Origin of the sequence: Nonomuraea antri (genome assembly GCF_013283785.1) — a bacterium.
Taxonomy (GTDB): domain Bacteria; phylum Actinomycetota; class Actinomycetes; order Streptosporangiales; family Streptosporangiaceae; genus Nonomuraea; species Nonomuraea antri.
This window is the reverse complement of sequence record NZ_JABCPZ010000010.1, coordinates 1-99127: the sequence shown is the minus strand read 5'-3', so window position 1 is coordinate 99127 and position 99127 is coordinate 1. Positions and strand designations below refer to the sequence as shown.

The 99127-nt window shown below is 67.7% G+C and carries 137 protein-coding genes; 113 read left to right on the top strand and 24 right to left on the bottom strand.

The features are described 5' to 3' along the window. The coding region (locus HII36_RS05785; RefSeq protein ID WP_173522000.1) for a hypothetical protein at positions 1-348 on the bottom strand (348 nt) is incomplete at its 3' end. 149 nt (positions 349-497) lie between these two features. Here HII36_RS05785 and HII36_RS05780 point away from each other — a divergent pair. The 9 genes from HII36_RS05780 (at position 498) to HII36_RS05740 (ending at position 4058) form a co-directional block, all read left to right on the top strand. Continuing rightward, entirely contained in the window at positions 498-794 is a 297-nt protein-coding gene (locus HII36_RS05780) for a hypothetical protein (RefSeq protein ID WP_173521999.1), read from the top strand. After that, the gene (locus HII36_RS05775; protein ID WP_173521998.1) at positions 791-1168 is read left to right on the top strand and encodes a ParB N-terminal domain-containing protein; all 378 of its coding nucleotides are present in this window, start codon (positions 791-793) and stop codon (positions 1166-1168) included. Before HII36_RS05780 ends, HII36_RS05775 begins: the two co-directional genes overlap by 4 nt. A 73-nt stretch (positions 1169-1241) precedes the next feature. Further along, positions 1242-1952, top strand: coding sequence for a 3'-5' exonuclease family protein (locus HII36_RS05770; protein WP_173521997.1), 711 nt, complete (start codon positions 1242-1244; stop codon positions 1950-1952). Next, entirely contained in the window at positions 1952-2104 is a 153-nt protein-coding gene (locus HII36_RS05765; protein WP_173521996.1) for a hypothetical protein, read from the top strand. The genes HII36_RS05770 and HII36_RS05765 overlap by 1 nt, the downstream gene beginning before the upstream one ends. Further along, a complete protein-coding gene (locus HII36_RS05760) occupies positions 2101-2436 on the top strand; it encodes a hypothetical protein (RefSeq protein ID WP_173521995.1) in 336 nt (111 codons plus the stop codon). The genes HII36_RS05765 and HII36_RS05760 overlap by 4 nt, the downstream gene beginning before the upstream one ends. Before the next feature lie 49 nt (positions 2437-2485). Then, the gene (locus tag HII36_RS05755; RefSeq protein ID WP_173521994.1) at positions 2486-2698 is read left to right on the top strand and encodes a hypothetical protein; all 213 of its coding nucleotides are present in this window, start codon (positions 2486-2488) and stop codon (positions 2696-2698) included. Then, positions 2698-2904 (top strand): hypothetical protein, encoded by a 207-nt coding sequence (locus HII36_RS05750; RefSeq protein ID WP_173521993.1) that lies wholly within the window; start codon positions 2698-2700, stop codon positions 2902-2904. Before HII36_RS05755 ends, HII36_RS05750 begins: the two co-directional genes overlap by 1 nt. A 17-nt stretch (positions 2905-2921) precedes the next feature. Continuing rightward, the gene (locus HII36_RS05745) at positions 2922-3404 is read left to right on the top strand and encodes a hypothetical protein (RefSeq protein ID WP_173521992.1); all 483 of its coding nucleotides are present in this window, start codon (positions 2922-2924) and stop codon (positions 3402-3404) included. 168 nt (positions 3405-3572) lie between these two features. Beyond that, positions 3573-4058, top strand: a complete 486-nt coding sequence (locus HII36_RS05740; RefSeq protein ID WP_173521991.1) for a GntR family transcriptional regulator — start codon at positions 3573-3575, stop codon at positions 4056-4058. Between the two features lie 66 nt (positions 4059-4124). Here the strand turns inward: HII36_RS05740 and HII36_RS05735 are convergent, their stop codons facing one another. Next, positions 4125-4352, bottom strand: a complete 228-nt coding sequence (locus HII36_RS05735) for a hypothetical protein (RefSeq protein ID WP_173521990.1) — start codon at positions 4350-4352, stop codon at positions 4125-4127. Between the two features lie 324 nt (positions 4353-4676). On the opposite strand from HII36_RS05735, the gene HII36_RS05730 reads away from it, so the two are divergent. The 3 genes from HII36_RS05730 (at position 4677) to HII36_RS05720 (ending at position 6845) form a co-directional block, all read left to right on the top strand. Next, entirely contained in the window at positions 4677-5579 is a 903-nt protein-coding gene (locus HII36_RS05730; protein ID WP_173521989.1) for a helix-turn-helix domain-containing protein, read from the top strand. 44 nt (positions 5580-5623) lie between these two features. Further along, positions 5624-6400, top strand: coding sequence for an SAM-dependent methyltransferase (locus HII36_RS05725; RefSeq protein WP_173521988.1), 777 nt, complete (start codon positions 5624-5626; stop codon positions 6398-6400). A 112-nt stretch (positions 6401-6512) separates the two neighbouring features. Continuing rightward, positions 6513-6845, top strand: a complete 333-nt coding sequence (locus HII36_RS05720; RefSeq protein ID WP_173521987.1) for a hypothetical protein — start codon at positions 6513-6515, stop codon at positions 6843-6845. Between the two features lie 403 nt (positions 6846-7248). Here HII36_RS05720 and HII36_RS05715 read toward each other — a convergent pair whose 3' ends face one another. Next, positions 7249-7776, bottom strand: coding sequence for a hypothetical protein (locus tag HII36_RS05715; RefSeq protein ID WP_173521986.1), 528 nt, complete (start codon positions 7774-7776; stop codon positions 7249-7251). A 283-nt stretch (positions 7777-8059) separates the two neighbouring features. On the opposite strand from HII36_RS05715, the gene HII36_RS05710 reads away from it, so the two are divergent. The 32 genes from HII36_RS05710 (at position 8060) to HII36_RS05555 (ending at position 26049) form a co-directional block, all read left to right on the top strand. Continuing rightward, positions 8060-8362, top strand: a complete 303-nt coding sequence (locus HII36_RS05710; RefSeq protein ID WP_173521985.1) for a hypothetical protein — start codon at positions 8060-8062, stop codon at positions 8360-8362. A gap of 19 nt (positions 8363-8381) precedes the next feature. Then, positions 8382-8588 (top strand): hypothetical protein, encoded by a 207-nt coding sequence (locus tag HII36_RS05705; protein ID WP_173521984.1) that lies wholly within the window; start codon positions 8382-8384, stop codon positions 8586-8588. After that, on the top strand, positions 8585-8782 hold the full coding sequence (locus HII36_RS05700; RefSeq protein ID WP_173521983.1) for a hypothetical protein: 198 nt from the start codon (positions 8585-8587) through the stop codon (positions 8780-8782). Before HII36_RS05705 ends, HII36_RS05700 begins: the two co-directional genes overlap by 4 nt. Continuing rightward, positions 8779-9756 carry a hypothetical protein gene (locus tag HII36_RS05695; protein ID WP_173521982.1) on the top strand — a complete coding sequence of 326 codons (978 nt, stop codon included), beginning with the start codon at positions 8779-8781 and terminating at the stop codon, positions 9754-9756. The genes HII36_RS05700 and HII36_RS05695 overlap by 4 nt, the downstream gene beginning before the upstream one ends. Next, a complete protein-coding gene (locus HII36_RS05690; RefSeq protein ID WP_173521981.1) occupies positions 9756-11459 on the top strand; it encodes a recombination directionality factor in 1704 nt (567 codons plus the stop codon). Before HII36_RS05695 ends, HII36_RS05690 begins: the two co-directional genes overlap by 1 nt. After that, positions 11459-11878 (top strand): hypothetical protein, encoded by a 420-nt coding sequence (locus HII36_RS05685; protein ID WP_173521980.1) that lies wholly within the window; start codon positions 11459-11461, stop codon positions 11876-11878. The genes HII36_RS05690 and HII36_RS05685 overlap by 1 nt, the downstream gene beginning before the upstream one ends. A 58-nt stretch (positions 11879-11936) precedes the next feature. Beyond that, a complete protein-coding gene (locus tag HII36_RS05680; protein ID WP_173521979.1) occupies positions 11937-12191 on the top strand; it encodes a hypothetical protein in 255 nt (84 codons plus the stop codon). A 38-nt stretch (positions 12192-12229) separates the two neighbouring features. Continuing rightward, complete coding sequence (locus tag HII36_RS05675) at positions 12230-12484, top strand: hypothetical protein (RefSeq protein ID WP_173521978.1); 255 nt, start codon at positions 12230-12232, stop codon at positions 12482-12484. After that, complete coding sequence (locus tag HII36_RS05670) at positions 12481-12864, top strand: hypothetical protein (protein WP_173521977.1); 384 nt, start codon at positions 12481-12483, stop codon at positions 12862-12864. The genes HII36_RS05675 and HII36_RS05670 overlap by 4 nt, the downstream gene beginning before the upstream one ends. Next, positions 12861-13214 (top strand): hypothetical protein, encoded by a 354-nt coding sequence (locus HII36_RS05665; protein WP_173521976.1) that lies wholly within the window; start codon positions 12861-12863, stop codon positions 13212-13214. The genes HII36_RS05670 and HII36_RS05665 overlap by 4 nt, the downstream gene beginning before the upstream one ends. After that, entirely contained in the window at positions 13211-13591 is a 381-nt protein-coding gene (locus HII36_RS05660; protein ID WP_173521975.1) for a hypothetical protein, read from the top strand. The genes HII36_RS05665 and HII36_RS05660 overlap by 4 nt, the downstream gene beginning before the upstream one ends. 2 nt (positions 13592-13593) lie before the next feature. Beyond that, a complete protein-coding gene (locus HII36_RS05655; protein WP_173521974.1) occupies positions 13594-13830 on the top strand; it encodes a hypothetical protein in 237 nt (78 codons plus the stop codon). After that, positions 13827-14378: a hypothetical protein gene (locus HII36_RS05650; protein ID WP_173521973.1), complete on the top strand. Its 552-nt coding sequence runs from the start codon at positions 13827-13829 to the stop codon at positions 14376-14378. The genes HII36_RS05655 and HII36_RS05650 overlap by 4 nt, the downstream gene beginning before the upstream one ends. Then, entirely contained in the window at positions 14375-15304 is a 930-nt protein-coding gene (locus HII36_RS05645; RefSeq protein ID WP_173521972.1) for a hypothetical protein, read from the top strand. Before HII36_RS05650 ends, HII36_RS05645 begins: the two co-directional genes overlap by 4 nt. Positions 15305-15349: 45 nt before the next feature. Further along, positions 15350-15643 (top strand): hypothetical protein, encoded by a 294-nt coding sequence (locus HII36_RS05640; protein WP_173521971.1) that lies wholly within the window; start codon positions 15350-15352, stop codon positions 15641-15643. Then, positions 15643-15933: a WhiB family transcriptional regulator gene (locus tag HII36_RS05635; protein WP_173521970.1), complete on the top strand. Its 291-nt coding sequence runs from the start codon at positions 15643-15645 to the stop codon at positions 15931-15933. The genes HII36_RS05640 and HII36_RS05635 overlap by 1 nt, the downstream gene beginning before the upstream one ends. Continuing rightward, positions 15930-16190 carry a hypothetical protein gene (locus HII36_RS05630; RefSeq protein WP_173521969.1) on the top strand — a complete coding sequence of 87 codons (261 nt, stop codon included), beginning with the start codon at positions 15930-15932 and terminating at the stop codon, positions 16188-16190. The genes HII36_RS05635 and HII36_RS05630 overlap by 4 nt, the downstream gene beginning before the upstream one ends. Continuing rightward, on the top strand, positions 16180-16542 hold the full coding sequence (locus HII36_RS05625; RefSeq protein WP_173521968.1) for a hypothetical protein: 363 nt from the start codon (positions 16180-16182) through the stop codon (positions 16540-16542). Before HII36_RS05630 ends, HII36_RS05625 begins: the two co-directional genes overlap by 11 nt. Before the next feature lie 4 nt (positions 16543-16546). Further along, a complete protein-coding gene (locus HII36_RS05620) occupies positions 16547-17047 on the top strand; it encodes a hypothetical protein (RefSeq protein ID WP_173521967.1) in 501 nt (166 codons plus the stop codon). Then, entirely contained in the window at positions 17044-17469 is a 426-nt protein-coding gene (locus HII36_RS05615; RefSeq protein WP_173521966.1) for a hypothetical protein, read from the top strand. Before HII36_RS05620 ends, HII36_RS05615 begins: the two co-directional genes overlap by 4 nt. Next, the gene (locus HII36_RS05610) at positions 17462-17842 is read left to right on the top strand and encodes a hypothetical protein (RefSeq protein WP_173521965.1); all 381 of its coding nucleotides are present in this window, start codon (positions 17462-17464) and stop codon (positions 17840-17842) included. Before HII36_RS05615 ends, HII36_RS05610 begins: the two co-directional genes overlap by 8 nt. After that, positions 17842-18384: a hypothetical protein gene (locus tag HII36_RS05605; protein ID WP_173521964.1), complete on the top strand. Its 543-nt coding sequence runs from the start codon at positions 17842-17844 to the stop codon at positions 18382-18384. Before HII36_RS05610 ends, HII36_RS05605 begins: the two co-directional genes overlap by 1 nt. Next, positions 18381-19520: a DUF4200 domain-containing protein gene (locus tag HII36_RS05600; protein ID WP_173521963.1), complete on the top strand. Its 1140-nt coding sequence runs from the start codon at positions 18381-18383 to the stop codon at positions 19518-19520. Before HII36_RS05605 ends, HII36_RS05600 begins: the two co-directional genes overlap by 4 nt. Next, on the top strand, positions 19517-19762 hold the full coding sequence (locus HII36_RS05595) for a hypothetical protein (protein WP_173521962.1): 246 nt from the start codon (positions 19517-19519) through the stop codon (positions 19760-19762). Before HII36_RS05600 ends, HII36_RS05595 begins: the two co-directional genes overlap by 4 nt. Further along, entirely contained in the window at positions 19746-20282 is a 537-nt protein-coding gene (locus tag HII36_RS58555; RefSeq protein WP_328807597.1) for a DnaJ domain-containing protein, read from the top strand. Before HII36_RS05595 ends, HII36_RS58555 begins: the two co-directional genes overlap by 17 nt. 85 nt (positions 20283-20367) lie before the next feature. Further along, positions 20368-21336 (top strand): hypothetical protein, encoded by a 969-nt coding sequence (locus HII36_RS05585; protein ID WP_173521961.1) that lies wholly within the window; start codon positions 20368-20370, stop codon positions 21334-21336. 777 nt (positions 21337-22113) lie between these two features. Beyond that, positions 22114-22911 carry a collagen-like domain-containing protein gene (locus HII36_RS05580; RefSeq protein WP_173521960.1) on the top strand — a complete coding sequence of 266 codons (798 nt, stop codon included), beginning with the start codon at positions 22114-22116 and terminating at the stop codon, positions 22909-22911. Between the two features lie 60 nt (positions 22912-22971). Next, complete coding sequence (locus HII36_RS05575; protein ID WP_173521959.1) at positions 22972-23625, top strand: hypothetical protein; 654 nt, start codon at positions 22972-22974, stop codon at positions 23623-23625. Between the two features lie 204 nt (positions 23626-23829). Further along, entirely contained in the window at positions 23830-24399 is a 570-nt protein-coding gene (locus tag HII36_RS05570; protein WP_173521958.1) for a hypothetical protein, read from the top strand. Between the two features lie 289 nt (positions 24400-24688). After that, positions 24689-25354, top strand: a complete 666-nt coding sequence (locus HII36_RS05565; RefSeq protein ID WP_173521957.1) for a hypothetical protein — start codon at positions 24689-24691, stop codon at positions 25352-25354. A gap of 218 nt (positions 25355-25572) precedes the next feature. Next, positions 25573-25797, top strand: a complete 225-nt coding sequence (locus tag HII36_RS05560) for a MerR family transcriptional regulator (RefSeq protein WP_173521956.1) — start codon at positions 25573-25575, stop codon at positions 25795-25797. A gap of 21 nt (positions 25798-25818) precedes the next feature. Beyond that, a complete protein-coding gene (locus HII36_RS05555) occupies positions 25819-26049 on the top strand; it encodes a helix-turn-helix domain-containing protein (RefSeq protein ID WP_407940746.1) in 231 nt (76 codons plus the stop codon). Here HII36_RS05555 and HII36_RS05550 read toward each other — a convergent pair. After that, the gene (locus HII36_RS05550) at positions 26040-26261 is read right to left on the bottom strand and encodes a hypothetical protein (RefSeq protein WP_173521954.1); all 222 of its coding nucleotides are present in this window, start codon (positions 26259-26261) and stop codon (positions 26040-26042) included. The genes HII36_RS05555 and HII36_RS05550 overlap by 10 nt on opposite strands. A 206-nt stretch (positions 26262-26467) precedes the next feature. Here HII36_RS05550 and HII36_RS05545 point away from each other — a divergent pair, with 206 nt between their 5' ends. Genes HII36_RS05545 through HII36_RS05535 form a run of 3 tightly spaced genes read left to right on the top strand, consistent with a single transcriptional unit; the run spans position 26468 to position 28110 of the window. Next, positions 26468-26959, top strand: a complete 492-nt coding sequence (locus HII36_RS05545) for a hypothetical protein (RefSeq protein ID WP_173521953.1) — start codon at positions 26468-26470, stop codon at positions 26957-26959. Next, entirely contained in the window at positions 26956-27936 is a 981-nt protein-coding gene (locus HII36_RS05540) for a tyrosine-type recombinase/integrase (RefSeq protein ID WP_173521952.1), read from the top strand. The genes HII36_RS05545 and HII36_RS05540 overlap by 4 nt, the downstream gene beginning before the upstream one ends. Positions 27937-27945: 9 nt before the next feature. Continuing rightward, positions 27946-28110: a hypothetical protein gene (locus HII36_RS05535; protein WP_173521951.1), complete on the top strand. Its 165-nt coding sequence runs from the start codon at positions 27946-27948 to the stop codon at positions 28108-28110. A 217-nt stretch (positions 28111-28327) separates the two neighbouring features. Here HII36_RS05535 and HII36_RS05530 read toward each other — a convergent pair whose 3' ends face one another. Next, positions 28328-28501, bottom strand: a complete 174-nt coding sequence (locus tag HII36_RS05530) for a hypothetical protein (protein WP_217369198.1) — start codon at positions 28499-28501, stop codon at positions 28328-28330. A 221-nt stretch (positions 28502-28722) separates the two neighbouring features. Between HII36_RS05530 and HII36_RS05525 the strand changes: the two genes are divergently transcribed. Then, entirely contained in the window at positions 28723-29502 is a 780-nt protein-coding gene (locus HII36_RS05525; protein WP_173521949.1) for a DNA adenine methylase, read from the top strand. Here HII36_RS05525 and HII36_RS05520 read toward each other — a convergent pair. Then, the gene (locus HII36_RS05520) at positions 29445-29636 is read right to left on the bottom strand and encodes a hypothetical protein (protein ID WP_173521948.1); all 192 of its coding nucleotides are present in this window, start codon (positions 29634-29636) and stop codon (positions 29445-29447) included. The two genes, HII36_RS05525 and HII36_RS05520, sit on opposite strands and share 58 nt — an antisense overlap. A 71-nt stretch (positions 29637-29707) precedes the next feature. Between HII36_RS05520 and HII36_RS05515 the strand changes: the two genes are divergently transcribed. Further along, positions 29708-30754: a hypothetical protein gene (locus HII36_RS05515; protein ID WP_173521947.1), complete on the top strand. Its 1047-nt coding sequence runs from the start codon at positions 29708-29710 to the stop codon at positions 30752-30754. Here the strand turns inward: HII36_RS05515 and HII36_RS05510 are convergent. Next, positions 30751-31140, bottom strand: a complete 390-nt coding sequence (locus HII36_RS05510; RefSeq protein WP_173521946.1) for a hypothetical protein — start codon at positions 31138-31140, stop codon at positions 30751-30753. The genes HII36_RS05515 and HII36_RS05510 overlap by 4 nt on opposite strands. Here HII36_RS05510 and HII36_RS05505 point away from each other — a divergent pair. The 23 genes from HII36_RS05505 to HII36_RS05395 all read left to right on the top strand — a co-directional run bounded on the left by HII36_RS05505 (position 31073) and on the right by HII36_RS05395 (position 49865). Continuing rightward, positions 31073-31921 (top strand): ParB/RepB/Spo0J family partition protein, encoded by an 849-nt coding sequence (locus HII36_RS05505; protein WP_328807596.1) that lies wholly within the window; start codon positions 31073-31075, stop codon positions 31919-31921. The genes HII36_RS05510 and HII36_RS05505 overlap by 68 nt on opposite strands. 18 nt (positions 31922-31939) lie before the next feature. After that, on the top strand, positions 31940-32425 hold the full coding sequence (locus HII36_RS05500) for a hypothetical protein (RefSeq protein ID WP_173521944.1): 486 nt from the start codon (positions 31940-31942) through the stop codon (positions 32423-32425). Next, positions 32422-33708 carry a PBSX family phage terminase large subunit gene (locus HII36_RS05495; protein ID WP_173521943.1) on the top strand — a complete coding sequence of 429 codons (1287 nt, stop codon included), beginning with the start codon at positions 32422-32424 and terminating at the stop codon, positions 33706-33708. The genes HII36_RS05500 and HII36_RS05495 overlap by 4 nt, the downstream gene beginning before the upstream one ends. A gap of 171 nt (positions 33709-33879) precedes the next feature. Continuing rightward, positions 33880-34413 (top strand): hypothetical protein, encoded by a 534-nt coding sequence (locus HII36_RS05490; protein WP_173521942.1) that lies wholly within the window; start codon positions 33880-33882, stop codon positions 34411-34413. A 43-nt stretch (positions 34414-34456) separates the two neighbouring features. After that, positions 34457-35887, top strand: a complete 1431-nt coding sequence (locus HII36_RS05485) for a hypothetical protein (protein WP_173521941.1) — start codon at positions 34457-34459, stop codon at positions 35885-35887. 10 nt (positions 35888-35897) lie between these two features. Beyond that, positions 35898-36197, top strand: coding sequence for a hypothetical protein (locus tag HII36_RS05480; RefSeq protein ID WP_173521940.1), 300 nt, complete (start codon positions 35898-35900; stop codon positions 36195-36197). Positions 36198-36206: 9 nt separating this feature from the next. Further along, a complete protein-coding gene (locus HII36_RS05475) occupies positions 36207-36467 on the top strand; it encodes a hypothetical protein (protein WP_173521939.1) in 261 nt (86 codons plus the stop codon). A gap of 24 nt (positions 36468-36491) precedes the next feature. Beyond that, entirely contained in the window at positions 36492-38066 is a 1575-nt protein-coding gene (locus tag HII36_RS05470; RefSeq protein WP_173521938.1) for a phage portal protein, read from the top strand. Then, entirely contained in the window at positions 38066-40543 is a 2478-nt protein-coding gene (locus HII36_RS05465; RefSeq protein ID WP_173521937.1) for a phage minor capsid protein, read from the top strand. The genes HII36_RS05470 and HII36_RS05465 overlap by 1 nt, the downstream gene beginning before the upstream one ends. Next, positions 40540-40710, top strand: a complete 171-nt coding sequence (locus HII36_RS05460) for an Rmf/CrpP fold protein (RefSeq protein WP_173521936.1) — start codon at positions 40540-40542, stop codon at positions 40708-40710. Before HII36_RS05465 ends, HII36_RS05460 begins: the two co-directional genes overlap by 4 nt. A 39-nt stretch (positions 40711-40749) precedes the next feature. Beyond that, positions 40750-41619, top strand: coding sequence for a hypothetical protein (locus HII36_RS05455; RefSeq protein ID WP_173521935.1), 870 nt, complete (start codon positions 40750-40752; stop codon positions 41617-41619). A 43-nt stretch (positions 41620-41662) separates the two neighbouring features. After that, positions 41663-42604: a P22 phage major capsid protein family protein gene (locus HII36_RS05450; RefSeq protein WP_173521934.1), complete on the top strand. Its 942-nt coding sequence runs from the start codon at positions 41663-41665 to the stop codon at positions 42602-42604. Further along, positions 42601-42879, top strand: a complete 279-nt coding sequence (locus HII36_RS05445) for a hypothetical protein (protein WP_173521933.1) — start codon at positions 42601-42603, stop codon at positions 42877-42879. The genes HII36_RS05450 and HII36_RS05445 overlap by 4 nt, the downstream gene beginning before the upstream one ends. Next, positions 42866-43210: a hypothetical protein gene (locus tag HII36_RS05440; protein ID WP_173521932.1), complete on the top strand. Its 345-nt coding sequence runs from the start codon at positions 42866-42868 to the stop codon at positions 43208-43210. The genes HII36_RS05445 and HII36_RS05440 overlap by 14 nt, the downstream gene beginning before the upstream one ends. Positions 43211-43212: 2 nt before the next feature. Further along, positions 43213-43602 carry a hypothetical protein gene (locus HII36_RS05435; protein ID WP_173521931.1) on the top strand — a complete coding sequence of 130 codons (390 nt, stop codon included), beginning with the start codon at positions 43213-43215 and terminating at the stop codon, positions 43600-43602. Next, positions 43599-43910 (top strand): hypothetical protein, encoded by a 312-nt coding sequence (locus HII36_RS05430; protein WP_217369197.1) that lies wholly within the window; start codon positions 43599-43601, stop codon positions 43908-43910. Before HII36_RS05435 ends, HII36_RS05430 begins: the two co-directional genes overlap by 4 nt. Further along, positions 43910-44263 (top strand): minor capsid protein, encoded by a 354-nt coding sequence (locus HII36_RS05425; protein ID WP_217369196.1) that lies wholly within the window; start codon positions 43910-43912, stop codon positions 44261-44263. The genes HII36_RS05430 and HII36_RS05425 overlap by 1 nt, the downstream gene beginning before the upstream one ends. Next, complete coding sequence (locus HII36_RS05420; protein WP_173521930.1) at positions 44260-44703, top strand: minor capsid protein; 444 nt, start codon at positions 44260-44262, stop codon at positions 44701-44703. The genes HII36_RS05425 and HII36_RS05420 overlap by 4 nt, the downstream gene beginning before the upstream one ends. A gap of 65 nt (positions 44704-44768) precedes the next feature. Continuing rightward, positions 44769-45245 carry a phage tail tube protein gene (locus HII36_RS05415; protein WP_173521929.1) on the top strand — a complete coding sequence of 159 codons (477 nt, stop codon included), beginning with the start codon at positions 44769-44771 and terminating at the stop codon, positions 45243-45245. Further along, on the top strand, positions 45242-45766 hold the full coding sequence (locus tag HII36_RS05410; RefSeq protein ID WP_173521928.1) for a DUF7426 family protein: 525 nt from the start codon (positions 45242-45244) through the stop codon (positions 45764-45766). The genes HII36_RS05415 and HII36_RS05410 overlap by 4 nt, the downstream gene beginning before the upstream one ends. A gap of 289 nt (positions 45767-46055) precedes the next feature. Then, positions 46056-46634 carry a hypothetical protein gene (locus HII36_RS05405; protein WP_217369195.1) on the top strand — a complete coding sequence of 193 codons (579 nt, stop codon included), beginning with the start codon at positions 46056-46058 and terminating at the stop codon, positions 46632-46634. Beyond that, entirely contained in the window at positions 46625-48994 is a 2370-nt protein-coding gene (locus HII36_RS05400) for a phage tail protein (protein ID WP_173521926.1), read from the top strand. The genes HII36_RS05405 and HII36_RS05400 overlap by 10 nt, the downstream gene beginning before the upstream one ends. A gap of 1 nt (position 48995) precedes the next feature. Further along, entirely contained in the window at positions 48996-49865 is an 870-nt protein-coding gene (locus HII36_RS05395; RefSeq protein WP_173521925.1) for a hypothetical protein, read from the top strand. Between the two features lie 210 nt (positions 49866-50075). Here the strand turns inward: HII36_RS05395 and HII36_RS05390 are convergent, their stop codons facing one another. Then, positions 50076-51053 (bottom strand): hypothetical protein, encoded by a 978-nt coding sequence (locus tag HII36_RS05390; protein ID WP_173521924.1) that lies wholly within the window; start codon positions 51051-51053, stop codon positions 50076-50078. A 371-nt stretch (positions 51054-51424) separates the two neighbouring features. On the opposite strand from HII36_RS05390, the gene HII36_RS05385 reads away from it, so the two are divergent. Genes HII36_RS05385 through HII36_RS05345 form a run of 9 tightly spaced genes read left to right on the top strand, consistent with a single transcriptional unit; the run spans position 51425 to position 60064 of the window. Further along, a complete protein-coding gene (locus HII36_RS05385) occupies positions 51425-54052 on the top strand; it encodes a fibronectin type III domain-containing protein (RefSeq protein WP_173521923.1) in 2628 nt (875 codons plus the stop codon). Between the two features lie 2 nt (positions 54053-54054). Next, the gene (locus HII36_RS05380; protein ID WP_173521922.1) at positions 54055-54528 is read left to right on the top strand and encodes a hypothetical protein; all 474 of its coding nucleotides are present in this window, start codon (positions 54055-54057) and stop codon (positions 54526-54528) included. Further along, entirely contained in the window at positions 54528-54695 is a 168-nt protein-coding gene (locus HII36_RS05375) for a hypothetical protein (RefSeq protein WP_173521921.1), read from the top strand. The genes HII36_RS05380 and HII36_RS05375 overlap by 1 nt, the downstream gene beginning before the upstream one ends. Then, a complete protein-coding gene (locus tag HII36_RS05370; protein WP_173521920.1) occupies positions 54673-57408 on the top strand; it encodes a fibronectin type III domain-containing protein in 2736 nt (911 codons plus the stop codon). The genes HII36_RS05375 and HII36_RS05370 overlap by 23 nt, the downstream gene beginning before the upstream one ends. Before the next feature lie 11 nt (positions 57409-57419). Next, on the top strand, positions 57420-58091 hold the full coding sequence (locus HII36_RS05365) for a hypothetical protein (protein ID WP_173521919.1): 672 nt from the start codon (positions 57420-57422) through the stop codon (positions 58089-58091). Beyond that, the gene (locus HII36_RS05360) at positions 58088-58426 is read left to right on the top strand and encodes a hypothetical protein (protein ID WP_173521918.1); all 339 of its coding nucleotides are present in this window, start codon (positions 58088-58090) and stop codon (positions 58424-58426) included. The genes HII36_RS05365 and HII36_RS05360 overlap by 4 nt, the downstream gene beginning before the upstream one ends. Before the next feature lie 22 nt (positions 58427-58448). Beyond that, positions 58449-59411: a peptidoglycan recognition protein family protein gene (locus HII36_RS05355; RefSeq protein WP_173521917.1), complete on the top strand. Its 963-nt coding sequence runs from the start codon at positions 58449-58451 to the stop codon at positions 59409-59411. A 43-nt stretch (positions 59412-59454) separates the two neighbouring features. Continuing rightward, positions 59455-59751, top strand: coding sequence for a hypothetical protein (locus HII36_RS05350; RefSeq protein WP_173521916.1), 297 nt, complete (start codon positions 59455-59457; stop codon positions 59749-59751). A gap of 52 nt (positions 59752-59803) precedes the next feature. Continuing rightward, on the top strand, positions 59804-60064 hold the full coding sequence (locus HII36_RS05345; RefSeq protein ID WP_173521915.1) for a holin: 261 nt from the start codon (positions 59804-59806) through the stop codon (positions 60062-60064). 215 nt (positions 60065-60279) lie between these two features. Here HII36_RS05345 and HII36_RS05340 read toward each other — a convergent pair whose 3' ends face one another. The 9 genes from HII36_RS05340 to HII36_RS05300 form a co-directional block, all read right to left on the bottom strand. Beyond that, entirely contained in the window at positions 60280-60927 is a 648-nt protein-coding gene (locus tag HII36_RS05340) for a 3'-5' exonuclease (protein ID WP_173521914.1), read from the bottom strand. A 16-nt stretch (positions 60928-60943) separates the two neighbouring features. Then, positions 60944-62212, bottom strand: coding sequence for a hypothetical protein (locus HII36_RS05335; protein ID WP_217369194.1), 1269 nt, complete (start codon positions 62210-62212; stop codon positions 60944-60946). Beyond that, positions 62209-62724, bottom strand: a complete 516-nt coding sequence (locus tag HII36_RS05330; RefSeq protein WP_173521913.1) for a nucleoside-diphosphate kinase — start codon at positions 62722-62724, stop codon at positions 62209-62211. The genes HII36_RS05335 and HII36_RS05330 overlap by 4 nt, the downstream gene beginning before the upstream one ends. Next, the gene (locus HII36_RS05325; protein WP_173521912.1) at positions 62721-63731 is read right to left on the bottom strand and encodes a thymidylate synthase; all 1011 of its coding nucleotides are present in this window, start codon (positions 63729-63731) and stop codon (positions 62721-62723) included. The genes HII36_RS05330 and HII36_RS05325 overlap by 4 nt, the downstream gene beginning before the upstream one ends. Before the next feature lie 19 nt (positions 63732-63750). Then, positions 63751-64155, bottom strand: a complete 405-nt coding sequence (locus HII36_RS05320) for a hypothetical protein (protein WP_173521911.1) — start codon at positions 64153-64155, stop codon at positions 63751-63753. Between the two features lie 80 nt (positions 64156-64235). Then, positions 64236-64454 (bottom strand): DUF397 domain-containing protein, encoded by a 219-nt coding sequence (locus HII36_RS05315; RefSeq protein WP_173521910.1) that lies wholly within the window; start codon positions 64452-64454, stop codon positions 64236-64238. A gap of 154 nt (positions 64455-64608) precedes the next feature. Beyond that, entirely contained in the window at positions 64609-64851 is a 243-nt protein-coding gene (locus HII36_RS05310; protein WP_173521909.1) for a hypothetical protein, read from the bottom strand. Positions 64852-64857: 6 nt separating this feature from the next. Next, positions 64858-65163 carry a hypothetical protein gene (locus HII36_RS05305; protein ID WP_173521908.1) on the bottom strand — a complete coding sequence of 102 codons (306 nt, stop codon included), beginning with the start codon at positions 65161-65163 and terminating at the stop codon, positions 64858-64860. Between the two features lie 200 nt (positions 65164-65363). Then, positions 65364-66197, bottom strand: coding sequence for an SAM-dependent methyltransferase (locus HII36_RS05300; RefSeq protein WP_236003219.1), 834 nt, complete (start codon positions 66195-66197; stop codon positions 65364-65366). Positions 66198-66524: 327 nt separating this feature from the next. Between HII36_RS05300 and HII36_RS05295 the strand changes: the two genes are divergently transcribed. Next, a complete protein-coding gene (locus HII36_RS05295) occupies positions 66525-67700 on the top strand; it encodes a helix-turn-helix domain-containing protein (RefSeq protein ID WP_173521906.1) in 1176 nt (391 codons plus the stop codon). On the opposite strand, the gene HII36_RS05290 is transcribed toward HII36_RS05295, so the two are convergent. From HII36_RS05290 to HII36_RS05280, 3 genes are all read right to left on the bottom strand, one after another. Next, entirely contained in the window at positions 67677-68522 is an 846-nt protein-coding gene (locus tag HII36_RS05290; protein WP_328807595.1) for an alpha/beta hydrolase, read from the bottom strand. The genes HII36_RS05295 and HII36_RS05290 overlap by 24 nt on opposite strands. A gap of 167 nt (positions 68523-68689) precedes the next feature. Next, positions 68690-69943, bottom strand: coding sequence for a PIN-like domain-containing protein (locus HII36_RS05285; RefSeq protein WP_173521905.1), 1254 nt, complete (start codon positions 69941-69943; stop codon positions 68690-68692). 56 nt (positions 69944-69999) lie between these two features. Next, positions 70000-70809, bottom strand: coding sequence for a GntR family transcriptional regulator (locus HII36_RS05280; protein ID WP_173521904.1), 810 nt, complete (start codon positions 70807-70809; stop codon positions 70000-70002). Between the two features lie 177 nt (positions 70810-70986). Here HII36_RS05280 and HII36_RS05275 point away from each other — a divergent pair, with 177 nt between their 5' ends. The 10 genes from HII36_RS05275 to HII36_RS57745 all read left to right on the top strand — a co-directional run bounded on the left by HII36_RS05275 (position 70987) and on the right by HII36_RS57745 (position 78025). Beyond that, a complete protein-coding gene (locus HII36_RS05275) occupies positions 70987-71301 on the top strand; it encodes a WhiB family transcriptional regulator (protein ID WP_173521903.1) in 315 nt (104 codons plus the stop codon). After that, positions 71298-72959, top strand: a complete 1662-nt coding sequence (locus tag HII36_RS05270; RefSeq protein WP_173521902.1) for a hypothetical protein — start codon at positions 71298-71300, stop codon at positions 72957-72959. Before HII36_RS05275 ends, HII36_RS05270 begins: the two co-directional genes overlap by 4 nt. Beyond that, positions 72956-73393, top strand: a complete 438-nt coding sequence (locus HII36_RS05265; RefSeq protein WP_173521901.1) for a hypothetical protein — start codon at positions 72956-72958, stop codon at positions 73391-73393. The genes HII36_RS05270 and HII36_RS05265 overlap by 4 nt, the downstream gene beginning before the upstream one ends. 151 nt (positions 73394-73544) lie before the next feature. Next, positions 73545-73769 (top strand): hypothetical protein, encoded by a 225-nt coding sequence (locus HII36_RS05260; protein WP_173521900.1) that lies wholly within the window; start codon positions 73545-73547, stop codon positions 73767-73769. Positions 73770-73771: 2 nt separating this feature from the next. Next, positions 73772-74212 carry a hypothetical protein gene (locus HII36_RS05255; protein WP_173521899.1) on the top strand — a complete coding sequence of 147 codons (441 nt, stop codon included), beginning with the start codon at positions 73772-73774 and terminating at the stop codon, positions 74210-74212. A gap of 12 nt (positions 74213-74224) precedes the next feature. Next, the gene (locus tag HII36_RS05250) at positions 74225-74638 is read left to right on the top strand and encodes a hypothetical protein (protein WP_173521898.1); all 414 of its coding nucleotides are present in this window, start codon (positions 74225-74227) and stop codon (positions 74636-74638) included. After that, positions 74635-75495, top strand: coding sequence for a hypothetical protein (locus HII36_RS05245; RefSeq protein WP_173521897.1), 861 nt, complete (start codon positions 74635-74637; stop codon positions 75493-75495). The genes HII36_RS05250 and HII36_RS05245 overlap by 4 nt, the downstream gene beginning before the upstream one ends. Before the next feature lie 40 nt (positions 75496-75535). Continuing rightward, entirely contained in the window at positions 75536-77437 is a 1902-nt protein-coding gene (locus HII36_RS05240; RefSeq protein WP_173521896.1) for a hypothetical protein, read from the top strand. Further along, a complete protein-coding gene (locus tag HII36_RS05235) occupies positions 77434-77742 on the top strand; it encodes a hypothetical protein (protein WP_173521895.1) in 309 nt (102 codons plus the stop codon). The genes HII36_RS05240 and HII36_RS05235 overlap by 4 nt, the downstream gene beginning before the upstream one ends. A 64-nt stretch (positions 77743-77806) precedes the next feature. Continuing rightward, on the top strand, positions 77807-78025 hold the full coding sequence (locus HII36_RS57745; RefSeq protein WP_217369193.1) for a helix-turn-helix transcriptional regulator: 219 nt from the start codon (positions 77807-77809) through the stop codon (positions 78023-78025). Between the two features lie 229 nt (positions 78026-78254). Here the strand turns inward: HII36_RS57745 and HII36_RS05225 are convergent, their stop codons facing one another. Continuing rightward, positions 78255-79547 carry a tyrosine-type recombinase/integrase gene (locus HII36_RS05225; RefSeq protein WP_173521894.1) on the bottom strand — a complete coding sequence of 431 codons (1293 nt, stop codon included), beginning with the start codon at positions 79545-79547 and terminating at the stop codon, positions 78255-78257. Positions 79548-80080: 533 nt separating this feature from the next. On the opposite strand from HII36_RS05225, the gene HII36_RS05220 reads away from it, so the two are divergent. From HII36_RS05220 to HII36_RS05135, 18 genes are all read left to right on the top strand, one after another. Continuing rightward, positions 80081-81160 (top strand): hypothetical protein, encoded by a 1080-nt coding sequence (locus tag HII36_RS05220; protein WP_173521893.1) that lies wholly within the window; start codon positions 80081-80083, stop codon positions 81158-81160. Continuing rightward, positions 81153-81506, top strand: a complete 354-nt coding sequence (locus HII36_RS05215) for a hypothetical protein (protein WP_173521871.1) — start codon at positions 81153-81155, stop codon at positions 81504-81506. The genes HII36_RS05220 and HII36_RS05215 overlap by 8 nt, the downstream gene beginning before the upstream one ends. A gap of 247 nt (positions 81507-81753) precedes the next feature. Next, the gene (locus tag HII36_RS05210; protein WP_173521892.1) at positions 81754-82368 is read left to right on the top strand and encodes a hypothetical protein; all 615 of its coding nucleotides are present in this window, start codon (positions 81754-81756) and stop codon (positions 82366-82368) included. Positions 82369-82439: 71 nt separating this feature from the next. After that, entirely contained in the window at positions 82440-83012 is a 573-nt protein-coding gene (locus HII36_RS05205; protein ID WP_173521891.1) for a hypothetical protein, read from the top strand. Further along, the gene (locus HII36_RS05200; RefSeq protein WP_173521890.1) at positions 83009-83266 is read left to right on the top strand and encodes a hypothetical protein; all 258 of its coding nucleotides are present in this window, start codon (positions 83009-83011) and stop codon (positions 83264-83266) included. Before HII36_RS05205 ends, HII36_RS05200 begins: the two co-directional genes overlap by 4 nt. A gap of 67 nt (positions 83267-83333) precedes the next feature. Beyond that, the gene (locus tag HII36_RS05195) at positions 83334-83654 is read left to right on the top strand and encodes a hypothetical protein (RefSeq protein WP_173521889.1); all 321 of its coding nucleotides are present in this window, start codon (positions 83334-83336) and stop codon (positions 83652-83654) included. A 560-nt stretch (positions 83655-84214) separates the two neighbouring features. Beyond that, a complete protein-coding gene (locus tag HII36_RS05190) occupies positions 84215-84712 on the top strand; it encodes a DUF6011 domain-containing protein (protein WP_173521888.1) in 498 nt (165 codons plus the stop codon). Between the two features lie 90 nt (positions 84713-84802). Then, complete coding sequence (locus HII36_RS05185; RefSeq protein ID WP_173521887.1) at positions 84803-85228, top strand: hypothetical protein; 426 nt, start codon at positions 84803-84805, stop codon at positions 85226-85228. 13 nt (positions 85229-85241) lie between these two features. Then, positions 85242-85517: a hypothetical protein gene (locus HII36_RS05180; protein ID WP_173521886.1), complete on the top strand. Its 276-nt coding sequence runs from the start codon at positions 85242-85244 to the stop codon at positions 85515-85517. A gap of 11 nt (positions 85518-85528) precedes the next feature. Then, positions 85529-86242, top strand: a complete 714-nt coding sequence (locus tag HII36_RS05175; protein WP_173521885.1) for a protein phosphatase 2C domain-containing protein — start codon at positions 85529-85531, stop codon at positions 86240-86242. 8 nt (positions 86243-86250) lie between these two features. Next, positions 86251-86661 (top strand): hypothetical protein, encoded by a 411-nt coding sequence (locus tag HII36_RS05170; protein WP_173521884.1) that lies wholly within the window; start codon positions 86251-86253, stop codon positions 86659-86661. Beyond that, positions 86658-87104, top strand: coding sequence for a hypothetical protein (locus HII36_RS05165; RefSeq protein WP_173521883.1), 447 nt, complete (start codon positions 86658-86660; stop codon positions 87102-87104). The genes HII36_RS05170 and HII36_RS05165 overlap by 4 nt, the downstream gene beginning before the upstream one ends. Beyond that, complete coding sequence (locus HII36_RS05160; RefSeq protein ID WP_173521882.1) at positions 87101-87586, top strand: hypothetical protein; 486 nt, start codon at positions 87101-87103, stop codon at positions 87584-87586. Before HII36_RS05165 ends, HII36_RS05160 begins: the two co-directional genes overlap by 4 nt. After that, positions 87583-87753, top strand: a complete 171-nt coding sequence (locus HII36_RS05155) for a hypothetical protein (RefSeq protein WP_173521881.1) — start codon at positions 87583-87585, stop codon at positions 87751-87753. The genes HII36_RS05160 and HII36_RS05155 overlap by 4 nt, the downstream gene beginning before the upstream one ends. Before the next feature lie 19 nt (positions 87754-87772). Then, positions 87773-88060, top strand: coding sequence for a hypothetical protein (locus HII36_RS05150; RefSeq protein WP_173521880.1), 288 nt, complete (start codon positions 87773-87775; stop codon positions 88058-88060). Between the two features lie 85 nt (positions 88061-88145). Next, a complete protein-coding gene (locus HII36_RS05145; RefSeq protein WP_173521879.1) occupies positions 88146-88793 on the top strand; it encodes a hypothetical protein in 648 nt (215 codons plus the stop codon). Next, entirely contained in the window at positions 88793-89032 is a 240-nt protein-coding gene (locus HII36_RS05140) for a hypothetical protein (RefSeq protein ID WP_173521878.1), read from the top strand. The genes HII36_RS05145 and HII36_RS05140 overlap by 1 nt, the downstream gene beginning before the upstream one ends. A 126-nt stretch (positions 89033-89158) precedes the next feature. After that, positions 89159-90721: a DUF3560 domain-containing protein gene (locus tag HII36_RS05135; protein WP_173521877.1), complete on the top strand. Its 1563-nt coding sequence runs from the start codon at positions 89159-89161 to the stop codon at positions 90719-90721. Between the two features lie 42 nt (positions 90722-90763). Here HII36_RS05135 and HII36_RS05130 read toward each other — a convergent pair whose 3' ends face one another. Beyond that, complete coding sequence (locus HII36_RS05130) at positions 90764-91471, bottom strand: hypothetical protein (protein ID WP_173521876.1); 708 nt, start codon at positions 91469-91471, stop codon at positions 90764-90766. Between the two features lie 487 nt (positions 91472-91958). Here HII36_RS05130 and HII36_RS05125 point away from each other — a divergent pair, with 487 nt between their 5' ends. Continuing rightward, positions 91959-95090: a DNA cytosine methyltransferase gene (locus HII36_RS05125; protein ID WP_173521875.1), complete on the top strand. Its 3132-nt coding sequence runs from the start codon at positions 91959-91961 to the stop codon at positions 95088-95090. A 988-nt stretch (positions 95091-96078) separates the two neighbouring features. On the opposite strand, the gene HII36_RS05120 is transcribed toward HII36_RS05125, so the two are convergent. Further along, positions 96079-97440 carry a S1 family peptidase gene (locus HII36_RS05120; RefSeq protein ID WP_173521874.1) on the bottom strand — a complete coding sequence of 454 codons (1362 nt, stop codon included), beginning with the start codon at positions 97438-97440 and terminating at the stop codon, positions 96079-96081. Positions 97441-97959: 519 nt separating this feature from the next. Between HII36_RS05120 and HII36_RS05115 the strand changes: the two genes are divergently transcribed. Together HII36_RS05115 and HII36_RS05110 are read left to right on the top strand one after the other, a co-directional pair. Then, on the top strand, positions 97960-98295 hold the full coding sequence (locus HII36_RS05115; RefSeq protein WP_173522001.1) for an HU family DNA-binding protein: 336 nt from the start codon (positions 97960-97962) through the stop codon (positions 98293-98295). After that, a complete protein-coding gene (locus HII36_RS05110; RefSeq protein WP_173521873.1) occupies positions 98282-98869 on the top strand; it encodes a hypothetical protein in 588 nt (195 codons plus the stop codon). The genes HII36_RS05115 and HII36_RS05110 overlap by 14 nt, the downstream gene beginning before the upstream one ends. 40 nt (positions 98870-98909) lie before the next feature. Here the strand turns inward: HII36_RS05110 and HII36_RS05105 are convergent, their stop codons facing one another. After that, the gene (locus HII36_RS05105; RefSeq protein WP_173521872.1) at positions 98910-99056 is read right to left on the bottom strand and encodes a hypothetical protein; all 147 of its coding nucleotides are present in this window, start codon (positions 99054-99056) and stop codon (positions 98910-98912) included. Between the last annotated feature and the right edge of the window lie 71 nt (positions 99057-99127).

Below are 99127 nucleotides of genomic sequence, written 5' to 3'. Positions count from 1 at the left end.
AGCTGCGTATAAGAGACAGGGGTCGCGGGGCAGCGCGAGGTCGGCCTTGGTGAGCGGTTCGGGGAACTCGGTCTGGATCGGCGGCTGCAAAGCGTCGCAGTAGCGGTTAATAGCGATCTCGAAGGCTTCTTGCGGGCCCATGCCGGCGTCGGTGAGCGCCTGGGTGAGGCGTCTGTCGATGTCGGCGTACAGGTAGACGCTGGTGGGCACGAGGTCGGTCCACTTGGGCGCCCGGATCCTGCGGGGTCCGGTTCGGCGGGTGGATTGCGGTCCCGCTTTTTGCTGCTGCTCGGAGGTGGGGTCGTCGAACAGTGTGGGGCGCTGCGGCGGTTCTGGCTTGCGCGGCATGTGGCTTCCTGTGGCGGTGTGGCGTTGGTTCCTACCGTACGGGTCTTGGTTCGTGTTGTCGTCTCAGACGCGTGCGGGACGTTCGTTCTGCGAACCAAACCACTGGTTCCCTGTTTGTATGTAACGGTTCCCTCTATGTTATTCTGGGGTTGATCGCGAACATCAAGATCAACTTCCCTTCGCCACCTGGTGGCACATCGCTACCAGCACCAACACCACACAGCCCCAGGAAGGAAGCCGTGGCCGCCGAACCCGACCCGCACGAGTACACCTGCGCAGGCTCGCCCGTCGCCGTCCTCCGCGTCGACGGCAGCAACGCCATCGAAATCGCCGCCCTGCCCGGCAGTCGCACCGTCGAAGCCAGCCTCAAGGAGATCACCCTCGGAGAGGCCCTAGCCCTCATCGCCAGCCTCACCGACGCCGTCGACGAGGAGAAATGGAGGTGACCGCCCAGCCGGCCGAGCAGGGCAGGCCGCGCATGCGCGAGGTGTTCCGCTTCGGCTTCTTCGGCTGGAACATCTCCGCAGCCGAGCGCATCGTCGAAGGCCGTGAACCCGACGTCGTGCGCGTCGCGGACGTCGCCCCCATGCTGTGGCTGGTCTACGTCAAGGAGGACCACGCCGCCACCGTGGATCTCAGCAAGCCCCTGATCGTCGCGCCCGTGCCCGAACTCGGGACCCTGGTGATCGACGGCTGGCACCGCATCTGGAAAGCCCGGAAGGCCGGCGTCGAAACCCTGCCCGCGGTCCTCCTCACGCCCGACGAGGAGCATCGCGTCCGCATGTACGGAGGCGACAAAGGACCTGGTCACTACCGCTAAAAGCGGAAACGCAATCTGCCTCCTCGCCCACCTCGGGCGAGGAGGCGCCCCCTGAGACGAACAGAAGGAACCGATGAAGAAGCTCGCCATTCTGGACCTCGAAACGACCTCCCTCGACGACCGCACCGGCGACCTGTGGGAGATCGGCCTCATCATGCGTGACCTGCGCGAGCCGGTCAGGACCGACGTCGAATACTGGTGGCAGGTCCGGCCGGACCTCACGCACGCCGACCCCACCGCGCTCAAGACCGGCCGGTACTACGACCGGTGCCGTGTCCAGCACAAGGAGATCGGTGGAGCCCGCCGGCTCTCGCCGGACATCCAGGTCCCCGAAGGCGGCAACTGGGTCAAGAGCTTCACGGGCGGGCCTCCGGCCGAGGGTGACCACTACAAGAACGCGACCGCCGCTGGCATCGCCCGCACGCTCGCGCCCATGCTGGACGGCGCCACGATCGTCGCGAACAACCCGTCGTTCGACCGGAAGTTCCTGGACAAGTTCCTCCGGGCCAACGGGCAGCTTCTCACTGCCCACCACCGCATGATTGACATCCGCGCCTTGCTGATCGGCTACGTTGACGGTCGGCTGTCCGCCTTCGACGGCAAGGTGGAGGACGCGTTCGAGCCCGAAGCCGTCCCGTACGTTCAGGACTGGCTGGACGGCTACATGGACAGCCCGGCCTGGGAGATCGTCGGCATCACGCAGGAGCCGGGCACCAGGCACACCGCGCTCGGCGACGCCCGACTCGACCGCGACGTGTACGACGCCGTCCGCAGCGGCCGGTGATGGCCCGCCAGTCGCAGCGCGAGCGGGTCGCCCACTGGACCGAGGCCATGAAGCAGGCGCACGCAGCGCTCGACGCGCTCGACGTGGACGCCTGGAAGGACCCAGTCCGCGACGAGATCGCCTACCGGCCCGAAAGGGACAGCACGTCGTGATCACCGGGCCGGACGTCCTACTTCTGATCTGGGCAGTCGGCGTCGCCTACCACGCGCCACGCATTCTCAAGCGGTTGTCCCTCATCACCACCTGCGACCCCATCGAGTTGTGCCAGGGCTGCAGGGATGAGCGCAGAAACGTCATGCACGAGGGCATGACGTTCGAGTTCCTGGGTGCCGCTGGCGGGCCGGTGATGGTGCTGCTGGAGGCGAACATCTGGTATCTCAAGCCGTTCCAGCCCGCTCTCCGCAGGCTCGCTGGGCGGGAGCCGCTGCCCACCTGCTCGAAGGGCTCATGCCTGGCCCACACCAGTACGCGGAGGCGAGCGTGAGACAGCGCGTCGGCCTCCCCAGCCTTCCCTCCACCGAAAGGAACCCCTCATGAAGCCCACCATCCGCGTCGTCGTCTGCCTGGTCACGCTGCTGCTCATCCTGGCGATGTGGCTGACCTTCGCCTACCTGATGCGGGACAGCGGCCTGATCACGTGGATCCTCGGCCTCGGCCTCCTCGCGGTCCTGATCATGGGCAACTGGGTCACCGACCTGGCAGCCGACCAGCCCGCGCCCGAGCGCACGCAGGACGGGGACAAGTAATGGCCGTAGACCTCAGCCACCTGGGCCTCACCGACGACCAGGTCCGAGACCTCGTCAAGCTGGCCGCGGCCGCCTGCAGGAGCGAGAGCTGGCAGGAGGCGAACCCGATGCACTGGGCGCTCGACTTCATCGAGAACGCCGAGGACTTGGTCGAAGTCGGCGCGGCCGCGTGGGACCGGATCGACGACAAGTACGGGACCGTGTGATGGGCGACGGCCGCAGCATGCCGCTGCATATGCTGAGCCCGAGACTTCAGGCGGCGTACGTGATGGCCCGAGCAGGCCTGTCCACGATCGCGAGCGAGCACGACCGGCTGGCGCTGGCCGAACGGATGCTGGAGGCGGTGAACGACGTCGGATTGCAGGTAGCGGAGAAGCCGACACGGACCCCGCAGCCGGAGCCCGCCCAGATCCCGCCGATCTGGCCGGGCAACCCCGTGACGCTCGCCCAGCTCATTCCCGGCAGGCTGGTGCAGCGGTACACCGAGGAGGCGGGGGAGGAGGTCAGGACCGACGTGCCGTGCTGCGAACGGCGGATCACGGTGGAGGCCAGGGACGGACTAGAGACCGATCTGGTGTGCCCGTTCGACGGCCTGCGATACACCCTCGTGCTGGTGGATGACGAGGACGGCGGCCTCTGGGCCAACTTCACCGTGGTCGGCGAGGTCGTCATGCCGCGGCGCCGCTCTCCCACCCGACGACGCTGACAGGACGCGCGGCGTAAGCTAGCTGTGCGTGTGTGTCTGCAAACCCGCGCAGAAGCCCCGATGCCGCTGGCGTCGGGGCTTCTTGGCTTCTGGGGATCACCGCTCTCCTACCCCCACCAACTGACTCCTTAAATGTGCGTGTAGGTATCCAAGATGTATGCTTTGGCCATGAACAAGCGACGCCCCCGCGGGCCCGTGCCGGTCTACCAACTGGTCTTCAACGCCGTGAAGGCCGACATCGACGCCGGCCGGCTCAAGCCCGGCCAGTCGCTGCCCACAGAAGCCGAAATGTGCGAGGCCCACAACGCGTCGCGGCAGACCGTCCGCAGAGCCCTGGCTGACCTGCGTGAAGCGGGGCTCATCTACACCATCCGCGCCGAAGGGTCCTACGTCGGCCCGCCCGACGCTCCCAAGATCCGCGAGCCGCTGGCGTTCGAGCGAATCGCAGACGCCATCATCGAGGGCATCAGGAAGGGCACCTACAAGCCGGACGAGGTGCTGCCGTCCGAGTCGGTGATGATCGAGGAGTTCGGCGCGGCCAAGAAGACGGTCCGAGCGGCTGTCAATCTGCTGCGTGAGCAGGGCTGGGCGTACACCGTGCCCGCGATCGGCACGTTCGTCGCGAGCCGCGACAAGTGGCCGGAACCGCGTTAACCCGAGTGTCCGCAGTCACGCGATGTAGCCCGCAGCAAGCGGGGCTGCATCGCGTGTCTTTTGCCATCAGCGATCAGCGCTGACCTGCGCCAATGCGGACTCGTACATGTCCGCATGGGCGGCGATATGCGGCCGGCGGCGGACGGCCAGCATCACCGTCGCGCCTACGACAACGCAGGCTCCCGCCATGATGGCGACGCCTGAGGCACTGGCTTCGTCGATGCGGACTATATGGACGACGGCTGCGGTGAACGCCGCGGTGCCGACGATGAAGGCCGCTGCGAGGGCCGCCATCGCTAGTCTCATGCTTCTGCCCTTTCTGGACGAACGTGTCGGTAAACGTACTCTCTCGCTCCGACAGTCGCGCACCCGCCTGCAGTCAACTGCTGCGGCTCACCCTGACATCTTGCTTCGCGGGCCCCCTCGGCCGGATGTCTCCCGCTTCGTGCAAGTTTTCCGAGCTGCGATCCTCGCGCATCGCGAGCCAGAAAACTAGACGAATACGGATCTTTGCGCGTAATCTCTCCACTCCATGCATGCACTCGATCTTGTCGCGTGCAAGTTGATCAATCCGTGGCAACTTGCATGCGATCATGTCGCGTGCAAGTTGATCGAGCCGTGGGCAGCTTCCTGTCTCAGATGGTCGGGGGATACCAGAACGCCGTGAGCAAGGACCAAGAGCGTTCGGGGCGCGCGTTGGTGGGCGCGAGACTCCGTCAGCTACGTCGGGAGCGGAAGCTCACGATGCTGACCGCCGCCGAGGCCCTTGGCGTCTCAGAGTCAAAGATCAGCCGGTTGGAGAACGGGCACGTGCCCATCAGGCGGCAGGACTTGCTCGATTTGCTGGCGCTCTACGGTGTGACCGACCCGCTTCAGCAGAAGGTGCTCGTGTCGCTGGCGCTGGGAAGGAGGGAACCCGCCTGGTGGGACGTCTCGGCCGTCCCGTTGCGAGACACCACCCTATGGACTTACGAGCAGACTGCCGACCTGATCCGCTGCTATCAGCCGGCCTTGGTTCCGGAGCTGTTGCGTAGCCAGGAGTACGCGCGGGCAGCTCACCAAGCCACCCACTACCCGCCGCCGCCGACTGCGTCGACCGACGCTCATGTCGCGAACCTGGCGTTGCGTCAGGAGGCGCTGTTCTCCAAGGACGACGGAACCCCCGTCTTGTGGGCGGCCATCGAGGAACCAGCTCTTTGGCGGGTGCTCGGAGGCGACCTGGAAACGCACCTGTCGCAACTCGACGCCCTGATCCGCGCCACCGAGACCAGAAGCGTCACGATCCAGATCAACCCGATGGGCAGCAGCTTCGTGCCCATGACCCGGCCGTTCACCATCTACAGGAGTGCCGGGCAACCCCAAATCCTCGCCATTCACGGACCAGTCGGCGATGAGATCGTTGAGTTACCGGACAGCGAGACGCACGGCCGACTGTTCGAGCAGGTGGTCTGCGTGGCCTGTCCCGCAGACGACACCGCCGAGGTTCTCTTGCAGATCCGAGAACGCCTGTCTGCGTTCTAGAGCTACCGCACAGCCTCACCCCTACCCCCCTGGAAGGATCCCCCGTGACTCAGTCACCCCCTGACGCGCCCAGCTCCGCTCGCATCTACAACTACTTCCTGGGCGGCACGGACCACTACCTCATCGATCGAGAAGCCGGCGATACGTTCTTGGCGCACCGTCCCACGGTGAAAGCCGCAGCACGAGCCAACCGCGGCTTCATGCTCCGCGCGGTCAAGGCGCTTGCCGACGCAGGAATCGACCAGTTCCTCGACATCGGCGCCGGGCTGCCCCTCGCTCCGAACGTGCACGACGTGGCGCGCACGGTTCACGCCGACGCTCGCGTGGTCTACGTGGACGCCGACCCGACGGTGGTGTCATATTGCAAGGCGCTGACGCGCCAGCCGGGTATATCCAGTTTGCTGGGAGATGTCCGAGATCCTGCCGAGATCCTTCTCCATGCGGCGGGGTTCCTCGACCTGTCCCGACCGGTCGGGTTGATCGCCGTCGCCGTGATGCACTTCGTCCCCGAAGACGAGGCCGGCGCCTACTTGGCCCAGTTGCGCGATGCCCTGGCGCCTGGCAGCTACCTCGCCCTCTCCCACGCCTGCAACGCGTTCGTGCCGCCTAAGGACGTCAAGGCGGCTCAAGCCCTGTACCAGCAGACCTCGGACCCGGTCAGGATCCGCTCTCTCGAAGAGATCACGGCTCTCTTCGACGGGTGGAGCGTTCTAGACCCGGGCCTGGTCCCGGTCGCGGAGTGGCGGCCGGTCGAGAACGACCTGTTCCCCGACCACGCCGTGGAGAACGTGGCCGGCGTCGGCATCCTGACCCGTCGATAGCACCGGTGACCTCCATCATCGTGACGGGCCGCTCGGCATCACGCATCAACTAGTGATCAAGAAAGCATAGAGGCTGATAACTCCTCGCCCACGTGCCGGAGCGCAACGCTCCATGAGCAAGCAATCGAGGATTCCCGTGATCATCCACCAAACCATGATCTGCCGCGCCATTCGTGTTTGGCTGCTCGGGCTGACCGCGATGTCGGCTGTGAGCTGGGCAGCGACCTTTACCTCACTCCTGCTCCTGCTTTCCAACGAAGCCTTCAGCGTGATCGTGTTCGTGCTGCTGGCCGTGTGGACTGCCGTTGTCCCTGTACCTGTCACGTTCCAGACCGTCCGGTGGTGGCGGCGGGTCCGCATGGGGCGGCATGTCTCGCGCCTTGGCCAGAAACACAAACGTTCGTTTGAAGCTGTTCAGGACGAGATCCGCTCTATTCGCCGCTGAGACGTTGTCGAGGTGGAAGACGGACCAGTCGCAACGGCTCGGCAGGCCTCGGCCCTGGGCGAGACGGCTCGACTGGCACCTGCTCGCGGCCTGATCGGGCGCTTACCCTGTTGACGGTCGCGAGCGGGTCGACCCGCAAAAGGTTCAGGATCGTGTAAACCATCGCATGTGATGTCGCGTCGTACGTAGTGGAGGGGCGTTGTCGGTCAACCTGACGATCAGCGGCCCGCAACGGTAGATGGGCTCGTAGGCAGGCCGCTGCTCTGGCTCCTTGGTGACGTGACGCATGGCGATGACACCTCTGAGTACCGTGCGGAGGTCGCGACGCCAGCGAGATGCGACTCACTCTGCGGCGTCCCGTGCTGACGCGACGCCTGCGCGTCGCGCTGTTGGATGAACTGATCTACTCGGGCTGCATGATGTGCAGTTGGGTTCGATATGCGTCCAACGTTGATCCGAGGTTCTGCAGCAGGGCCTTCTCCATCTTGGCCTTCTGCTCGGGTGAGACACGCTTCAGTGCACGTATCTCGCTGAGCATCATCTGGAGATTCTGTTGCAGGACCTCGGGCGTGAGGTCAGGGTCGAAAGCTGCAAGGGCTGGATCGGTCCGGCTCCGCTCGCGGATCCATTTGCGGAATAGTTCGGCTGCCGCGGGCCGGTCTCGTTGGTCGAAGTCATCGGGGGTGATGATGACTTCGTTTGCCAGATCGTTGATCGCAACCGCCATCAGGACGATCTCTCGATCCTCCGGCTCTCTGCCGCCGGCCTCGATGCGTCGCCAGGTGGGTTCGGAGATTTGCTCGCCGCCGGCGAGCTCGGAGGCGCGTTTGGCGGCGGCTCGGGTGGAGATGCGTCGTCGCAGACCGCCTGGGTGTTCTCGTCGTTCAACTATGAACTGAACCACTTCTGATGGGGTGCTGATGTCAGCCACGGCGCGTCCATGTCCTTTCGTGGCGTCTGATGCGTCATACGGGTTGGGCGCAACGGTATCAACTGACGCGCGAGCGCGTCCGATACATCCCCAAACAGTCAACTACTCTCCGTAACAATTCCAAGGTAGTATGCGTGACGCGCTTGACGCGTCACGCGTTGCAAGACGCGTCAAGACGCGATAGTGTCGGTTATGTCGGTTCGATCGTGCGCGACCAAAACGGAGCGCACCGACGAAACGCCCGGCAAACCAAACCCCCAACGCCACGGAGCGTCATATCGCCATGCCCACCGGCATCCTCCGCTGGGAAGACCCAGCCCGCGTAGAAACCCGCACCACCGACGAGTACGCCCAAGTAGCCGCCGCGCTCCGCGCCAACCCCCACAAGTGGGCGGTGATCGCAGAAAACCCCGACACCGTCGAAGGCAGGCGCAACGCCAACCGCCTGTTCAACGGCGTCAAGAAGGGCTACCGCGGCTTCCGCCACGACCCCACCGGGACGTTCCAGGTCACCACCCGCACCGTCGCCAGAGACGACGGAACCAAGGCCGTCCTGGTCTACGTCCAGTACGTCCCACACAGCTAAAAGCGAAGCCGCAATCAGCATGACCAACACCACACAAGCGGCGTCAACCGACGACCTGGCGCAGCTCATCGCCACACGAGCCGCCAAGCACTGGAGCTGGGACGTCCGGTCCGAGCTCACTCGTCTGCTCGCCGACGTCCTCGGCGACTACGAGACCGCCGCCCAGCTCATCGAGGAGACCGGCCGCAAGCTCCTGGCCGCCGAGTACGAAGAGGACCCCCAGTGACCCCACCGACCATCACGCCCCCCACCAACCCTGAACTGCTCGACTACCTCGGCGCCCTCAAGGACGACGAGCAGCAGCCGAGCCGGCCGAGCCACCGCGGAGGCCCCGCGCTCGACCCGATGATCGAGGACGAATACCGCTTCGGCTGGTTCGGACAGGCCGACTATGACGGGCACCTCGGCGGTGACGCGTGAGCATCGTCATCCACGAGGACGAGCGCGACGAGTACGACCCGAGCCACGCCGTCCCCACCAGCGCGGGCCGCTACTACTGCGACCCCATGCTTGGCCCGGACGACCCGAACCGGATGAAAATCTCCGTCACCAACGCCATCGACCAGCACATGATCGAGGCCCTGGCCCCGGCCGCCGCGAGGGACACCGCGATCTGGCTGATGGACAACCTGCCTGCGGCGAACCGCGCGGCCATGGACCCGGACGACGTCGAGGCGTTCATCAAGGAAGCTAAGAAGCAGTACCGGGTCCAGTGGGACAAGAAGGCCGACCTCGGCTCCCGCGTCCACGCCATCGGCGAAGCGATCAACCTCGGCAAGGCGTACATCCCCGACGAGGAAGCAGAACCGTTCGTCGAGTCCTACCGGCAGTTCCTCGCCGACTTCGGAGTGGACCTGCGCCGCGACATCGTGGCGGCTGAGTGCACCGTCCTGAACCGCACGATCCCCTACGGGGGCACGAGCGACATCTGGGCCAACCTGCGGTTCCCCGGCCCGACGTCGCCGATCATGCCGAGGTTCAAACCGCGTGCGGTTCCGGCGGACCCGATCCCGACTCCGTCCGGGCTGTGGCTCATCGACATGAAGACCTCGCTGACCAAGCCAGCCAGCGCCGTCTACGACGACTACCTTCTGCAGCTCGCCGCGCTGCGGAACGCGGAGGTCGCCCTGGTGTGCCCGCCGTCGTGCAGGTACGGCGAAACCGACGACCACGACGCCAGCCACGAATTCGCCATCCCGGAGTTCGTCGGGACGGCGATCCTCAACCTCCGCACCAACGGCTACGGGTTCGTGCCGCTCCCGGCCGACCAGGACGCGTTTGACGCGTTCTGCGGGCTGCTCCCGCTCGCGCACTACGTCCACGGACTCGAAATGCGCGGCTTCAAGCCCATCCAGCCCCCGAGCAAGACCACCACCCGGAAGGACGCTGCCTGATGCCCATCGACCCCTCCGTACTGCAGCGCCGCCACTGGCAGGACGGCCGGATCCGCCTCGGCATCAAGAAGACCAGCCAGAACGGCAAGGAGTACCCCAGCAAGATCGAGACGTTCCGGTTCACCTCGCCGTCCGAGGAGATGATCCGGGGTGTCGCCGAGCTGTACGGCGGCCAGGCAAAGCCGTGGCAGTCGCCCGAGGGCCCGCAGTTCGAGGTCATCACCACCGCGACCCGCATCCCCGTCATCGTCCCGCCCAACGGGTTGTCGCAGAACATGGAGGCATGGGAGGCCAAGGTCTGCATCCGCCGCTGCACAGGCGTCACGATGCAGCCCCCGTTCGTCGGCCCGTGCCTGTGCGGCGCTGACCGCGACATCAAGAGCCGCCTCTGCAAGCCCACCACGCGACTCGGCGTCTTCCTCAAGAAGGTGCCCAGCCTCGGCCTATGGCGACTCGACAGCAAGGGCGAGAACGCCGCGGCGGAACTCCCGAACGCCGCCGAGTTCCTGGCCCACGCGGGAACGTACGTGGACGCCTGGCTGTACCTGGCCAAGCGCAACGGCACGATTATCGACCCGAAGACCAAGCAGCCGAAGCCGACGACGTACATGGTGCCCGGCCTGACGATCGAGGGCATCGGGTTCGACGAGCTGATGTCGGGCGAGGCACGACGCCGCGCCGAGCTGGCCCGCGCTGGTGAGAGTCAGCGAGCGATCGAGGCCGGGTCTGCGACCGACTACCTCGCGATGATCGAAGCGGCCACGGACCGAGATGCGGTCGTGGCCATCTGGAGGACGTCCAAGCTCGACCCTGCCTGGCAAGGCCGAGGGGAGGAAGTGGAGGCCGCGGCCAAGGCCCGTGTCGCCACCTTCCCTCCGCAGCAGGACAAGAACGCGACGCAGGGACAGGCCGCCCCGGAGGCTCCGCAAGCGGAGACACCCAAGGCGCCGCACGGAGGGGAGCCTCCGCACTCGCAAGAGTCGGACACGCCGCCAGCGGCGAGCGACCCCGAGGCTGATCGGGTCCGCCAGCACATCATGACCGCGTGGGCAGGCACGACGAGCCAGCTCCACACCGCGTTCCGTGACCGCACCGGCACCACGATGAAGGCCGCCACCCTGCAGCAGCTTGGCGAGTTCGCCGACCAGCTCGGCCAGCCCGCCGCAGGCCCGATCGCGGACGAACCCCGCAAGGCGTCCGAGCGGGCGGAAGCGCTCCTTGAGGCCGCACGCCAGCAGCACAGCGCGGCGGCCGACGACGGCGACATCGTGGACGGGGAGGTCGTCGAGGACGAGGAGCAGCCGAAGCCGACCGCCAAGGCGCTGCGCGACCTCGGCGTGTGGTTCGGAGATGCCGGAGTGACCATCCACACAGGCAAGGGATCGGCCGCGAAGAACGACGATGCGCGGTTCGCCTGGATCGTCGAGCATCTGGGCGTCGAGGTGACCTCGACGAAGGACCTCAGCGCCGAGCGGGTGGACACCGGTGTCAAGCTGCTCATGCAGCAGGCCGCCGCCTACCGCAAGGACCTGCAACAGCGCATCTCCAACGTCTGGGGCGACCTCGGCGGCACCAACCAGCAGTTGTCGGTCGCGTTCGAGGCCGACATCCGCAAGCCGGCCGGTGAGGCGTCCAACGCCGACTACGCCGCGTTCCTGCAGAAGCTCAACCAGGGCGAGGTCACCCCCGGCGGTAGCCAGTGATGCGTCTGACCAACGACCAGCGCGCAGCAGTCCGCGCCGACCGGCTCGCCCGCACCAAGCGCGAGCGCGAGCACCGCGCCGCCCTCCTTGCGGAGATCGCGCAGCACGCGGGCGTCTGCGGCAGCATCGCTTGCCTGACCTGCAGGGCGTTCGGGCTGCTCGCCGAGTACGTGCCGTTCGAGCCCACCGTCCGCGAGGAGCGCGAGCAGGCCCGCCACCAGCTCGCCGAGCTCCAAGAGCGCCTGGAGCGGATCCGCGACGTCCATCAGGACCTGTCCGAGAACGCCCGCCTCGGCGCACCGCTCGCGCGCACAGTCCACGACGCCGCATGGGTCGTCCTCGTCCGACTCTCCACCGCCTGGCACGGCGAGGAAGTCGAAGACCCCTACGCCCCCCTGTCCCCCGACCACCTCAACTAGCCCCCCGGCCCGGCGCCCGCAGCCCCGCGGGCGCCGGCCCGCCCCTCAAGGAGAGTCCGTGAAGACCATCACCGTCGAGTACGACGACGTCACCGGTGCCACGATCGAGCACCGGCTGACCGACCAGGAGACCGTCCTTGCGATCGGCAACCGCCGATACCCCGTCGCGCTCACCGACAGGGCCCGCCTGCTGGAGGCCCTGCACATTGCCGACAAGCTGTCCGCCTCCGTCGTGGGCTGGCGTGGCGACATCGTCGCAGCGCTGCAGAAGCTCGACAACGAGCAGTACGCCCGAGAGAACGCCACCACCTGACCCGGCCTCCGATCGTCACCACCGCCCAGGGAGTTCGCATGCACCGCGACCCGCACATCACCCCGACGATCGCCGCCCACGTCCTCTTCCACCTCGGCCGCGGCGGCAGGCCCGGCAGCCCGTTCGTGCAGAGGCTCCTCGCCACGTTCGACGCCGCCATCGCGCACGAGCGCGTCCAGCTCGCCGCTGCGTTCCCCGACTACGCCGCCGCGTACGAGCTGGCCAAGTACACCCCTGACGGCGTCGCGGTCCTCCAGGCCCACGCCGACAACGACCCCCAAGGAAGATCATGAGCCGCTACACCATTCCCAACGCCCCCGGCTCGCCCGACGAGCGGGTGACCACGGTCGGCTGGGACGCACCCCTCAACACCTACTGGGCCACGGCGTTCGACCCTCCCGCCCCCGGCGCCGAGGACGACGTCGAGGTCTTCTGGATCGGATACACCCCATGCGCGCTGCCCGACGTCGAAAGCCTCGTCACCGCGCTCCGCGAGCACGGCGTCGAGATCCCGCCCTCCACCTTGACCAAGCTCCGGGCGGACAAGCCGATCGAGGGGGAGCAGTTCGCGGGTCGGCCCGCTACGAGGCTCATCGCCGAGATGACCCGCCCCCACGTCTCCGTCGACCAGCAGGCGCGCATCGACGCCGCCCTGCAAGGTGGTGCGCGATGAGACGCAACGACGTCGAGGTCATCGGCGGGCTCGCCTTCTTCGCGATCACGCTCCTGGTCATCATCGGCATCGCGGCGGCCAAGACCAGCACCAACCGCATCGAGACCGCCACCGTCGAATCGAAGGAACGCGTCTGCGAAAGCAGCAGCGAGTGCCGCTACCTGATCTTCACCGACCGCGGCGTCTACGAGAACACCGACGCCTGGCTGAGCTTGAAGTTCAACAGCTCCGACATCTACGGCGCACTCAAGGTCGGCCAAACCTACCGGCTCAAGGTCAACGGATGGCGCGTCGAAGTCACCTCGTCCTACCCGAACATCCTGGCCATCGAGAGCGAGGTCACGAAGTGACGTTCGACGAACTCGCAGCCAAGACCCAGCCGTACCACAAGGCCATCGTCTTCGGCGCGGCCATCGCGTTCTTCGGCGGCCTCGTCATCTTCGGCGGGATGTGGGCGCTCGTCATCGCCGGAGTCTGCCTGTTCGTCGGCATCATGCTCGGCCTGATCGTCGGCGCCGAACTGATGCGACGCGACCTCGCCGACGAGATGACCGTGCTCCGCTCCCAGTACGAAGCCGCGTCCGAGCTGGCGTACAAGCTGAACCAGGAGCTGAACGCCCAGGTGCAGCGTGCCGAGTCGGCCGAACGCGATCTGCTCACCACCGCAGCCGAGAAGACCTCGCTGCGCCACAAGCTCGACGCCATCCAGGTGGACGGCACGGTGTGACCGTGGTGAAGAACATCCTGGCGGTGATCGGCGCGCTCTCCGTGCTGCTCACCGCCGGGCTGCTCCTCCTCTCCCTGCTCGCGCTCCGAGCCGAACGGCGACGGCTCCGCAGACACCGCCACCACAGGGCCGCCCGGCCGGCCGAGCAGGTCGCCACGGACCCCGCCCTGTGGTCTGACTTCTTCCTCGACCACGGCCTGCACAAGGTCCTCAAACGCCCGAAGGAATGGAAAACATGATCCCCTTCCACGTCGTCGGCCTCGACCTCTCCCTCACCAGCACCGGCATGGCCACCGGCCTCGGCTGGTGCGAGAAAGTCGGCCGAGACGGCATCACCAACATGCCCCTGCACGCGAAGTACCGGACGCTCAACGAGCTGGCCAGCCGCATCATCGTGCTCACCAACGCCGAGAAGGCCCACCTCGTCCTGGTTGAGAAGCTGGTCTTCAACCGGAAGGACGGCGGCCGCGGCGGCGCCGGTGAACGCTCCTACCTCTACTACCGGACGATGGGCATCATCGCCGACGCCGGAGTGCCCGTCGTCGAAGTGCCGCAGAGCACGTTGAAGACGTACGCGCTCGGCAAGGGCAGCGGCGAGAAGAACGAGATCGTCGATTCGGTCGCCCGCCGCCTACCGATGTTCCACACCGGCGGCAAGCACGACATGGCCGACGCCGCGGTGCTCGCCGCGATGGGAGCCGACCACCTCGGGCAGCCCCTCGCAGACATGCCGAAGGCGCACCGGGCGGCGCTGGACAAGCTGACTTGGCCGGAGGTGCGCCAGTGACGGTCTCAGAAGTCGTTCTCGCTCGACGTCGCGCCATGCGGGAGCGCAAGCAGAAGATCAAGCTCGGGACGTGGCGCGGAATGGTGGACGCCTTGCCAGCTCGCCAGCACGTCCAAGAGCTACGAACGGTATGGCTGGCGAGCTATGCCGCCATCGCGAGCACTGCGCAAGTCGCCGCCACCGGAGTAAAACACCTGGTCGAGGGCACCCCTGCGCGGGAACTGCCGCCGCCAGCGCGGATCGGCGCACGCATGTCGGACGCGCTGCTCACTGTCACAGTGGACGACCTTCCCGACGCCTACCTCATCAACCCCGTCGGAGCGACACGCCGCCTACGCGCTCTCGCAGTGCAGGGCTGGCCGACCACGGAGATCGCCGACGTCGCGGACGCTCAGCTTGCTGGCCTGAAGGCGCTGCGCATCGGGACCAAACCACGAGTGACCGTGGCGCTGAACCGGCGCATCCGCGAAGCGTTCGACGTCCTCATCGGAGCCGACCCGTACGCCGCTGGCCTGCGGAAGGGCACCGTCACCGGGCTTCGTAAACAAGCACGGGAGCGGGGGTGGCACCCAGCGGAGGCGTGGGCAGACGCAATCGACGACCCGAGAGTCAAGCCGTGGCAGATGGTCCGCTGCTCCTATCCGATGTGCGTCAACGGGTCGAAGGACGAGCGCCGACTGTGCACCAGCCACCTCAAGCTGTTCAAGAAGAAGGGCACCCTCGAAGGGGCCCGCCTCATGCGGAACAGCCAGGCTCTGTTGGAAGATGCGCGGTTTATCGTCGCGACCGAACCGCCGATCAACCCGCAGACGCAGGAGATCGACGGGGAACTTCTCGCCGCACGGCTCGGCACCACCTGGGAAGCGCTGGAGCGACTGCTGAACCGAGCGGAGCTCAACCTCGGCAAGCTGCGCGAGTCGGTATGAACACAAAGCGGGACCGCAATCAGGCTGTCAAACTGGAGAAATGCCATGGCTGACACCCTGAGCGACGTCATCACAGACGCCCTGGCGAGCACCCCCACCGCAGACGGCATCCTCGACGCCCTCGACCACGCCGGATACCACGTCATCCGACCCGAGACCGGGCCGGCCTGGATGCCACGCACCCAGAAAAGCCTCGCCAAGGTGATCAAGTGCGCAGACCTGATCAACCGCGGCAAGACGCTGCAGCAGGTCGCCGCTGAGACGCGGATGTCCCTGCGGCAGGCCGAAAGGTACAGCGCCGCCGCCCGCGAAATGGGACTTACCGAGCGGAGCCGCTGATGCCCGGCTCAGGGTGGCGGAACCGCGCCGTCTGCAAGGGAGAAGACGTGCGCCTCTTCTTCGGCCCAGGCGAAGGCGAAGACCGCGAGACGCCCAAGCAGAAGGAGAACCGCATCCAGCGGGCCAAGCAGTTCTGCCGCTCCTGCCCCGTCCAGACCGAATGCCTGGACTTCCACCTGCAAGCCAGCGCAGCGCAGTACGGCGTCGCCGGAGGCCTCGACGAAGACGAACGCAGGTCCTACCGGCGCAGCCAGCAACGCAAAGCAGCACGAGAAAGGAGAACGTCGTGACCAGCGACGCCGACGACAAGGCGATACGGGAAATCGCCAGCCGCGCTTACGACCGAGACCACACCGACACCAGCGAACGGGCCAGCACGATCGACTTCGCGTTCGGGGTCATCGCCTGGCTCCGCGCCAACGGCTGGAGCCACACCCCGCCCGCGCCCCCGGTGGTCCCTCCGAAGGGGTTGCGCGGAGCGGCCATCGCTCGTCACGCCCTGGCCCAGGCCGCAAGCAACAAGGAGGGAGGTACCGATGGCCGATGACCTCGACGACAAGGCGTTGGTGCCGTTCGACGAGTTCGGCAACCTGCTGCGGCAGTCATGGGTCCCCGAAGGGGAGATCGTGTGGCGCTCCCCAGAGCCGTTCACCGCGCGACTCCAGCTCGCCCAGTTCGCGCGCGGCCGCGCCGCCGGCTACGTCATGTGGCTCGACGACCAGACCCGCATGTTCCCCATGTCCATGACCGAGTTCGTCCAGACCGTCTGCACGGTGGGCGTCGAGCCCGGCGGCTACGCCGAAGCCGAATGGATCGCGCACCGCCGCGGCGGCGCCTACGGGATTCAGCTGTACATGTCGCGGCGGGAGCGGCGTCAGGTGCGGCGCGGCAATGGATGAGCGGGTGGTCGCGCCGCCGGCCGGGTGCCGTTGGTGCGGCCTCGCCCAGCGCGACCACTTCCAGCGGTGGTCACGAGCGGCCGGCTGGCACCTCTACATCCCGCCCACCCAAGACCAGATCAAGGAACGCATGAAGGCGCGCCGGACCCTGCAGGGGCAGCGCGCCTCTCTCGTGATCACCGATGAGGCCGTGAACTGGCCTGTCGCCGAAAGGACCGACATGTCCTCTACCGACACCGCACGCCAGGAAGGCGGCATCGACCTGCGCGCCGCGTTCGACCGCGTCGACGCCCGCCACCAGCCCACCACGACCGAGACATGGGTCAACTGCCCCGCCCACCAAAAGCAGTGGGTCCACGCGCTCATCACCATGTGCTCGATGTGCGCGACCCGGCCCGTCACCGTCTGCGCCAACGACGTCTGCCCCACCTGGCCCTGCCCCGACCACCTCGCCCTGCACGGCGAGACCGTCGACACCTGCACTCACAAGGGAGACAACCGATGACCGAGCAGCAGCCGATGACGCTCACCGACTGGCGGGGCAACCCGTACACGGTCGGCGCGCTCATCCTGTACCCGCGCGGAAACGGCGGGCTCTGCGACATGCAGGAGGGCGAAGTCCTCGACATCTATGAGGCCGTGTACGAGTACGGCAACTTCCGGTGGGCCCGACTCGACCCGGACAACCCCGCCCACCAGGACCTGAAGCGCGAGACCCGCGTGAAGGTGCAGCCGACCGGACGCTCCAGCCGCGACACCATCCGCAGCAACATGGACCTGAAGCGCGACGGAGACGGCGAAGTCGTCCGCGACGAGGATGGGCACCCCATGTGGGAGGAGACCGGACCCGCCAAGCCCGTCACGCTATCCATCGTCAAGAACGTCACCGTCGCCACCTGCACCCACCAGGCGGCCGCCAATGCCTAGCCGTACCTACCGGCGCCGCAGCGACAACGAAGGATGCGTCGTCGGGATCGGCGTGGTCGCGGTGCTGTCCATCGCCGTTGCCATCGCCGCGTCCGGTAGTGACGAGGAGGAGGTGCCGGAGGTCGTCGCTGACTGCGTGATCGCCACGCAGCAGGTGGACGGCACGTACCAGGTGGTGGACGACCGGTTCTGCAACGGCGGCTCCCACGCCGCCTACTACCACTGGCTGTACGGCTCGTCGACCACCAACCGGCCCGGTTACGTGCGCGGGGGCACCCGCACCCTGCCAGCGAACACGAACGTCACCAGCCGCACCGGCACGGTCATACGCGGAGGGTTCGGCAGCAGCAGCAAGGGCGGAGTTGGCGGCTGATGCTCGACCTAACCCCATCAGATCGGGCGCACCTACGCCTGCTGCTCGCCCACGTCCTCGACGACGAACGAATCACCCCAGAAGCCGCCGACTACATTCGGAAAGTCTTCCGGGACAAGCTCGAAAGCCTCGCCCGGCCGCGCCCCCTCACCCTGGTCTACACGGGGTGGCGGGGCGCCGCCCGTCACCGGGTCCGCGCCGACCTCGAGACCACGCTGGCGCGAGCCGGTGGACGCCTCCACGTGATCGTCGGCTACAACCCGGATACCGACGACCCGCCCGGCGGCGACCGGTGGACGTACGAGTGGGCCATGAACACGCCCGGCGTGACCGTCGAAACGCATCCCGCGCCGTGGCACATCCGGGAGCTGTCCAAATCGGCCGGACCGTACCGCAACGGCTACATGCTCGGCCTCGCCGCCGGCCGCGGGGGCGCCTTCGAGGTCCTGGCCCACCTGCACCCCGCCAGTCGAGGCGCAGCAGGCACCGCCGCCTACGCCGACCACATGGGCCTGCGCATCAGGAAGGAGCCCGCCAGATGACCAACAAGTCCGACGTCAAGAAGCTCGTCGAAGCCGAGACAGAACGCCTCGGCTTCACGATGCAGCTCGCCAACGGCAAGTTCCTGATCACCAACCCCGCCAACGGCCGTACGGGCGAGATCCCGCTGCAGGCCATGGGCCGCGGCCTCGACAACTACAAGACCAAGATCCGATCCCTGCTGAACGACCACCCCACGAAACCCTCACCCATGGTCGCCGCCACCGACCCCTCCCCCGAGAAAGCCGACACCATGCCCCGTGACACCTGGTGGAGCGTTGACGAACTCGTCGGCGCAGCCCTCGCGAACGGCATCAAGCCGTACGTGTCGGGCGGCCTCCTCCACACCCCTGGCCCCGTCGAGTCCAAGTCGTACGCGGACATGCTGCACGCCCGCGAGGCCGAGGTGATCGCCTACCTCACCAAGAACACCAACACCGCCGCCACCGAAGGAGACACCACCGTGCCGAAGATCGGCGACACCGCGACAATCACCCGCAGCAAGCCCCGCGACATCTTCGCCGACGCCGAAGCCCTGTGGGGGCTGCTCCGCGACGCCGCCCGCGATCAAGGGGACAAGCCGCTGACCAACGGGGGAGTCGTCGGCGTGCAGTGGCAGGGCGCGCTCTCCCAGATCATCAAGGGCGCCTGCCCCGACTGGGACACCTCCTACCAGCAGGAAGTCCGCCAGTACCTGAACCGGACCGAGCACACCCGCTGCCACCGCCCCCGCGCCAACCCGCCCGTCTGGTGGATCGCCCTGGAATGGAACGACGGAGGCTTGACGATCACCAAGATGCCAACGCCCGATCCCCGCGCCGTCGCGGCCGCGGCCGCCGGGAAGACACCCGCCAAGAAGACCCCGGCACCCGCACCGGCCCCGGCCATGCCACCGGCCACCGCAGGGCCCGCGCTCCGCGCCCTGATCGGGTTCGAGCAGGCCATCCAGCGGACCGAAGCCGAGCGAGACCAGGCCATCCGCGAACGCGACGAAGCCCGCGCCGAGCGCGACGAGGCCCGCGCCGCCCACGCCGGCCTCCTCGGCGAGCTGGACGAGATGAAGGCCGACCGTGACCGGGCGAAGACAGAGCTCGACGCGATCAACGCCGTGTTCGCCCGGTACGGCGGCGCCCAATGAGGACCTGCGACACCCGCATCATGTTCATCATGGAGTGCCCGGCCGAGGCCGTAGCGGTCCGCACCACCGTGTGCGTTCACGAACACCTCCAGGACGAGGCGGCCTGCGCCGAACACCTCGACACCCTCGCGAACGGGTTCATGAGGTGCTCGCCGTGCTACGAGCTCGGCCACGCGTGCCACCTCATGATGGTCGCCGAAGTCGATCCCGAAACAGGGGAGCGGCGTGCTCTCCCGCGCTGACGTCAAGCCGTGCCGGGGCAGCAAGGACAAGCTGCCGTGCGGCCGGGCGGTCCGCTGGACCCGCACCGTGGCGGGCGTGGACTTCGCGGTGGACCTGGCCCCGCACGAGGACGGCAACACCGCCGTCTGGAGAGACGTCCACGGAGTCCTCCGCTCCCGCCGCATCACCGAGGAACGGCCGCTCGTCCCGCCGGAGAAGCGGATGATGCCTCACGCGGTCACCTGCCCCGGGAAGCCGCGCGTCCCGGAGTCGTCCCAACCTCCACCCAGGCAGCCGCACAGGCCTGCGCCGCCGCCGGCCGGGCTGCTGTACGTCCTGCTCGGAGTCACCCGGGCCGCTACGCAGGACGACATCACGAGGGCGTACCGCCGGCTGGCCCGCCAGCTCCACCCGGACGTGAACCCCGACCCGAAGGTGGCCAGACGGTTCCAGGAGATCGGGGAGGCGTACCACGTGCTGTCCGACCCTCGCCGCCGCGCGGAGTACGACCGGACTGGCAGGCCACCACGAGCGAGATGAACGCTAAAAGCGGTACCGCTATCGTGGCTGGACGCCTCTTCCCTCGGTGGCTCCCTTGCAAGAACGCAGCACGTGAAGGGGCCTGATGGGCTACAGACTGGCCGACGAGGTGGCGATCAACGCGCCGAAGAGCACACCCCCGAGGGACCTGCTCGCGTTGATCGCCATCGCCCGGCGGATCAACGACGCGACACGCACCGGCTGGCTGACCCGCGAGGAGATCGCCCACTGGGCGAGGATCGACGTGCGGTCGGTGAAGGCGATGCGGGAGCGGCTGGTCGAGGCTGGGCTGCTCGTCGTGCTCGAAACCGGGGGCGGCCGCCGGAAGGCGACGGTGTTCTACATCCCTCCGATGCCGGGGTACCTGCCTGGGCAGCCGCCGCAGCCGCTCGATCTGGAGCTTGAAGCGGGACCCTCAGGCTTCCCCGTTTCGGACCCGGACGGCCAGAAAGGGGGAAGCCTGGACTTCCCCCTTTCTCCTGTGGATAACGCTGTGGACGACTGCGACGGCGACCGGAAACGGGGAAGTCTGGACTTCCCCGTTTCCGCGACCGAAAGGGGGAAGTCTGAGACCGAAAGGGGGAAGTTTGGGGCCAAAAGGGGGAAGTCTGGACTTCCCCCCAATCCTCTCTCCACTCCTCAACTTCAATCCTCTTCTTCTCCGCACGGGGTCGAGGAGGAACCGCACCGACCCGCCGCCGACCACCATCCAGAAGACGACGACAAGATCAACAAGGAGGAGAAGACCCAACCCCCGCCGAGCCGAGCCGCCCGCATCATCACCAAGCGGATCGGGGTACCCCTCGACGAAGCCGAACACATCGCCCAGACCATCGCCCGCGAGAACCGCGTTCGCGGCGCCCTGCACACCTACGTCGCAGGCATCCCCGCGCCAGACCTCCGCACCTGGCGAGAGACCGCACGCGAACACGACGCACGCGAGCAGGTCAAGGCGGCACGCACCACCCGCCCAGCCGGCCGGTGCCCCATCCACTACCAGCCGCTGCCCTGCATCGGGTGCGCAGCCGACGCGAAGGCCATCCCCGACACCTGACCACCTCGTTGGCAGATAGCCCAAGCGTCCGCAAGCCTCTGACCAGCACAAACGCGGCAGGCGACCGGGAGAGGGGCCGCCGGAACCACGCGAAAACAGGCCAAAGAGCAGCGAAAACGAGCCGGAAACCCATCAGAACGAGGCAAAGCCACCTCCTCGTCGCTGATGGGTTTCCGCATGCTCGGGTGACGTCATTGACGCGTCGGACGCGTCACAGGAGACACGACGCACCGCATGGGACGCTCTGAGATCAACGGAGACGGACGATCACCGGTCGGTCGGTACTTGGGAGTACCCTCCGAGAGTCCAAGCACTCTACGTCGATCTGAGAGCTTTACAGCAAGATCATCATTGCAAGCGGCGAAGCGAGGCCGGGAGTCTCGACGCCGGTCGGCGATATGTCCGATTTGGTGCCAAAGCAGAAGATCAGCCGGACTATCGAACACTCGAACAGGCGTTCGATTTGCCCCCTGGCCGGCCCTTTTTGTGACCTAAGCGTTATAAAACCGCCGAGAGATCGTTATCGCACCTGGGGTTCCTACATGTCCTGGTCGGTCTACTGTTTGTCACATGCAGACACATACGAGCGAGAGAGCAGCGTGGGCCGCCGCCGGTGCGGCAAGCGCGCTCCTACTCGCGTACACGCTGGCAGGAGGCACGACGGGCACCATGCGCCTGGTCGCTGCCGAACCTGCCCCAACCGCAACCGTGACCGTTGCGGTTACCGGCCCGCCCGGACCCAAGGGCGACCCCGGACCCGCCGGGCCAGTCGGCCCGATGGGACCCCAGGGGCCGCAGGGACCCCAGGGTCTTCCGGGCTCGCCTGGCCCTGAGGGGCCCAAGGGTGACCAGGGCACGCCCGGCTCACCCGGCCCCAAGGGCGACCAGGGAGAGAAGGGCGACAAGGGCGACCCCGGACCCAAGGGTGACCCCGGACCGACCGGCCCGCCCGGACCCAAGGGCGGCCAGGGCGACAAGGGCGACCAGGGACCCCAGGGCAACCCCGGCCCCCAGGGCAGCCCCGGCCCCGTGGTCACCGCAACCGCCGTCCCCGGACCGACCGGCCCCAAGGGCGACGCCGGACCCCAGGGCGGCAAGGGCGACCAGGGCGACCAGGGCAGCCAGGGGGAGAAGGGCGACCAGGGCGAGCCCGGCAAGGATGGGCAGCCCGGTACGGACGGGCAGCCCGGACCCCAGGGCGACCCCGGCAAGGACGGGCAGCCCGGACCGACCGGCCCCGCAGGGACCGGCGAGCCCGGACCGACCGGGCCAGCCGGACAGCCCGGCCCCCAGGGCAGCCCCGGACCGTCCGGCAAGACCGGCCAGTCCGGACAGCCCGGACCCAAGGGCGACCAGGGCAAGCCCGCCGACAGTCCCAAGCCCGGCCCGATCAGCGCGGCCAACGCTTCGGACGACACGGCCGGACTCGGCTGGTTGGCCGCTTGGTCGGCCGCCGGGACCGTAGCCGCAGCGATCGGTGTCGGCATCGCCGTCCGGCGACGCCGACGCCGCAGGTCCGCCAGCAACGCCGCTGGTAGCGCTGCTAAAAGCGGTAGCGCAGTCAGCGAGCAGTAACCGATAACCCGCCCGCCCGCACCGTGCGGGCGGGCACCCAACACCACGAAAGGCAAGACCATGATCAGCACCAACCCCGCCGAGATCTTCGACGCCATCGAGCGCGTGACGATCTCCCACGGCAAGACGTTCGTCCGCATGGGCGTCTCCCGCCCGACCGGCTTTCACGTGATCGGTCTGGCCGCATCGGGCCGCCTCGACGAGATGGCTAAGGCCGACTCCGAGAGCAGCGTCGCGGACCGGATCATGACCGGCGACGAGATCGCCGACCTTCCCGCCGCGTGCGTCGCCACGCTGGGAACCGGCAAGCAGGCGGTCAAGTTCTCCACCTACGCCCTGATCGGTATGCACGTCGCCGCGCAGGTCGGTTTCGGCGAGGCCACTCTCAAGGAACTGGGCAAGGTCCCCGGCACCAGCGCCAGCAAGGTGCAGAACTTCCTTGCGGAGCTGCCCGAAATGGCGGAGTACCGCAAGGAGATCGAGGCCCGTCGTAAGGCCGCCGCGAAGCGCGCCGCTGACGTGGCCGCCGTCCGGCTGGTGTGGAAGTTCGCCGAGAAGTTCAAGGTCACCCACGACGAGACCGCTTACGACGAGGCCATGTCGGAGCGCGATCTCACGTGGGCGCAGGTCTCGGAGATCATCGCTGGCTTCGCCAAGGAGGCCGACGCCAAGACGGAGGCTGACGCCGCCGCAGAGGCCAAGGCCGACGCCTAACCCCCTACGGGCGCGCTCGTGACGCCACCACGGGCGCGCCCGCCCCACCCCCTCAACCACACCGCAACGTCGTAGGAGGCCCTTGCCATGATCCGTAGAAACCAAGCCGAAGTTGCCCGAGACTACGCCCTTAGCGCGCGTCGGGGACTCGCCGACCACGCAAGCAGGTGCCGCCCGTGCGCCAAGGATGGCGTGCCGTGCGAGTTGGGCAGCACGCTGCAACGCGGCGCGGGCAAGATCTGTCGGGAAGCCGCTCACGCCCTGGCCGCCTACCTTCCGCCCGGCACGGAGGTCACCTACTCGGGCAGCAACGAGGGGTACCAGGGCCGCGTGTACACCGTGGTTGGTCTGGACGATCAGAGGCCATGGAACGGGTACATCCTTCGCGCCCACGGGGGACGCCCGTTCTTCGCCACGCTCCCGAGCGTGCACCCGAGCAGTCGGGAGACTCGGCAGCGTCAGCAGTTCGACGCCATCAAGCGCGCGGTAGAGCAGTGCTGCGCTGTCCTGGCGCAGCAGCGCGTTACGGTCGATGTACGTGCCGAACGCACCGAGACCGGCACCGTACTTGTCACCTGGAGTAGCGCCGAGTTCATCGGCGCGGAACAGCGCGCCGAGAAGGAGAGCGCGACGCAGGCCGGGCAGTACATCGCGGCAGCGCTCTACCTGTTGCAGGCCCTACGCGCGCACACGATGCGCAAGGAATGGCACGAGGTAGCGCGCGACGTGGAGAGCGCGGCCAAGCTCGCGAGCCGCGCGACGGTTCGCGTGTAACGCGCACCGCGCCGACCAGCGCCGGACCGACGTCGGTCCGGCGCTTTGGCATGCCCCCAGGGGGGTCCGGCCGGGGGGCCGGCCGTGACCCTTTGTGGCTTGGTGCCTGCGCAAAGTTTTTGATCTTGTAGCCTGGTGGCGTTTCGTCTCGTGTTGGGTCGGGGGTGCCGTGTCTGGTCTTGCTTCTAGGGTGTCGGCGGTGGCGGGTGCTTGTGTGGGTCCGTGTAACGGGCGGTCGCGGCGGGCGTGGGCGGCGTTTGTGGCGGCTCGTGATGCGCATGCTGATCTGGTGGACGAGTGGGTGAAGGGCGGCGAGGAGGGGGAGCCGCCTGCGGAGCCGGAGGTTCCGGAGGTTCGGTGGCGGCCGGGGGAGCCGTTGGTGTGCGGTCGGTGTACCGGGTCGGTGCGGGCGGCGTTGTTGGAGGTGGATGGGTTCGCTGCGCAGCTCGCTCGGGAGGTTGATGGGTTCCGGCCGCCGTCGAGGTGGTCGAGGGTGTCGGGGTCGAGGCCGAAGCCTGCGGTGTCGCCGGTGGGGGAGCTGCTGGAGAAGCTGACGGGTGGGCTGCTCGACTTCGAGGATCGGGCTCGGGTGTGGTTGGGGTCGGGGTCGGGGTCGCGGATGATGGGCGCCAGGTCGGCGGTTGCTCGGTCGCGGGCGGTGGGTTGGTTGGTGGAGTCGGGCCGGCTGGAGTCGGTTCTGGCTGCGGGGGAGCTGGTGGGCCTGGTGGAGTTCGCTCTGTCGTGGCGGCTGCTGTTGGAGCGGATGGCGGGGGATGAGCCGCCTGCGTGGACGCCGGCCAGATGCTCGTGTGGGGAGCGGCGGTTCCACTGGGAGGTGAAGGCGGGCTTCTACGTGTGTGCCGCGTGTGGGACGCACGTTTCGGAGCGGGAGGCTCAGTCGCGGGTGGAGTCGGAGTCCGGTAGCGGTCATGTGCGTGTTGGCGGTGCGGGTTGAAGACCGGCCGCTAGTGTTGTCCATGTCCTTAGAGGACCGGATGGAAGAGGGCTCCCTGTTGCAGCGGGGGGCCCTCGCCTTGTCGCCGATAGCGGTTCCGCTGTTGGCTTGCGCCGGGCTGATGGGTGTGTAACACTTCCGGGCGACGGAGACATTTGTGCCCTCGGACCGATCTTGGTTCGGGGCTTTTCTGCTGTCTGGGGGTGTTTGTGGTCCCCTTGACGGCGAAGTTGGCTGCTGTCCGGCTGGGCCGGGAGGCGGTGACGATCCGGCAGTGGGCGCGCCGGTATGGCGTGCGGGTGCTGGGTCGGGCCGGCCGTGAGGTTGTGTACGACTTCGCTGATCTGGCGACGATCGAGGGTTGTATCTGGCGCGGGGACGAGGTCCCGGAGACGCCGGAGGACCGAGATGCGTTGCGGGCTCGGCTGGCGACGGCGGCGTGAGACGGGGAACGGGGAATGGTTGTGGCGTTGGTTCGGAAGTATCAGCGGGTGGCGGGCGAGGAGCGGGAGCTGCTGAAGGCGGACCTGAAGCGGCGCTACCTCGGCGGTGAGTCGATCCGGGCGTTGTCGATCTCGACGGGCCGCTCGTACGGGCTGGTGCATCGGCTGCTGCAGGAGTCGGATGTGGACCTGCGGCCGCGGGGCGGCAACCAGAGGCCGGCCCGCGTGGACGCTGCGCAGGCTCAGGCTTGACGGGCGTCGATCGCCTTCAGTGCCATGGCCTCCAACTCGTCCTGGAAGTCGTATCGATCGGCGAATTCCTCGTACGGGGTGTGCTGGAACGTGGCCACGGCCTGGTATACGACGTACGTGCCCGGTCGTCCCGGCTCCACGGGTGAGCTGTAGTCGAGCTGGTATCGGGTCTTGTTGTGCTCGAAGGAGAACACGACGCCGTCCATCTTCATGGTGGGCCTTTCGCGGGGAGTTGGTGGCTCCTGATGGTCTCGCATGCTCAGCGGTGGCCGAGGGAGATTCGGCTGTAAATCGTCGGCGGGGAGACTCTTGTTTCGTCTCGCTTCATGATCACAGGGAGGGGAACATAATCCAAGTTATGTTCCCCTTCGTGTGCTACCGTCGCGAGTGATCCACTTCCCTCGCGAAAGGTGCTCCCATGAGCAACCCCAGCAGCGACCGGCTCCACCCGGCCGCCGCTCGCTCCGAGTACGCGGTCATCTACACAGATGAGTACGACAACGTCCAGTTCCGCTGGCACGCCCTCGACCGCGAAGACCGTGAGCTGGCCGCGCGCAAGGCACACAGCGTGCGAGCCTGGCAGTCCAAGCAGCGCATCGCCCCGAACGCCATGCTCATCGTCCGCGACTGGCCCGAAGGCGACTGGAGCGTCGAACCCCACTGGGGTCTGGAGATGGCAGGGCACAACAAGCTCGTCCGCGAGATGCGCCGCGCGCTCAACGGCACCGGCGTCACCGTGAACGACTGGGCCGAGCTGACCTGCCGGTGCGGGAACACGCCCGAGCGGGACGGTTTCCAGCCGTGCACCGAGACGGGTGAACCGTGCGAGCCCACTACGGGCTGGGCTGGGCACTACTCTTGCGGCGGCTGCGGGATCATCATCGCGACCTCCGGCGGCGGTGGCCGATGACGGAAGAGCTCGTCGAGGCGCCGCGCGGCGACCTCGCGCTTCCGCTCGACCTGCCACCGCTCGTCATCGAGATCACGCACATGTGGCTGGAGACCCGCCGGTCGCCGAACACCCGCGACGCGTACCGGCGGGCGATCCGGCCCTGGTTCACCTACTGCCAGCGCACCGGGCTGGACCCGCTGGAGATGTCGGTACGGCACGCCGAGCTGTACGCCCGGTGGATGGTGGAGACCGCGGTCGAGGCCGGGGGCGATCCGCCGTCGCAGAAGACGATCGCGCAGCGGATGTCGGCGGTGTCGGCCTGGTACAAGTACCTGATCAAGAACGACGCCGCCAAGTTCAACCCGTTCGCGGAGGCGGACCGGCCGAACATCCCTCGACGTCACTCCGAGACGACGGCGCTGACGGAAGACGAGGCGCACGCCCTGGTCGAGGCCGCCGACAAGGACCACGGCCGGGAGCGGCTGCGCACCGCGGCGCTGATCCGGATGCTGGTCCAGCTCGGGGTGCGGATCACCGAGGCGGTGGGCGCGGACATCGAGGACCTGGGGTTCTCGCGCGGGTATCGGACGTTGCGGCTGACGCTGAAGGGTGGCAAGCCGCACTACCGGAAGCTGCCGGTGGAGACGGCGTATGCGCTGGACCAGTACCTCGCCGAGCGGGCGCGCCGGGCCAAGGTGGAGCTGCGGGACCTGCGTGGGCCGCTGTTCGCCACGGGCTCGGGTCGGCCGATGAAGCGTGAGAAGGCGTGGGAGCTGGTGGCGCGGATCGCCGGCCAGGCCGGGATTGAGTCGAAGGTGACCCCGCACACGTTGCGGCACACCTGGGCGTCAATCGCGGAGGCGCGGGGTGCGAAGCCGCGGGAGATCCAGGAGGCATTGGGCCATGAGTCGTTCGAGACGACTCTGATCTATCTGCATTCTCGGGACCAACTGGAGAAGGACCCTTCGCAGTTGGTGGCGTCGGCGGTCGAGTAGGAGGTTCAGGTGCCCAGGTCGAGAACGAGCGCGCTGGACAAGGCGGCATGGCTGCACCACTGCGGCGCGATCAACCTGGGCACGTGGACCGACCGCGCGGTGTGCGGCGGCTGCCAGTACGCGGTGGGTCACGCCGAGGACGTGGAGCAGTTCCGGCTCGTGCGCGTGTGGTGATCAGCGTGGATCCTCGCATTCGTCGCGTTCTGGGACGTTCGGGACGCTGATCACGCGGGATCCGCGCGTCTGAGATCAACGCTGACGCACGATCATGTCCGTACGAAGGTCTCGGAGTGACCCTCAATGGTGATCTTGTCAGCGTGGATCTGAGACGTTTTCGCAGGTCACCGACATAACGACAAAACGCGGGAGCCGGTGACCCGCCACGAACAAGTCACCGGCGCTCCGCCGCGACCTCCTCGGCGACGTGCGAGACGGCCTCGCCTTCACCGCCTACCGGACGGATCGCCGTCGGACTGTAGCCGTACCAGCCCGTATATCCGCGAAGCGGCGACGAGTGCCAGGAGATCAGGCACTCCCAGCCCAGCACCCCCTCGTGCCAGCACACTCCAGCACGCCCGCGTGCCACCGACCGTCGTCGCACAACACCTCGATCACCTGGCGCGGGCGGACGCTCCGCTGCGGGCCGCCCTCGTTCAGGGTGGCCGGCCTGAGCATCGGGCGCGGGTCCTGGTGCCACATGGTGCAGGTTCCGGGTGCCACGATCACCACCCCATTATCGAACACCTGTGCCCCGACGTACAGGCCGGCCATCCAGGAGGACCGCCCGTGGCGCTGCGCCCTCCGTTCGCGTACTACGGCGCCAAGGGAAAGCTCGCCCCCTTCCTCGCCTCCCTCCTGCCCAAGCACGAGGTGTACTGCGAGCCCTTCGCCGGGTCCGCGGCAGTGTTCTTCGCCAAGCAGCCCGCGAAGATCGAGACGATCAACGACCTGAACGGCGACCTCGTGTGCTTCATGCGGGCCCTGCGCGACCAGCCCCGCGAGCTGCAGCGTGCCATCCAGCTCACCCCGTACTCCCGCGCCGAGCACCAGGCCGCGAAGCTCGGCGACACCGCAGCGTCCGACCTGGAGCGGGCCCGCCGTTGGTGGATCCAATGCACCCAGTCCCGCTCGGGCGAGGCCGGCGCGTCGTGGCGGCGGCCGACGTCCCGCTCCCGGATCTCCGACCCCGCCCGGACGAAACGCGCCGGCGCGGCGCTGCGCTGGCACGCCGCAAGGCTCAAGAACGCGTTCATCGAGCAGTGCGACGCCCTGGAGTTGATCGCCCGCATGGACTCGCCCGAGACGGCGATGTACCTGGATCCGCCGTACCTGCGGAGCACGCGGACCAGCGCTGGCGGCTACGTCAAGGAGATGGACGCCGACGACCAGCACCGCGACCTGCTGGAGCTGCTGAACTCCTGCCGCGGCGCGGTCGTCCTGTCCGGCTACCGGTCGCAGCTGTATGACGAGCTGCTGTCGGGGTGGCGCCGCATCGACTATCGGGTGCGTCAGGCGTCGTCGGAGGCTCGCACCATGGCGGTCGAGTCGATCTGGGTCAACAGGTAGGTGATGTCGGCGGCCGCGTGCCGTACGAACTCGGCCACCGCGGCCTGCTCGTCCTCGAACAAACGCCTGGTGTCACACCAGTCGATGCCCGCCACGGCGTCGAGGCGGCGCGCGATGTCATCCAGTTCGCTCACGCGCACAGTCTCCTGGCTGGCCAGTTCCGGCAGCGACCGGATTCCCTCTTCACCCCTCGGAGGTCACGGCCATGCGCTGGCACAGCGTCAACTACAAGGCAGAGGACAACAGCCGATCACTCGTCGATCGCGGATGGTGGCTGTCGGACCTGCCACGACTCATGCTCGTCTGCCGCCTGCGCGGGCACCGGCCGGTCGTGGACGGGTACGGCCCGGCCGAGGCCGGCAAGCACGCGGCACGGTGGGTCGCCTGCGACCGGTGCGGAGTCCGGCCCAGCCCGCAAGGCTCGCTCAACCCGGAGACGTACCAGGTGGGCGACCCGTACACCGGGCCGTGGATCCCGCTGACGCGGGTGCTGGCGGCCAACGCGATGTTGGACCTGTTCGGGCTGCGCACGACCCCGGTCCACGACGATGACCGGGGCACGCCTGGCCCGTGGCCGGAAAGCCCGCGGGGCGGACTCGGCGGACAGGTCGTCGTTGGGAGTCGAGCTCTGCCCGGCTTCTCCATCGGGATCGAGGTGGGCAACGCGGGCAGCGAGCACGAGCTGAACGTGCACCTGCGGCTCGGTTGGCTGCTGGCCGTCTACGTGCACACCGAAGGGTTCGGCACGTGGGTGCAGCGCCGACTCAATCCGACCGGGTACGACTCGCGCGAGGTGCGCCTGGCCGTCGAGAGCTGGCAGATCCGGTGGGCGCTCTGGAACCGCGTCAACGCCTGGTCGTCCACCGATCCGCGCTGGCAGCAGGGCCATTTCAGCTTCGACCTGATGGAGCGCCTGTTCGGGCCCAAGCGGTACTCCTACGAGCCAGCCGGCGACGAGCAGGTGGGCGTCGTCCGGATGCCTGAGGGTGACGAGCACGAGGTCCGTCTGCTGCTGCAGCGCGAACGTCTCGGCCGGTCACGGCTTCGCTGGCGTGACCGCCTGTCCTGGTCGGTGCAGTGGACGGCCACCCCCGGCATCCCCTACCGGAACGGCCGGTCCATCGACTGCTGGTCCGTCCAGGTGAGCGACGAGGTCGTCCAGAACGGTACCTGGCAGGCCGCCGCGTTGATCGCGCTCGGGGCGAAGATGTCGCAGATGCGGGCTCAACACGACTACCGGCCGAGGTCCTAGCGGTCGGGGTGGTCGACGGCGAGGTGAACCGTGATGGCTCGTTCGACCCGGACGAGTAGAGCGTTGCGCCGAGCCTCGGCTTCCAGACTGATCGCGGATGTCACGTCTTCTTGCGTGAAGTCCGCAGGCAGCATGAATCTTCCGGGTGCCTCAGCGCCGGGGTTCTCGTCGTGGTACCAGGGACAGCCGAACGGACAGCGGAACCGGACGACTCCGCCAAGCGCATGCTGCGGAGGATACGGGAACTCGGGCTCAGGGATGACAGTCGGCGGTGGAGGCGGTGCCTTCGCGGCCTCCTGCTGAGCGCGGAGCACATCCATGTGGTCATACCCCCGCGCTCTGGCGGCCTGGGCGACGGCCTCGATGTCGAAATCGTCGTCGTTCACGGCGCTCCTCGGACCTCGTCCTGCGCTACCCCCACGCCCTCATAGTCCCTTGTTTGGAGGTGCCGTGCCAGGCGCCGTTGTCCAGCAGACATACCGGATGGTCCCGGTTGCCGACCTCGAACCACACCCGGACAACCCGCACTGCGGCGACGTGGACGTGATCGCCGAGTCGATCGAGAAGAACGGCTTCTACGGGACGGTCCTGGTCCAGAAGTCCCGGATGCGGATCATCGCCGGTGAGCACCGCTGGCGCGGAGCGAAGGCCAAGGGCCTGGGCAAGGTGCCCGCCCTGATCCTCGACGTGGACGACGACGCCGCGCTACGTATCCTCCTCGCCGACAACCGCACCGCAGAGATCGGCGGGTACGACGACTCGACTCTTGCCGAGCTGCTGCGCGGCCTCGATGACCTCGACGGCACGGGCTGGACCGATGACGACCTGAACGACCTGCTCGCCGACCTCGACAGCGATATCGCAATCGTTAGCGACACCCCGGCTGGCGCGCGGCCCGCCGCGGGGGATGACGGCCAGGAGGAGCGGCGGCGGCCGCGGATCGACCTCGACGACGACGAGGACGAGGACGACCTGGACGACTACGGCTCCGACGAGGACGCGCCGCCGCCCCGTCCGAAGGCCGGACTGACGGCTGACCTGCTCATCACGTTGACCGCCGCCGAGCACGACGAACTGAACGCCCTGCTCGGCCGCATCCGAGCCCGCGACGGCCACGCCAGCACCGCACAGATCATCTTGGCTGCGCTGCAGGCGTATGCCGCTTAGCAGACCTGGAGGCCCCTCATGGTTGTCGGCAAGGCGCGCCAGGTCGAGATCTCCCAGCGGCGCTACCAAGCAGTGCAGATGCGGATCGCCGGCGTCAGCCCCACGGTGATCGCGGAGCGGCTGGGCTACTCCGGCCCGGCCTCGGTCAGCAAGGACATCGACCGAGCGCTGCAGAAGGCCGCCAAGCAGGAGCAGTTGGCGTCGGAGCAGCTTCTCCGTCTGGAGATCGACCGGCTCGACCGCATCATGGCGTCGCTGTGGCCGAAGGTGATCAAGGGCGAAGTTCAGGCCTGCGAGACCGCGCTGAAGTGCATCAACCGGCGTGCGTCGCTGCTGGGTCTGGACTTGATCAACCGGAACGGCGTCGCGGACGGCGACATGGCATCGCTGCTGGGCAACCTGCTGATCCAGATCCAGCAGCGGCACGCCATCCCCGACCCCGACACGGACAGCATCCTCGAGGCCGAGGTGATCGGCGAGATCGAGTCGGGGGGCGACGTTTGAGCACGCCGGCGCCGACGCCGCTGAATCTGTCTCCCAAGCAGTTGAGGTCGATCGGCGAGTCCACTGCCCGCCTGAACATCTGGAGCGGCGCGATCCGCTCGGGCAAGACCATCGCCAGCCTTCTGCGCTGGGTCATGTACGTCGCCAACGCGCCCCGGGGCGGTTCGCTAGTGATCGTGGGCAAAACGTCGGACACGATCGCCCGAAACGTGTTCGACGTGCTGCAAGACCCTGCGATCACAGGTCCGATCGCGCGGCGGATCATCTACACGCGCGGTGCTCCCACAGCGAACATTCTCGGGCGGCGCATCGAGATCATCTCGTCGAACGACGCCCGGTCGGAGAACCGGCTGCGAGGCATGACCTGTGCCGGGGCGTATGTCGATGAGATCACGCTGATCGAGCGGGAGTTCTGGGACCAGCTCCTGGCCCGGCTCAGCGTCAAGAACGCCAAACTCTTCGGGACCACGAACCCGGACGCGCCTAACCACTGGCTGAAGCGGCAGTTCCTCGACCGCAAGTACGAGTTGGATCTGCGCCATTGGCATTTCAGGTTGGACGACAACACGTCGTTGGACCCGGCGTACGTCAAGGCGCTCAAGGCCGAGTACACCGGGTTGTGGTACAAGCGGTTCATCGAGGGTCGCTGGGTCATGGCCGAAGGCGCGATCTACGACATGTTCGACCCGGACCGGCACGTCGTCGACGTGCTCCCGCCGATGGAGCGGTGGCTGGCCCTGGGCGTGGACTACGGCACCGTCAATCCGTTCGACGCGATCCTCATCGGCGTGTCCGTCCCCGACGACAAGGGGCAGCGCCGCATCTACCTGGCCAGCGAGTTCCGCTGGGACTCTCGTGCGGAGCGGCGGCAGCTCACCGACGCCGAGTACAGCCTGAAGTTGGCCGACTGGCTGGACAACCTCCCCGACACCTACGGGCCAGGCACCCGCGGGGTGCGGCCGCAGTGGGTGGTGGTGGACCCGTCCGCCGCGAGCTTCATCACGCAGCTTCAGCGTGACGGCTTCACGCCGACGATGGGCGACAACTCCGTCAACGACGGCATCCGCACGGTCAGCAATCTGCTCGGTGCTGACCACCTGCGGGTGCATCGCTCGGTGTCCGGGTTCCTCGACGAGGTCGGCTCGTACGCGTGGGACGACAAGAAGGCCGAGAAGGGCGATGACGTGCCCGTAAAGCTGGATGACCACGCTCTGGACGCCGCCCGGTACGGCCTGCACACCACGCAGGCGGCGTGGCTGCCGCTGCTGCAGCCGGCCTTCTGACCTCAAGACGCGCACCCCCGTTCTGTGGCGGGCCGGGGTGCGTCGCTCCGCGCGGCTTCCCCGTACGCGCGTTGAGCACCCGGTGCGGTCCCCGGCCTCTGCTGTTGAGGGGCAGCGCGGGCCGGGGCCGCACCGCTGACTTGTGATGATCACCCTGACCTGGGAGCCGATATGTCTGCCGAGAGCACGCTCACGCACGACCCGATCACCTGGCGCGTCGCGTGGAAGGTCGAGAAGTACTGGGGCGACGTCGGCCCCGACGCGATCCCGTTCGACGCGATCGAGGGCGAGGGCAACGCCCTGATGCACGGAGGCGCGTCCGCGATCTGGCAGATGCTGCTCGGCAACGGTAGCGCTGCGGCCGGGCAGCCGCTCACCTACTTCAACAACGCGAACGCGCACCTCGGCGTCGGTGACGGCACCGCGGCGGCGGCACCTACGCAGACCGACCTCCAGGGGGCGAGCAAGGTCCGCAAGCCGATGGATGCGACGTACCCGCAGCACGCGGACGGCACCGCCAGCGGCAACGCGACCATCACGTTCCGGGGCACGTTCGGGACAGGCGACGCCAACTTCGCCTGGAACGAGTGGGCGATCTTCAACGCGGCCAGCGGCGGCAGGATGCTCAACCGCAAGCAGGAAGCTCTCGGCACGAAGACGCCGGCGGCCTCCTGGGTGCTGACGGTCACCCTGTCGCTGGCCTGACCTGCACATGCAGCGCGCCTCGAACCCCAGGGGGTAGCAGCTGATGGCGCAGATCCGCGACTACAAGTCGGCGATTTCCGGGACAGGCGGCTCGTTTGCGCTGACCATGCCAGCCGTCGCACCGGGTGATGTCCTGATCGTCTGCCACTCGTGCGACACCGGTAGCACCGGCCAGATGCAGATCAGCGGCACGGGCTGGACCGACGCAGTGGCGCCGCTCGACAGCAGCGGTCTGTTCACCCGCGTCTGGATGAAGTCTGCTGGCCCGTCTGAGCCTGCGACGGTCACCCTCTACCAAGCCAGCAACGCCGATGGCGTGGGCGCGATCTTGTCCCTGTCGGCGGCCCAGTACAACCCGGCTGACTCCTGGTCGGGAGTCGACACCAGCAATAACACGACCGTGGTCAACATCGGCACCCTCGGGGATGCCGGGGATGTCGCCTTGATCTGGACCGCCGGTGCCGGCGGTGGCAGTCCCAAGACCTGGGCCGAACCGCCGGGCTGGTCTCCGCTGTTTGATGGGCAGTCGGGCAACTTCACCGTCGCCTGTCTCGTCAGCATGCTGTTCGGCGCGGGTGGCGATACGGGACTGGCCACGTTCACCCTGTCCGGCGATACGCCGATCGCACACACGATCGTGATGCGCGTCCGCAACTCCATCACGGACGTCGCGGTGAACGGCAGTGACACGGCAGCGGTGGGTGAGCAGGCCAATGTGCGGGCGGTCCTCGCCCGCTCCGACTCTGCCGCCGTGGTGGACACAGGGCAGGCGGCTCGGCTCGTCTCTGAGCAGGGCGCGGTCGCGGAAACGTCAGCGGTCACAGCGTCGGCCCAGCGCACGGACACGGCGGTAGTCAGCGACATCGCGGCCGCGGCCGGGACCGCGTCTCGGGCGGAGACCGCCGCGGCCTCCGAAACCGTCCAGATCACCTCGACGACCAGCCGCGCCGACACCGGTGTGCTCTCCGAGTCGGCTGCGGTCGCGCTCACGGCCTCCGACTATGGGGCGCTGGTCGACACTTCGTCGAAACAGGAAACGCTCGGCCCGGTCACCAGCGACGCCGCCAGCACGGTCGAGGCAGCAACGCTGGCCGCGGCTGTCGCCGGCGGTGACTTCGCCGCCCTGGAGGAGATGGCGCGGATCGACGTGGGGCGTTCGGCGTCCGAGTCGGCCACCGTGCTTGACCAGGCCGTAGCGGGACCGCTCACCGGCGAAAGCGTGAGCGCTGCTGAGACGGCCAGCGTCACCGTACTCATCACCCGCGCCGACTCGCTCACCGCTGCTGACACCGCCGTGGCTGGCCAGCCCGTTGGCGCGTCGGACTCGGCCGGGCTCGCCGAAACCGCGCTGGTCGTGGACCTCGGCAACGAGATCACCGGCGTCGACGGGCCGCACAGGAGTTGGGGCGCCGAGCTGGCCCCACGCGGGTGGGGCGCTGAGCCGCCGGCTTGTGCCTGGTCCGCATACACGTAAGGAGCCCGACTTGGGAGAGACGATCTCGTCGCTGTCGCGAGAGTGGCTGCCGATCTTCGTGCGCGGCGCGACGGCGACGGAGCAGGTGGAGATCGCGTTCACCGCGCCGGGGGCCGAGCCCGTTGAAGGGGACTGGCACGCCGCCGAGTGGAAGCCCGGGTCCGTGACCGACAAGGGCGCGACGGCGCGGATCCTGTTCGGCCCTGGGGGTACCGCCTCGCGCCCGGACGGCACCTGGCAGGCGTGGGTGCGGGTGACCGCCCAGCTTGAGAAGCCAGTCCTTCCCGCCGGGCTGATCGACGTCATCTAAGGAGTCTTCATGGATCGCCCGACGACCGGTCGGATCGTCCGCTACCGGGGCACGCAGGGCCTCCACGCGATCAGAGCGGCCATCGTGACCGCTGACGTGGACACCCTCGACCCCGCCGGAGTGCAGGTGGGCGCAGTCCCTCCGCTGGACTCCGCTTTCCACGTGCACCTGTGGGTGTTCACCCCTGGCGCAGCGGGCGGCTTCCCCGAGCACAACATCCCACCCGGTTCCGAGCCCGGCACCTGGCACTGGCCGGCGGCTGCTGGATGAGCATGCAGATGAGGAGCGTGGGCGATGCCGCTTCCCGATCGTAATGTGGAGTGGCCGCCGCCTGCGATCCGTCAGGAGATGCGGCTCTACGACACCCACGGAGCTTGGTACGCCGGTGACCCGGACAAGCTGGCGCAGGTGTACGGCGGCAATCAGGCACAGCCCAGGATGGGCATGGACCCGAAGGGCTGGGACCGTCCGATCACTCGTGCGGGCGGTTACCTCGGCCGGATGGTTCGGTACTTCTGGGGGACGCCGACCCCGGCCGCGCAGTCGCGGGCGACGAAGCTTCACATCCCGCTCGCCGCTGACATCGCCGCCACCTCGGCTGACCTGCTGTTTTCCGAGCCGCCCACTCTGAAGCTGAAGGGCAAGAAGGGACAGCAGCGGCTCGACTCCGTCCTGCACGAGGCAGGCGCGTACGGCAGCCTGCTTGAAGCCGCAGAGCTGGCAGCCGCGTACGGCGGCGTCTACCTCAGGGTGGGCTGGGACACGACCATGGCTGATCACCCGGTCGTGGACGCGCTGCCGCCGGACGCCGCGGTGCCGGAGTTCCACCATGGCCGGCTCAAGGCCGTCACTTTCTGGCGGGTCGTGCACGAGGACGCCCGATCCGGCGAGGTGTGGCGACACCTGGAGAAGCACGAGATCGGCCGCGTCTTCCATGGCTTGTACCTCGGCGACGAGGACCACCTGGGCAGGCAAATGCCGCTGGAGGACCACCCGGCCACCGCCGAGTTCGCGCCGCTGGTGGACGAAGACGGCGGGTTCGACAGCGGGTACGGGCGTGGCCTGCTGGTCGACTACGTCCCGAACATGAGGCCGCACAGGCTCATCAGGGGTACGGCGGTCGGCCGCAGCGACTACGCCGGTGTCGAGCCGTTGATGGACGCCCTGGACGAGACGTGGACGAGCTGGATGCGTGACCTGCGGCTCGGCAAAGCCAGGATCATCGTCCCGGAGGTGTACCTGACGACGGCCGGGCGTGGCCAGGCCGCGTCTTGGGATCCGGACCGGGAGATTTACAGCGCGCTGGGCGGCATGCTGCCGTCGCCGCAGAACCCCGGCAGCATGATCACCCTCAGCCAGTTCTCCATCCGCGTGCAGGAGCACGCCGACACGTCGAAAGGCCTGGTGGAGCAGATCGTTCGCGGCGCAGGATACGCGCTGCAGTCGTTCGCTGAGGGCGGCAACGGCCAGGCCAAGACGGCGACCGAGATCCACATGGAGAAGCACCGCTCGTACTCGACGCGCGGTCGGAAGATCGGCTATTGGACGCCGCGCTTGGCCTGGTTGGCGGAGGCGATGCTGGCAGTGGATCATGCTGTGTTCGGGACGAAGGTCGTGGCTGAGCGTGCCACCGTCGAATGGCCGGACGGCGTCATGCCGGACCCGGAGTCGATCGGGCGAACGCTGGACCTGCTGAACCGGGCCCAAGCCGTCAGCCTGGACACGAAAATCAGGTGGGTGCATCCCGACTGGGACGACGTCCAGGTCGAAGCTGAGAAGACGCGGCTCCGCGACGAGCTCGGCCTGAACGTGCCCGACCCGGCAACACTGGGCGAGACGTGGATCCCTGATGCGACCGGCGAGGACTGATGACCATCACTCCAGCCGGGGCGATCGAGGCTGGGCTGGAGCAGGCGCGGCTCATCGCAGCCATGTACGTCGACGCGGAGACGGCGCTCCTGGAGCGCATCGCCGCGCGGGTCGGCAAGGACCTCGACACCAGCGACGGCGCCGACTGGGCGGATCAGAGGCTCGCCGAGGTCACCCAGCTCCGCAAGGAAGCCGAGTCGATCGTCCGCCGTCTGGAGGCGGCCGCGAAGGCGGCCGCGCAGCGGGCGGTGCTGGACACCTGGGCCGAAGGCATGGACGCCGCGGTGCGCGGCGCGGTGCTGCAGGTCCATGACGCGAAGCTTCGCAAGCGGCTGGCCAAGGTGCTGCAGGATGCGAAGAATCTCGGCGCGGAGCAGGGCATCAACGCTGGTGAGGGCGTCGCCGAGCTGGCCGCCTACTCGGCCAAGATGGTTGCGGCGGTGAGCCAAGGCGCGCTTCGTGCCGTCGACTACATGTACCGCAGCGTGGTCGCCGAGACCGCCAGTCGGGTGCTGGTGGGTGCAGAGACTCTGGACGAGGCAGCGCAGCGGGCGCTCGACAAGTTCGCTGCGCAGGGCATTAGCGGGTTCGTCGACGGGGCGAAGCCGCCCCGCACGTGGAGCATGGCCGCCTACGTCGAGATGGCGATGCGCACGGCGACCGCCCGGGCGGCGGTGGATGGGCACCTGTCCACCCTGCGTGAGGCGGGGATCACCCTCGTCAGCGTGTCCCGGCTGCCGTACACCTGCAAGCAGTGTGCCCCCTGGGAGGGCGAAGTGCTGGCGCTGTCCGGTGCGGCTGGGATGCGCGTGGAGGAGAACCCTGCGACTGGCGTGCAGGTGTTCGTGAAGGTGGCGGGGGTGGTCGAGCAGGCGCGGCGGGAGGGGCTGCTGCACCCGTCCTGCGGCCACAGCCTGAACGCCTACCTTCCGGGCGTGTCCAAGCCGGCGCCGGTCGTACGGTCGGACACGACGTACGAGGATGCGCAGCGGCAGCGGTATCTCGAACGCAAGGTTCGCGAGCACCGGCGGCGAGCAGCGGTCGCGCTCGATGATGGCGCTCGGGCGAAGGCCGATGCGAAGGTGGCCCAGTACGAGGGGCAGCTTTCGGAGCTGACGGCGGGATCTGACCTGCAGCGGAAGATCAACGCCGCACGCCGGCGTGCTGCCGAGGCAGAGGACGATGAAGCTCGGGCGAAGGCTGAGGCGAAGGCGGCCGAGTACGAGGAGCAGCTTCGGGCCTTGCCGAAGGTGACGTCGCTTCGTCGCAGGCGGGAGCGTGAGAAGGCCGATGCTCCGCCGAGGGACCTGGACACGTTGACCGACGAGCAGCTCGCCGAGCAGGCAGCGAAGTTCGCCACCGACGAGCAGGCTATGGCGCGGCTCGAACAGGAGGTCAAACGCCGCGACGAGGCTGCGGCCGAGGTCGAGGAGACCGCGCGCCAGGTGGAGGAGGAGGCGTGGAAGCCGCCGGTCAAGCCTGGCACCGACAAGCGGATGACCAAGACCGAGGTGACCGAGCAGTTGGCCGCCTGGATCCGGATTCGGCTCCAGTCCAAGTACGGGATCGACCCGGCGGCGGCGTCCGATAGTGAGATCTTCGACGTCTGGGACGAGGAGCGGCGCGACGCTGATCCGGATACGTTCGCGGCGGCGATCATGGAGGCGGCCGACAGGTATGAGGAGGCCACTCCCGACCACCGGCCCGGCTACTACAAGTCGCTGTTTCGGGCGGTTCGAGGTGGCCGCCGCACCACGCGGAAGCCGACCCCGAGCCCCGAGCCGGCCAAGCCGCGTGAGGAGCCGAAGCGGCGGCAGAGCCCGGCCAGGGCCGACGACCCGATCGCGGCGCTGAGGGAGATCCACAACATCAACGATCTCAGCGACGACGACGTGATGGCGGTGATGGAGCGGTACCAGGACGACGACGACGGCATGTCCCGCCTGCTGGACGAGCTGGACCGCATCGAGCGGGAGACACGCGACGTCTGGACGTGGAACTGGCGCGAGGAAGAGACCGACGCCGACCGGCAGATCTCGGACCTGATCGCGTCGGGCCGCTACTCCTACATGGAGGCGTACGCCGAGGTTCACGGGCTGGACCCGGCCGAGCTGGAGCGTCAGGAGCGGCGGGCGCTGCTGGAGGCTGACCGTCGCCCGGGCGAGGACATCGACCAGGCGGTGCGCCGCTTGTACGCCGAATGGCTCGACCGGGCGTACGAGCGGGCCGAGGCCGACACGAACGGGTTCATGCTGAACGCCGAAGGGCGGGCGGCCGGGATCAACGAGCGGTCGCTGTTCTCCGGGCCAGGCGCACGCGCTCGGAAGTACGCCTCGGAGGAACTGCTGCGGTTCTGGCAGGACAGCCCGCGGCTGACACTCACAGAGTTCCGCGCGCAGTGGCTCGGGCGGGAGTCCGACCGGCGGGCGGCCGAGCAGATCCGCGCGGGCGGCGCCGGGAGGGAGTTCGGCGTATGACCATCACTGAGACCGACCGCCGGGCCGCGATCACGTTCGGTCGTCTGGCCGGTGAGCGCGGCATGCCGGTCACCGCCTGCCCGTACCGGGCGCGTGGTGATGCTCGGCAGCGTGCGTTGCGGCTGCTGTGGATGCGCACGTACGTGCGATACAACGCGGGCGCGTAGACGCCCCCTCTCAAGGCCCGCCTGGCGCGGGCCTTTCCCTTGTCCGACGACACGCTCCAGGAGGGCGATCTCGTCATGCTCGAAAACACCCTGCCGACCACGCCTGGCGCGCTGCTCGGCTACCGCAAGGACGGCGTCACCCCGATCTACCTGATCGCTGGTGGCGCACCCGAGGACGGCGAAGGCCAGTCGGAGCAGCAGGATGCGCAGATCTCGCCTGCCGAGACCGGGGTCACGCCGCCCGAGGAGCCCGCGGTCGACGAGCCGGTCAACCCGGACGCCCGGCGCGTGGACCAACTTCCTTCGTGGGCGCAGAAGCTCATCAAGGACGCGCGGAAGGAGGCTGGGGACTACCGTACCCGGCTGGCCGATGCGCAGAAGTCGGCCGACGAGGCCACCAAGCAGCAGGGGCCGTCGCAGGAGGAGATCACCAACCAGGTGAAGTCGGACTTCGCCCAGCAGATCGCCAAGGCCCTGGGTCTGGCGGCTGAGGAGACGCCGCCTTCGCCCGAGCAGGTGATCGAGACGCTGACGGCCGAGCGGGACACCACGGCGGCCGAGCGCGACAAGGAGCGTGAGCGGCACCGCCGCGCGCTGATCGAGCTCGCGGTGCATCGCGCCAGCCAGAAGGTCGGTGCGGACCCGGACGCCCTGCTCGATTCCAGGTCTTTTCTGAAGGCGGTCCGGGACATGGACCCGGACGCCGACAACTTCTCCACCAGCCTGGCCGAGACCATTCAGACGGCGGTGGAGAACAACCCGAAGTTCAAGGCGGCTTCCCAGGCGGGGCCGCCCGCGCGCTCGGGGGGTGAGTTCACCGGCGGGCCTGGTGAGCGAGCGCCGAGTTCCGAGCCCTCCATCGACGAGTTCCGCGCCCTGCGTAGGAAGCGCGCCTCGTCTGACCGCTGAAAGCGGAGTCGCTTTTAGCTTCCAAAGGAGTTGAAAGGCCCGAATGGCTAACACTTTTCTGACCCCGTCGATCATCGCCAAGGCGGCGCTGGCCACGCTGTACGAGACCTGTGTCATGGCGCAGCTCGTCCACCGCGACTATGAGGAGGAGTTCGTCTCTCGCGTCGGCGACACGATCTCCGTGCGGAAGCCGGCCGTCTTCACGGCGAACGAGTTCGATCGCGCGACCGGCATCCAGATCCAGAACGCGTCCGAGGGCAGCGTGCCGATCACGCTGAACCACTTCGCCGACGTCAGCTTCAGCGTGACGTCGGAAGAGCTCACGCTGGAGATCGAGGACTTCGGCACGCAGCTCCTCAACCCCGCGATGGAGGCGATCAGCCAGAAGATCGACCGGGACATCCTGTCGCTGCGCGCCGACATCGTGCAGCGCGTCGGCGTGGCGAACGCGCCGATCACGGGCGTGACCGGCAACGCGATCCACCCGTACGACGACCCGAAGACGGCCATCGACGCCAGGCGCGTGCTGAACCAGCGCAACGTCCCGGCGGCGGACCGTCACCTGGTGGTCGGCCCGGAGATCGAGGCGAAGTGGCTGTCGGACCCGCTGTTCCACCAGGCTGACACGTCGGGCACGACGGACGGTCTGCGTGAGGCGAGCCTGGGCAGGCGCGTGTTCGGGTTCGATGCCTTCCAGACCCAGAACATCGATGCCCCGACCGCGGCGCCGCCGGTGGGTCAGCCGAACACCGAGATCGGCGTGGGCTTCCACAGGACCGCGTTCGCCCTCGTGACCAGGCCTCTCGTCCTCCCGCAGGGCGCGGCCAACGCCGCGGTGGAGAGCTACAAGGGGTTCGGCGTCCGCGTGGTGATGGACTACGACATCTCGAAGAAGCAAGACATCGTCAGCGTGGACTGCCTCTACGGCGTCAAGACGCTCGACCCCCACCGGGCCGTCCTCATCCACGGGGTGCAGGCGGCGTGACGTTCGTCTACCGCAACTCCAACACCGGGCAGGTGGTCCCGCTCGAACAGCGGGACCCCTGCCTGGACATGTTGGACAACTGGAGCATCGTCGGCGGGCCTGAGCCCGCCGACGAGCCCGGCCCGGCTGGGCTGGGCCGCCCGTCCGATCACGACATCAAGGCCGTGTGGGTCGAGTACGCGGTCGCCTGCGGCATGCCCGAAGCCGACGCCAAGTCGCTGAGCAAGGCCGCGCTCATCGAGGAATTCGGGGGAGAACCCAATGGCGAGGACTGACCTGACTGCCGTCCCCGTGCCGCGCACGGGACTGGACCTCACCACCGCGCTCACGCCGGCCATCGCGGACGGGCACATGTTCGTCCACTCGGAGCGGCGGATGCTGCGGGTGAAGAACACCAATGCGTCGGCGCGCACGGTGACGGTGCAGATCCCGGCGACCGTGGACGGCCAGGACATCGTGGACAAGCCTTACGTCATCCCAGCGAACACGGGTGACGTGCTGATCCCCGCATTCAAGCCGATCTACCGGCAGACCAACGGCAAGGTCTACATCGACTACTCCGACCCGGTCGGCGTGTCGGTCGTGGTTCTCGAACTGCCGGTGTAGCTATGGCGTACGCGAACGCCGCCGACTACACGGCATACACGGGCCAGGCCGCGCCCGACGACATCGAGCGGCGGCTGGAGCGCGCGTCGGAGCGGGTCGACGAGTTGCTGTTCGCCTCGATCTACCCGACCGACGACGCCGGCCTGCCGACCCGGCCCGAGGACGCTGCGGCGATGAAGCGGGCGACGTGCGCGCAGGTCGCGTGGACGATCGCCGTGGGCGACGAGTTCGGCGTAGCCGCAGCGTTCAAATCGGTCAGCATCGGCTCGGTCCGGCTGGAACGTGGCGGCGCCGGTGACGCGCCGCCCCCGCGGTACTCCCCGGACGCCTCGTCGATTCTGCAGCGGGCCGGGCTGCTGCCCGGCTACATCCTCGACGGGAGCGTGTGGTGATGCTGCCCGAGTGGCTGCTGCGTCACAAGGCGACCATCGAACCGTTTCAGGGGGATGGCGCGTACGGGCCGGTGTTCGGGCCGGCGTTCGAGTCCCGCTGCCTCGTGGACGACGAGCGCAGGCTGGTCAGGGACGCCCAAGGGGCCGAGGTTGTCTCCGACACGACCGTGTTTCTCCCACCGGGCACCATCTGCCCGGAAGGGAGCAGGGTCACCGTCAACGGACGGCAGACCACCGTCATCACGTCCTTCTCCCGCGACGGCGGCGGGCTGCCGACGCCGGATCACGTTGAGGTGGTGTGCCGCTGATGGCCAACGCCGACTTCAACTCGCGAATCAGCGAGGAAGAGATCACCGAGCTGATCCGGAACGCAGCCGCCGATGGACTGCGGCTAGCTGCTGAGCATGTGCTGGCGGTGTCCAACCAGCGCGTCCCCCATGACAAGGGCGCGCTGGAGCGGTCGGGCAAGGCCCTCGTTCGACGCAGGAGCCTGCTCGCCGTCGTCCGCTACAACACGCCCTACGCGAAGGTGCAGCACGAAGATCTGTATCTCCACCACAAGGAAGGCCGGACGCCGAAGTTCTTGGAGCGCGCAGTCCGGGAGGAGGCGGAGGTGGTCAAGCTGCTGATCGCCAAGCCGATCCGCGAGGTGCTGAAGTGAGCTGGACACGCGACCTGCTGACCGGGTTCGCGGTCCTGCTCGGCGAGGCCGGCGTAGCCGACTGGAACCCGAACGGCATCTACGCCGACGAGCAGACGGCGATCACCATAGGTGGTCTTCCGGCCAAGCCGGACACCGCGATTGCGCTGGCGGTTTACGGCGTGGGCCAGGACGGTGACGACGTTGAGCAGCCGGACTCGGCCGTGCAGATGCAGGCCCGATTCCGCGCCAAGACGGACCCACGGCTGGTGGATGATCTCGCGGACGACGTGTTCGACGCGATCCACGGCCTGGCCAATCACACGCTCTCGACGGGCGTGCACGTGCTGCTCGCGCGCCGCACGCTGGTCGCTCCGCTCGGCCGCGACAGCTCGGGCCGGTGGGAGCGGGCGGACTCTTTCGACCTGATGGCTCATCGCCCGTCGCCGCATCGCGGCTGACCTGACGCATCTGCTGAAAGCGGTTCCGCTTTCAGCGCTTTTGCATGCCCATTTAAGGAGTGATCATGGGGCTGCGTTCCCTGCTCGCGAAGGACTGGAAGCTCGACGTCGGCACTGGGCCCGACCTGGAGAACCCTACGTGGCTCCCCGTGCGGGGCCTCACCAGCTTCCAGGAGACCACGGACGATAACACGGAGGACGACGGCGACTTCGACGACGAAGAGGGCTGGGGTTCCTCGGTCGTGACCGGCCGGACCTGGCAGATCGAGGCCGAAGGCCGCCGCAAGCGGACCGACGCCGCGGTGTTCACCGCCGACCCGGGTCAGGAAGCCATCCGGCAGGCCGCCCGGAAGGTGGGCTTCGGCGCGAACATCCCGGTCAGGTGGTACCGCCGGGACGGCGCGCCGGACGCCTACCGGGGCGTCTGCACCGTCAGCGAGTTCACCAAGGGCGGGTCGGTCACCGACTTGGAGCCCTTCAACTTCACCCTCCTCGGGCAGGGTGCACCGATCGAGATCGAGAACCCGGTGGCCACTCCGTGACGACCCAGTTCCAGGACCTCGACGACTTCTTCGACGACTCGCTGCCGCTCCCCGTGGGCGGGAAGTGGTATCGCGTCCCCGCCCCGGACGCCGAGGTCGGCCTGCTGTGCCAGCGGCTCATGCACGCCGGCCTGGCGGCCGAGCAGGGCCAGGCGGTGGACGACCCCAAGCTCACCGAGCTGGTCGAGGTCGTGCTGAACGACGAAGAGGAGCGCGACCTGTACCAGCGCATCCTCGGCCCGACCTGGGACGAGCTGCGCGCGGACGGGGTGAGCTGGCCCAAGATCCAGCACGTCGGCGCGACCGCGCTGGTGTGGATCGCGGCCGGTAAGGACGCTGCCGCGAAGGTGTGGGCCTCGGGCGGTACGACGGGGGAAGCCCCGGCCCCGAATCGGGCGACGCGCCGGGCGACAGCCGCGGCGGCGAAATCGACCCGATCTCGGGGATCCGCGACTACTACGACCCGGACGACGGCCTCTCGGTCTCGAAAGGCCGCACCGTCTCCTGGCACGACATCCTGAACCGTTGGGCGCTCGTCGAGCCGGACCTGCACGAGACGTTCGGCATCGACGTCGGCGAGCCGGGCGTGCTGCGGACCCGGTCGTGGCGGTGGCTGCGGGCGCGGCTGCTCGGACTGTTGACGTGTGACTCGCGGCTGGCCCGCTCGCTGGACCCCGAGGGGCGGCGGTGAGGCGTGTCCTTGACGCGTTCTGTGGTGTGGGCGGGGCGACTCGCGGCTACCAGCGCGTCGGGGTCCACGTCGTCGGCGTGGATATCCGGCCGATGCCGCGCTACTGCGGGGATGAGTTCGTGCGCGGCGACGCGATCGAGTACATCGCCGCGCACGGCCATGAGTTTGACCTGATCCACGCGTCGCCGCCGTGTCAGGCGTTCGCGACGTTGACGACCGGCACGAACCAGGGCCGCCGTGTCTACCCGGACCTCATCGCGGAGACGCGGCGGGCTCTGGAGGCGACCGGCCGGCCGTGGGTGATCGAGAACGTCCCGACCGCGCCGATCAAGCGGGACCTGATGCTGTGCGGCGCGATGTTCCCCGAGCTGGCGGTGCTGCGGCACCGATGGTTCGAGCTCGGCGGCATCCGCGTCGAGCAGCCCGAGCATCCGCAGCACCGCGGCCGTGTCGCCGGCTACCGCCATGGCGAGTGGCACCAGGGCCCGTACATCGCGGTGTACGGCAAAGGCGGTGGCAAGGGGTCCGTCGCCGAGTGGCAGCAGGCCATGGGCATCGACTGGACCAGCGCCCGCCGGGAGATCCGGCAGGCGATTCCTCCCGCCTACACCGAGTTCATCGCTCGGGCTGTCCTTGACCAGCGTTCCGCTGGCTTCACCCCAGTCCAGACCTCAGGAGGTGAATCCCGGTGGCGCTGAATGTCGGCGAGTTGTTCGCGACGATCGAGGTGCGGGATCGGGGCACGCACACGGTGCGCCGGTTCATGTCCTCTGTCCGGGAGGCCGCGAAGAAGGTCGACATCGACATCGGCGGCCTCGCCAAGCGCGCGGGGTCGGTGGGCCTACAGTTCACCGGCGCGGCGCTCAAGGCTGCCTTCCTGGCGGCCTCGATGGCGACGGCCGCGCAGGGCGCGGTCGGTCTCGCTGCAGCGTTGGCCCCGGCGGGCGGGATCGTTGCTGCTCTGCCGGGTGCGATCGCGCTGACTCAGGCGGCGCTGGCCACGCTCAAGATCGCGCTGACCGGCGTCGGTGACGCCTTCTCTGCGGCCCTGGGGGACGACCCGAAGAAGTTCGAGGAGAGTCTGAAGGGGCTGTCACCTGCGGCGCAGGCGGCTGCGCGTGAGCTGCGCACGGTCAAGCCGGCCGTGGACGGGCTGCGGTCCGCCGTGCAGGACGCGTTCTTCGCGCCGCTGGCTGGGCAGATCCGGGCCGTCGCGGACGCCGTGGTTGGGCCGCTGCGCAGCGGGATGCAGGGCGTTGCGGGGGAGTTCGGTCTCGCTGGTGCGGCAGTGGCACGGTTCGCGTCCTCCTCGGCGACGGTGTCGGCGATCACGAGTGTCTTCGGGTCGCTGCGGTCGGCGGTCGCCGCGCTGCGGCCTGCCATTGAGCCCGTCCTGGCGGGCTTTCGCGACATCGCGGTTGTGGGTGCCCAGTTCTCGTCCGGGCTGGCCCCTGGTATCGCTTCGGCGGCGACGAGGTTCGGCGAGTTTCTTTCAAATGCTGCTAAAAGCGGTTCCGCTTTTAATTGGATGCAGACCGCCGTCGATGTGTTTCGGCAGCTCGGCCAGGTCGCTGGTGACGTCGTCGGCATCATAAAGTCGATCTTCACCGCGATGTCGTCGGGCGGGCAGGGTGCGCTCGGCGTGGTGGGCCAGCTCCTTGATCAGCTCAACGCCTTCCTGTCGAGCGCTGAGGGCCAGAAGATCTTGGTCACGATCTTCCAGAGCCTTTCGGCTGTCGGAAGTGCCTTGATGCCGATCTTCAAGGCGCTGGCCGGTGCGGCAGCGCAGGTCGCGCCGCACATCGCGTCCATCGCGACGGCCTTGGGTCCGGGGCTGGCGGCTGCGGTCTCGGCGCTCGGGCCGGCTCTGGCCGCGCTCGGTCCTGGACTGACGCTAATTGCGGAAATGCTTTCAAAGGCGTTCGCTTCGCCTGAGCTGCAGGCGGGCTTGCTCGCGCTGGGTCAGGGACTGTCGACAGCACTCGCCGCAGTCGCTCCACTACTTCCTGTAATTGGCCAGCTTGCGGGCATTATCGGCCAGGCCCTGGGTGTCGCGCTCACGAATCTGGCGGCACTACTTGGGCCGCTGATCGCGGCGCTGGCGGAAGCGCTGGCTCCCGTTCTGTCGCTGATCTCGACCGCCTTCGCGACGCTCGCTCCGATCATGGAGCCCGTTTTGTCGCTTTTGGGACAATTGGCGGCCACGGTGATCACCGCATTGCTGCCGCCTTTCCTGGAACTTGTCCCAATTCTCCAGAATCAGCTCTTTCCTGCCTTTTCATCCCTTTTTAAGGCAATTGAGCCTCTTCTCCCGATCTTTACCGAATTGGCGGTCAAGTTCGTCGAGCAGGTCCTGAAGTCGTCCCCGATGATCGGCCTCCTGACGAAGCTCACGCAAGGCTTTGCGACTTTCGCCGTCAAGGTCGCGGAAGTGATCAACATCATCGTTCCTTGGATCGAACGTGTGGTCGCCAAGTTCCAGTGGTTCTATAACGTGCTGATCGGGCACAGCATCATTCCGGACCTGGTCAACGGTATTGGCAGGTGGCTCGGAACCACGCTGGTCGGCTTCTTCCGTGATCTGCCAGGCAAGATCAAGAACGCGGTATCGAACATAGGTTCGGTAATGGCGGGCGTAGCCCAGTCGGTCGTGGACGGCTTCTGGGGCAAGCTCCAGTCGCTGGCCTCCAACCTGTACGCCAAGGTCAGCGGCTTCTTTTCCAACATCGTCAAGAGCGCCAAGGACGCCCTCGGCATCAACTCACCATCACGCGTGTTTGCCCAGATCGGGCACTTCATGATGCGTGGCATGTCGATCGGCATCGACAAGACCCGCGGACTCGTCGTCTCCTCCGTGAAGAAGGCGGCGGCGCTCACTGCGAAGACCGCGATGCCAGACCTGTCAGTACCCGGGGTCAACGTGCCCGAAGGACTCGGCGGCGGCCGGGCACTGTCGCGCACGGTGGTCAACGTGACCAACCACTATCCGCAGGCCGAACCCACGAGCGTGAGCGTGAACCGGTCGCTCCAGTACGTCGGCGCGATAGGAGTGATCTGAGGTGCCTAGCTACTCGCTCGACGGCGTGCCGCTGGACCATCCGGCCGGCTGCTGGAGACTCAAGAAGGGGACGCAGAGGCGGCCCTTGCCCGGCGCGCGGGCCGTCAAGGTCAGCGTGCCGGGCAGGCACGGGGACATCCCGGTCGTCGGCCTCGACCTGGAGGCCACGACGTTCGGCCTGGCCTTCAAGGTCAGCTCGGCCACCCCCGCGGGGGCGGACGGCGGATATGAGCAGATGGAGCGCAACCTGGAAGCGCTGTCGGCGCTCCTTGGGACGCGGCACCGACTGATGAAGCTCCGCTACCAGGCGGGCAACCTCGTCCGCGTCGCCGACGTGCAGATCACGGCCAGCACCGAACCGGAGGTCAACACCGGCGCCGCAACCGCCCGACTCACCGCAGTGGTCGAGGTGCCGGGCGCGCTGTGGCGCGACGAGACCGAGTCCACCTGGGAGGGCGCGCCCAACCAGCTCGCCCAGGCCGTCACCAGCCTCGCCGGCTCGACCGGGCCCATCGTGGACGCGCTGCTGCGCTTCACAGGCCCGGCCGTGCAGCCGTCCATCGGAGACGTCGCAACGGGCGGATGGGTGCTCCGCGCAGGTGGCCTGCTGGCGGGGGAGCGGCTGATCATCGACTGCGGCCGCATGCAGGCCGCGAAGGTGACCACGGACACGTGGAACCTGGCCAGCGGGGACGACGTGACCGGGGAGATCGACGCAATCGGCCCCGGCTCACAGTTCCGCTGGCTGCACCTGACGCCATCCGTTGCGGTTAACGACCCGTTCTCCCGTGCGGTGCTGGTCTCCACAGCCGCCACGAGCACGAACGCCTCGTCGAAGGTGGAGATCAGGGCGCGGCGCGCCTACCTATGACCGGCTCGCGCGGGGCTCTGCGCAGCAGCGACCGTCAGCCGCTCCGCCAGGAGGTCGGCGTCGAGCTCTGGCGGTCACACGGCGGCGAGCATGACGCTGGCGGAGTCATGTGGAGGTCGCTTGGGCCGTGAAGAGGGAGGATCACGATGCCCTCGATTATGGTGAGGCAGGATAGGTTGTGGCTCAAGATCATCGGCATTGATTACTGACTCAATCTTGCAGCCATCGGCTTTCGACAGGGTCGTTAGCCTCAATCGCTAGCGCGTCGAGCGCTACCTGCATGCTCGCGGGATCCCGAATGAGCCCAGGATGCTGGCCGAGGTAGATAATCTCGCGATTGGTCAAGGTGCGAAAGTTCATGGCGCCGTTGACTTTGATCACCAGTATGGAGCCAACGAGTCCGGCGGCCGTTTCGGTGTTGTCGAGGGCGGTGATGAGCTTGCTGACTGCTTCGGCATTCAGAGAGTTAACGTTGGCCTGCTGTTCTTCTAGCGGTAGTTCGGCTACGCGGCGCATGGCGTCGCCAAGTTCCTGAGCGCCCCGGCGTTGCGTCCAGAGGCGGAACCGCTGAAAGAACGACCCTTCTAAGGGTGGGAACTCCTCGGTGCTGCCGTACTCCTCAGCAAGGTCTCTCATCGCTTGGCGCGCTGCCAGATGGTCTCCGTGTTTGATATAGAGAACTAACGGGACATGCCGTGCCATGTTTTCCGGGAAGCCGATGCTAAGTTCGTCTAGCGCATCTGCAAACTCATCCTCGATCGTACTTGCAGGAGGCTGGGATTGCGGACGGTAGTGCAGCCACTCTGTCTCGGGCACCAGCAGCCCAGTATGGTCTGTAACGCCCAGCACATTCAGCAGGTTGGCTGTCCGCTGCTTGAGTCGGAACAGGTTCTGGGTTAGGAGGATGGCTGAATAGCGATGGGCTTGAACGTCACGGTCTCCAAACCCGGGTAGTAGGGAGACCTCGTTGGCGTAATCGGCGGCGGAACTATCTACCTTTGAGATAGTCCATTCGATTTCCTCAAGATTCTCGATCACCTCCACCTCGGAGATCTCCGATAGAGGCGGATTCTCGACCAGATTCATAATCTTGTACTGATGCGCGAGAAGTGTGGCGCTGAGGGAGTGGGCATCGAGGCGGTTTAACTCGCGCCGGATAGCGGCGATGAAGTCGTGGGGCGAAGCCATCTCAGGAGGATCCTCCTATCGTTGATATGCAGTATCAAGGCTGAGCAACGAAGAATGCCGGATGTGCCGACCCGGCCGAAGTGTGCAATTAGAAGCTTCACCACCTGATAGCCGCTAAGCAGGTGATGATCTCAGGGAAGCGTCCATCGATGTGAGGTTGCGCGCAACCTGCTTTGTCGATCAGCGTACGCCGCTGCGAGTCATCTCCGTGAGAATCTGCAGAAATCAGGGCGAGACGTCGGCTGTCCGAAGCCGTGACCATCGAATGGGCAAGGGGGCCGGTGTTTGATCTTCGACTCGTAGCCTACGCGCCTTTCGGTGGCCGGCTCGGTGTGCTCCCGCACCCGCTGACGTTCGAGGCGGGTTTGCCCTTGAACGATGTGCCGTCGCTCAAGCTGACCTACACCACCACCGCGGTGGGCGCCGCCCTGCTCCACCAGCCATGCGAGATCGCCGTCGAGTGGAGCGTCGACGGCACCGTCTGGACCGAAGGGCCCGACTCGCGGTTCCTGCGCATCAAGCGCCGCGGTGACAGCTCCGACTCGACTGGGCTGTTCAGGTTCGAGCTGCCCGGCTTCGTGTGGATGCTCCGTAAGGTGGTGCTCCACCCCGGTGCGGTGCCGCTGGTGGACGGCAAGAGGGCGTTCCTCTCCGCGACGGCGGGCGAGATCCTGCAGACGTTCATCGCCGAGGCCAAGGCCCCGGGCCGCGAAGCGGTACCCGGCCTGAACTGGGACTTCAACCCGGACGAGGACAGCGCAGGGCACGCCTGGAACAAGGTCATCAACATCTACTACCAGCCCGGCATGGACGCGCTGACGGCGCTGCAGAACCTTGCCGAGCAGGGCGTGTGCGACTTCCGCATGGCTGGCCGCACGCTGCAGGTGTTCAACCCTGACACGCTGAACGACGACCTGGCGGCCGGACCTGCCCCGGTGGACCTGCGATACGGCCGCGACATCGCGGAGGCGCCGGACGACGCGACGCTGGAGGATCTGGCGTCGTCGGTGCTGCTCGTCGGGGACCACGGCCTGGTGAAGACGTTCACCAACCCCGCTGCAGCGCAGCCGTGGGGGCGGTGGGAGCAGTACGTCGGCGCGGGCGGCATCGCCGACGAGGGCACTGCGACGATCCTCGCGCAATCCGCGCTCGAGCGCGCCGGGCGCGAGCGGGTGCAGCGAACGCGAGGCATCGTCATCCCCGGCGCACGCTGGTTGCCGCTGAAGGACTACCAGCCCGGTGACCGGGTGCTCGCGCCAGGAGACGGCGGAGTTCTGGAGCCGCTGCGCGTCCGGCAGGTGACGTTGGCGCGCACCTCGACAGGCGTGCTCGGCGGGTCGCTCGTCCTCAACGACCGGTTCTTGGAGCGGGACATCCGGCTGGCCCGCCGGACGGCCGGGATCGTCGGCGGTTCGACGGCGGACGGAGGGTCAGGGGCGCAACCGAGCCCGGAAGCGCCCGAGCCGCGCACGCCGGCGGCCCCGACCGGACTGCTGGTGAACCCGCTGCCGTACATCGATGAGCACGGGCTGCCGCACGGGCAGGTGACGGTCTCATGGGGCGCAGTCACCACCGATGCCGGAGGGGTCGCGCTCACCGTGGGCGGCTACGAGCTGTTCATGCGGATCAACCAGCAGGGGCAGCCGTGGTTCCTCGTCACCTCCACTCCGGCGGGCGACACCACGGCCACGTACTCGCCGCTCGTCAGCGGCGAGTCGTACGCCTTCAAGGTCCGGGCGGTGAACGTCGGCAAGACCGGCCCGTTCTCCAGTCAGGTGGCGGTGACGATCCCCGACGACGACGAAGCGCCGCCCGTACCGACCGCCCCGCAGCTCTCCACGCGGCTCGGCGTGGTCCGGGTGACCTGGTCCGGGCTCGGGGTCGGCTCGGCGCCGATGCCGCCGGACTTCCTGCACGTCCGCGTGTGGATACAGGACCCGCTTGCGCCCGGCTGGTCGGAGATCGGCGTGCTGGGGGAGGCCGGGGCGATTCTCGTGCCGGGCCTCTCGTACGGCGCGGACAGGCAGTTCCGGTTCACCGCTCGTGACAGGTCTGGTAACGAGTCGGCTCCGTCCGCGTCGGCGACGATCGCCGCGGTGCAGCTCGTCCAGGGCGACGCCGCGAACGAGTCGATCACGACGGGCGCGCTGGTCGCGAACGCGGTCACTACTGACAAGCTCGCGGTGGGCGCGGTCGATGCGCAGCACATCAAGGCCGGCGCGGTGGTGGCCGACAAGCTCGCCGCGGTGCTCACGCTGTCCACCCGCGTCGTCGCGGGCAGCGCGTCCGGTTCTCGGGTCGAGCTCAACAGCTCGGGCCTGGCGGCGTTCAACGGCTCCGGCCAGCAGACCGCCAGCATCTCGGCCGCCACGGGGGCGGTGTCCATCGTGGGTCAGCTCGCGTCCGGGGTGACGGGCGCGCGGGTGGTGGTCAACCCTGCGGGCGCGGCGGCCCCTGAGATCCGGTTCATCCCTGGCAGCGGCATCAACCAGTCGCGTATCTACAGCGACGGTAGCCGCTTCACAGGGGAGGCGACCCTGATCATGGAGTCGGGCACCAACCAGCCGGGCACCGCGATGTGCCGCCTGACGCACGCGGCCGGCTTCTGGCAGGCAGCGATCCTGAACCCGTCGAACGGTGAGCAGCGCGGCGGCGCGGTGTCGGCGGTGGAGGGGCAGGCGTCGATCGGGTGGACGCACCCGACGCAGCAGGACCAGCTCCTTGTGCTCGACCAGGCGGGGACGCTTCACCGGGGCACGTGGATGTACGCCGACGACTCCGGTCTGATCATGATTTCGGTCACGGCGACGAAGGGCGCCACCTACTACCAGGTGGTGCTCGGGTACAGCTTCCCGACCGTGCCGAAGGTGGTGTTCACGGCCGAGCAGACCACGAACATGCAGCTGTATTCCCGCAGCAACGGCGACCTGTTCTTCTACGATCCGGCCGCTGGGTCTCCCGCGCCGAGCCGGACGTTCCATATCTGGGCCTGGAGGTGACGATGCCGGACGCATGGCAGGTCACGGAGGTGACCGACACCGCCGACGAGTCCGGGCGGATCGACGCATGGGAGATCATGCTGACCCGGGCCAGCGACGGTGTCACGGTCGGGGTGTTCCTGCCGAAGGTGGCGATCGAGTCCACCGCTGTGGCGTGCGGCCTGGCGTCGACGGACGAGGTGATCGACGTGCTGATGCACCGCGCTGTCCATCCCGTCTACGAGCCGAACTTGCCCGAGACGAACCCATGGCAGATGCCGGGAGAGGAAGCCCGCGCCGCTGTGCTGGAGCGGGTCGAGCGATGCCGTCGCGACCACGCGACGGTCGCGACAGCCGTACCGAAGGCTCGGACGGCGGCCGCGCGGAAGGCAGCCGACGTGCTCGCCCCGCTGCGGTCGTACGTGCGGATCGACCCGGTGAAGGCCGCGGCCACGCGCCTGGAACAGCAGCGGGCGCTTCTGCAGACAGGAGCGTAATGCGGCAAGACCTCGTGGTGGACACGGGCCGGATCATCGCAGCGCTGCGCGCGCGAGTTGAGGAGCTGGTGTACGAGAACGCGCTGCTTTCAGCGGCCATCGACCAACAGCGCGACGAGATCAACGATCTGAAGGGGGCCAGCCGTGCAGGTGATCATCCCAGGTGAGCCCACGAAGTTCGCGCTGCGGCTGGTGGCTTACGCGCCCAATGACGTGCGGCTCGGTACGCTCCCTCAGCACAGCGGCTTCGAGCTGGCCACCCCGCTGAACGACGTGCCCAGCCTCAGGGCGACCTACCCGGCGGCTGGGCTGAACGCCCACCTCATCGCCGAGCACTGCGAGGTCGCGGTGGAGTACGCGGCGGACGGCGGCCCGTGGGTGGAGCCGCCGAACGCGCGGTTTCTGCGGATCAAGCGGGGTGGCGACGAGACCGACCGGGCTGGGGCCCGCTCCTACGATCTGCCGGGCTGGGCCTGGATGCTGCGGAAGGTCGTGCTGTACCCCAACGGGTCGATGGTGGACGGCAAGCGCCAGTTCAACGCCGTCAGCGCCGGGGCGATCCTCGCGACGTTCATCCAGGAAGGGAAGGCGCGCGGCGCGCTGGCCGGCCTGACCTACAACTTCTCCGACACCCGCGACAGCGACAACCAGGCGTGGGACCCGACGCGGAAGCTGACGCTGGCCATCGAGCCGGGCAAGGACCTGCTCAGCGTCCTGATCAACCTGAGCGAGCAGGGCGTCATCGACTGGCGGATGCAGGGCCGCACGCTGCAGGTGTACAACCCGGACACGGTGCTCGGCGCTGACCGGGCGTCCGGCTCGTCGCCGGTGGACCTGCGGATTGGGCGTGACATCACCGAGGCACCCGACACGGGCACGCTGGAGGATGCCGCGTCGGCCATCCTGATCGGCGGCGAGGCCGGCCTGTCGGTGGAGGTGACCAACCCGGGGGCTGTCGCGCCATGGGGTCGCTGGGAGACCTACCAGTCGCAGAACGGCGTCTCGGACGCCGGGACCGCGACGTTGCTGGGGCAGAACGCGTTGGAGCGTGTCGCCCGTGAGCGGGTGCAGGTCACCCGCGGGCTGTTGTTCAGCGGGGCGCGGTGGCTGCCGTTCGAGCATTACCAGCCGGGGGACTACCTGCTCGCGCCGGGCGACGGCGGGGCGATGCAGTCGTTGCGGCTGAGGCAGATCACCTTGTCGGTGGGGTCGGACGGTCAGGTGGGCGGCAACGTTGTGCTCAACGACCGGTTCTTGGAACGCGAAATCAGGTTAGCCAGGCAGGCGGCCGGGATCCTCGACGGCGGGGTGGGATCCGGCGGGTCCGGAGGCGAACCAGCTCCGGAGCAGCCAGGCGGACGCGTGGCAGCGAAGCCGCCCGGACTGATCATCGACGACGCCGCCTACGTGGACGAATACGGGTTTGCTCGCGGGCAGGTCACCGCTACCTGGGGGGCGGTTGCCGCCGACGTCGCCGGGGTCGCGCTCACAGTGGACGGCTACGAGCTGTACGCCCGGGTCAACCAACTCGGCGAGCCGTGGCGGCTGATCGCCAGCAGCGACGACACCACGGCGTCGTACTCCCCGCTGATCGTCGCCACGACATACGCGTTCAAAGTACGCGCCGTGGCGCAGGGCACCAAGGGCGAATTCAGCGATCAGGTGGTGGCGCTGATCGAGGACGATACGACCCCGCCGCCAGTGCCGAGCACGCCAGCCTTGTCTACCCGGCTCGGGGTGATCGAGGTTGGCTGGGACGGGCTAGGCCAGAACGGCGGCATGTCGTCGGACTTTGAGCAGGTGCGGGTATGGATGGCGGGCGCAGCCGATGGCCCGTGGACGCTGGTGGACCACCTGCGCGCGGCCGGCGCGGCACTCGTCGCGGACCAGCCCTACAACACACCACGCTGGTTCCGCTTCACGTCCGTGGACCGGCGCGGCAACGAGTCCGCACCCTCCACTGCGGCAAGCATCGCGACGCAGCCGCTCGTCAACGGCGACGTCATCGGGAAGGTACTCAGCGGGGCGAACATCATCGACGGCACCGTGAACGCGGCCGACGCTGTCATCGCCAACACGATCACGGGCGGGCTCATTCAAGCTTCGGCGATCGAGACCCCGCACCTGAAGGCCAACGCTGTCACGCTCGACAAGCTCGCCGCCGGGTCGGTGGACGCGACCCGACTGACCGCTACGGCGATCGATGGGAAGACCATCACGGGCAGCAACATCAGGACGGCGGCGACCGGACGGCGCCTGGACCTGCAGCCGCCTGGGGCGACCTTTCCTGAGATGCGGTTCTACCCGTCGTCCGGGACGAACTACACGCGGCTGCGAACTCGGGATGACGTGTTCTCCGGCGAGGCTACGTTCGAGGTCACGAGCGGTACCAACAGCGGCGCGACGGCTGCGAGCCAGACCACGATCGCGGCCGGCTTCATGCAGTTGCAGGTGAGGGACGCGGCTCTGGCCAATCCGAATGGCGGGTTGATGGAGGTCGCGGAGGGCTATGCCAGGTACGGGTATTTCAAGGACGGCAGCCGCGAACAGTATTTCTGGTTCGATAACAGCGGCCGTACGAGACACGTGGGCAAATGGTGGGACTTCACCGCGCTGGGCAACACCGCGGGCATCCTCGCCGGGTCGATGGTGTGGACGCCGGGCGGGCCGCCCGGGACGAACTGGATCTCCTACGGGGCGTCGATGCTCGGCAACATGGGGCCGGTCGCCGTCGTGCGACGCGGTGTCTCTGAGAGCGGATCATCTGGCCACGATCCTGCGGGCGACTGGTACTGCACCTGGTCGAGCGAGACAGGGTTCCGGATCAACACGGACTGGTCGAGTTCTACGGCCTATTACTGGTGGGTTCACCGCCACTGACAGGGGGCTTCATGGTTGAGGTGTGGCAGACGTGGGATGTGGAGCTGGCCTACACCGCTGCTGACCTGCTCGTCCCGCAGGCCGGGATCGGCCAGCCGGTCCCGCACGGCGGCGAACCGCTGTGGGGGATCTACCAGGTGGCCCCGGCGACGGGCGCGCACGGGCTGCGCATGCTGCCGAACTCGGAGCTCGAGTGGCGATGCGCTGAGTACGGCTTCGACCCGGACGACGTGGACACGCTGATCGACGTCGCTCTGCACGAGCCGCACCTGCCGGCCCGGGACGATCCGCTGGCCTGGCAGAGTCCGGCGCTGGCGGCGCTGATGGAGGAGATCCACGGCCTGCCCGCGTGGTGGACGCCGGGCGTGCCGGATGCCGAGCGGAGTGCGGCTCACCTGGCGCGGATCGCTGCGGTGAAGAAGCACCTGGTCCGCGTTGAGGACGCACCCCAGGCCCACCGTGCCGCAGCTCTCGCCTACGTTGGTTCGGACCGAGTGGCCGAGCCTGACCCGCTCGCGCCGATGCGGACCGGTGTCCGGCTGGACCCTGCCCGGGTGCAGGCACGGGTGCTGGCTGTGGAGTGGGTTCGTGCGACGTCGGAGAAGCCGCAGCGGCCGGCGTTCGGGCTCAAGCCGCCGGGCACGTTCGTGGGGATGCACCCTGCCCCGGGCGGTGCTGGGTGACCGAGGAGGCTCCGAGCGTCGCGCTCGCGCTATCGGAGTTGCGTCGCCTGGTCGAGGTGGGGTTCGAGAAGAACAACGGCTTGACGCAGCTCATCTTGCAGCGGCTCGACCAAGTGGACGATCGCCACGCTGAGTTGGCCCGGCAGGTTGAGCAGGACCGTGCGGCGGCTGACGCTCGGTACGCAGCGTTGGAGGCTCGTCTTGACGTCGTCGAGCGGGAGTCGGTGACGCGCACGCAGCTCACCGACCGGACCAAGCAGATCATCGCCGTCTTCACCATTCTGGTCGCCGTGGCGGGCACGGTGATCGCGCTGATTCAGCTCACCCGAAGCTGATCGTAGTCAAGGGGGATTGATCATGCCGTGGCTGACGCAGCTCGCCGACGTGGCCCGAAAGACGGGTTTCCCGGTGACGGAGGTGGGCGGGTGGCGGTCGCGTGGGCACGGGCCGCAGCCCACGGTGGAGGGCGTGGTGTGCCACCACACCGCGGGGTGGCGTGACCGGCACGTCGTGGTCGCCGGTCGGCCGGGACTACGTGGTCCGCTGTCGCACATCTGGCTGGAGCACACCGGCCGTATCTGGATCGTGGCGGCTGGGAGGTGCTGGCACAACGCGCCGAGCACCAGCCCGCACCACCGCAACGGGGCGTCCATCGGGATCGAGGCCGAAAACGACGGCCGCACGCCGTGGCCGCAGGTGCAGCTCGACGCCTATCACGCGCTCTGCGCGGAGTTGTGCAGAGAGTTCGACCTGCCCGCGTCTCGGGTGTGCGGCCACAAGGAGGTCAACACCCAGAAGCCGGACCCGCACAGCGTCAACATGAACACGTTCCGAGGGCGGGTGGCCGCGCTGCTCAAGAGTCCCGGAGCGCCGATCAAGCAGGAGGAAGACGTGCCCGAGGTGATCTCTCTGGGTGCCGGTGAGGACCAGGAGGCCCCGGCCGGCGGCGCGCTGGCGGTGCGCTGGCACATCGAGTACGCGGATGACCCGCCCGGCCACGCCGAGGACGGCGTCGCGGTTCTGGCGAAGGAGTCTCGCTGGTGCATCGTGGACGGCCTGGTCAAGGTCCGCGGGCTGAAGCCGGGTTCGGAGATCGACCTGGCGTGGTCACGCTACTCCCGCGACGGCGAGAAGTTCGAGGACGACGCCTGGCGGCTGAGCGTGCGCGCGGACGCCAACGGCCGCGTGGAGCACAGTATCGGTGGCCAGTTCGGGCTCAACAGCAAGACCCAGCTCCGGCTACGGATCATCAACCCGACCGACGCCGCGGCGGTGGTCGAGAAGGTGACCATGGCCAAGATCGCCATGTTCAATCGCTGATTGCGGTACCGCTTTCGGCTTCAATCCGCCAAGGAGGCACCCTGTGTCCACCCCTACCGAGACCGCGCCGACGATCGGCCGGATCGTTCACTACAAGCTGTCCGGCCACGACGTCTCCATGATCAACCTGGAGTCGATGCAGTCGTTCGGCGGCCAGGGCGTCATCCGCTCCCCGGCCAAGCTCGGCGACGTCCTCCCGGCGATCATCACCCGCACCTTCGAGGACGCCGGGACGGCGGTGAACCTCCAGGTGTTCCTGGACGGCAATCACTCCTACTGGGCGACGTCGCGCTCGCAGGGTTCGGACCACGGTCAGTGGTCGTGGCCCCCGCGCGCCTGATCTTCCGTTCGTTCTTCCGCCCTGGTGGCGGGCTGTCCCGAAGGAGGGGCACATGCACGCAGATCCTCAGGTCACCTACTCTAAGCCGCCGGTCGAGACCAAGGTCAAGGCGATGGGCCTGACGGCTTACCTCGCCGGTGTCGCTGGCATGGCGGTGCTGCAGGCGGTCGCTGACGACCCCAGCATGATCGCGTTCCTGCCCGACTGGATCGAGGCGATCACGCTGCCGCTGGTGCCGACCGCGCTGGCGGCCCTGGCCGGTTGGAAGGCTCGGCACACGCCGCGTCCGGACCTCCCGGCCGATCAGCGATAGGTCATGCTGTTCACCAGAGCGCCCCGCTCCTCCCGTTCGCCGGGAGGGGCGGGGCGCTCTTTTGCGTTCCGCGAGATGTCGAGCTCTCGGCGCAAGAATGGCCGTGGGGCGACGGTCCGCAAGCGCCGCCCCACGGCCAACGCCGCAGGGGACAGCCTGGGGCGGGTGCTGCAGGGCCATCACGGGGGTCTGGCCCTGCAGCCGGGAGGAAAGCCTTACAAGTCGAGTGTGAGCTGATCAGGTTCCGCAGGCGCCGACTCTGCCGGCGCACGCCCGGCGACATGCTGAAGCACAGATAGTGAGGTATCAGCCGTGTCCGGAAGCTGGCTGACCAACTCGGCCAGGAGCAGCGCAGCGCCCACCGCGTCCCACAGCGCCCGGTGCGGCCGGCCATGAGGTACCAGAGCGTTCACGTGGTCGGTGAGGGTGTACTGGTCGAGCAGCCCGGCCAGGTTCCACCGCTTGATGTCCGGCCGCAGGTGCCGGGTCAGCGCGGCGGTGTCGATGAGCCCCGCGGGCTCCAGCTCGGGGAGCCGCAGGTGGAGGAGCCGCCAGTCCACGCCCACGTTGTGGCCGACCAGGACGCGCCCGCTCAGCTTCTTCACGATCGTGTCGCGCAGCTCGTCGAGCGTAGGGGCGCCCGCGAGCGCGTCCCCGGTGAGACCGGGGGAGATCCAGGGGCGAGGGTTGATCCACCGGCCCGGGTTGATGGTGGTGTCCCACGCGGCGCGCATGTCGGGCCGGCCATCGGCCAGGGGGACGATGGCGATCTCCAGGATCGCCTCGTCGCGGCGGTCCTGCCCGCCGGTGCCTTCCAGGTCGATGACGACGAGGTCGGCGTCCGTCCACGGCAGCTCTGGCATCGGTGTGTGCTCCTGGTCAGTCGTCTTCGTGGCGGGCGGCGGCCGCGAGGCGTTCGCGTGCTCCGTCGAGCGCTTCCTGCTCGGCCGGGGTCAGTTCGTAGCCTTGCAGAGCCCGGCCGTGTGCGGCGTGCACGTGCGGGTGTTCGACCTCCCAGAACTGGTAGCCGAACAGGTGCTGCAGGGCGTATCGGCGCTGCTCGCCGAGCTTGGCGGTCAGGACGTGCCCGTGCTCGATGAGGAACGGCGTGTCCGGGTCGAAGTCGAACAGGTCGAGCGCGTCCCGCACCTGCTCGTCGGTGGGGGCCTTGAGCGCTTCGGCACAGCGGGCGACCTGCTCGGGCGGGCAGATGTCGCACAGCTCGGGCACGCCCAGGTGGCCGTTGTAGTCGGGGAGCTGCCAGGACGCGGTGACGCCGCAGGACGTCTTGCGGAACAGTGGCACGCTGATGCCGGAGTCGCGCCATGCCTCGACGACGCGGGCGTCCAGGTCGGCGGGCAGCATCTTGCGGCGCTGCCAGTCGTCGCCGTACGGCACGGGCACGCCCATCTCCCGCAGGTAGGTGGCGTTCTCCTCCTTGTGGTAGTAGCCGGTGAACACGAGCGCGTCCACGCCGGCGTCGGCGGCGACGCCGAGCACGTGCGCCATCGAGGCGCAGTCGTCGTTCCAGCCGGGCACGATCGGCCGCCAGTAAAGGATCACCTTCGTCCGCTCGCTGTGGCGGGCCGCGGTGATGATGGAGTCGACGGTGGTGGTGGACTTGCCGATCGGCTCCACCCGGTCGTCCCGGATGCCGGAGTAGGTGATCAGCAGCGTCGGCCGGACGTAGTGCAGGCTTTCCAGCCGGTCCATGTCGGCCTGGGTGACGTGGAAGCGGGTGATGATCAGCACCAGGTTGGTCAGGCCTTGCCGATCGAGGTCCTCCAAGACGGCGAAGGTGTGGGGTTTGACGCCCGGCAGGAACGGGTCGGTCGCCTTGTTGAAGAGTTGGATCGGTGTGGTGTGGTCCAGGAACTCGGGATGGTTGACCAGCAGCCGGACCGCCTCATCGGTGGGGACGAGCAGTTGGGGGATCTTCTGCTCGAAGTTGCCCCAGAAGTGGCGCACGCAGTAGCCGCAGTCGAGCGGGCAGCCGATGATGTGGTTGAGGCTGATCCCGGACTTGCGGTTGGTGACGATCTGCGCCATGTACGGGTCGAGCTGCGTCTGCTCGCTGGTGGGTATCAGCCGCAGATGCGCCGGCCCGGTGGGGATGGTGTCGCCAAGGTGGGCGGGATGCCGGGTCATCGTGCTCGGGCCTCCTGGGTGAGGATGTGCCGGTAGGGGTCGCCGAACCAGATCATGAAATCGGCTTCGGCGTCCTTGGCGTGGTCGCTGGAGTGGACCAGGTTGTGAATGAATCGGCCCTCCGCGGTTGCCCGCTCGGCGCTGTCGATGCCGTAGTGGCCGCGGATGGTGTACGACGGGGCGCGGGACGGGTCGTAGTGGCCGAGCAGGTCACGCACCCGCTGGGCGGTGTCGTCGCTGTCGCCGTGGCCGAGCGCGACGGTGACCGTGCTGCCGACGTAGTGGCTGATCAAGTCGGCGCGGACGTCGAAGCTGAAGCGGTGCTGCAGCGTGAGCATGTCGGCGTAGTGGGCGAGGATCTGCTGTTCGGTGACGACGACCTCGCGCGCCTTGACGATGTCCACGCTGCCCTCGATCCATTCCAGGATGGGCAGCACGAGGCCACGGTGGGTGGCGTCCGGCTTGCACAAGATGATCGTCCAGCGTTCCCAGCCGTCCCGTGGCGGTGTCATACCGCCGCCTCGGGCATGCGGGCCGGCCAGCGGCGGCCGATCAGCCACCGGTAGCCCGGATCCAGCGCGGACAGCACCTCGCCGCTGACGGCGCATTCGGTGTGGATGATCTGCCGGTACACCTCCCAGATGAGCAACACCTGCTGCCAGTAGGGGTGCAGCCCGGTCTCGGCGACGCTTCGTACGGTGTGCCGGTGGGTGTCGGTGCGCAGCCGCTCCTCCTCCCGCACGAGCAGCCGCAACGAGCTGATGCACGAATCGACCGGCATGATCGGAAAGCGGAAGGCCGGCGGCCGGTAGTCCTCGCCGCTGATCTCTGCGAGGATCTTGCGCACCTTGGGCCGGTTGGGCATGTTGACATGCATCGACCCGACATGGTGGGTGTAGTAGCCGACCGGGACGCCGATCAGGCGAGCGGCCAGTTCCTGCAGCACGGTGAAGGAGAAGAAGTCGCTGGGCAGTCCCATGAACGCGTCGTTGCCGCGCATGTAGCACGTCAGGTTCAGCCCGTTCTCCCGCAGGAAGAATTGGGCGGCGATGGTGCAAGACACATCCGGGTTGCTGTCGACGGCCAGTTCCTCCGGGCGGAAGATCGTCAGCACGGCGCGTTTGCTGTCGTTGTCCTTGACCAGCAGATCCAACACGCGCTGCCACTGCGAGCGGCCGTCCGGACCCTCGTTGAACAGCGGCGGCCCGTAGGCGGTGCCGGTGAGCGTGCGCCCGTCGTGGCTGTTCTGAGCCATCTGCGGCGCGTAGTAGCCGATCATGTCGAGGTCGTCGCGGCCGAACCAGTACCACACCACCTCGGCCCAGTTGTAGGCCAGGTTGATGGGTCGGCTGACCAGGTACGGCAGCCGCTGGATCGGGTCGGCAACCCGGAAGGAGACGTCCAGCAGTTCCAGCGACGTGTTGCCGCGCGTGGAGATGCGGTACTCCGGGCACGTCGTGACCTGGTCCAGCACGCGCGGGTACGCCTCGTGGAAGGTTTCTGCGGTCTCAGGTGTCACGTCAGTTCTCCATCTCCGGTCATCCTGTTCGGCCGCTGGTGGGGCAGGAATGCGGGGTGTGTCGGTTCGGGCAGCAGACCATGCCGAGCGTGATGAACCGGCCGCCGCTCAGCCATTCGCCCCACTGCACGTCCACCCCGCGTGGCAGCAGATCGCGGGCGTTGGCCAGCCGGTCGGACAGCGGAATGCGTTCCGGGGTGAGCAGGGCGGAGCGGGCTGCGTCGTACTTGGCCTCCAGCCACTCCACGGCTGGGGCGACGTCGGTGAAGGTGCCAGCGATGCGCGTGGGGGGCTTGGCCAGCCAGTCGCCGGTCCGCATGGGCGGCAACGGCGAGGCGGGGAAATCCGCTGAGGTGGTGCGACGTTCTGCCTCGTTGGCCCGGTCGGCGCCTGCGCCGGTCCACTGGTAGGCGTGCCAGTGCATGGTTTGCTGCTCCCGTAGTGTTGCTGGGGGCGGCCCCTGCCTGCCTTCTTCAGGCGGGGGCCGCTCGTCATCGGTGGTGCCTAGATGGTGGTGATGCCGGCCGCGCGGAGCTCGGACCCGTGGAAGCGGAGCGTCCCGGCTTCCGGGTGCTTGGAGTCACGCAGGGCGAATGCGTCATCGATGCCCACGAGCGGGGCGATCTCGACGCAGGATTCGCCCTCCTCGCCGTCGTTGCCGCCGCACAGTCGGCGGAAGCCCTGTTCGTCGATCGGCCGGTTGTACAGGTCGTTGGCCATCATGCGTTTCTCCTTTCGTCTGCCCCGGGAGGCGGTCCGGGGCGTGGGAGCCCAGGCCGCGGGTGACGTCCTGGGATGGGTGCCGTTCCGATGGGGATGGGCACCTCTCCCGCCGGCCGCCTGTGACAACGGCCGCCGGGGAGCTGTGGGTGGTGGGTCAGGCGCGGAAGTGGTGCAGGATGGCCGCCTGACACGCCAGCGAGGACGCCAGCGAGGCGTAGTCCCTTCGCTGGACGACGGCGATCACCCCGGCGGCTTGCATGCGTTCGGTGGCTTCGCGTCGGAGCCGGGCGATCCACCACTCTTGGCCGGTTTCGTCCCGGCCGCGGGCGATGTCGAACGCGGGGAAGGTGTGACGCAGCGCCGAGAGCCGCTTGTGTGCCAGCCCTGTCTCGTTCACGCGCGTTCACCCCTTCGGCGCCGCTCGATTGCCGGAGCACGGGTCGGGTCTTCTGCCTGCCAGCGTCGGCGCGCCGTGTGACTGCCAGAGCGGCTGCACGGCTTCGTGCAGGAGGCGCGGGAGCTCGTCTGGGTACTCGGCTTCGACCTGGATGCCCGGCGGGGGGCAGTACCCGCGGTAGTAGGCGATGAGGCTGCGCCGGGAGGGGCTGTAGGTGAGCAGCCAGTCGGGCATGCGCCCCTGGTGCTGTCGGATGTATGCCTGAGCCGCGGCGTCGGCGAGTTCGTCGGCGGTCGCGTTGGCGGTGGCCACGGGGTTCCTCCGGGTGATGCGTAGAGGTGGATGCGGAAGAGGTCGGGGGCCGGGCGCAGCAGGGAGCATGGGCGGCTCCGTCCTGCGCCCGGCGGTGCGGTGCGGCGGGGGCCCGATCCCGGCCGACCGCAGCAGGCGCGGCACTGAGGCGTATGGCGGATACACCTCGCCGGGGTGGGCTGCTGCCGCGCCATGATCTGTCACACCGCAGGTCGCTTGGCCGCCAGCATGAGGAAGTGCGGCGCGTCCTGGACCGGGCCAGGCCCTTCCTGGTCGGGACGGAAGTCGATCGTGCGGACCACGCCCGGCTCCTGCAAGGTGAAATCGCAGGCCAGCGCGGCGATCTCGTCTCGGCTGCGGACGTAGATCTTGACGCCGTGCTTCCGCTCGTACTCGGCCTGGCCTGCGGCGATCCGTTCGGGTGAGAGCCTTGCGTGGTGGACGTGCGTGATGATCACGAGGCTGCCCTGGGGGAGTCGGGCGCGCAAGGCGATCATCAGGTGCTTGGCGTCCTGGTCGTCGAGGAAGTGCAGCGCCGCGCCGAGGATGACGACGACCGGCCGGGTCATGTCGAGGTGGCGGGAGAGCGCGTCGAGGACCTTCGCTGACCGGCGCAGGTCCTCTTGGACGACATTCACGCCAGGACCGGTGAGCAGCGCTCGGCAGGCGGTGATCACCTGCACGTCGGAGTCGAGGGCGACCCAGAGCCGGTCGGGCTGGGCCTGGGCGGCGACGTCGGCGAGGTCGGGCAGCCTGAGCTTGTCCATGCCTTGCAGGGGGCGGCCGCAGCCGAGGTCGGCGAACTGGGTGTGTCCCTCTCGCGCGTAGTGGCGGATTGCGCGCACCAGCGCGGCCGCGTTCTCTTGCACGACCTCATCCACCGCGCCCAGCGTCTTCTTGAGCGACTGGCTGGCATCACGATCGGGCGGCAGCCCGTCTTTGTCGGCTCCTCGTAGCACGGCATACGTTCGAGCTGGTGCGGCCTGGCACGGGTTGAAGGTGCCACCAGGCGCTGGCGGAAGGATCTCGCTCATGCGGATCTCCGGTCTGTCGTGCTCTCGTCGAGCGGACACGTGCTTCTGCGCAGTCGGCGGCACGGTGACCAGTGCGGGCGATCCGCGTGTCTGCGAATCCTGATGGCCTTACGATTTGCCACGGGTCAGGACCTCGATTCCTGATCTAGGCCCCGGAGCTCCCCGGTGTTCACGCACCGGGGCCGGGGCCGCCCATTTGAGCGGGCATCGAAAGCGAAAGCCCGCGAGAGTAGCGTTGTTGACACCGCCAGTCAGGGTCGAGGGGTGGACTGTCCGCAGGGCGTCCGCAAAGTTGCGGACACCGTGTGCGGACACGACAGGAGCCGCATGGGAATGGAAACGTTCGGTGAGGCACTGCGACGGCTACGTGGTGATATGTCGCTCCGCAGGGTGTCCGACTTGTCCAACTGCAGCAAGACCCACATTGCGGATCTTGAAAACGGGCGCCGCCAGCCGACCGCTCCTGTCGCGACGGCGCTCGATAAGGCACTCGGGGCGAATGGTGAACTCGTGTCCCTCGCCGATCGCGGGCAGCGCGCCGTCGTCTGGCCAGCGGCGAGTATGGATGCGCTGCCGCCGGTTGAGGCGATCCTGACTGATCCTCGTCGCTATGTCGACGGGACCATTGTGGATGAGCTTCGCGCCCAGCTCGAAGCGAGCAAGGCGGATGACGGAACCCTTGGCTCGACAGTGGCGCTGCCGAAGGTTCAGGCTGTGCTTGGGGCTGTGCAGCATGCTGTCCGAGAAGTGAAACCGGAGGTGCGGCGGCAACTGCTGGTCGTGGGGGCCGAGGGCGCCGAATTCGTCGGCTGGCTGTACCGCGACCTGCGTGATCTCGCGACAGCGACGTACTGGTACGACCGGGCAATCGAATGGGCGCAAGAGGCGGATGACGGTCCCATGCAGGGCTATGTGCTGCTGCGGAAGTCCCAGCTCGCATATGACCGGCAGGATGCCTTGAAGGCGCTGACCCTGGCTGATGCGGCCGGCTACAGCAGCGGGCGGTTCCCTCCAGGGGTGCGCGCGGAGATTCTGCAGCAACAGGCGTTGGGTCTGGCCATGGTCGGCGAACCTGTAAGTGACGTAGAGCGGAAACTAGACGAGGCGCGCGAGCTGCTGCCAGAGGTGTCCGCTGGGGACCCCAATGCGCTCGGGAGTTCCTTCACAGAGCGCGTGCTGCTGCTGCGCAGTAGTGCGTGCTTCACCGAGGCGGGTAAGCCCGCCAGGGCGGCCGAGATACTTCAGTCGATCATCGCCGGTGGCAGCCTGTCCTACCGCGACGTTGGCTACTTCCAGGCCCGTCACGCAGCCGCGTTGGCGTTGATCGGCGAACCGGATCAGGCGGCAAGCGTGGGCCTTGAGGCGGCCCGTGTAGCCCGTGCCACACGCTCGCGGCGGACGGTCACCGTTCTGGGCGAGATGCTGCAGTCGATGGATCGTTGGCGGCGCCGGCCGCAAGTGCGCGCCTTGCAGGAGTTCCTAGCTGATCGTCCTGTCGCGTAGGCGACCGTCTCGCAGCCAGCCGGCGACCGTCTCGATCACGGATGCCTGCCATGCCTGGCTCTGGGGGTTGTGGTACTGCGGGTCGTCGTGGACAGCGAAGGTGTGCTGTGCGCCTTCGACCTCGACGAGGTCGCATGGGGCGGTGAACTGGGGTACGGCCGCGCGGGAGGACTCGATCGGCACGAGGGTGTCTTTGGTGCCGTGCACGATGAGGGTTGGAGCCTTGATCGAGCCGAGGATGGTGTGCGGCTGCAGCCAGAAGACCTCGTTGAGGATGGGGCGGCCGTGCTTCAGGGTGGGGGTGAAGGTGATGGCTCCCTGCTTGGTGAGTTGGCGGGCGACGTCTTCGTCCAGGTAGTCGTCATGCCAATAGGGGCGGCTGTCGATGGTGCGCTTCTTGTAGTCGAGCTGGGGGTTGAACAGCACCAGCCGAGACACCTCGTCAGGTCGGTGGGCAGCGTAGTAGCCGCAGATGCCGCCGCCGAAGCTTGTGCCGAGCAGACTCAGCCTGGCTGCTCCCGTGGTTTCGCGGAGCTGCTGCAGCGCGGCGCGGATGTCGTTGAGGATGGTGGAGAGGGTCAGTTCTTCTTGTCGGCCCTCGCTCTCGCCGTGGCCGCGCAGGTCGAATCGGAGGGACGCCAGACCGCGGTCGCTCAGCCCGCGGGCTATCCGGGTGAAGAAGCCGCTTTCGTGACGCGTCACGCCGCCGCCGTGGACCAGGACGACGGCGTGCTCAGGTGATTCATCTGGTGTGACGAGCGTTCCGGCGAGCTGTTGGCCGTCGAGCGTACGGAAGGTGATCTCATGCTCCGTCAAAGTCACTCATCGAGCATAGGCACGGCACCGGACAGGTGGAAGCGTTCGCAACGACACAGGCAATGGCCCTGTTCAGAGCAGGCACGCTGTAGCGCTGGCTCACGGCACGGAGGCTTGACTGGCCGATGTCGCCGTTGGCGTTACCTGGCATGTAAGGATGCCAGGCGCAAGGGTCATTCCTCCAGATTGCCGCTCTCGTCCTCGTCGAGGAAGATTTCATTGGTCAGCTTCCCCTGTCGCCATTCATCGAGTAGTGCTCGGTCGCCAGATCGGTTTTTGTCACGATTGATGCGGATGGTCATCTCTTTGTGGCGTAGTTCGTTGAGAGCCCTTCGGACAGCGATGACATCTGATATGTCTTCTGTCGACACCGTTTCGCCTGAGAGCAGGATGCGTCTGAGCATGACGTACTGTCGTGGGGTCAAATCTGGGAACAACGTTATGAGGGAGAAGGAGCGACCGGTTTTGTCCAGGAAGACGGGCTCGAAGCGTGCACTTGGGGAAAGTTCCACCTGCCTCTGGACAGACTCGGCCTGTTTAATAGTCGAGTCGCTGATGTGAGTGTGTAGGTGCTTCCCTACTTGGAAAAGAAAGGATCTGACGTTCATTAGATGGAAAGGCTGCCCAGCCCTGGTAAGCATCTCTTCCACCAGCTCCGGCCGAGGACCACGCCTGTAGGAGCCCTCCTTTCGAATCCAGTCCTCTTTGCTGTCGTTGGTGACAAGCAGAACAGGTAGCTGGCGGTGCGTGGCCTCGATGAGAGTCTGTTCCCAGACGAAGTAGTCACCGAGGGCGTCATCTGAGCCCTTGTCGGGGACGTCGCTATAGCCGGGCGGCACTTTGTTCTTAAGCCGCTGGGCTCCGATTTTCTTGGCCTCGTCCAGGTTGGAGAGCGGCGGTCCGATCTTGCCAGCCGTGATCCGATCTATCTCCTTGAATACCGGGTCATTGTCTACTGTTGTTCCTGGCTCAACTTCAAAGGCGTAAAGGTCGGAGTGCGTATCGAGGATTTCTGTGATGGCAGTGTCGATCGCTTGTTTGATGTCGCTGACCTCTTCGTCTTTGAGGCCGCGATGTTCCTTCAATTGCTGTACGACCTTGTGTAGGTCGTTTGCTGCGCTTCGGAATTTATCGCGAAAACCGGTACCCTGGCTAATGACTGTGTTGCGGTTCCGGAGAAACTCAAGTCCCACCTGATGTGGGATCCATAGCCGGTCGCCCAGCACGCGGAGCGTGTTGAGAAACTCGGCTCGCGCCACACCGGTCAGCTTGTAGGTGTCCAGAAGTGGGTTGGTGTCGAAGACGATCAGCCCCTCCGTCAAGAACAGGCGCAGCGAATCGTCGCTCGGAGGGAAGAACCCCGGGAACAGCTCCCGGAGAGACTTGCTGGCTGGCTTGTTTGGGGGGGTGTTCGCTCCCTGACTCATAGCAGAACAGGGTAAGGCGCATTGATCGACTTTGTGTCGTATATGACGCTGATTGGTCAGGGTGACGTGGGAGGGAGCCGATGGTCTACGACGTGGACCCGCTGCGGGTTGATCAGGCGGCGCAGTAGATGGAGAGGCTGGCCAGTGTAGTCGTAGGTGATGCGCGTGATGTCGAGCAGTGGGCTGCCTCGGCTGACTCGGAGCCTTGTCGCTTCGTCCAGCTCCGCTTGGCGGAGCTGAGTGTGGATGTCCAACACGTCGGATGACCGGTCTGCGCTGGCCGCTTCGGCTTCAGGCTCCTCTGTAGCGAGGTACCACTGATCGAGGCACACGACCTGGCCATCGACAACACCATGTCCCTCGATGTAGAGCACCGGGTGATCGGGGTCGAGGCGTAGGCTCTCCAAGATCGCTTCGGGCGGGCGGACGGTTCGCGGAGTCTGTTCGATTAGGTGACCCGTAGTACCCGCCGACATGCATGCGTTCATGAACACGATGGGCTCGTTGCGCCGCTCGACGGCCATGGGGATTTCGATGATGACAGGCGGTCGTTGCACGATCATGCCCTTGTTGGCGACGCGCCAGACCAGTCCCTCCTCCTTGAGGGCCCGCATCGCGTTGGTGATGACTTGCCTGCTGACGTCGTAGCTCTGCATCAGGTCTTCGGTGTGGGGGAGCGGCTCGCCTGGGGGGTAAGTGCCGTCGAGGATCTTGGTCCGGAGGTCGTTTAGGACCTCGGGAAACCTCGCGACGGGCACTCTGGGCTCCTTCTCTGAGCTGTTCTGGCTGGCGCTGATCGTATTACGAGCGGCAAGCGGGTGCGGCTCACCTGCGGGCTTGACAGTGATCGTCGGGTGATGCAGCATGGCCAGTGCGACTCTGTTTACTAGTAAACACAGCGTAGCAGGACACGAAAAAGCGGCCCACCGCTCCACCGGCAAGCCGCCCACCACAAGTCTTCGCGGGCCCACACCCGGAACTCCACTTCCAGGCGGGGCCCTAAACACCAGGTCTCTCCCTCTGCGAAAGGACTACGAGACCCGATGTCCAGCCACATCGTGGCATCGCCCGCTGGCGTTGTCACATCCACCCCTGACCTCGACGCCGTCCTCACCCGCAAGGCCAAGTGCCGCCAGCCCGGCACCGACCCCGACGACTGGTACCCCCTCGACGCCCGCCTGTCCGACGACGAGGACTACGCCCGCCAGCTCTGTGCAGGCTGCCCCTTCACCGGCCTGGCCGGCGAGTGCTTGAACCGCGCGCGGACGATGCCGTTCGACAACTGGGGCATCATCGGCGGCACCACCCCGACGCAGCGCCGCCGGCTCGGGATCGGCACGTACGAGGTGGCGGCGTGAGACTGCTTGCCCCCAGCCCCGATCGTGAGCGTGCCCGGCTCGAAGCGGAGCAGTTCCGCATCGAGCAGGAGGAGCTTCGCGAAGCGGCCCGGCGCAAGCGCGAGCTTGAAGAGGCCGAGCACCGCGCAGCCCTGTCCGAGCGGGCGGGTGAGCTGGCCGAGCAGGAGCAGACTCGGATCGTCGCCGAGGCCGAAGCCGAAGCTGAGCGCACCCGCGCGAAGTGGCGGAAGCGGCGCGAGGTCTGGTCCGAGCGGACCCGGACGGCCGGCCGTCTGCTGGTCATGAGCACCACGAACCTGGGCGTCAACCTCGTCGCAGTCTCGGGCCAGGCGATGTCGTTCATGGAGCGCGGCCTGCCGACGCTGTGGGCCCTGCTCGCGGCCGGGATCGTCGAGTCGGTCGCGGTGTACGTCTCCTGGCACGCGCACGTGGCGCTGAGGGAGGGTGACGCGGCCTGGGCGACCCGCATGTGGTCCTACGCGATTGGCGCGGGCGCCGGGTACCTGTCCTACACCCACGTGCAGGACTACCCCGAGCTGTTCGCGGCCTGCTCGCTCGCCTCGCCGTGGCTGTGGTCGATGCACTCCCGCCACCTGCACCGCCAGGACCTGCGCGAGGCCGGGTTGATCGACCCGAGGGCGCCCAAGTTCAGTGCGCTGCGCTGGCTGCTGCACACCAAGGAGACGTTCACGGCCTTCCGCTGGGCGGTGAGCGAGGGCGTGCAGTCGCCGCACATCGCGGTCGAGGTCGTACGGACGCGCCGCGCCGTCCGCACGACGTGGCGGACTGTGGACGAAGCCCAGTCGGCGGTGGTCGCCGCGCAGCGGACTCAGTTGGAGCTCGCGCTGACGCAACTCGCCGCCGTGTCGGAGGAACTGTACGGCGTGTCCCCGGACGCGCTGGCGGCCAAGCAGACGATCGCCAGGTTCGTGAGCCGGGTGGGTGGCGGGATGTTCCCGATGTACCGTCCGCTGCCTACGGGCGAGCTTCGTCCGGCGGACGAACGGCGGGCGGACGGCGCGGACGGCGCGGACGGCGGACGGACGGACGAGGCCTGGACGGCGGACGAGCCGGTGCGCCGTGTGCGGTGGCGGGATGTGCTCAAGCGCGGATGGGCGGCGGACGAGAACCCGACCGGCAAGCGGACGGACGAGCGGACGAGCGCGGCGGACGAGGGGCGGACGGACGGCGGACGGACGACGGACGACGAGCCCGAGCCGAAGCGGACGGACGACGCGGACGGCAAGCCCCGCCCGGGCGGACGGCCGAGCAGGAAGCGGACGGACGGGCGTCGTCCGTCCGCGCGGACGAACGGCGGACGGAAGTCGCGGACGAGCGGGCGGACCGCAGGTGCGGACGACCTCGCCGACGTGTTGCCGCTCGGACGGCAGATCCTCGCCGAGCACCAGCGGAGCGGTACCCGGCTCACCCGCGACTCGCTCGCGGCAGCCGTGAAAGCAGGCGGACGGACGATCAGCAATCAGCGCGCCAGCGCGCTGCTGCACCTGCTGCGGACGGACGGTTCGTCCGCCGTGGAGGGCGCGGACAAGAACGGCTCGTCCGCGCGGACCGAGCAGGCGCCGGACAGCGGACCGTCCGGCGCGGACGAAGCGGACGGGGACGGCTCGTCCACCGACGACAAGGGAGCGGACCGATGACGGAAAACGAGACGGACAAGACGGCCGAGATCGCCTGCTACCTCCCCCTGTGGGACGAGGCGACCGACGAGTTCCACAACGGGTGGATGACCTACCGTGCGGCCGACCCGTACTTCGTCCACCTGGAGATCGAGGACTGGTCGGCCCCAGTGGTCGCGCCCCGGCACGTCCTCGCGGACGGCATGGCCGCGCTGGCCGAGTGCCTGTCGAAGCCGGACCGCACGGGCCTGCGGGTCCAGCCGTCATCGGACGGCAAGCACACGCTGCTCGGCATCACGCAAGGAGACTTGCTGCTCGGCGTGGTCCGGACCCCGGCCGCCCTGATGACCGGGCACCTGGACAGGCTCGACGAACTGGTGCCGACGGGCGGGGAGATGGCCTTGATCGACTGGGACGCCGTGATCGCCAACCTGCTGGCCCGTGACCGGCCGTGATCGCCCGCGAGGCGGTGTCGAACGCTGATCAGCGCCGCAGACAATCGCCGCCGAGGGGGCCAACGCGCGCAGGTGTACGTGCGCGCACGTGCGCGAGAGCGTAGCACGCTCCCGCCAGATGTAACCGTCCGTGACGTTCGGGAGGAGTCACGTGCCGACCAGGCCGACCCGCCGCGAGGGGCGCAAGATGCGCTTCCACGCCCGTATCAAGGGCGCGGAGAGCCCGAAAGCCGCGTTCCACGAGGCCATCCGCTACCTCACGGCCGAACTCGCCGACAAGCACAACGCCGACGAGGCCGAGGGCGATCGGCTCTACGCGTTCTACGCCGCCGAACTGCGGCGCAGCGGCGACGACGTCAACCGCCAGAGGAGGTGACCATGCGCAGCATCCGCTCGCCCTACGCCCAGCCCGAACAGCCGAAGGAGCAGCCAAGTCCGGACGAGACCAAGGCCGCCAGCGACACCGCTGAGCAGGTCGCCACAGTCGTGCCCCTGCGGGAGGACCAGCCTCAACTCCCCGCGACGCCCGACGTGTCGCGGCTGGACCGGCTCGTCGAGTTCGTCCAAGGTCCGCTGTCGGACTGGATCGCCCGAGAGCGGCCCTCCTACCTGGCCAGCCCGGTCACGTTCGTCCGGGAGCGGTGGTCCCCGTCCTGGCTACCTGCCGACGTCGGCGCGCTGGTGTGGGCCTGGCGGGTGCTGCTGCTCGCCCGCGCGCTGCTCTACACGGCGTTCTATATCCCCGCCATGACGGTCTTCCTCCCCGAGCTGACCACGGCAGCGATCGTCGCCTACCTGATCCTTCACTTCTTCGCCTGAAAGGACCCCTCCATGAACAGCCTGCTCGTCGGGCTCGGCTCCGCGACCGCCGTGCTGCTGAGCTTCGGCATCGTGTGCATCTGGAAGAAGGCCTGGCCGACGTTCACGGCCTGGCTGATGCTCGTGGGCGGTGTCGGCCTGATCGGCACGTTCTTCGAGGCCATCGTCCGGACTGTGACCGGCCGCCTGCACCCCGTCGTCCCGTCGATCCTGCTGGGCGTCTGCCTGGCTACCTGGGCTTCGGACGTGTGGGGCAAGAAGAACAAAGTCGGCCGACCGACCGCGATCGTCGCGCCGTTCATCCCCACGCTGCTGGTCGTCGGTGCCATCTCCATCTTCGGCATCAACACCGCGGACGTCGGCCGCGACGTCAAGAAGATCTGGCAGGACACCATGACCGCCGACGTCAACGGAGGCCGCAAGTGATCCCCTTCCTCCTGATCCTCGCCCTGTCCGCGCTCATCACTGCGGCGCTGGCGAAGCATCCCGACGCCCGCGCCGCCACCCTGGGCGGGCTCCGGGCCGGCGCGGCGCAGGCCGACGTCGAATTCCGCAAGGGGTTCGCGGCTGCTCAGGCCCGCTACCACCAGACGCAGAAGTACCTCACCCGCCCGACCGCGTCCGGTGACCCGCCCGGGCCCCGGAACCTCCGCTGGTGGGTGTCCGGGGCGTTCGCGGTGACCGGCGGCACCGCCGCGGTGGTCGCGGGTGGAACGTACGGGCTGCTCAAGGTCCTCGGCGGTGCCGTCCGCATCGGCCGCCAGACGGCCGAGGGTGCCCGCCAGGCATATCGCGATTACCAGGCCACCCGCGAGATCGAGGAAGCCGAGGTGGTCGAGGAACGCGAGCAGGAAGCCGAAGCCCAGCCGCCTGAGGCGGAAACGCCCGAGGAGACACCCGAGCTGCCGCCCGCTACCGATCAGAACCCCGCCAACAAGCCCGTCATCGACCTGACCAGCTACGACACCACCCAAGGAGCCACCGTGAACGCCGAATTCGTCAGCTTCGCCCAGCTCAAGCACGACCACGACACCGCCAACACCGACATGGCCCAGATCGCCGCAGCCATCGACGGCCAGGTGGCTGGCCTGCTGCAGAGGAACATGGGCCGTGGCGCGCTCATCACGGAGCTGATGGCTGCGCAGGAGACCGCGAACCAGCTCGCCGCGCAGCACGCGCGGATCGCCGACCTCGCCGCCGAGCAGGGCACCGTGGCCGAGGCTCACGCGGCGGTCGGCGGCGTGGACAACACCGCCGACAAGGATGCGTACGCGGGCGGCTGAGCCCGGCCGTACGTCCCAACATCACGCGAAGGAGCTTCCGTTGTCCAAGGCCAGCAAGCAGAAGGCGACCGACGAGGTCACCCGCACGGTGCGGCGGGTCGCGTTCCGCCAGCGGTACCGCATGACGATGGCCGCTCCGTTCGCGTGGCTGATTGCGCTTCCGCTTTTAGCAGTGCTTCACCTGCTGCCGGTGCACCCGGCCGTGGCCGTCCTCATCGCGGCGGCCACGGCCGTGGTCCCGGTCCGCAAGGCAGTCCAGGCCCGCGAGACCGTCGCCGCCGCGGTGTTCGGCGCGGCCTGGCTCATCGCCGCCGCGCCCATCGGCCCCACGAAGCTGGTGGTTCAGGTCGGGGTGGCCGGCTGGCTGACGTTCGCACTGCTGCACTGGCGGCGCCACCGCCGCCTGCCCCTGCCCGGTCGCACGGCGTTCGAGGACGAGCCGCAGGTCACCGTCGAGCAGGTCGCGATCGACCCGGAGGTGGCGCGGATCATCGCCCGGTTCAACGAGCGCCTGGCCGCCAAGGGCAAGGCGCTGGACGGCATGACGCTGACGACGCCGAAGCGGATCGACGCCGGGTACCGCGCGGAGATCCACGCGGTGCCGGGCGACAAGGAGACCAAGGACATCATGGCGGCCGCGGGGAAGGTCGCTTCGGCCTTTCAGACCTCGACGCAGCTTGCCGTACTGGAGCCGTCGCCCTCAGGGGACAACTCCCGCGCCCTGTTCACCCTGCTGAAGGATGACACGCTGGCGCAGGTCCGCCGGTTCGAGGACGTGCAGCCCCGCATCGGCAAGGACGGCCGCGCGCACATCGGCTACTTCTACGACCTCTCCCCGGCCCACTGGGCGTTCTTCACGAAGTCCGGCGGCATGCGGCACGGCATCATCGTCGGCGACTCCGAAGCGGGCAAATCGCGCAGCGTGGAGACGCTGCTTGGCCTGGCGCACCTGTCCGACAAGCTCGCCACGGTGCTGATCGACCCGCAGGGCGGCTCCATGCCGGACTGGAACGGGCGCACCCACCGCTGCGCGCTCGGCGAGGACGACGGCGCGGACGAGCTGGGCCTGTGGCACTGGGTGATGCGCCGCCGCGTTCGCCACCTCGCGTCCCTGCCGTGGGTGGACGAGGACGGCGACGAGCGGATCGGCAAGACGCACCTCGTGCCCGGTGACCCCGACGTCGGCGGCATGACGGGCATCTTCTTCATCCTGGAGGAGGCACCCGAGCTGCTGACGCACGACGTGCACGGCAAGAAGGCCGTGGCCACGCTGGCGTCCGGCGCGAAGACCTGGCGCAAGGGCGGCGGCGGGATCGTTCTGGTCGCTCAGGACCCGAACATGACCGAGCTGGGCGGGAGCGTGACCTTGCGGGCTCAGCTCCGCAAGAACGCGTGCGCGCTGCGGACGCAGACGCCCGGCGCCGCCTACCAGATGGGCCTCCCGCAGGACCCGTCGCTGCTCCCGGCGACGTTCAAGAACGGGACGCTCACGCAGGGCCTCGCCTACCTGTCCGGGATCGACCGGCGGGCGGCGCTGATGCGGTGGCTGTACACCGAGAAGCCGAAGCTGATCTCTCGCCAGCCCGCGGCCGGCCGGATCGACGACCTGACGATGGGCTGGATCGAGGAGTACACCAGCGCCAAGAAGGACGGGCGCGAGCCGCGCACGGGCAAGCGGGCGGTAGCGGAGGAGCCGCGGTCGACACCGGGTGACGTGAAGGCCGCGATCGTCGACGTCCTCGCCGAAGCGGATGGTCTCGCCCTGGAGCTGGGGGAGCTGCTGCACCACGTGCTCAAGCGGCGGGTGACGGCTCCACCGAGCGAGATCCACGCGCAGCTCAAGCGGCTCGTGCAGGACGGGCGGGTGTGGTTGGTCGGCAAGGACGGGGGCGAGGCGTACGCCCTTCCTGAGGAGATCATGGAGCGTCTGGAGGCGAAATGAGGGGAGCGGTCCGGGTCTCGTTGGTGGCGGCGTGGCTGGCGGTCGTCTGGGCGGCTGCGCCGCTGGCGCAGGTCGGCACCCTGGAGCTTGCGGTCGTGGTGCCGCTGATCATCATCGTGGTCGGCGCTGTCCTCGAGGAGCTGGAGCGGCACGGGGCCGGGGCGGCCGGCATCTCGCTGACTGCGGTCGCGCTGTGGGGACTGGCGGTCTCTACGTGGGGCGTGACCGGGGGCAGCGCGCTGGTGCTGTCGGCCGCCGCGGTGCTGATGGTCGGCAGAGCTCGGCGGGCCGGTCAGCAGTGGTGACACGACTGACGCGTCAGATTGATCCAGATGCGTCAAGTGCGTCATAATGAGTAGGAATGGTGTGGTGGCGAGCAACAACGGGAAGTGCGGGCCGATGGCAGAGGTGCACCTGACTCCGGACGATCTGGCGGCGCGATTCCGCGTGCCGAAGAAGACGATCTACAAGATGAACTCGGACGGCACGGGTCCGAAGTACATCCGGGTCGGCAAGCACGCGCGGTACCGGGAGGCCGACGTGCGAGCATGGGAGGACGCCCACTATGTGCAGCAGGGGGCTGCCTGAACCCCCTCACGTGCAGAAATGGCCCGGCATCGAGATTCGATGCCGGGCCGTTCTGTTCCGATCCTGTTCCGTCAGAGAACGAGAAGGGACGGGAAACAACGAGCAAGGACGAGAACGTTTTTCCAGCTCAGCAGCCATGTCAGCCATGATCGCCGAGGCCGGAAAACCCCGCCGTCACACGTCGTAGGTGTGATCTAGCAGGCGCAGTGACCTGCCGATCCCTTGATCATCAAGAGTGCTGTTCCGGATCTGTTCCGGATGCCAACTCCTCACGGCGGAACGCCGTGTCGATCGCCGCCCCGGCCCGGCCTTCAGTCCCCGGAATCAGATGCGTGTAGGTCCGCAGCGTGTAGCCCGGATCCTGATGCCCGAGGTATTCGGCCAGCGCCTTCGGTGACACGCCAGCGTCGAGCAGCACGCTGGCGTAGAGATGCCGCAGCATGTGCATGCCGTGCTTGCGGTTCTTCTGATTGCGCCGGCCGGGGATCCTCACAGCGAGATCGGCCTGCGTGATCACACCCGCGGCCACCAGCGCAGGCTTCCAGACGTAGGTGTTGATGTAATTGCGGTTCAGCGCCTTGGACTCCCGGCTGGTGACGATCAACCGCAGGGTGAGCAGGTCGCCGTCCGTCTCCTCCCACGGCAAGGTGACCTCCCGGGCCGGGAACTGCTCCAGGTACTCCGACACGGCCTCGGCGACGGACGCGGGCAGAGGGACGGTCCGCTCGTGATCGTGCTTGACCAGGCCGAACAACTGCTTCTTGTCCACGAGCTTCACCTGCTGCCGCACGTGGACGACGCCCTTGTCCATGTCCACGTCGTCGACGGAGAGGCCGAAGATCTCGCCCTGGCGGAGCCCCAGCCCGGACCCCAGGATCGCCAGGACCCGGTACCTGGGCGGTAGCGCCTGCGTCACCGCCTGAAGACGTGCTACCGACCACGGCACCACCTTCCGAGGCTCGGCCTTGGGCTTCTTGACGACCTTGGACGCGCACGGATTCTTGGCGATCAGGTCATCGTCCACGGCGCTCTGCAGGAGCTGTTCGAGGAACGCGAGCACGCGGTTGGCCGTGCTGTTCGCCAACTTCTTCTCAAGCTGCTTGACCCAGGTCCGGATCTCGCTCGGCCGGATTGAGCCGATCTCCCGCTGCCCGAACTTGGGCTTGACGTGCACTCGCCAGTAGATCTCGTAGATCTCCCGGGTGGACGGGTCCGCAGTGAGTGACGCGAGCCAACCCTGCTTGCTGTCGTCGTCTGCGACGCCCTCGACGAGGAGGATCAGGCGCGTCTTGCCGCCGTTGGGGTCGATGTAGTTGCCCCGCGCCTTGTCGGCTTCCATCAGCGAGCCGTGCTTCTCGGCGTCGGCCTTCTTGGCGAACGCCTTCGACTGCTCTCGGCCTTCGAGGTTCGTCCAGATCGCTAACCAGCGCTTTCCCTTCCCGTGCCGCGCGGTCGGTTCGCGCTTCGATACGCCGTCCCGGTCCGTCACCGTCTTGAACCACAGGTCCTTGACGCGAGCCATCGTGCTTCTCCTCTGAGGGGTTGTGGCCGGCGCGCAGAGGGCGGCCCCGGCCCGGCGTTTCGCCTGGTGACGAGCGCGCACGCTCGCGCCAACCGCCGTGCTCTGAAGGTCACCTTCCGCGCTGATGATCTTTGCTCGCGCGTCTCGTGTGGACGCGCATAGCGCGCTATGGTGTGTCTGACGCGTCGGACGCGTCGAGTTGTATTGTTTGTATCACACGAGACCACCGGAACACGGCGAGAGCCCCCGCCCGGCCCGCCACCCCTCAGGAGCCGCCCGGACAACGAAAAGGCGCCCCCCGCCGAAGCGGAGAGCGCCTTCACATCACCAGTGACACCGCACCCCTGACCGGCCCACAGGTTGGTCGCCCGGCCGATCAGGTTGGTGCCCCTAGATCCTTGGAGCTGAAGATATCACCTCGCCAAGCGTTCGCTCCGGCGCGCCCGCACCTCCCGCGGCCGCCGCACCCGAACGCCACCGACCCCTCGCTCATCCCATCGCGAACGGCGATCCTTTCTGCCGTCCCTCAGGGCATGCGCCGCGCACCTTCGCAGCGCCACTTCCTCCGCACCGTCAAGGAGCACCCCGACGCGCTCGCGCTGAAGTGCCACGCCTACCGGAACCTCACCGAGGTGGCGGCCCGGCTCGCGCACGCGGCCGACTGGACCACGCTGACCACCCGGCCCACCGAGCAGCGCATCGCTGACGACCTCGACTTAGCGCTGTCCACCGTGAAGCGGTGGATCCGGTGGCTGCGCGAACGTGGCTTCCTCGGCGTCGTCGAGGAGGGCACGACCAACCGCTACCGCAGGGGCAACCGCTGCGGGCTCACCGACGACGGCATGGGGAACCGGGCGGCTGTCTGGGTGCTGTGCGTCCCGGCCCCCGAGCTGGACGAACACGACGCGCACACCGACAAAACGACAACTGAACCCCCCTCCTGTACTTCCCGTAGGGGAGTACAGGAAGGTCCTACGCACGCGCGCGAGGAAAGATCAACTTCGCGCCGCTGGAACCGAATCTCAACGACGAACGAGGTCACCGCCACGCCGGGGACCCGCAAGCACGAGCGACGACAGGCCTTGCAGGTCGCCGAGAAGATCCACGACACCAGCACCACGCTGCGACGGCTGTCCCCGTGGTACATCCGGCACTTGACCAGGGTCTTCATCGCTGCAGGCTGGACGTCCGCCGACGTGCTGCACGCCCTGGACCACAAGCCGGACGGGACCGCCTGGACCTACACCTGGACCAGCCGCGACCAGATCCGCAACGTCCCCGCCTGGGTGCGGTTCCGGCTGTCGGCATGGCTCGACGAGCGCGGCCGGCCCCTGCCCGGCAAGTCGCAGCGGCTCGCGGCCGCGGCCGCCCAACTCCGCGCCGAGCAGGCAGCGCTGCAGGAGCGGTTCGAGGACATGAGAGCTCGTCGCGCTGGCGGGGCGATCGGGCTGCCACAGCGGCTCAGCAGGGCGGAAGCGCTCGCCCCGCCGCCCATGGTCGAGCAGGCCCCGGCGTCCGGCCCGAGCACGGCCTACCTCGCTGCGCGCGCGGCGCTGGAAGCCAAGCGGCTGGCGCAGGAGGAGGAGTTTCGTCGGAGGTTGGGTCGTGAGTGAGTCGTACGCCGATCATGCGGAGCGGGCGCGGAAGCTGCTGGCGCGGTCGTCGCCGGGGGCCGCTCGGGCGATGCGTGTTCGCGAGCTCGAGTCGGCGCGGCCGGGTCGTGAGGTGGGGGAGTGGTGGTGGAAGTGGGTCGACGAACAGGCGGAGGAGGCGGTGGCGGCGCTGCCTCGGCTGGTGGAGGCGGTGTCGCCGGAGCCGGAGCGGGAGGTGGTGGATGAGGAGGCGGAGCGGCGGCGGGTGGCGTTGGCGCGGGCGCGGATGCGGGCACGGCTGGAGCGGACCGACCGACAAAACGACAATTCGGATGTACCACGTAAAGCCGGGGGCGTGCGTGAGTGAAGGTCCGTGAATGGGTCTGTGCGTCCCTGAGGTGGACGGAGACGCGCTATCGGTGTGCGTCTGGTGCATCTGACGCGTCACGAGCATCGGACCGCTTAGGATGCGTCTGACGCGTTGACCAAATCGTTATAAGCGAAGCGATCACCGATACCCCATATGTACGTGTCGGTACCCTGCACGTGCTAGCGTCGAAGACGTAACACCACAAGCACCACCGCTGACCAGCCAAAACGCCGGAAGGAACGCCGTGACCGCCACGATCCCCCCGCCGTACACCATGCTCCTCGACTCACAACGAGCAGGCGCCACCACGAGTCACATGCTCGACGCGCTGGTCTTCTCGGCCGCCGCCAACGCCACAGAGTTCAGCAGCGGCAACTGGGACCACCTCCTGGAACGCGCTCACGACCGCGTGTTCGGTGCCGCCGCCACCGCCGCGATGGACGAGACCGCCCCCCTCGGGGTCGACATCTGGGACGGCGTCACCTACGACGACCTGCCCGATGTCGCAGTCGCCGGAGTCCTCACCTCTGCGCTGTACGTCGCGTGCCGGTTCTGCGACCACACCGACGAGCGCGGCACGCCACTAGCGGAACTGCTTTCAGACGGTGGCGCGGCAGACCAGCGGGTCACCGTCACCCCGGCCTTGCCCGACGACACCGAGCGCGTCGACCTGATCGAGTTCGTGCAGAAGGAAGGCCGGACGCTGCTCGTCCCGTCCGCCGGGGCGCAGATCTTCCGGGTCATGCATCAGATCAAGAAGCTGGCCGCCGACCACCCCGGCCACACCGTGAGCTGGGCGTTCATGCACCCCGCAACCGGTGAAGTGCTGTCGGCGTACGACCTGTCCGCCAAGTCCTGACCACCCCATCAACCCAATCCGGCCCCGCGACCGCCACGGTCGCGGGGCCACGCATTTCCAAGGAGAAACACATGGACACGATCACCCGCCGGACCCGCACCGAACTGCAGGCCGCGGCCACCGAGGTCCGCAACGCGGGCGGCACCACCACGCACATACTCGCGACGATCGCCCGCATGCTGACGCCGGCCGCCGCGCCGCTGGAGTACGAGAACAACCTGGCCAGCGTCCGGGACACGGCGTCGTTCCACTTCGAGGCCCTGTCCAGCGCGTACATCCGGAACAAGGGCGTCACGCCGTACCTGGCCGACACCTCGTTGGACAACCTCGCGGGCGGCGACCAGATGACGGTCATTGAACGCGTCATCAACGAGTTCGGCGAGCTGGACGAGGACGCGGAGATGCCCGCGCCGCCGATCGCGCTCGCCGACAACCTGCTCCACTGCCTGCGCAAGGCGGCCGCGCTCAGGGTCGAGTACGGGCCGCACTACGGAACCACCTACACCGCGATCCGTGAGGCGCTGGTGACGCTCCTCGGCACCCAGTCCGTGGGCTACTCGCTGGCGGTCGAGTCCATCGACCGCGCGCTTACGACCGGACAGGGCATTGCCGAGGCCATCGCGTACATGGACGGCCAGTTGTGACCCCGCCGACGAGAGACACCAGCACGCGCGGCATCGCCGAGCACTTGCTGGAGACGCTGCGCCTGCTCAACCTCGCCGACAACCAGCGGTTGGCCGTCCAGGCCGGTGGCGCCTATGGCGACGTCCGCGAAGCCCTGACCAAGGTCTTGGTCGAGGAGGGGTGGGGTCGTCAGATGGCCAACGAGGCGATCTACGTGGCGATGTCCAGCGACACCTCTCTGTTCGACGCGATGCTCGCCAGCCGAACCGGCTAAAAGCGGAACTGCAATCAACGAGCTGGGGTCGCCTGAGCGGCCCCAGCTCGACCGAAAGGAACGAATCATGCATGTTGCCGTCGACCAGGCCCCGGCCGGCGTCGCAGAGATCACCGACGAGAGCGCCCAGCAGATCGCCGACGCGATCAGCGCCCACTTCCGGGCAGACCCCGACTACGCCCCGCAGGTCATGCACGCCGACTGGGACGGCGGCAGCGGCCGCGTCATCGTCTGGGGGCACGGCCTATCCGACTGGGCGTACTTGGCGAGCGGCGGCGGGGTGTCGGAGGACGGGGACCCGACCGTGTACGAGCCGGTGCCGCTGCCTCCGGGCGTCTGGGTCGAGCCTGTGAGCCCGAACGCCCTGCGTGTCCTGCCCGAGGGCTGAAGCGCCGATGGCCGGGCCCGCCACAGGCCCGGCCATCACCAACACCACAAGTCTGGCCCTCGTCGCCGACGAGGCCCCAGTGCATCTCAGGGTAACGCCTGCCGGGCGGTCTCGACTCGCCCGCTATCCGAAGAAGGGTGAAATGCATGGATCGCCGGTTTTGTGACGATATGGAGCCAGGGGAGAGCATCGAGGACGTCTTCCCCATCAAGATCGGCGACGAGTGCGGAGACTGCGGTGCGCGTTGGGACGCGCCGCCGGAGGAGCACAGCTATTCCTGCATGGCGGGTTGGCGTTAGCTCGGTCGTCCTGCGGGCCGCTGGCCCGAGGTGTGGGGTGGCTCGCAGCTCGCACATGCTCGTTATCTAATCGTTATATTGCGTGATCGCGCTGGTACCCTGCATATCCGTACCGGTGCGCTCAAGGTGCTAATGTGGTTGAGAAGCACCACAAAAGACCAGTACAGCGCGCCGAAAGCGGCAGCGCAACCAAACAACTCGGCAACGACCCCGCGACCGCCACGGTCGCGGGGTCGTCTGCGTTCCAGAAGGGCCGACACCATGAGCACCACCGCCACGAAGACCGACGCGCCCGCGACCGACCGGCAGCGGGCATTGTTCGACCGCCTCGTCGAGGAGCGGGTCCACCCGTACACCCCCGAAGTCATCGCCCTGCTCAGGAAGGCGTCCGGCCCGAACATGTCGAAAGCGATCAGCGCCCTGCTCGGCGCGCCCCGTAAGCCGAAGCCCGTCGAGACCGTGACCATCGAGCCCGGCGTCTACAAGAAGAACGGCGACATCTACGAGATCAAGAAGTCCCGCACCGGCGTGCTACGCGTCAAGCGGATCCGCGTCGTCGGCAGCAAGGTTCAGCGATACGCCTCGTTCTACCGGGCCGGCCAGTTCACCCCGGACGACAAGGTCACCCTCGACGACGCCACCGGATTCGGCCACCAGTACGGCATTTGCTGCTGCTGCTTCCGGCTGCTCACCGACGCCCAGTCCGTCCACGACGGCATCGGGCCGGTGTGCAAGAAGAGGTACTTCCCCGCCCAGTAGCGACACAACACAGGTAGAGCCGCTAAAAGCGTAACCGCAATCGAAACGTCGGCCCCGCAACGGCGGGGCCGACACCCCTCAGGAGGAACGTTGACGCAAGAGATCGAAACCACCCGCATGTTCGGCAACTGCCCGGTCAAGGGCTGCAAGCAGCGTTTCGTGACCGACACCCCCGCCTTCCGGCACTACGACCGAGACCGCGCGCAGCGGGTCGTCGGCAGCTACCTCAAGCCGGTCACCAAGCACTCCGGCATGGCGGACCCCGGCTGGTGGTCCTTCTTCGACGTCTACGACCACCTGTACACCGACCCCCGCCACTGGACCGGGCAGGTCGCCGACGACCGGCCCCGCTGCCCCGACCACAACGTGCTGTTCCGCTGGCGGCAGCTCGACACCAGCAAGGGCGCCAACCCCGACAAGCGGTGCGACGGCCGCTGCCGATCCGCCCGCGGCCCCGTCTGCGATTGCCCCTGCCTGGGCGAGCAGCACGGCGCGGACAACGTCATCAAGATCTGAAAGGACCAGCCTCATGCTGCAGCCGAACCGAACCGCTCTCCAGATCATCAACCGGCTTCGGGCGGACGGGTTCACCGTCACCATCCCGGACACGCCGTACCGGCGCATCTACCAGCTCCGGCTCAGCCGCGGTTGGTACTTCGGGACGCTCGACGTCTCCGCCGACAAGGGGCGCGCCCTGCGGATCTCCATGACGTGGCAGCCGAACAGGACCAACCGAAAGGGCAGCGGCGCCTCCCGGATCATCGGCCTGCTCAACACCCTGCCTCAGCACGGCTGGAACAACTGAAAGGACCTCCCATGCAGCAGATGTACGTGCCGGGCATCGCCCGCGTCTTCTTCGACAGCATCCAGAACGGCCGCATCCACCAGGCCGACTACGTCGCCGTGCTCAACGGCTCCTGGGCGTTGGCCGTCGCGGTGTGCGACGGCGCGGGCGACGACCCCGACGCGGCCGACGCCTCGCAGATCAGCGCGCAGATCGCCGCCGCCGTCGCAGGCTCCACCAACAGCAGCTTGGAGGGGCTGCACGCGGCCCGCACCTACCTGCAGCGGCGCAACGAGGAGGCCCCGCCCGGCCAGGAAGGCATCACCACTGCGGTCGTCGCCGCGATCACCCCCGGCGGTCTCGACCTCGCCTGGGTCGGCGACTCGCCCGCCTGGGCGGTGATGCGGAACGGCACGGTCGTCCCCCTGACCACACCGTCCTGCCACCCCTGCGGCACCCCCTGCAACGTCGAGGAGAGACACGAAGGGACGACCTGGCCGCACCGGCGGCCCTTCACCCTCACCGACGACTACGCCCGCATCGTCCTCGCCTCGGACGGCCTGACCGCGCACCTGCCGCTCAGCGGGCGGGCCGACCACGTGAACGCGATGGTCGACGACCTCGCGCGCTTGGCCGCGCTCGACCTCGACGGCGAGTACGTCGCAGCGTCGCTGCTCAACCTGGCCCGCAGCGGCCGAGGCCGCGACAACACCACCGTCGCCGTCATCGACCTGAGCGACAGCTAGGAGGCGCCGTGACCAGCACCGTGACCGGGCTACTGCTCACCACCGACCTGGGCTGGGGTGACCGGGTGCCGCTGCTGACGGCCGACGACGGCGGCCGCCTCGACCACCCTTACCTGTCGGGCGTGCTCACCCTCGGCGATGGCGACACCGACACCGAGATCACCCAAGTCGAGGTGTACCCGCACCTGCGCCTCATCGTCGGCCAGCTCGCCCACCCCGGCGACCGGCCGCGCAACCGCATCGCCGGGCTGCTGCTCGACCGGTACTTCGGGCCCGCCTCCAACCGGTGGTGGCTCGACCTGCGCGGCGGCGTCGTCATCACCGGCCTATGCCACTGCGGCGCCCCCACAGACCTGCCCGACCCCATCTACGACACGGCCCGAGCCGTGTCCGACTCGATCCCGAGAGGAAACGCATGAGCAAGAGAGCCAGACCCGCCGTCAACCCGATCACCAGCCACAGCGTGATCAGCATGAAGGCGCGGGCGTGCGGGTGGGCGATCACGACCGCCCCGACCGGCGGCAGCTCCACCGAGCTGGTCCTGATCCGCGACGACTGGAAGATCGTCGTCGCCTTCCAGGGATCCACCGCGCTGGCAGCCGCCCTCCAGTACCCGGGCCAGACCGCGCCCGCGGGCATGCTGCCCCTCGCCATGGTGTCTGTCTACCTGCGGGGCAACCGGGAGCAGATGGCGGCGTTCCGGTGGGGACAGCGGGTCATCGTCGGCGATCGGGCCGGGGTGGTGGAGGACATCGTGCCGGACGGGGAGGTGAAGGTCCGGCTCGTCGTCCGCTACGACGACGGCAGCGTGGGATCGCCGTTCACCACGTTTGTCCACGCTGAGGACGAGGTGGCGGTGTGAAGCCGATCCGCCGGACGGTGGCGCTGCTCAACCACGTCATTTACCGGGACCCGGACGGGGAACACGCGTACGTGCTCGGCCCCGGCCCGCACGGCAAGGTCTTCCACGTCCCCGGCTGCCCGAAGGTCAAGGGCATCGAGGGCACGGAGAGGGTGATCGGCACCTATCATCACCTGTTCACCGCCACCTGCATGCCGTGCAACCACTGCATGCCGCACGGCTCGCACAAGGTGACCCTGCCGGACGGCACCCACCGATACCGGCCGATGGGCCCCATCGCGGCCGGCCACCACGGCGACCGCATCGAGGAGCACGGCGAGTACGCCCTGTGCGACCAGACCCGCGGCAAGTGGCGGGTCCGCGAGTGGGCCGGGGACGGGCCGGCCGCGCTCGCCCGCGCCGCCAAGCTGGGCGTGACGGTGATCCTCGGACCGCCCGACGCCCGGTACGGCCTCCCGATCGGGCCGGAGACGCAGCGGTGACCCAGCACGCTGCGCCCGTCCATGTCGAGGACGTCGTCGAGGGCCGGGACGGTTCGTACGTTGTGCTGCGCGTCCGAGAGGGCGGCCGCCTCATCAAGGCTCGCCACACCGCGACCGGCACCATCTGGCACCTGGAGGTGAGAGATGGAGCCTGGGCCCGGATCTGAGCTGGCGATCCCGGTATTCATGGCGCCGGACGCGATCGCGCTCGAAGGCGTCGTCCTCGGCCCGGACGAGCCTCACGCGCTGGTGCGTGACGGCGTGCTGGTCTGCCCGCACCCCGACTGCGGGGCGGTTGACCAGATCGTCGAGCTGGACGTCGCCACCCGCAGCAACGAACTGGAGATCGTCGGTCCCGGCGCAATCGCTGCGTACTGCGGCGACAGCACGTTCGAGGGCGACGGCTTCGAGTGCGACGTGTGCAGCCGCCGCGTCAGCCTCCCAGACGACTTCGAGATCGTCTCCTGGGACTAACCCCCACACACTGGCCCCGCCAAACGGCGGGGTCAGCCTGCTAACAGCGGAACCGCAATCAGAGACCTGAACAGGGAGAATATTCATGGCGACCACCAAACAACGCGGCAAGCGTCGCCGCGTCACGCAGGCGCAGAAGGACCGCAGCGCCGCCAACCGCACCGCCGCCCGGGAGGTGCTGCACGCCTACGCCGTGCTGTGCCTGTCCGACCCGGCCGAGCTGGAGCAGTTCCGCTCGATCGCGGCAAGCCTCGGCTGGAAGTACGACCCCGCCAGCGACGACCCGGGGTACTCGCTGCAGAACGTGGCGCTGCTCGCCGCGCAGCGTCGCCCGCTCACCTGGTGCGGCGGCTTCGACTACTGGCTGAGCGTCGGCCGGTGCGTGGTCGCGGGGGAGACGTCGCTCGGGACCTGGCGGCACATCGGCGGGAAGAAGACCGACGAGGAACGCGCCAAGGAGAAGGAACTGGCCGAGGAAGGCTGGCAGTCCACCGGGCGCAGGCCCCGCTACTACGTGAAGCGCGGCACGTTCGACGTCGCCCAGACGCGGCCGGCTGCGGCCTGCCCGCACTGCGGCACCACCCCGACCGGTGAGGACGACCGCACCACGCAATGCCCGCCGACGTGCGCGGTGTTCGCGCTCCGGCCGGGCTCCAAGCCGCCCCGAGACCTCGTCATCGAGGTGATGCAGGCCCAGCTCCTCGACGGCGACGAGGCCGAGGGCGGCGACTAATGAACCTCGACCCGAAGACGAGGACGGGCCGCCGCCAGCTCGCCCGCAACGCCCGCGCGTACGGCTACTACGACATCCCGGCCAGCCCCGGCCAGGGGCGGCAGTTCCAGGTCGACTGCCCGCTGTGCCGCCAGCGGGTCAGCGCCGCGTGGGAGAGCGGCACGACCCGCATCGCGCTGCTCGACGCCGCGATGGACGACCACCTGCTCCACGACTGCGAGCACGGCCCCCAGCAGTAGTCACCACCCCCGCGCAGGGCGGCGGGTGGCCGTCCTGCGCTTCGCATGAAGCGAGGAACTTTGATCACGATCAAGCACAACCACGAGGACGGCACGCTCGTCTACGGCACCCGCAAGGGCGACGGCGTGTACGACCTCATCCGCAAGTGGGAGAACGGCAACTTCAAGTTCTTCCCCTCCATCCGCATGATCGGGCTCCGCAACAGCCGGGACAGGGTCGCCGACCGCTGGGCTATCAACGCCGCGGCGAAGGCCCTGCGCGAGGCGGGGTTCGAGGTCGAAGTCGAGATCGACGACGAGCACCGCGACCGCGCCCAGGTCCTGGAAGACAGAGCCGACCGGCTCGACGACCGACGCGACGCGCTGGAGCGAAAGGCCGAGCGGCACGCCGGCGAGGCAGCGGCCGCGCACGACCGAGCGCATCAGATCAGCGAGCGGTTCGCGGCTGGCCAGCCGATCCTCGTCGGCCATCACTCCGAGCGGGGCGCACGGCGCGACCGGAAGCGCATGGACGCCGCGATGCGCAAGAGCATCGACGAGGACAAGGCGGCGCAGAGCGCTGCCGACCGTGCGAATGCGGTCGGCCGCCAGATGGCCCGCTCGGCGACTCCGGCCGTGACCAGGCGCCGGATCGAGAGGGCCGAAGCCGAGCTACGCCAGATCCAAAAGAACCTGGACGGTTACGAGCGCAGGCACCTCGACTACGCAGGTAACCCGCGCTACATCGAGGACCACGCGCCCGCCCAGGGTGACTACCGGGAGATGCAACTCGCCCGTAAAGCGCAGCTTGAGAACCAGCTCGAATACGACCGGGCGCAGCTCGCTGCCGCGATCGAGGCGGGCGAGTACGTCATGTGGGACAAGCACAACGTGCACGTCGGCGATGTCGTGCACTACTGGGGGATTCGGGCGCGCACCGTGGTGAAGGTCAACACGGTCACGGTCGCCGTCGAGTCCGGCTATTCCTGGCCCGACAAGGTGAAGTTCACCGACATCCGCCGCGTTGACTGCCCGCACGGCGAGAACGGGCCCGCAGTCACTACGACCAGCCGGCCTGCGAAGAAGGCCCCGGCCAGGCCGAAGGTCGAGGTGGCGAAGCTCGACACGGAGCGGCTGCAGGCGGCCGCGCAGACCGTCAGCAACATGCAGGTGGGTGCCGGGCGGGAAGCGTTCGTCAGTCCGTCGACCGTGGTGGACAGGCTGTTGGGGCTGGCCGAGATTGAGCCCGGCATGACCGTGCTCGAACCCTCCGCGGGCACCGGCAACATCGCTCTGGCGGCTGTTGTGCTCGGCGCGGTCGTGGACTGCGTGGAGATCGACAATGGCCTGGCGAACGTCCTCGTTGAGCGCGTTCCCGGCGTGAACTGCGTCCGCCGCCAGGACTTCCTCGACCTGGAGCAGGTGGAGCAGGTGGAGCAGGAGAGCTACGACCGGATCGTGATGAACCCGCCGTTCTCCGGCGGCAAGGACATCCTCCACGTCCGCCACGCGCTGCGCTTCCTCAATCCCGGCGGCCGCCTCGTCGCGGTGATGGCCGCCGGGGTGCTGCACCACCAGTCCAAGGCAGCCGAGCAGTTCCGCGCCCTGGTGGAGGAGCGCGACGGCTGGTTCGAGGAACTGCCCGAGAACTCGTTCGCCCCAGCGACCGGCGTCAGCACAGTCGTCGTGGTCATCCCCGCCGAGCAGTAGCCGCCGACCGTACATGGCCCCCTCCTCAGGTGGGGGCCATGATTATCCGGCGATCTGAGGCGCCGCCGGTGGCTGCTCGATCGTGACGTTGGTACTCCCTCTTTGTCCAGAGTTAAGGACTGCCGCCGCTGCCTGCGCATTCTTGAGGAGGATTGGATTATCTCGCAACGTGGCTTGCTCTAGGGGTGTGAGCTCCCGTACCACCAGCGTCTCAGGCTCCTTGATTAGGATCAGCGAGCCGATCTGTACGACTGCGGCGGGTGTGTCGTTCAGCTTCTCGATGAGCTCAGCGACCGCACCTATGTTGGTCGCGTTCACCTGGGCCTGTCTCTTCTCGACCTGCTCCAGTTCCACTGCGCGGACGGCGCCCTCGATAGTTGCGCGGATCCTCTCCTCGGTGAATTCGGCCCTTCCACGAGCGAGCATGCGCTTGAACCAGGATCCGAGAATCGGGGGGCTGTCCGCGACGATATCGAGGCCAAGCTGCTCTGCGGCCGCTCGAACCGCATCCTCGATCACTTCCGCGTCCGCTGCATCCTCTAGAAAGACACTGATCAGCACCAATCCTGGGAATGTCTCCAGTAGGTTCTCGTTACTCCGGACAGTGATGATGTTGACCGTGCCACCATCATGCGCTCGGATGTGCACCTGCTGATCGCTTACTACTTGGTAGTTGGCCTGCTCACCAGCTGCGTGGTTGCCAAGGCCGACGTTCGAGACATTTCGGCCAGACGGTTCGTCTTTGGACATTCGACCTCCGTGGATGTAGTGAGGGATGCCCTAGATTCTCTCCCGTCGCCGGGTGGACGCGTCTGAAATCAGCAGATCCGGCTGAAGATCGTCATTAGAGAGATCCAGCGCGTGACGAACCGCTGTTGTGTCGATCGGGCCTCACATCTGATCGCTCGCCAGGTCGATGTAGACAGCCGCCACCACCGCATATGGCTGCGCGCCCGGAACCCGTACTACACGTGGCCCGAGCACACCCTGACCGCCGCGCCCGCCTTGGCGAACGACAAGGCCTATCTCTCCTCCGAGAAGGCATGGCTGGCCGTGCTCCGTTGGGCCACCCAGCTCTCGCTTTCGTTCTACCCCCTCGCTTGTTGCGAAAGGTAACACCACAGATGAATTGCCACTCTGCAGTACCCCCTGCCCAAAATCACTCCGCGCAGGCGCTCGTCCATGTGTATCGGCACGTGCGTGCCGTCTGCGAGGAGTCGTCCTGCAGGGAGTCCGGGTGCTGAACCGGCTCTTCCCCGACGACATCGACGTGGTCGAAATGTTCGCGGGCGGTGGCGGATCCGGAACCGGGATCGCTGCCGTCCCCGGCACCAAAATCAAGTTCGCAGCCAACCACGCCAAGCCCGCGAAGTGGACGTACGTCAAGAACCATCCCAACGTGAACTTCTGGCTCGGCGACGTCCAGGCCGCTGACGCCATCGACAAGTTCCCCTACGCCAGCTTCTTCTGGGCCTCGCCGGCGTGCTTCGTCGCGGGCACGCTCATCCTCACCCGTCGCGGCCTCGTCCCCATCGAGGAGGTTCGCGAAGGCGACGAGGTGTTCACCCACCAGCGCCGCTGGCGTCTGGTTACCGGCACCATGCGTAAGCTCGCTCCCACCGTCATCGTGTCCGGCAAGGGATTCCATCAGGGCATCGAAACCACCGCCGAGCACCCCTTCTACACCCGAAAGCGCAGCCGCGTATGGGACAACGACGCTCGCACGTACCGGCACTCCGTCGCTGACGAGTCCGAATGGACCGAAGCGAAGGACCTCGGGCCAGGCACCTGGTGGGCGACCCCGACCGACTTCGGCGAACCTCTGCCGGTGCCGGAGGTCGGCGGGCGCGGCATGGAGTTCACGCCGGAGTTCTGGTGGATGGTCGGCCGGTGGGTCGGCGACGGCTGGCTGCGAGCTAAGCGATCAACCAAGCTCGACCCCAGCCTGCGCCGACGCTCCCAGCCGGCTGGATCGTCGTGCGTCATATGCGGCGGCAAGACAAGGCAGCACGGCAAGAGCACCACGGGCCGTGTTCGGCTGTTCTGCTCGGACCGCTGCAGGCGGGCCAGCGTCCGCCGCAACCCTGATCACGGGCGGTACGACCTGGCCATCACCTGCGGCTACCACGAGGTGGAGGACCTAGCCCAGAAGCTCGACGCCCTCCACGAGTTGACCTGGAACCGAGGCCGGACCAAGACCGCCGCCCGATTCGTCGCGTCACACCGGGGCCTGGTCGAGTGGATGGCCGAGCATTTCGGGCAGCACGCCCACGGCAAGACCATCCCCGCCTGGGCGATGACCATGCCACGAGCGTGGCGTGAGGCGCTGCTCGACGGCTACCTGTCGGCGGACGGTTGCATTGACGCGAAGTACACCAGGGCGTCCACCGTGTCCAAGAAGCTGGCCATCGGTATCCGGATGCTGGCCAACTCGCTCGGGCACGTCGCCAACCTCGGCTACCAGCCCGCCCGCAATCGGCAACGAATCATCGACGGACGGCCCGTCAACGAGCGGCCGACCTGGACCGTGTCCTGGATCACAGCCGGCCCGCAGCGCTCCCAGTACGCCGAAGCCGAAGGCCACCGCTGGTCGAACACCCACCACCCGGCCAGCACCAGACGTCTGGAGCTGGTCTACAACATCCACGTCGCCGACGACGAGTCGTACGTCGCGGACGGCATCACCGTCCACAACTGCCCCGCGTTCTCCACGGCCTCGGGCGAGACGCGGTACTTCGACAAGGAAAACCAGATGGCCCTGTGGGCCGACGACCTGGACGACCTGACCGAGCACCAGAAGACCCGCATCCGGTCGCGGGCGCTGATGGAGGAGGTCGTCACCTACCTGCGTCACTGCCAGGAGAAGCACGGCAAGCCGGTGCTCGGGTTCGGCGTCGAGAACGTTGTGCAGGCCCGTCTGTGGGCGCACTGGGACCGATGGATCCGGGAGCTGCGGAAGCTCGGCTACATCATCCAGATCCACGCCGTCAACGCCGCGCACGTGCAGGGACGGACCACGCTGCCGACGCCGCAGTCCCGCGACCGCATGCTCATCTCCGGCATCCACGAGTCCGTGGGTCGCACGCCGAACTACCGCAAGTGGTTCGACCCACACTGCTTCTGCCCCCGCCACGGCGGATGGGTGCAGGCCGTCCGCGCGTGGAAGAAGCGCGGCGTGGACATGGGCGTCTACGGCATCAAGACCGGCCAATACGTGTGGGTGTGCCCCGAGGTCGCCTGCCAGGGGCAGATCATCGAACCGCCGGTGCTCCCGGCCGCGTACACGATCGACTGGTCCGACCTCGGCACACCGATCGGCTCCCGGAAGAAGACGAAGAAGAAGCCCGAGGGCCTGGCGCCGAAGACGATCGCCCGCATCCGCGCCGGGGTCGAGGAGCACTGGATCAAGCCGTTCACCGTCCCCGCGGGCGGCACCTGGAACGACGGGCCCAGGGGAGTGGACGAGCCGATCCTCGCGCTCACCACCCGCGAAGCGAACGCCCTCGTCGTGCCTTGCGAAGGCCGCGACGGGAAGACGGCGCGGCCGGTCAGCATGCCGAAGCGGACCAGCACCACCCGGAACGAGGACGGCATCGCCTTCCCGCCGGAGGCGCAATCAGGAGCGTTCCCCTCGTTCCTGTCGCTGATGAGGTCGGGTCGGCCGCGTAACACCGACCCGACCACGGACCCGCTGGCGACCCTCGTCTCGGACGGCTCCAACCACGGGCTCGCTACTGACCCGGCCGTCAAGGACGGCATGTTGCCGCTGGTGTTCCCGTTCCGGGGCGGTGGCGACGAGTTCAAATCAAGGCCCGCGTTCGATGACCCCGCCCACGCGGTCACGGCCGGCGGCTTCCACCACGGGCTCGGCGTCCCTCCCGGCTGGCTCCCGCCGCCAGCGCTGCTCATGCGGAACAACGGCAGCAGGGGCGACGGGCGCGAGCACGTCACCCCGGCGAGCGAGCACATGCGCACCGTCACCACGGCAGGGCACCAGTCGCTCCTCACCGCGCCGCCCGGCCTGCCCCTGCCTGAGACGCTGCTCATGGCGTACTACGGCAACGGGCGCACGCAGAGCGTGCACGAGCCGCTGGGGACGATCCCGACCCGAGACCGGTGGGCGCTGCTCACCCCGGACGGGCAGATCGACGTGTCGTCCATCCTGTTCAGGATGCTTCGGATCCCGGAGTTGCAGCGGGCACAGTCGTTCCCGGACCGGTACGTGTTCGTCGCCGACACCGCCCGCGACAAGGTCAAGTTGATCGGCAACGCGGTACCGCCGCCCATGGCCGAGATCCTGACCTGCGCCCTCATCGAGGCGTTCCTAGGTATCGAGCTCTCCAGGTTCGACTACGACCTCGTAGCTTGACCCGTCGATAGCGGAACCACAATTGGCCTTGCGCGCTCAGCGGGCAGGGCCTCGCTTCAAACCGAAGGAGACCGACATGGCCACCCGCCACGTCGTCCAGATGACCGCGACCTCGATCCCTCCGTCCCAGTCTGACGGCGCTTATCCCGCCTGCTGCCTCTTCTTAAGGGGCGGCGCGCCCCGACGAACTAGAAAGGAGCAGCGCACTGGACCCCGTAGCCTTCGGCGCCCTCCGCAGTGTCAACCAATGGCAGGTCTCGACGGTGTAGGGGGCATCAAGGTTCAACCGCAAAGCCACTCACGCACCACAAGCCTCTGACGGATAGCGGGTGAGAGGCGGGATTTCCGCAATACGGAGTTGCAATCACAAGCTTCCGCTGGTGCCTCGCTCCGGGTACAATAAGCCGGTCTAGTCGCAAGTGACGCGCCTGCACGATGTCAGGAAGTAGCAGCGTTGATTTCCCGAACGAGGATCCGCAGCATTGGTGTCATCGGTATTTTGATGTCGTACGTCCTCTTTGCGGGCTGTAGCTCAGGTTCCGCAAGTGACGGCAAAGAGGCGACTAAGCCTCTCGTGCGCTACATCGGAACCGATCCTAGGATTCTAATCCATGAATTTCCTACTGCCATGGAGGCTTCGGTTTCCGGTGTCCTCATGTACGTAGCCAAGGGGAGATGTCTCGCAATGGCGGACCGGCCGGCGAAAGGTCGACACGCGGCAATTGTGTGGCCCAAAGGTGTGGAGCCCCTGGTGGCTCGTGGGAAGCGAGGTGTCCGTCTAAAGAACGGTTCGCTTCTTCTCGAAGGAGACCACTTCGCAGTGTCTGGCGGGGCGGTGTCGGCCAGAGCTGAGGAGTTCCGGAGTGTCGACATTCCTGCGCCATGCTTGCAAGGTGCTGATTCACTGCTCGTTTTGAACGACGATTTCGTGCTCGATTAGGGGCTTCAGCGCCGTTCCTTTGGCTGGAGCGGCGCCGAAGTTTACTCTCTAACGGGTCCACACGGTCCAGTTGGCGCCCCATGGACTGTAAACGGTCGCTACCGAAGTGAACGAAGAAAGTCCGCCGACTTTGCCCATGTGAATCCCGTACGCTATTCTATTGTAGAACCACGGACCTCCGCTGTCGCCGCCAGTCGAGATGTCGTGCTCCGTAACCCACACTCCATCGCTGCCAGAGTAATGAGCGACGTAGCTACATGTATGACCGGTTTCACGGCCGTATTTGCAAACGGGGTCCCCGATGCCTGGATAACTCCAGCCGTCAGCGTATCGCGGGTCGTTGAGGTCGGCATAGAATGTGCGAGTAAGGGTCTTGCCTCCCTGGTTGTAGCTCGCGACATCATATGTGGGTGACCGGAACATCCGTGAAATGGTGGTATGATCGCCGCCCTGTGTGGGGTGATTGTTGTACCAGAGGTACTCTGCGTCCGCACAATGCTCTGCAGTGCTTGACCTGCGGGTCGTCCCATTGGTGATGTTGAAGCCAGACGTGCAGTGGTGTGTGCCCAGGGTTTGTTCCAGCCAGCCACCGCCCCGAATGTACTGATCCTCCAGGACGCGTCCTGTGAGGGTGTCGTCACTGATGACGCCCACGCGGATTGTGGCGAGTGCCACAGCATCCCGAGTCCGTGCTTGCAGGGATTCGATGGAGACTGTTGAGCGAACTGCCGCCTTCGCCTTGAACTTAAGCGTGATTTCGCCGGTCACGGGGTTCGCGTCCGAAACTTCGGCTATTTCGACCTCGGGTTGTGCTGTCACGGTCTCTTTTGCCCGTGTTACCGCGTCATGGAATTCTTGTTCGGTGTAACCTTTATTGTCCGACAGTTCCACCCGTACTGGCAGGGACTTGGCCAACTCGGCCACATTGGACGGAATGGAACCCTTGAACCCCACTGCTGCGCCACGTCCATTGTCGACAATGGCGAGGGCGGCGACTTCCCCGGGGAATCGATTTCGGAGATTCTTTGAAAAATCGCGGAAAGTCTCCGACCATCCCCATCGGTCGATGGATTCTTCCAGGCTCATGCCCATCGTCTTGGCGAGGCCCTTCAGATCGTCTATCTCGGTTAGGTCCAGATCATCGATGCTCACCTCTGGACGTCCGGGAGGCCCGTCGGGCCAGTTCGGCTTGACGGTGGCAGTGGCGCTCGCCTCTGTCGCGTACTGCTCGATCGCTTCCTCCAGAGAGGATCCTGATTGAGCAGCCTTTACCTTGAGCCGCTCCAGCGTTGGTCTTTCCACCGGCGACCCAGTGATTACGATGGGATCATTGGAAGAAGCGTGGGCCGATGCGGGGACTGCGGTCAGCCCAATCGCTAACGTAATTGCTGCCGTTGTTCTGCGTAACACGTGTCTCCTTCGATTGCGGCCTGTGATCACTACTTTAGGTTGAAATACGGAAATATCAAGGGATCAGTTGGCCTCGACTCTGGTCGGCGCATTTTGGATCGGTACGATCGCTGTAGGTAACCGTCTTGAAGGGGTGCACTCCTCGATGCCGCGATTGTCGGCCGTCCCATTGTGTGTCTCCTCTATGACGGAATGATATTTGGGGTGGTCAGGACCACGACGATCAACATGTAAATGTCAACTCGACGTTGTATGGCACCACCTGGCGGGCCGCGAAGGGGCCCCCGGGTCGTAGCTCAACGACTCCCTCGACCCGGTTGGAATTGGCCGCCATCGTCCACGGCGCCTGACCGGCAGCGAGACCATCCTGCGCACATGGTGGGAGGCCGTGTGACAGGTCGTGCCCGAGAATGAGCGTCTGACGCAGCTGGAGTGTCAGACACGCCCGGCGCGGGCTCTACCGTTCTCTAGAACAGGACCGTCGAATCGGGGAGTGGAGTATGAACAAGGCAGAACAGACTGAGGAGTACGCCTGCCGCACGGACGCGCCAGGCAAAGGCGGCCGCAAAGAGAGGCGTTGAGGCGTTGATCACCGTCAGCGCCGTGGTCGGCGGCGGTGAGGTGCGCATCGGCGGACTCGGCGTGTTCGACCGCAGCTACCACAAGGCCACGGCCCGCCGGAACCCGAACACCAACGAGGTGGTCGAGGTGCTCGGCAAGTGGGTCATGCGGTTCAGGGCGGCCACGAAGGTCAAGGCCGCCGTCACAAGTAGCACCAGCTCGTCGGCGGTCCGCTGCGGGGGCGCGGACCGCCGACGTTTCCATTTGCGAAGGACACCGAATGAAGCGATCTGACATGGACGCCGCCCTCGACGAGCTGTACGCCAAGGTGCCGCAGCCCGGGTGCAAGGGGCTGTGCGTCGATAGCTGCGGCCCGGTCGGGATGAACCCGCGCGAGCACCAGCGGATCCGCGAGCGGGGCGTGAAGATCCCGCACCACCGGGACGCGCTGGCCCAGCTCATCGAGACGGGGGACTACTCCTGTCCGGCACTCGCGGATGGGCAGTGCAGCGTGTACGACATCCGGCCGATGTCCTGTCACCTCTGGGGCGCCGTTGAGTCGATGCCGTGCCCGTACGGCTGCCGCCCAGAGGAGGGGCTGCTGTCGGACGCGGAGGGGCACACGCTGCTGGCGCGGTCGCTCGACGTCGGCAAGCCAGACCCGCTCAACGCCGAACAGCTCGGGCGTCTCAAGCAGCGGTTCGACGACCCGAAGTTCCGGCGTACCGTGCGCGAGTACGTGCAGGAGAACCGGCCTGCGGCGAACCCTGAGCAGGCGGTCCAGCACTGGGCAGGCAAGGCCGCTCAGTACGGCATCGGCCTGCCTGCCGCGCCGAAGGCGAAGCGTTCATGTCGTCGACGCGGATGACCCGCTGCCGCCGGCCGGGCGTAGAGCCCTGGATGTGCCGCTACTCGGAGTCGTGCTCCTCCAGGTCCAGCTCGTCCAGGTACGCCTCCATGGCGTCGTTGATGGCGGCCATGCCGCCCATCTCTTCCTGCTTACTGGCGGCGGCGAGCCTTGCCCGGGTGTTGCGTTTGAGCCGGATCGTGGCCATCGGCGCTACGGGACGGTCGCGGGGTGTGCCGGGCCTGTCTCTTATACACTTCTGACGCTGCCGACGATCCC

Bases quoted from the DNA above. Each gene is read 5' to 3' on its own strand.
- HII36_RS05770 (WP_173521997.1), top strand. From the start codon at position 1,242: ATGAAGAAGCTCGCCATTCTGGACCTCGAAACGACCTCCCTCGACGAC.
- HII36_RS05765 (WP_173521996.1), top strand. From the start codon at position 1,952: ATGGCCCGCCAGTCGCAGCGCGAGCGGGTCGCCCACTGGACCGAGGCC.
- HII36_RS05755 (WP_173521994.1), top strand. From the start codon at position 2,486: ATGAAGCCCACCATCCGCGTCGTCGTCTGCCTGGTCACGCTGCTGCTC.
- HII36_RS05750 (WP_173521993.1), top strand. From the start codon at position 2,698: ATGGCCGTAGACCTCAGCCACCTGGGCCTCACCGACGACCAGGTCCGA.
- HII36_RS05745 (WP_173521992.1), top strand. From the start codon at position 2,922: ATGCCGCTGCATATGCTGAGCCCGAGACTTCAGGCGGCGTACGTGATG.
- HII36_RS05740 (WP_173521991.1), top strand. From the start codon at position 3,573: ATGAACAAGCGACGCCCCCGCGGGCCCGTGCCGGTCTACCAACTGGTC.
- HII36_RS05735 (WP_173521990.1), bottom strand. From the start codon at position 4,352: ATGGCGGCCCTCGCAGCGGCCTTCATCGTCGGCACCGCGGCGTTCACC.
- HII36_RS05720 (WP_173521987.1), top strand. From the start codon at position 6,513: ATGAGCAAGCAATCGAGGATTCCCGTGATCATCCACCAAACCATGATC.
- HII36_RS05710 (WP_173521985.1), top strand. From the start codon at position 8,060: ATGCCCACCGGCATCCTCCGCTGGGAAGACCCAGCCCGCGTAGAAACC.
- HII36_RS05705 (WP_173521984.1), top strand. From the start codon at position 8,382: ATGACCAACACCACACAAGCGGCGTCAACCGACGACCTGGCGCAGCTC.
- HII36_RS05690 (WP_173521981.1), top strand. From the start codon at position 9,756: ATGCCCATCGACCCCTCCGTACTGCAGCGCCGCCACTGGCAGGACGGC.
- HII36_RS05685 (WP_173521980.1), top strand. From the start codon at position 11,459: ATGCGTCTGACCAACGACCAGCGCGCAGCAGTCCGCGCCGACCGGCTC.
- HII36_RS05675 (WP_173521978.1), top strand. From the start codon at position 12,230: ATGCACCGCGACCCGCACATCACCCCGACGATCGCCGCCCACGTCCTC.
- HII36_RS05670 (WP_173521977.1), top strand. From the start codon at position 12,481: ATGAGCCGCTACACCATTCCCAACGCCCCCGGCTCGCCCGACGAGCGG.
- HII36_RS05665 (WP_173521976.1), top strand. From the start codon at position 12,861: ATGAGACGCAACGACGTCGAGGTCATCGGCGGGCTCGCCTTCTTCGCG.
- HII36_RS05650 (WP_173521973.1), top strand. From the start codon at position 13,827: ATGATCCCCTTCCACGTCGTCGGCCTCGACCTCTCCCTCACCAGCACC.
- HII36_RS05640 (WP_173521971.1), top strand. From the start codon at position 15,350: ATGGCTGACACCCTGAGCGACGTCATCACAGACGCCCTGGCGAGCACC.
- HII36_RS05635 (WP_173521970.1), top strand. From the start codon at position 15,643: ATGCCCGGCTCAGGGTGGCGGAACCGCGCCGTCTGCAAGGGAGAAGAC.
- HII36_RS05625 (WP_173521968.1), top strand. From the start codon at position 16,180: ATGGCCGATGACCTCGACGACAAGGCGTTGGTGCCGTTCGACGAGTTC.
- HII36_RS05615 (WP_173521966.1), top strand. From the start codon at position 17,044: ATGACCGAGCAGCAGCCGATGACGCTCACCGACTGGCGGGGCAACCCG.
- HII36_RS05610 (WP_173521965.1), top strand. From the start codon at position 17,462: ATGCCTAGCCGTACCTACCGGCGCCGCAGCGACAACGAAGGATGCGTC.
- HII36_RS05605 (WP_173521964.1), top strand. From the start codon at position 17,842: ATGCTCGACCTAACCCCATCAGATCGGGCGCACCTACGCCTGCTGCTC.
- HII36_RS05600 (WP_173521963.1), top strand. From the start codon at position 18,381: ATGACCAACAAGTCCGACGTCAAGAAGCTCGTCGAAGCCGAGACAGAA.
- HII36_RS05595 (WP_173521962.1), top strand. From the start codon at position 19,517: ATGAGGACCTGCGACACCCGCATCATGTTCATCATGGAGTGCCCGGCC.
- HII36_RS05585 (WP_173521961.1), top strand. From the start codon at position 20,368: ATGGGCTACAGACTGGCCGACGAGGTGGCGATCAACGCGCCGAAGAGC.
- HII36_RS05580 (WP_173521960.1), top strand. From the start codon at position 22,114: ATGGGACCCCAGGGGCCGCAGGGACCCCAGGGTCTTCCGGGCTCGCCT.
- HII36_RS05575 (WP_173521959.1), top strand. From the start codon at position 22,972: ATGATCAGCACCAACCCCGCCGAGATCTTCGACGCCATCGAGCGCGTG.
- HII36_RS05550 (WP_173521954.1), bottom strand. From the start codon at position 26,261: ATGAAGATGGACGGCGTCGTGTTCTCCTTCGAGCACAACAAGACCCGA.
- HII36_RS05545 (WP_173521953.1), top strand. From the start codon at position 26,468: ATGAGCAACCCCAGCAGCGACCGGCTCCACCCGGCCGCCGCTCGCTCC.
- HII36_RS05540 (WP_173521952.1), top strand. From the start codon at position 26,956: ATGACGGAAGAGCTCGTCGAGGCGCCGCGCGGCGACCTCGCGCTTCCG.
- HII36_RS05515 (WP_173521947.1), top strand. From the start codon at position 29,708: ATGCGCTGGCACAGCGTCAACTACAAGGCAGAGGACAACAGCCGATCA.
- HII36_RS05505 (WP_328807596.1), top strand. From the start codon at position 31,073: ATGTGGTCATACCCCCGCGCTCTGGCGGCCTGGGCGACGGCCTCGATG.
- HII36_RS05500 (WP_173521944.1), top strand. From the start codon at position 31,940: ATGGTTGTCGGCAAGGCGCGCCAGGTCGAGATCTCCCAGCGGCGCTAC.
- HII36_RS05490 (WP_173521942.1), top strand. From the start codon at position 33,880: ATGTCTGCCGAGAGCACGCTCACGCACGACCCGATCACCTGGCGCGTC.
- HII36_RS05485 (WP_173521941.1), top strand. From the start codon at position 34,457: ATGGCGCAGATCCGCGACTACAAGTCGGCGATTTCCGGGACAGGCGGC.
- HII36_RS05475 (WP_173521939.1), top strand. From the start codon at position 36,207: ATGGATCGCCCGACGACCGGTCGGATCGTCCGCTACCGGGGCACGCAG.
- HII36_RS05470 (WP_173521938.1), top strand. From the start codon at position 36,492: ATGCCGCTTCCCGATCGTAATGTGGAGTGGCCGCCGCCTGCGATCCGT.
- HII36_RS05465 (WP_173521937.1), top strand. From the start codon at position 38,066: ATGACCATCACTCCAGCCGGGGCGATCGAGGCTGGGCTGGAGCAGGCG.
- HII36_RS05460 (WP_173521936.1), top strand. From the start codon at position 40,540: ATGACCATCACTGAGACCGACCGCCGGGCCGCGATCACGTTCGGTCGT.
- HII36_RS05450 (WP_173521934.1), top strand. From the start codon at position 41,663: ATGGCTAACACTTTTCTGACCCCGTCGATCATCGCCAAGGCGGCGCTG.
- HII36_RS05440 (WP_173521932.1), top strand. From the start codon at position 42,866: ATGGCGAGGACTGACCTGACTGCCGTCCCCGTGCCGCGCACGGGACTG.
- HII36_RS05435 (WP_173521931.1), top strand. From the start codon at position 43,213: ATGGCGTACGCGAACGCCGCCGACTACACGGCATACACGGGCCAGGCC.
- HII36_RS05425 (WP_217369196.1), top strand. From the start codon at position 43,910: ATGGCCAACGCCGACTTCAACTCGCGAATCAGCGAGGAAGAGATCACC.
- HII36_RS05415 (WP_173521929.1), top strand. From the start codon at position 44,769: ATGGGGCTGCGTTCCCTGCTCGCGAAGGACTGGAAGCTCGACGTCGGC.
- HII36_RS05390 (WP_173521924.1), bottom strand. From the start codon at position 51,053: ATGGCTTCGCCCCACGACTTCATCGCCGCTATCCGGCGCGAGTTAAAC.
- HII36_RS05380 (WP_173521922.1), top strand. From the start codon at position 54,055: ATGCCGGACGCATGGCAGGTCACGGAGGTGACCGACACCGCCGACGAG.
- HII36_RS05375 (WP_173521921.1), top strand. From the start codon at position 54,528: ATGCGGCAAGACCTCGTGGTGGACACGGGCCGGATCATCGCAGCGCTG.
- HII36_RS05365 (WP_173521919.1), top strand. From the start codon at position 57,420: ATGGTTGAGGTGTGGCAGACGTGGGATGTGGAGCTGGCCTACACCGCT.
- HII36_RS05355 (WP_173521917.1), top strand. From the start codon at position 58,449: ATGCCGTGGCTGACGCAGCTCGCCGACGTGGCCCGAAAGACGGGTTTC.
- HII36_RS05345 (WP_173521915.1), top strand. From the start codon at position 59,804: ATGCACGCAGATCCTCAGGTCACCTACTCTAAGCCGCCGGTCGAGACC.
- HII36_RS05340 (WP_173521914.1), bottom strand. From the start codon at position 60,927: ATGCCAGAGCTGCCGTGGACGGACGCCGACCTCGTCGTCATCGACCTG.
- HII36_RS05335 (WP_217369194.1), bottom strand. From the start codon at position 62,212: ATGACCCGGCATCCCGCCCACCTTGGCGACACCATCCCCACCGGGCCG.
- HII36_RS05330 (WP_173521913.1), bottom strand. From the start codon at position 62,724: ATGACACCGCCACGGGACGGCTGGGAACGCTGGACGATCATCTTGTGC.
- HII36_RS05320 (WP_173521911.1), bottom strand. From the start codon at position 64,155: ATGCACTGGCACGCCTACCAGTGGACCGGCGCAGGCGCCGACCGGGCC.
- HII36_RS05315 (WP_173521910.1), bottom strand. From the start codon at position 64,454: ATGATGGCCAACGACCTGTACAACCGGCCGATCGACGAACAGGGCTTC.
- HII36_RS05300 (WP_236003219.1), bottom strand. From the start codon at position 66,197: ATGAGCGAGATCCTTCCGCCAGCGCCTGGTGGCACCTTCAACCCGTGC.
- HII36_RS05295 (WP_173521906.1), top strand. From the start codon at position 66,525: ATGGGAATGGAAACGTTCGGTGAGGCACTGCGACGGCTACGTGGTGAT.
- HII36_RS05285 (WP_173521905.1), bottom strand. From the start codon at position 69,943: ATGAGTCAGGGAGCGAACACCCCCCCAAACAAGCCAGCCAGCAAGTCT.
- HII36_RS05280 (WP_173521904.1), bottom strand. From the start codon at position 70,809: ATGCTGCATCACCCGACGATCACTGTCAAGCCCGCAGGTGAGCCGCAC.
- HII36_RS05275 (WP_173521903.1), top strand. From the start codon at position 70,987: ATGTCCAGCCACATCGTGGCATCGCCCGCTGGCGTTGTCACATCCACC.
- HII36_RS05265 (WP_173521901.1), top strand. From the start codon at position 72,956: ATGACGGAAAACGAGACGGACAAGACGGCCGAGATCGCCTGCTACCTC.
- HII36_RS05255 (WP_173521899.1), top strand. From the start codon at position 73,772: ATGCGCAGCATCCGCTCGCCCTACGCCCAGCCCGAACAGCCGAAGGAG.
- HII36_RS05250 (WP_173521898.1), top strand. From the start codon at position 74,225: ATGAACAGCCTGCTCGTCGGGCTCGGCTCCGCGACCGCCGTGCTGCTG.
- HII36_RS05235 (WP_173521895.1), top strand. From the start codon at position 77,434: ATGAGGGGAGCGGTCCGGGTCTCGTTGGTGGCGGCGTGGCTGGCGGTC.
- HII36_RS05225 (WP_173521894.1), bottom strand. From the start codon at position 79,547: ATGGCTCGCGTCAAGGACCTGTGGTTCAAGACGGTGACGGACCGGGAC.
- HII36_RS05220 (WP_173521893.1), top strand. From the start codon at position 80,081: ATGCGCCGCGCACCTTCGCAGCGCCACTTCCTCCGCACCGTCAAGGAG.
- HII36_RS05205 (WP_173521891.1), top strand. From the start codon at position 82,440: ATGGACACGATCACCCGCCGGACCCGCACCGAACTGCAGGCCGCGGCC.
- HII36_RS05195 (WP_173521889.1), top strand. From the start codon at position 83,334: ATGCATGTTGCCGTCGACCAGGCCCCGGCCGGCGTCGCAGAGATCACC.
- HII36_RS05190 (WP_173521888.1), top strand. From the start codon at position 84,215: ATGAGCACCACCGCCACGAAGACCGACGCGCCCGCGACCGACCGGCAG.
- HII36_RS05180 (WP_173521886.1), top strand. From the start codon at position 85,242: ATGCTGCAGCCGAACCGAACCGCTCTCCAGATCATCAACCGGCTTCGG.
- HII36_RS05175 (WP_173521885.1), top strand. From the start codon at position 85,529: ATGCAGCAGATGTACGTGCCGGGCATCGCCCGCGTCTTCTTCGACAGC.
- HII36_RS05165 (WP_173521883.1), top strand. From the start codon at position 86,658: ATGAGCAAGAGAGCCAGACCCGCCGTCAACCCGATCACCAGCCACAGC.
- HII36_RS05150 (WP_173521880.1), top strand. From the start codon at position 87,773: ATGGCGCCGGACGCGATCGCGCTCGAAGGCGTCGTCCTCGGCCCGGAC.
- HII36_RS05145 (WP_173521879.1), top strand. From the start codon at position 88,146: ATGGCGACCACCAAACAACGCGGCAAGCGTCGCCGCGTCACGCAGGCG.
- HII36_RS05140 (WP_173521878.1), top strand. From the start codon at position 88,793: ATGAACCTCGACCCGAAGACGAGGACGGGCCGCCGCCAGCTCGCCCGC.
- HII36_RS05130 (WP_173521876.1), bottom strand. From the start codon at position 91,471: ATGTCCAAAGACGAACCGTCTGGCCGAAATGTCTCGAACGTCGGCCTT.
- HII36_RS05110 (WP_173521873.1), top strand. From the start codon at position 98,282: ATGAAGCGATCTGACATGGACGCCGCCCTCGACGAGCTGTACGCCAAG.
- HII36_RS05105 (WP_173521872.1), bottom strand. From the start codon at position 99,056: ATGGCCACGATCCGGCTCAAACGCAACACCCGGGCAAGGCTCGCCGCC.